The organism is Streptomonospora mangrovi (genome assembly GCF_027604915.1).
Lineage (GTDB): Bacteria > Actinomycetota > Actinomycetes > Streptosporangiales > Streptosporangiaceae > Streptomonospora > Streptomonospora mangrovi.
On sequence record NZ_JAJAQC010000013.1, the window covers coordinates 1 to 82414 of the forward strand.

General features: G+C 73.1%; 75 protein-coding genes and 3 tRNA genes. 29 read left to right on the forward strand and 49 right to left on the reverse strand.

Annotated features, from left to right (window positions below; genetic code table 11):
- The 8 genes from LG943_RS09620 to LG943_RS09655 form a co-directional block, all read right to left on the reverse strand.
- A partial coding sequence (locus LG943_RS09620; protein ID WP_333486349.1) for a replication initiator occupies nt 1-500 on the reverse strand: 500 nt, incomplete at its 3' end.
- A complete protein-coding gene (locus tag LG943_RS09625; protein WP_270071881.1) occupies nt 500-1912 on the reverse strand; it encodes an FtsK/SpoIIIE domain-containing protein in 1413 nt (470 codons plus the stop codon). The genes LG943_RS09625 and LG943_RS09620, both read right to left, overlap by 1 nt.
- Nucleotides 1912-2142: a hypothetical protein gene (locus tag LG943_RS09630; protein ID WP_270071882.1), complete on the reverse strand. Its 231-nt coding sequence runs from the start codon at nt 2140-2142 to the stop codon at nt 1912-1914. The genes LG943_RS09625 and LG943_RS09630 overlap by 1 nt, the downstream gene beginning before the upstream one ends.
- A gap of 114 nt (nt 2143-2256) precedes the next feature.
- Entirely contained in the window at nt 2257-2673 is a 417-nt protein-coding gene (locus LG943_RS09635) for a plasmid replication, integration and excision activator (protein WP_270071883.1), read from the reverse strand.
- Between the two features lie 116 nt (nt 2674-2789).
- Nucleotides 2790-3521 carry a GntR family transcriptional regulator gene (locus LG943_RS09640; RefSeq protein ID WP_270071884.1) on the reverse strand — a complete coding sequence of 244 codons (732 nt, stop codon included), beginning with the start codon at nt 3519-3521 and terminating at the stop codon, nt 2790-2792.
- A 258-nt stretch (nt 3522-3779) separates the two neighbouring features.
- Nucleotides 3780-4064: a hypothetical protein gene (locus LG943_RS09645; RefSeq protein WP_270071885.1), complete on the reverse strand. Its 285-nt coding sequence runs from the start codon at nt 4062-4064 to the stop codon at nt 3780-3782.
- Nucleotides 4061-4249, reverse strand: a complete 189-nt coding sequence (locus LG943_RS09650; RefSeq protein ID WP_270071886.1) for a hypothetical protein — start codon at nt 4247-4249, stop codon at nt 4061-4063. The genes LG943_RS09645 and LG943_RS09650 overlap by 4 nt, the downstream gene beginning before the upstream one ends.
- A 514-nt stretch (nt 4250-4763) precedes the next feature.
- Nucleotides 4764-5543, reverse strand: a complete 780-nt coding sequence (locus tag LG943_RS09655) for a GntR family transcriptional regulator (RefSeq protein WP_270071887.1) — start codon at nt 5541-5543, stop codon at nt 4764-4766.
- Between the two features lie 30 nt (nt 5544-5573).
- On the opposite strand from LG943_RS09655, the gene LG943_RS09660 reads away from it, so the two are divergent.
- Nucleotides 5574-6023, forward strand: coding sequence for an NUDIX hydrolase (locus LG943_RS09660; RefSeq protein WP_270071888.1), 450 nt, complete (start codon nt 5574-5576; stop codon nt 6021-6023).
- A gap of 222 nt (nt 6024-6245) precedes the next feature.
- Here the strand turns inward: LG943_RS09660 and LG943_RS09665 are convergent, their stop codons facing one another.
- The 6 genes from LG943_RS09665 to LG943_RS09695 form a co-directional block, all read right to left on the reverse strand.
- Entirely contained in the window at nt 6246-6671 is a 426-nt protein-coding gene (locus LG943_RS09665; RefSeq protein WP_270071889.1) for a hypothetical protein, read from the reverse strand.
- Entirely contained in the window at nt 6664-7146 is a 483-nt protein-coding gene (locus LG943_RS09670) for a hypothetical protein (RefSeq protein ID WP_270071890.1), read from the reverse strand. The genes LG943_RS09665 and LG943_RS09670 overlap by 8 nt, the downstream gene beginning before the upstream one ends.
- Nucleotides 7147-8704: 1558 nt before the next feature.
- Nucleotides 8705-9583 (reverse strand): alpha/beta fold hydrolase, encoded by an 879-nt coding sequence (locus LG943_RS09680; protein ID WP_270071891.1) that lies wholly within the window; start codon nt 9581-9583, stop codon nt 8705-8707.
- Between the two features lie 186 nt (nt 9584-9769).
- A complete protein-coding gene (locus tag LG943_RS09685) occupies nt 9770-12928 on the reverse strand; it encodes a DPP IV N-terminal domain-containing protein (RefSeq protein ID WP_270071892.1) in 3159 nt (1052 codons plus the stop codon).
- 218 nt (nt 12929-13146) lie between these two features.
- Nucleotides 13147-16290, reverse strand: a complete 3144-nt coding sequence (locus LG943_RS09690; protein ID WP_270071893.1) for a BTAD domain-containing putative transcriptional regulator — start codon at nt 16288-16290, stop codon at nt 13147-13149.
- Nucleotides 16291-16416: 126 nt separating this feature from the next.
- The gene (locus LG943_RS09695; RefSeq protein ID WP_270071894.1) at nt 16417-17457 is read right to left on the reverse strand and encodes an aldo/keto reductase; all 1041 of its coding nucleotides are present in this window, start codon (nt 17455-17457) and stop codon (nt 16417-16419) included.
- A gap of 140 nt (nt 17458-17597) precedes the next feature.
- Between LG943_RS09695 and LG943_RS09700 the strand changes: the two genes are divergently transcribed.
- Nucleotides 17598-18467 carry a helix-turn-helix domain-containing protein gene (locus LG943_RS09700; protein WP_270071895.1) on the forward strand — a complete coding sequence of 290 codons (870 nt, stop codon included), beginning with the start codon at nt 17598-17600 and terminating at the stop codon, nt 18465-18467.
- A 12-nt stretch (nt 18468-18479) separates the two neighbouring features.
- Here the strand turns inward: LG943_RS09700 and LG943_RS09705 are convergent, their stop codons facing one another.
- On the reverse strand, nt 18480-19052 hold the full coding sequence (locus LG943_RS09705) for a TetR/AcrR family transcriptional regulator (RefSeq protein ID WP_270071896.1): 573 nt from the start codon (nt 19050-19052) through the stop codon (nt 18480-18482).
- A 330-nt stretch (nt 19053-19382) separates the two neighbouring features.
- Between LG943_RS09705 and LG943_RS09710 the strand changes: the two genes are divergently transcribed.
- Nucleotides 19383-20693 (forward strand): cytochrome P450 family protein, encoded by a 1311-nt coding sequence (locus tag LG943_RS09710; RefSeq protein ID WP_270071897.1) that lies wholly within the window; start codon nt 19383-19385, stop codon nt 20691-20693.
- Nucleotides 20694-20817: 124 nt separating this feature from the next.
- Here the strand turns inward: LG943_RS09710 and LG943_RS09715 are convergent, their stop codons facing one another.
- Nucleotides 20818-22014: a cytochrome P450 family protein gene (locus tag LG943_RS09715; RefSeq protein WP_270071898.1), complete on the reverse strand. Its 1197-nt coding sequence runs from the start codon at nt 22012-22014 to the stop codon at nt 20818-20820.
- A gap of 320 nt (nt 22015-22334) precedes the next feature.
- Nucleotides 22335-22979 carry a TetR/AcrR family transcriptional regulator gene (locus tag LG943_RS09720; protein ID WP_270071899.1) on the reverse strand — a complete coding sequence of 215 codons (645 nt, stop codon included), beginning with the start codon at nt 22977-22979 and terminating at the stop codon, nt 22335-22337.
- A gap of 77 nt (nt 22980-23056) precedes the next feature.
- Here LG943_RS09720 and LG943_RS09725 point away from each other — a divergent pair, with 77 nt between their 5' ends.
- The gene (locus LG943_RS09725; protein WP_270071900.1) at nt 23057-25363 is read left to right on the forward strand and encodes an excinuclease ABC subunit UvrA; all 2307 of its coding nucleotides are present in this window, start codon (nt 23057-23059) and stop codon (nt 25361-25363) included.
- 39 nt (nt 25364-25402) lie between these two features.
- Here the strand turns inward: LG943_RS09725 and LG943_RS09730 are convergent, their stop codons facing one another.
- Nucleotides 25403-25897, reverse strand: a complete 495-nt coding sequence (locus LG943_RS09730) for an AraC family transcriptional regulator (protein WP_270071901.1) — start codon at nt 25895-25897, stop codon at nt 25403-25405.
- A 452-nt stretch (nt 25898-26349) separates the two neighbouring features.
- On the opposite strand from LG943_RS09730, the gene LG943_RS09735 reads away from it, so the two are divergent.
- Entirely contained in the window at nt 26350-26901 is a 552-nt protein-coding gene (locus LG943_RS09735; RefSeq protein WP_270071902.1) for a DUF1707 and DUF4870 domain-containing protein, read from the forward strand.
- Nucleotides 26902-27097: 196 nt separating this feature from the next.
- On the opposite strand, the gene LG943_RS09740 is transcribed toward LG943_RS09735, so the two are convergent.
- The gene (locus tag LG943_RS09740; protein ID WP_270071903.1) at nt 27098-27676 is read right to left on the reverse strand and encodes a hypothetical protein; all 579 of its coding nucleotides are present in this window, start codon (nt 27674-27676) and stop codon (nt 27098-27100) included.
- Nucleotides 27677-27966: 290 nt separating this feature from the next.
- Between LG943_RS09740 and LG943_RS09745 the strand changes: the two genes are divergently transcribed.
- Nucleotides 27967-28494, forward strand: coding sequence for a peptidylprolyl isomerase (locus LG943_RS09745; RefSeq protein ID WP_270071904.1), 528 nt, complete (start codon nt 27967-27969; stop codon nt 28492-28494).
- A gap of 14 nt (nt 28495-28508) precedes the next feature.
- The gene (locus tag LG943_RS09750; protein WP_270071905.1) at nt 28509-29384 is read left to right on the forward strand and encodes a rhomboid family intramembrane serine protease; all 876 of its coding nucleotides are present in this window, start codon (nt 28509-28511) and stop codon (nt 29382-29384) included.
- Nucleotides 29385-29589: 205 nt separating this feature from the next.
- On the opposite strand, the gene LG943_RS09755 is transcribed toward LG943_RS09750, so the two are convergent.
- The 8 genes from LG943_RS09755 to LG943_RS09790 all read right to left on the reverse strand — a co-directional run bounded on the left by LG943_RS09755 (nt 29590) and on the right by LG943_RS09790 (nt 39216).
- Nucleotides 29590-29844, reverse strand: a complete 255-nt coding sequence (locus LG943_RS09755) for a cell division protein CrgA (protein WP_179768507.1) — start codon at nt 29842-29844, stop codon at nt 29590-29592.
- A 206-nt stretch (nt 29845-30050) separates the two neighbouring features.
- On the reverse strand, nt 30051-31826 hold the full coding sequence (pknB, locus tag LG943_RS09760; protein WP_270071906.1) for a Stk1 family PASTA domain-containing Ser/Thr kinase: 1776 nt from the start codon (nt 31824-31826) through the stop codon (nt 30051-30053).
- Nucleotides 31827-31906: 80 nt separating this feature from the next.
- Complete coding sequence (locus tag LG943_RS09765; protein WP_270071907.1) at nt 31907-33415, reverse strand: serine/threonine-protein kinase; 1509 nt, start codon at nt 33413-33415, stop codon at nt 31907-31909.
- Nucleotides 33412-34851, reverse strand: coding sequence for a peptidoglycan D,D-transpeptidase FtsI family protein (locus LG943_RS09770; RefSeq protein ID WP_270071908.1), 1440 nt, complete (start codon nt 34849-34851; stop codon nt 33412-33414). Before LG943_RS09770 ends, LG943_RS09765 begins: the two co-directional genes overlap by 4 nt.
- On the reverse strand, nt 34848-36221 hold the full coding sequence (locus LG943_RS09775; protein ID WP_270071951.1) for an FtsW/RodA/SpoVE family cell cycle protein: 1374 nt from the start codon (nt 36219-36221) through the stop codon (nt 34848-34850). The genes LG943_RS09770 and LG943_RS09775 overlap by 4 nt, the downstream gene beginning before the upstream one ends.
- Before the next feature lie 91 nt (nt 36222-36312).
- Nucleotides 36313-37695: a Stp1/IreP family PP2C-type Ser/Thr phosphatase gene (locus LG943_RS09780; RefSeq protein WP_270071909.1), complete on the reverse strand. Its 1383-nt coding sequence runs from the start codon at nt 37693-37695 to the stop codon at nt 36313-36315.
- Entirely contained in the window at nt 37692-38195 is a 504-nt protein-coding gene (locus LG943_RS09785) for an FHA domain-containing protein FhaB/FipA (protein ID WP_270071910.1), read from the reverse strand. The genes LG943_RS09780 and LG943_RS09785 overlap by 4 nt, the downstream gene beginning before the upstream one ends.
- Nucleotides 38196-38454: 259 nt before the next feature.
- Nucleotides 38455-39216 (reverse strand): FhaA domain-containing protein, encoded by a 762-nt coding sequence (locus LG943_RS09790; RefSeq protein WP_443729148.1) that lies wholly within the window; start codon nt 39214-39216, stop codon nt 38455-38457.
- Nucleotides 39217-39530: 314 nt separating this feature from the next.
- Between LG943_RS09790 and LG943_RS09795 the strand changes: the two genes are divergently transcribed.
- Nucleotides 39531-39613, forward strand: a tRNA-Leu gene (locus tag LG943_RS09795).
- Between the two features lie 303 nt (nt 39614-39916).
- Here LG943_RS09795 and LG943_RS09800 read toward each other — a convergent pair.
- Nucleotides 39917-40405 (reverse strand): SSI family serine proteinase inhibitor, encoded by a 489-nt coding sequence (locus tag LG943_RS09800; RefSeq protein WP_270071911.1) that lies wholly within the window; start codon nt 40403-40405, stop codon nt 39917-39919.
- A gap of 130 nt (nt 40406-40535) precedes the next feature.
- Here LG943_RS09800 and LG943_RS09805 point away from each other — a divergent pair, with 130 nt between their 5' ends.
- From LG943_RS09805 to pheA, 7 genes are all read left to right on the forward strand, one after another.
- Nucleotides 40536-40868 carry a rhodanese-like domain-containing protein gene (locus LG943_RS09805; RefSeq protein ID WP_270071912.1) on the forward strand — a complete coding sequence of 111 codons (333 nt, stop codon included), beginning with the start codon at nt 40536-40538 and terminating at the stop codon, nt 40866-40868.
- Nucleotides 40869-40984: 116 nt separating this feature from the next.
- On the forward strand, nt 40985-42856 hold the full coding sequence (locus LG943_RS09810) for a PAS domain-containing sensor histidine kinase (RefSeq protein WP_270071913.1): 1872 nt from the start codon (nt 40985-40987) through the stop codon (nt 42854-42856).
- Between the two features lie 249 nt (nt 42857-43105).
- Nucleotides 43106-43639 carry an ATP-binding protein gene (locus LG943_RS09815; RefSeq protein ID WP_270071914.1) on the forward strand — a complete coding sequence of 178 codons (534 nt, stop codon included), beginning with the start codon at nt 43106-43108 and terminating at the stop codon, nt 43637-43639.
- Nucleotides 43640-43822: 183 nt separating this feature from the next.
- Nucleotides 43823-44179 carry an STAS domain-containing protein gene (locus tag LG943_RS09820; protein WP_270071915.1) on the forward strand — a complete coding sequence of 119 codons (357 nt, stop codon included), beginning with the start codon at nt 43823-43825 and terminating at the stop codon, nt 44177-44179.
- 10 nt (nt 44180-44189) lie between these two features.
- Nucleotides 44190-45047: a glycosyltransferase gene (locus LG943_RS09825; RefSeq protein WP_270071916.1), complete on the forward strand. Its 858-nt coding sequence runs from the start codon at nt 44190-44192 to the stop codon at nt 45045-45047.
- 28 nt (nt 45048-45075) lie between these two features.
- Entirely contained in the window at nt 45076-45696 is a 621-nt protein-coding gene (locus tag LG943_RS09830) for a DUF4446 family protein (RefSeq protein WP_270071917.1), read from the forward strand.
- Nucleotides 45697-45906: 210 nt separating this feature from the next.
- Nucleotides 45907-46848: a prephenate dehydratase gene (gene pheA, locus LG943_RS09835; protein ID WP_270071918.1), complete on the forward strand. Its 942-nt coding sequence runs from the start codon at nt 45907-45909 to the stop codon at nt 46846-46848.
- Between the two features lie 10 nt (nt 46849-46858).
- Here the strand turns inward: pheA and LG943_RS09840 are convergent, their stop codons facing one another.
- On the reverse strand, nt 46859-47101 hold the full coding sequence (locus LG943_RS09840; RefSeq protein ID WP_270071919.1) for a hypothetical protein: 243 nt from the start codon (nt 47099-47101) through the stop codon (nt 46859-46861).
- 241 nt (nt 47102-47342) lie between these two features.
- Here LG943_RS09840 and serS point away from each other — a divergent pair, with 241 nt between their 5' ends.
- The gene (serS, locus tag LG943_RS09845; RefSeq protein ID WP_270071920.1) at nt 47343-48608 is read left to right on the forward strand and encodes a serine--tRNA ligase; all 1266 of its coding nucleotides are present in this window, start codon (nt 47343-47345) and stop codon (nt 48606-48608) included.
- Between the two features lie 167 nt (nt 48609-48775).
- Here the strand turns inward: serS and LG943_RS09850 are convergent, their stop codons facing one another.
- On the reverse strand, nt 48776-49303 hold the full coding sequence (locus tag LG943_RS09850; protein ID WP_270071921.1) for a bacterial proteasome activator family protein: 528 nt from the start codon (nt 49301-49303) through the stop codon (nt 48776-48778).
- An 80-nt stretch (nt 49304-49383) separates the two neighbouring features.
- The gene (locus tag LG943_RS09855; RefSeq protein WP_270071922.1) at nt 49384-50367 is read right to left on the reverse strand and encodes an NAD(P)H-quinone oxidoreductase; all 984 of its coding nucleotides are present in this window, start codon (nt 50365-50367) and stop codon (nt 49384-49386) included.
- 247 nt (nt 50368-50614) lie between these two features.
- Here LG943_RS09855 and LG943_RS09860 point away from each other — a divergent pair, with 247 nt between their 5' ends.
- On the forward strand, nt 50615-53632 hold the full coding sequence (locus LG943_RS09860) for a nucleotide-binding protein (RefSeq protein ID WP_270071923.1): 3018 nt from the start codon (nt 50615-50617) through the stop codon (nt 53630-53632).
- Nucleotides 53633-53718: 86 nt separating this feature from the next.
- On the opposite strand, the gene LG943_RS09865 is transcribed toward LG943_RS09860, so the two are convergent.
- Nucleotides 53719-53807 (reverse strand) — tRNA-Ser (locus LG943_RS09865).
- A gap of 274 nt (nt 53808-54081) precedes the next feature.
- Here LG943_RS09865 and LG943_RS09870 point away from each other — a divergent pair.
- Nucleotides 54082-55125, forward strand: a complete 1044-nt coding sequence (locus LG943_RS09870; protein ID WP_270071924.1) for a LacI family DNA-binding transcriptional regulator — start codon at nt 54082-54084, stop codon at nt 55123-55125.
- Nucleotides 55126-55141: 16 nt separating this feature from the next.
- Here the strand turns inward: LG943_RS09870 and LG943_RS09875 are convergent, their stop codons facing one another.
- Nucleotides 55142-57139 (reverse strand): cation:proton antiporter domain-containing protein, encoded by a 1998-nt coding sequence (locus LG943_RS09875; RefSeq protein ID WP_270071925.1) that lies wholly within the window; start codon nt 57137-57139, stop codon nt 55142-55144.
- A 139-nt stretch (nt 57140-57278) separates the two neighbouring features.
- Here LG943_RS09875 and LG943_RS09880 point away from each other — a divergent pair, with 139 nt between their 5' ends.
- Both LG943_RS09880 and dnaN read left to right on the forward strand, forming a co-directional pair.
- Nucleotides 57279-57746, forward strand: coding sequence for a DUF4442 domain-containing protein (locus tag LG943_RS09880; protein ID WP_270071926.1), 468 nt, complete (start codon nt 57279-57281; stop codon nt 57744-57746).
- 586 nt (nt 57747-58332) lie between these two features.
- A complete protein-coding gene (gene dnaN, locus LG943_RS09885; protein WP_270071927.1) occupies nt 58333-59490 on the forward strand; it encodes a DNA polymerase III subunit beta in 1158 nt (385 codons plus the stop codon).
- 98 nt (nt 59491-59588) lie between these two features.
- Here the strand turns inward: dnaN and LG943_RS09890 are convergent, their stop codons facing one another.
- The 4 genes from LG943_RS09890 to LG943_RS09905 all read right to left on the reverse strand — a co-directional run bounded on the left by LG943_RS09890 (nt 59589) and on the right by LG943_RS09905 (nt 63065).
- Nucleotides 59589-60017, reverse strand: a complete 429-nt coding sequence (locus LG943_RS09890; protein WP_270071928.1) for a PPOX class F420-dependent oxidoreductase — start codon at nt 60015-60017, stop codon at nt 59589-59591.
- A gap of 507 nt (nt 60018-60524) precedes the next feature.
- Nucleotides 60525-61340 carry a DUF2786 domain-containing protein gene (locus LG943_RS09895; protein ID WP_270071952.1) on the reverse strand — a complete coding sequence of 272 codons (816 nt, stop codon included), beginning with the start codon at nt 61338-61340 and terminating at the stop codon, nt 60525-60527.
- A 109-nt stretch (nt 61341-61449) separates the two neighbouring features.
- On the reverse strand, nt 61450-61863 hold the full coding sequence (locus LG943_RS09900) for a hypothetical protein (protein ID WP_270071929.1): 414 nt from the start codon (nt 61861-61863) through the stop codon (nt 61450-61452).
- A 272-nt stretch (nt 61864-62135) separates the two neighbouring features.
- The gene (locus LG943_RS09905) at nt 62136-63065 is read right to left on the reverse strand and encodes an NUDIX domain-containing protein (RefSeq protein ID WP_270071930.1); all 930 of its coding nucleotides are present in this window, start codon (nt 63063-63065) and stop codon (nt 62136-62138) included.
- A 235-nt stretch (nt 63066-63300) separates the two neighbouring features.
- On the opposite strand from LG943_RS09905, the gene LG943_RS09910 reads away from it, so the two are divergent.
- Nucleotides 63301-64614, forward strand: a complete 1314-nt coding sequence (locus LG943_RS09910) for a hypothetical protein (protein ID WP_270071931.1) — start codon at nt 63301-63303, stop codon at nt 64612-64614.
- A 42-nt stretch (nt 64615-64656) separates the two neighbouring features.
- On the opposite strand, the gene LG943_RS09915 is transcribed toward LG943_RS09910, so the two are convergent.
- From LG943_RS09915 to LG943_RS09925, 3 genes are all read right to left on the reverse strand, one after another.
- The gene (locus LG943_RS09915) at nt 64657-65283 is read right to left on the reverse strand and encodes a hypothetical protein (protein WP_270071932.1); all 627 of its coding nucleotides are present in this window, start codon (nt 65281-65283) and stop codon (nt 64657-64659) included.
- A 368-nt stretch (nt 65284-65651) separates the two neighbouring features.
- Nucleotides 65652-66263 carry a DUF4352 domain-containing protein gene (locus LG943_RS09920; protein WP_270071933.1) on the reverse strand — a complete coding sequence of 204 codons (612 nt, stop codon included), beginning with the start codon at nt 66261-66263 and terminating at the stop codon, nt 65652-65654.
- Between the two features lie 6 nt (nt 66264-66269).
- Complete coding sequence (locus LG943_RS09925) at nt 66270-66989, reverse strand: hypothetical protein (protein ID WP_270071934.1); 720 nt, start codon at nt 66987-66989, stop codon at nt 66270-66272.
- Between the two features lie 449 nt (nt 66990-67438).
- On the opposite strand from LG943_RS09925, the gene LG943_RS09930 reads away from it, so the two are divergent.
- The 4 genes from LG943_RS09930 to LG943_RS09945 all read left to right on the forward strand — a co-directional run bounded on the left by LG943_RS09930 (nt 67439) and on the right by LG943_RS09945 (nt 71699).
- Nucleotides 67439-67621: a hypothetical protein gene (locus LG943_RS09930; protein ID WP_270071935.1), complete on the forward strand. Its 183-nt coding sequence runs from the start codon at nt 67439-67441 to the stop codon at nt 67619-67621.
- Between the two features lie 36 nt (nt 67622-67657).
- A complete protein-coding gene (locus LG943_RS09935; RefSeq protein WP_270071936.1) occupies nt 67658-67855 on the forward strand; it encodes a hypothetical protein in 198 nt (65 codons plus the stop codon).
- Between the two features lie 315 nt (nt 67856-68170).
- The gene (locus LG943_RS09940; protein ID WP_270071937.1) at nt 68171-71011 is read left to right on the forward strand and encodes an ATP-binding protein; all 2841 of its coding nucleotides are present in this window, start codon (nt 68171-68173) and stop codon (nt 71009-71011) included.
- Nucleotides 71012-71625: 614 nt separating this feature from the next.
- A tRNA-Pro gene (locus tag LG943_RS09945) sits at nt 71626-71699 on the forward strand.
- A gap of 256 nt (nt 71700-71955) precedes the next feature.
- Here LG943_RS09945 and LG943_RS09950 read toward each other — a convergent pair.
- The 3 genes from LG943_RS09950 to LG943_RS09960 all read right to left on the reverse strand — a co-directional run bounded on the left by LG943_RS09950 (nt 71956) and on the right by LG943_RS09960 (nt 74981).
- A complete protein-coding gene (locus tag LG943_RS09950; protein WP_270071938.1) occupies nt 71956-72798 on the reverse strand; it encodes an Eco29kI family restriction endonuclease in 843 nt (280 codons plus the stop codon).
- A gap of 93 nt (nt 72799-72891) precedes the next feature.
- Nucleotides 72892-73284 (reverse strand): very short patch repair endonuclease, encoded by a 393-nt coding sequence (locus LG943_RS09955; RefSeq protein WP_270071953.1) that lies wholly within the window; start codon nt 73282-73284, stop codon nt 72892-72894.
- Nucleotides 73285-73667: 383 nt separating this feature from the next.
- Entirely contained in the window at nt 73668-74981 is a 1314-nt protein-coding gene (locus LG943_RS09960; RefSeq protein ID WP_270071939.1) for a DNA cytosine methyltransferase, read from the reverse strand.
- Between the two features lie 116 nt (nt 74982-75097).
- Between LG943_RS09960 and LG943_RS09965 the strand changes: the two genes are divergently transcribed.
- Both LG943_RS09965 and LG943_RS09970 read left to right on the forward strand, forming a co-directional pair.
- Nucleotides 75098-75958 (forward strand): GIY-YIG nuclease family protein, encoded by an 861-nt coding sequence (locus tag LG943_RS09965; RefSeq protein ID WP_270071940.1) that lies wholly within the window; start codon nt 75098-75100, stop codon nt 75956-75958.
- Nucleotides 75959-76122: 164 nt separating this feature from the next.
- The gene (locus tag LG943_RS09970) at nt 76123-76767 is read left to right on the forward strand and encodes a VOC family protein (RefSeq protein WP_333486350.1); all 645 of its coding nucleotides are present in this window, start codon (nt 76123-76125) and stop codon (nt 76765-76767) included.
- A 310-nt stretch (nt 76768-77077) separates the two neighbouring features.
- Here LG943_RS09970 and LG943_RS09975 read toward each other — a convergent pair whose 3' ends face one another.
- The 3 genes from LG943_RS09975 to LG943_RS09985 all read right to left on the reverse strand — a co-directional run bounded on the left by LG943_RS09975 (nt 77078) and on the right by LG943_RS09985 (nt 78442).
- Nucleotides 77078-77611 (reverse strand): hypothetical protein, encoded by a 534-nt coding sequence (locus tag LG943_RS09975; RefSeq protein WP_270071942.1) that lies wholly within the window; start codon nt 77609-77611, stop codon nt 77078-77080.
- A 67-nt stretch (nt 77612-77678) separates the two neighbouring features.
- Nucleotides 77679-77843 carry a hypothetical protein gene (locus LG943_RS09980; protein WP_270071943.1) on the reverse strand — a complete coding sequence of 55 codons (165 nt, stop codon included), beginning with the start codon at nt 77841-77843 and terminating at the stop codon, nt 77679-77681.
- A 20-nt stretch (nt 77844-77863) separates the two neighbouring features.
- Nucleotides 77864-78442, reverse strand: a complete 579-nt coding sequence (locus LG943_RS09985) for a hypothetical protein (protein ID WP_270071944.1) — start codon at nt 78440-78442, stop codon at nt 77864-77866.
- A 195-nt stretch (nt 78443-78637) separates the two neighbouring features.
- Here LG943_RS09985 and LG943_RS09990 point away from each other — a divergent pair, with 195 nt between their 5' ends.
- Together LG943_RS09990 and LG943_RS09995 are read left to right on the forward strand one after the other, a co-directional pair.
- Complete coding sequence (locus LG943_RS09990; RefSeq protein ID WP_270071945.1) at nt 78638-79222, forward strand: GNAT family N-acetyltransferase; 585 nt, start codon at nt 78638-78640, stop codon at nt 79220-79222.
- Nucleotides 79223-79313: 91 nt separating this feature from the next.
- Nucleotides 79314-80429, forward strand: a complete 1116-nt coding sequence (locus LG943_RS09995; RefSeq protein WP_270071946.1) for a zinc-binding dehydrogenase — start codon at nt 79314-79316, stop codon at nt 80427-80429.
- Here LG943_RS09995 and LG943_RS10000 read toward each other — a convergent pair.
- The 3 genes from LG943_RS10000 to LG943_RS10010 all read right to left on the reverse strand — a co-directional run bounded on the left by LG943_RS10000 (nt 80426) and on the right by LG943_RS10010 (nt 82264).
- Nucleotides 80426-80647: a DUF3072 domain-containing protein gene (locus LG943_RS10000; RefSeq protein ID WP_270071947.1), complete on the reverse strand. Its 222-nt coding sequence runs from the start codon at nt 80645-80647 to the stop codon at nt 80426-80428. The genes LG943_RS09995 and LG943_RS10000 overlap by 4 nt on opposite strands.
- Before the next feature lie 46 nt (nt 80648-80693).
- A complete protein-coding gene (locus LG943_RS10005) occupies nt 80694-81440 on the reverse strand; it encodes a ZIP family metal transporter (protein WP_270071948.1) in 747 nt (248 codons plus the stop codon).
- 62 nt (nt 81441-81502) lie between these two features.
- Complete coding sequence (locus LG943_RS10010) at nt 81503-82264, reverse strand: Clp protease N-terminal domain-containing protein (RefSeq protein WP_270071949.1); 762 nt, start codon at nt 82262-82264, stop codon at nt 81503-81505.
- Nucleotides 82265-82414 lie beyond the last annotated feature (150 nt).

Genomic DNA, 82414 nt, shown 5'->3' on the forward strand with positions numbered 1-82414 from the left:
GTGGAGCGCACCCGCCGCGACCGCCCCGACGCCGAGGTGTTCCGCGAGACCGACCCGCGCAGGCCCGAGGCGGTGATCTCGGCGTCCAGGTCGGCGATGGCCGCATCCAGCGCCGCCACCTCATCCGGAGTCGCGCGGCCGTCCTCCACCATGCGGTCACGCTCGGCGGTGACCATCGCGCGGCGTTCGACCCAGGCGCGTTGCACCTCGCTTGCGGGATCGGGAACGACGGTCGGGTCTTCGCTGAGGTGCCAGCCTTCCTCGCACTGGGTGCGGCGGATCGAGCGCTTGCGCCGCGCGCAGGCGGGGCAGCGGGATTCCAGCGTGGAGTTGCAGGGCACGTCGATGATCTCGGTCCGGCCGGTGGCGATGTCGGTGCGGCGCAGCGCCACCGGCCGGATGCACACCCCCTTCTCGGCGGCGATGGTCTCGGCGACCTCACGCGCCAGGGGTTGGGCGAGGCGTTCGGCCCGCGTGCTCTTGCCGGTCGGGGTGGGCATCACTCCCCCGTTCCAGCGGTCGTAGCGGTCATGTGGTCGATGTCGGCATCGGAGACGAACGCGGCCCGCACCCGCACCGGGACAGGGGAGCCCTCCAGCTTCACAAACCCCACCCCGGGAAGCTCCGGGTCGATGAGGTGGGCGTTGGCGCCCCGGTCCCGGGCGCCTTCCCCGAGGACCATGTCAACCTGGGAGGCTTCGTCCAGACGCAGGGCGATCTTGTCGGGGAAGAGGTTGCGCAGGTTGAGGACTTCTTTGCGGGGGTCCTGGAGCGCGGCCAGGACGCAGAACCCCACCGACCGGCCCTGGCTGGTCAACGTCGCGATGGCGTTCTCGGCGCGGCGGCGGATGTCGCGGTCGGGGTGGTAGGCCGTCAGGAACGCCACCTCGTCCAGGACGATCACGGTGAACGGGTCGCGGGTGGTGGGGGTGTGGATGCGCTGCCGTCCGGCGTAGCGCTCGGCCCGCTCCTGCATCGCGGCCACCGCCGCTTCCAGGAGGGCCACCGCGGATTCGCCGTCGTCGGCGTAGCGGGCGAACAGCGCCCGGCCGTATGACAGCTCCATGCGCTTGGGGTCGATCGCCCACACCTCGGCGATACCGGCCTCGATCGCCGAGGCCATGGCGCGGATGGCCGACCACAGCACCGACCCCTTGCCCGCACCCGTCATCCCGACCGTGAGCACGTGGGTTCCGTGGAGGCGGAGCGTCCACACCTCGCCGTCTTCACACACCCCCACCGGCAGGGCGGAGAAGTCCGGTTCCTCGGGGATCGGCAGGGCGTCGATGGGGTCGGCGAGGGTGTCATAGCGGGGGAACTCCAGCACCACGTCGCGCGGTCCGCGCACCTCGACCCGACAGGAGGGGGCGCCGAACCCGTGCGCCAGCTCGGCCACGCGACCCTCGAACTCGGCCGGGGACGTGCCGGCCACCAGGCGCACCCGGACGCGGTCGGCCCACGCCGAGCAGGTCACCCCGCGAATCTGGGGCAGGTACTGGCGTTCGAGGTAGGACTCGGCCAGACCGGCGACCACCAGGACGGGTTGCCAGTGCCGCTGGTAGATCCACGCCCACCGCCACGCGGCCAGGACCCGCAGCGCCACCACATCACGGAACGAGCGCGGCCACCGCCGCCACCAGACGAGCAGCGCCAGGTCTGCGATGGACCAGCCCACAGCCAGGCCCACCCAGCCCGTGTAGTGCCACAGGGCCGCTGAGGCGGCCACGGTGCCCACGGCCACGGGGAAGCGGAACGGCAGGGCGAGAAGGAAGCGCGCCAGGCGCCACACCCACCCGGCCAGGACGAAGACGCCCGGCGTCTGGACCACCGGGGTGGCGAAGCGGAAGCTCTGCGCCGGGACCGGCGCGGTCGGCTGCACTTGGGCGGCCCCGTTGCTCTTGCGGCCCAGCATCAGAGACCACCCGCCACGTCATCATCGGCGGAGCGAGCGGCGGCCAGTTCGACGCGCGCCGCCTCAGCAACCGCGTGCGTCTGCGGATCGGCCGTGGACTGGGCGATGCGGTCGAGCAGGGAGGACTTCCAGGCCAGCAGCGCCGCACCGTCACCAGCGGAGCGGGACCGCAGCGCGGCCAGGAAGTCGGCGATCTCACGCGGACTCACCCGCGCGGTTCGGTCGGACATACTGAAGACACCTCTTCTGCCATCACGTGATTGGGAAGTCGCGGATCAGAGGGGTTGAAGGGGCGGCCGGGTGCGCCAACACCAACGGCCGCCCCGCTTGGGTTCAGCGGCTGGTTAGGCGGCGTCCTTGGCGGCCGCAGCCGCCGGGGACTTGCGCGAAGCCGAAGTACTGGGGGTCTTCACGCCCCGCGCCCGCAGCGAGTAGGCCACCCGAGGACGGCGGCCGGACTCGTCCACATACGGCATGACCGACATGGCCTCGAACTCGATCGGGCGGAAGGGCAGCCCCGGCACTTCGTCGGGCAGCACCGGGCAGTGCTCGGCGGCCACCTTGACCTTCACCGACTTGGCCTTGCCCCGCGCTTCGGGGTCGGCGTCGATCACGTCCACCGCCCACAGCGGCAGCCCTGTCGCCTTGTCCAGCTGCGGGCGCTTGGTCTCGAAGTCGGTCACCGGCTCCACCCCCAGCGCGAACGCACCGTGGGGGAACACCGTCCCGAAGTCGATCGGCAGCGCACCCTGAATCGCCATAGTGTTCTCCTCAACAGTTCCTTCGGACGACCACTCGTCCGATCAAGTGAGTATCTGCAATGTAGCCGAGCCAGCTTATGTACACAAGTACGTGAGAGGGTTACAAGTGTGTCGCCTTAGGTGGCCGGGTAGCTGTCTTCGAGCTCGTGCAGGTCACCGGGAAGAACGATGTCGGCGACCGCGATGGGGGCGTTCTCGGCGTTCAGGACGGTGGCCAGGATCGCCAGCACGGGGGCGCCCTCCTCGGTGGCCAGCAGTCGGCGTTCCTCAGCCGTGGCCAGGCGCGCGGACAGCCGCTCGGTGATGCGGGCGGGTCGCACCTGCTTGAGCGCCTGAAGGTGTTCGCGGGCGCCGATCGCGATCACTCCGGTGTCGCCCAGGTCGGTGCCGGAAGCGATGTCCAGGGGGAACCACAGCGTGACCAGTTCGCTCGGCGAGTCCTCGTCCAGGATGACGCGCTGGCGGCGGATCAGCGGCGAGTTCTCCGGCACGTTCAGCGCCTCAGCGACCACGGCCGGTGCCGCAGCGCGCCCGGCGGCGGTGACGGTGGTGTCCCCGACGTTCTCGGGAGCGTCGAAGGCACTGGCCCCGGCGTGGGATCGCTCAGCGCCGTGGGCGGGCACGCCTTTGACGAAGGAACCCCGACCATGCTCCCGCTCAATCCACCCCTGCATGCTCAGGATCTGCAACGCTCGCACGACCGTGCTGCGCCCCGAGCCGAACTCCCGCACCAGCCGGGCTTCGGAGGGAAGCATGGTTCCCACGGGGTACGTACCGTCCTCGATGCGGGTCTGGATGGCCTGCACAATCTGTGCGTATTTGGGCGGGGCGAACTCAAGGTTCGACATCACAACCGTCCGGTCACTCTAGTACTCGTCTGGTCAAGCAGCATATGAGGCCACCCTGCATGTCATCCCAGGGAGACGGCCGCAAGTGCGCCATCAGCGCCGCCGGGCGGGGCGGTTACGGACGGGCCGCCGTCACTGAGGCGCCTGAGGGGGTGGGCGGCTCCGGCGCGGCCAGGTCAACGGGCCGGAGCCGCCCTCTCACGCGGCCGGTGGGAAGTCCGTTACCGGGGTTCCCGGCCGCGCAAGCTTGTGGGTGTGTCAGTTGGCGGGCGGGGTGTCGTCCCAGTACACGCCCTCGCCCACCTCGAAGAGGCGATCGTTGATCCAGGGCACCGACAGCATCGATCGGCGCCCGGCACCCGCCGGCGGGTCCTCCAACTGGCGGACGAACCGCTCGATGTCGTGCTCGATCAGCGTCGGCGCGTGGGGGGTGTCGGGATCCTGGGCTGTGGCGATCCACAGGTTTTCGGTGCGGCGGATCGCCCACCGCTTGCCATAGCGCTCCCGGAGCAGCGCCAGCAGCGGGTCAGCGCCCGGGTTCACCGCACAGCCCCGGCACCGACCAGGCCCACCCGCATCGCGCGCAGGCGCTCTTCGCGCAGCGCGGCTTCGGCGGCCTGGCGTTCGCGCACCCGCCGCTCATGGGCGATCAGGTAGGGGCGCACATAGGAGGCGCGGGCGTGCCGAGGCGGATAGGAGCCGTGCCAGGAGGGGGTTAGCATCTTCATCGTTCCACCTGTCTGTGTCAGGTTGGGGCCATGCCCCCGGACGGCGGCCACCGTCGCGGGGGTCTTCTCATTCACCAGAGAACCGGCCGGACCAGGCGCTCAGCACACGTGCGTCGGGGCGGTCCTGCGGTGAGGACGGAGGTCACGCGGCGGCAGCCAGGCCGGTGCCCCGGCACGCGGAGCAGGCCACGACGCGAATGTGGCGTCCGGCGGCGGCCGAACCGACGACCACGAGCTTGCGCGGACGAACGGTCTTACGGCCCCGCCCACGGCAGGACTTGCAGTTCGGGGTTTCGGTTGCGGGCACGGATTCCACTCGGCGTCTCCAGACCGTGCGGGGCCCGAACGTCTTACCGGGGCAAGAAGTCCAGGCCGGGGGGACCGACGCGCCCTCATGTACATGAGACCATCCTCGCTACTCATGTACATAAGTTGCGTGAGACCAGATTGACGCACTCATGTACAGGAGTCAAGGTCACTCAGTCCAAAGAAGTGGACCGGTCTTCCGCACCGCTCAATCCGTGGCCGGAATGCGGTAGTCGAGCACGAATTGGTCTGCCGCCATGATCGTGTCGCAGACCTCGACCACGCGCCCGCGCGTGGTGACGGCGTTGCGGGTCAGATGGATGACGGGCGATCCGGGACTCAAGCTCAGCGCGGTCGCCTCCTGCTTGGTCGCCAGCCGCGCCCGCACGGTCTCGGTGTACTCCAGGAACTCGTGACCGTGCTCTTCCAGCCGCGCGTATATCCCGCCGCCGCCGGGGTTCTCCTCGAACAGCTCGGGGATGTCGCGGGCGACATCCCAGGGCAGGTAGGAGGTCGCCTCTTCGGTCGGTGTGCCGTCGCTAAAGTACAGGCGCCGACGGGCGAGGACCTTGGCGCCGTCCGTGACGCCCAGGCGCTCGGCGATCTCGGCGGGAGCGGCGACCGGGCCGACCGAGAGGACTTGGACCGTCGCCTTCACCCCGGCCTGTTCGGTCTCGGCGATGTAGGCGGCCTTGCCCGCCCGGCGGTGCGAGCGCCGGAACCGGTCGGAGGACTTGCGCGTGACCGGCGGGCGCGACTTCACGAACGAGCCCTTGCCCTGGTAGGTCTTCACCAGTCCGGCGGTACGCAGCTCGGCGACGGCCTTGCGGACGGTGCCCGATGAGACGCCGTAGCGCTCCATGAGCGCGGCCTCACTTGGGATCTCGGCAGCAGGAGCAAGGCGCCCGTCCTTGATCTGCTCTTCAATGTCGTCGGCGATCTGGAGGTACATCGGCTTCGCCGAGCGCGCTCCTGCTGAACTGGCCATGGTCCTTAGGTTCCTCCTATGCTCCTGTACATGAGTAACAGCACCGGAGAAGGCCCGTCAACGCCGCTGCACTCGGTGTCCGTCGCAGGAGCGGTGGTACGTGAGGACGGCCGGCTACTGGCGATCCGCCGGCGGGACAACGGAGCATGGGAGCTACCCGGCGGCGTGCTGGAAATCGCCGAAGCCCCCGAGGACGGCGTTGTGCGAGAGGTCTGGGAGGAGACCGGCGTCCGCGTCGAGGTCGACCAGCTCACCGGTGTCTACAAAAACACCACGCGCGGAATCGTCGCGCTGGTTTTCCGCTGCAAGCCCTCCGGCGGCATCGAGCAGCCAACATCCGAGTCGACGGCCGTCGAATGGCTGACGCCGGAGCAGGTCGAGGAACGCATGTCTGAGGTCTACGCGGTTCGCCTGTTGGACGCCCTCGACAGCAGCAGCCCTCACGTCCGCACCCATGACGGCAAGCGCCTATCCCACTGAGTGCCTTACCCGCGGGCGTAGCCGCCTTCTTTGCCGAATTGGGCTGTATGAGATCAAGGCGACGGCGCTTCGCGCCGTCGCTCCCGGCGGCCGTCCGCCGCTCGGGCTGCGGGCTGCCGCCCGGTCCCGAGCGGCGGACGGATGGCGGGGAGAGGCACGGAACGGAGGCCTGTCCGTATCATATTCCGGTAAAATAACCCCTCGACAATATAGTAAATGAGACTAATCTGAAAATTCCTCGTTTATCACTTGTACTACTGGATCTCCGGTTTTCACATAGGTTTCGGACTCGTCTACTTCCTCTTTGTAGGTGCTTTCGTCAGTTTTCAATGTCTCAACTTTTGTTATTGGAGGATTGGCTAGGTCGCTGAGTCCGGTGAAATGCAACGGTCCTCCAGCGGTTCGGTAGGTGCGAAACGTGCGTCCAACGCTAGATCGAGGCATTAGTCGGACGATCTTCACAACCGTTTTCTCTATTTCTATTGAATCCAGTTCTTCTCCTGTTTCAGGATCGATTATATCTGCTCCATGGCGGTTCAGTACTGCGAATTTCATTCCCGCATGGACGCCGTGGTTCGACCCTCTATTAATTACGATCTCACGGAGATTCAGAACTTTGGCAACTTGTCCTTCGATGCGCTCAGTCAAGGTCGGCCTCCAGTGCGTCATCACCTTCGGAAGAGCTGTCTTCTCTGATCTCTCGCAAAGCTCTACCGTGGAACTCTCGCCAGTCGTCCACGGCGTCGAGCAATCCCTCTTCTATCCAACTCAAATTCACGCTGATCATTCCTAGCGCATTTTTGTGCTTGGTTGGTATGTTGCTGTACTCTGCTAATTTTTCTGATAAAATGCGGGTCGCATTGGCGCGAAGTATCATTTTATGAAGTCTACGCACGGATGCGCGAGCTAGTGTTGGATCCGCCTTTCCTATGGCATGAAAGCGTGCTGCTCCCATGAACTGAAAAACGCCAGATAGTACGGCAATAAGAGCACTAGTTCCACGCGTGGGTTGCTCTTCCGCGCCACTCTCAAATCCCAGGTAAACTGTCAGTGAGAAGCCTAAGAGAACGAGAAGCGAAGCGATTCCGATATCTCGTACTTCGCGCGTTTTGAGAAAGTTCATCAAAGTGCATCCCGCCTGACATGATTGACAAGCACACGCTCTCCCTGGGCTGGCTTGCTGATCCCGTCGCTTGGGGCCACGCGGATGGCTGAGAGATACTGTGCCCTATGCGCTTCCTCTGCCAGAATTTTGCCAGATCGGGGGGTGTGGCGGGGACCGAGGTTCAGCGAAACGAACAAGACCTTGTTGCTGCTCATGTGTGCTGCGGGGAGTTGCGTCCGCCGTGGAGTGCCACGGTGGTACTGATGTTCTCCATCCCGAGGCACTCGGTCGCGCGACTCTGTCTGTCTTCGGTGGCCGGCACCTGCGCGACCAAGCACCTCGGACCGGGACCGTGGTTGCCGAAAGATCGGGGTTGCTGCGGCTGTGGCGTAGGGTCGACGGGTACGCGCGGCGGCGTTGGTGGCGGGCGCGTGGGCTGGGGAGACGAGCACGCCCGTGATGCACATTTAATGCACACGGCGTCGGGAGACTTGGGGAAAACGCGGGAATCGGCGAGATGCGTTGGCCCAGGTAGCGGACGGTTCCGCTTGATCGTCCCAGGTCGCACGGGCACCCCCAGGTGATTTGCATACCGGAGGTCAGGGGTTCGACTCCCCTTGGCTCCACCAGGGTTCTCACAGGTAGAACCAACGACATCGGCCGCCCCCGTCCACGACGGGGGCGGCCGATGCGCATTCAACGCACATGCGCCCGACCGCGCTGCCGCCCGTGCCCGGCAGGTCAGGCCCGGGAGGCCACCCGGCCGTGGTCGCCTCGCTGGGAAGGCCGTTACCTGGTCTCCCGGCGGCGCACGCCGGGCGTCAGTTGGCGGGTGGGGTGTCGTCCCAGTACACGCCCTCGCGCACCTCGAAGAGGCGTTCCTTGATCCAGGGCACCGACAGCATCGATCGGCGCCCGGCACCCGCCGGAGGATCCTCCAACTGGCGGATGAACCGCTCAATGTCGTGTTCGATCAGCGTCGGGGCGTGTGGGGCATGAGGGTCCTCGGCCGTGGCGATCCACAGGTTCTCAGTGCGGCGGATCGCCCACCGCTTGCCATAGCACTCCTGAAGCAGCGCCAGCAGCGGGTCAGCGCCGGCCCCGCAGTACCAGGGGGCTAGCGCCCCCTGGACCCCCACCCCGCGCGGAACCTGGCGCGGGCAGCGTGCGCTCCAGGTCTGGAGGCTCGCGCCAGAACCCGCGCGGGACCGAGGCCGCGCGCCCCCCACCCACGTCACTGACGGGCATCATCAGCCCATGGACGACACCAGCACCCCGCCGCCGCGCGGTCCCCGCCCCGCCCCCGGCCGCACCACCGCCCAGAGGCTCCAGGAGCCCACATCAACTGCCAGGGACGCTACGCCATCGCCTCCTCCGCACCCGCCGAGAGCCTACGCGAAGTCGGGGAGATCCCCGATCTCCCCGACTTCGACGACCGGGCGGGCGAGGACGGCATGTAACCCTGTCAGCCCACGGGCGAGGCTCGAACGGTCACTCGCCCGGACAATCGCACCCAGGATCTACAGGATTGCACCACCACGTTGTGGCCGGCGGATGCGGGCAACCGTCACCCGATCTACGTGATCAGGTCACGGATCGCCGCGGTGACGGCGGACGGCTGTGCTTCCGGGAGGAAGTGGCCGCCGGCCAGGACGAGGGTACGCAGCTCAGTTGTCCAGTCTCGCCAGATGGCCTGCGGATCGAAGGGGAGGACCAGATCGCCGGGATCCTGCCAGATCGCCAAGGTGGGTGCCTGGACACGTTTGCCGCCCTTGCGGTCCTCGGCGTCGTGGGCGGCGTCGATGAAGGCGCTGGCCCGGTAGTCCTGGCAGATCGCGTGGATCGCTTCTGGAGCGCGCGCCGCCCTCAGATAGGCGTCCCGGACCTCGCTGGGGATCGTGGCGGGATCGGTGGCCCAGGTGTCGAAGAAGTGCCCGAAGAAGGTATCGGGGTCGGCGTTGATCATACGTTCGGGCAGATCGTTCGGTTGCGCCAGCAGATACAGGTGGAAGGCGAAGACACCACCCACGCCGTTCAGGGACGCCCACATGTCGACGGTCGGGATGACGTCGATCACCCCGAGGTGGTCGATGGCGGCCGGATGGTCGAGCGCAGCGCGAAAGGCGACCAGAGCACCGCGGTCATGGCCGATGAGGCTGAACCGGTCGTGGCCGAGCACCCGCATGAGCCCCACCACGGTCGCCGCGGTGGCGCGTTTGGAGTACTGCTCAGGGCCGTCTGCCGGCCTCCCGCTCGCGCCGTAGCCCGGCAGGTCCGGGCAGACGACATGGAACCGGTCTGCCAGCGCCGGAGCAACATGCCGCCAGGCCAGATGGGTCTGCGGGAACCCATGCAGCAACAGGACCGGATGTCCGTCACCGCCTAAGGCGACATGCAGATCCACCTCGCCGACTCGAACGGTCTGCTCGTCAAATCCTGGGATGCGAATGCTCACCCCGGCCACGATGCCACCCGGCTACGACATTCCCGTTCCTGCGTGCACCCCCGCCCGCACGCAGGAAGCAGACGCCCGAGGGTGCTGCGTTTGCACATGACGGTGAGGAGTCGGGGGAACAGCAGAGAAGCCCTCTCGCTCAGGTGAGTGAGAGGGCTTCTCCGGTTGGGGCGGGTCTGCGAGGTGTTAGGCGAACATCTCGCTGAGGAGTTCGGGGTCGAGGAGGATGGGGGACGGGCGGTAGGTCGGGGGGTTGGTGGCCATCAGCTCGCGGACGAGGAAGTCCCAGCAGCGGGTGCGGACGTAGGCGAGGCAGTCGATGAAGATGTGCTCGGCGCCGGGGACGATGAGGACTTCGAAGTCCTTGCCGGCGGCCAGCAGGCGGTCGGCCAGGCGCAGGGTGTGCTGCGGGTGGACCTGGTCGTCCATCTCGCCGTGGACGAGGAGCAGCTTTCCGGCCAGGCGGTCGGCGATGTCGGGGTTGGAGGAGCGGGCCCAGGACTCCGGGTCCGCGCCGTCGTAGGTCTCCACGAAGCCGTGGGTGAAGATGCGGGGCTCGTGCGAGCCCGAGAGCGCGACGCCGACCTTGAAGAACTCGGGGAAGGTCAGCATCGCCCGCGCGGCCGCGTACCCGCCGCCGGAGTGGCCGAAGGCGCCCACCCGGTCCAGGTCCATCCACGGGCGGGACTGGGCCAACTGGCGCAGCGCGGCGACGTGGTCGTCCAGGCCGCCGGCGTCGCCCAGGTTGCCGTAGGAGGCGTCGTGGAACGACTTGCTCCGGCCCGGGGTGCCCCGGCCGTCCAGCGCGACCACCACGAAGCCCAGCGCCGCGATGGGCTCCGCGTCGAGGCCCATGCCGCCCGGGTCGAAGCCCGGCTCCACCCGGTTGACCTGCGGGCCCGGGTAGAGGTTGTCGACCACCGGGTAGCTCTTGGCGGGGTCGAACCCGCGCGGCCGGTACAGCACGCCGTAGATGTCGGTCTCCCCGTCGGCCGCCTTCACACAGAAGCGCTCCGGCGCCGTCCATCCGGTGGCGGTGAGCGCGGTGATGTCGGCGCGCTCCAGTTCGACCAGCACCCGGCCGGTCCAGTCGCGGACCCGCGTCACCGGCGGGGTGTCCACGGTGGAGGCGGAGTCGATGAAGTACGTCGTGGTGGGCGCCAGGGTGACGACGTGGTCGAGGTCGTCGTCGGTGATCCGGGCGAACCCGGAGCCGTCCAGGCCGATCCGGCACACCGTGCGCCGGTAGGGGTCGTCCGCCACCAGGCCGGAGGCCGTGAAGTACACCGTCCGCTCGGCCTCGTCCACGTGCAGGATCTCGCGCACCGCCCACTCGCCGGAGGTGACCCGGCCCAGCTCCGCGCCGGTGCGCAGGTCGTAGCGGTAGAGGTGGCCCCAGCCGTCGCGCTGGGAGTACCACAGCACCTCCTCCGCCAGCACCCGCACGATCGGCGCCCCCGACATCCACTGGTTGGGCTCCACGCGGGTGTCGCCGGACTCGCTGAGCACGGCGGTGACCTCGCCGGTGGCGGGGTCGAGGCGGTTCAGGGTGAGGGTGCGCTGGTCGCGGGGCTGGCTGAGGTAGTACACCGCCGAGCCGTCGGCGGACCACCACGCCCACTGGAGCGCGATCGGCGACGCCTGGGGCATGTGCAGCGGCTCGGCTTGCGCGCGGACCACCGTGCCCGCGGCGACGTCCAGCACCACCAGTTCGGCCCGGGGCACGTTCTCGTCGCCCGGGTAGGCGTAGCGCTGGGCGTGCAGCGCCGGGGCGCCGCCGTCGGCGGGCCGGGCCTCCACGAGGTGGGTCTGGCGGACCTCGCGCTCGTCGGTGACGTGGGTCAGCACCCGGGTGGAGTCGGGCGACCACGCCACGATCGGCGGCAGGTAGGGCAGGCCGAACTTGCGCAGCAGGGTGGGGTTGCCCACCGCCTCCGGGTTGGTGGCGTAGGCGCGGCCGGGCTCGCCGTCGGCGGTCAGCGCCCATTCCCGGCCCTCGGCCGGCGCGTGCCCCCACAGGTCGTTGCCGCGCCGCGACACCGCGAGCTTGCCGTCGGGCGAGGGGATGGCCAGGGGGACGCCGGGCGGGGCGGCCTCGGCCCGCTCGCAGGTGTAGGTGGCCAGGTCGCAGCGCCAGTGCTCGCCGAACGCGTCGAACTCCACGCCGGTGCCGGCGGGCTCGATGGCGCGGAACGGCAGCGCCTCGGGATCGACCGGCTGCCCGGCGGCCGCCGCCAGGGCGTCGGCGAGCCGGGCGTGGTCGAAGGCCGGCTCGCGGGTGCCCGCCGCCGGGTCGACCAGCACGAACCGCCGCCCGGTGGGGGTGTTCACGCCGTACCAGAAGCGGGTGCCGGCGTCGATCCACCGCGGACTCACCTTGTCGCCGACGACCAGCTCGCCGGGGCGCGCCATCCGGCGCAGCAGCCGCTCCGCGGCCTGGTAGTTCTCGGTGGTGCTCATGTGGGTTGTGCCTTTCCGGGTGTGGGTCCCCGCCGGGGCGGGGGAGGAGGGGGTGGGGGCGACGGCGCGCAGGACGATGTCGCCGCCGTGGCTGCGGGCGCGGACGCGGACCGTCCGGGCGCCGTGCCCGGGGGTGGTGCGGGTGTCGCGGACCCGGCCGGCCGAGGTGCGCGCGTCGACGTCGGCCGCGGTGTGGTGGGGGACGCCGACCTCGACCGCGCCGAGGGTGGTGTACAGGTCGGCGTCGCCGCCCAGTTCGCCGAGGCGGATGTCGCCGGTGGGGGTCTTGGCGTTGACGGCGGCCCGCGCCACGTCGACGGTGATGGGGCCGTTGGCGGAGTTCACCCGCAGGTCGCCGGCCGCCTCGCCGATCCAGACGCCGCCGCCCATGGTCTTGACCTCCGCGCCGCCGCCGAGGCGGGTCACGCGGATGTCGCCGTTGCCGCTGATGTCGGCCTGGCCGGCCACGCTTCCCACGCTGATCGCGCCGCCGGTGGTCCGCAGCCGCACGGCGGCCGCGCGCTCCACCCGGATGTCGCCGGAGGGCGTCTTCAGCCGGCAGGAGCCGACCGCGCCCTCGACGCGGTAGCCGCCCCGGGCGGTCTCGCCCCGAACGTCGGACCCGGCGGGCAGTTCCACCCGCACCGCGACGGTGCCGTACTCGGTGGTGAAGGCCGTCCGCAGTTGGGGGTGGCGGACGGTGAGCCGCCCGTCGGCGAACGCGACGGCGACCTGCTCGGCGGCGCGGACGTCGGGGTCCCAGGCGGGGTCGGCCGGGCGGACCTCGACGGCGGTGTCGGCGCGGTCGCCGGCGACGAACCGCACCTCGCCGAAGACGATGTCGACCGTGGCGCGGATCGGCTCGGGCGTGTCGAACGTCGGCATGCGGTGTCCTCCTGGGGTCGTGCCCGCCGGCCGGGCACGGGTGGGGGTGTCCGGCGCCGGCCCGCCGCGTGGGGGGCGGCTCCTGATCACGGGCTTCAGCCTGGCCGAGGGCCGTGACACGGGACGGCCACCGCGCTGACACGGGCGCTGACACGGCACCGCCGCGCGTCAGCGGGAGGCGGTGGGTGCGGTCGGCCGGGTGCGGGTGGCGGCCGGGGTCAGGAGGCGAGGGTGGCCGCGACGAGTCGGGTCCAGGGGGTCCGGGTGCCTTCGGCGGCGGCCTCGGCGAACCGCGTGTCGCCGAGGAGGCGGCGCGCCTCCTCTTCGACGCGGAGGGCGTCGGGGTGGGCGCGGTCGGGCAGCCCGCGCACGCCGTCGCCCGCCGCCAGCAGCCGCGCGGCCCCCTCGTGCTGACCGCAGCGCAGGGCGAGGTCGGCGAGCCCCACGAGCGCCTGGGCGATCATCGGCGGGTGCCCCGCCTCGGCCGCCGCCTCGCAGGCCGCCGCGCGGTGCTTGCGGGCGGCGGTGAGGTCGTCGGCGAGGTAGCCGAGCAGGTCGTGGACGACCACGCGGATGTTGGGCCGCCGCGCCTCCTCGCCCAGCGCGTCGGCGGCCGCCGCCAGGTGCCGGTGGGCCTCGTCGGTGTCGCCCCGCCACCGGGCGAGTTCGGCGCGGGCGAAGGCCAACTGCGCCAGAGCGTTGGGCCAGGTCACCCGCCGGGCCCAGCGCTCGGCCTCGGCCACGGCGGCGGCGCTGGCCGCCTCCTCGCCCAGCAGCCAGTACAGCCGGGCCTGCCGCGCCCGCAGCCGGACGGCGTCCTCGACGGCCCCGGCCTCGGTGACGACGCCGACCGCCCGCTCCAGGTGCGCGCACGCGGCGGCGAGGTCGCCGCGGGTGGCGAGCCGGTCGGCCAGTTCGGTCAGCGCGAAGGAGATCCCGAACCGCTCGCCCAGCGCCTCGAACTCGGCGAGGGCCATCTCCAGGTAGGGCTCGGCGTCGTCGCCGCCGTGGCCGCGGACGATCCGCATCTTGCCCAGGTGCAGCCGCGCCAGGGCGCGCACCCAGGGGTCCTCGTCGTCCAGCAGCCGCTCGAACGACGGCAGGAACCCGTCGGGCGAGCGCAGCATGTGCTCCAGCGGGACGATGAGCCCCAGCGCCGGGTGGCGGTGGGGGACGCGCAGGCTCAGCTCGTAGCAGCGGTGGATCCACTCCTCGGCCTCGTGCTCGTCACCGCTCAGGCCGGAGCCGGCGTACATCACGACCAGCGCGTAGACCACCGCCCGGATCTCCTCGGGCACGTCGCCGGGCGCGTTCGCGGCCGCGAGGAGGAGTTCGCCGCCCTCGGCCTTGTGGCCGCCCAGCCACCAGAACCAGCCGGCGGCCGCGGCGAGCCGCATCGCGCCGTGGGCGTCGCCGGCCGCCAGCGCGCCGCGCATCGCGGCGGCGATGTTGCCGTGCTCGGCCTCCAGCACCGCCAGCCACTCCAGTTGCTCGGCGCGGCGCAGGTGCGGCTCGGCGGTCTCGGCGAGTTCGGTGAAGCAGGCCAGGTGCGCCGCGCGCGCCTGCGCGGACTCCCCCGCCTCGGCCAGCCGGTCGGCGGCGTACTCCCGGATCGTGTCCAGCATCCGGTAGCGCGGGGCGCCGCCGCCCTCGGCGCGCACCAGCGACTTCTCGGTCAGCGCGGTGAGCAGGTCGAACACCTGCCACGCCGCCACGGTGCCGCCCGCGCAGACCTGTTCGGCCGCCTCCAGGCTCGCGCCGCCGGCGAACACCGAGAGCCGGCGCAGGACCGCCCGCTCGGCGTCGGAGAGCAGGTCCCAGCTCCAGTCGACCACCGCGCGCAGTGTCCGGTGCTGCGGCACGGCGGTGCGGCTGCCGCCGGTCAGCAGCCGGAAGCGGTCGGAGAGCCGGTTGGCGAGCTGGTCCAGGGACATGGTGCGCAGCCGGGCGGCGGCGAGTTCGATGGCCAGGGGCATCCCGTCCAGGGCGCGGCAGACGCGCGCCATGGTCGCCGGCGCGCAGGCGTCGTCGGCGCCGCCCCCGCGCACCGCGCGGGCGCGGTCGCGCAGCAGCCGCACGGCGGGCGCGGCCGCGATCTCCTCGGGGCCGGCGTCCTCGTCGGGCACGGCCAGCGGCTCGACCGGCCACAGCGCCTCGCCGGTGATGCCCAGCGGCTCCCGGCTGGTCGCCAGGATCCGCAGCCGCCGGCACTCGCCGAGCACCCGGTGGGCGAACGCCGCCGCCTCCTCGATGACGTGCTCGCAGTTGTCCAGGATCAGCAGCGCCTCGCGGTCGCGCACGGCGGCGGCGAGCCGGTCCACCGGGTCCGCGCTCGCGGCGGCGTCGCCCAGCAGGGCGTCGCGCAGGCCGAGCCCGGCCAGCGCCGCCCGCGCGACGTCACCCTCGGCGCGGGCCGCCGCCAACTCCACCAGCCACGCGCCGTCGGGCAGGTCGTCGAGCAGGGCGCGCGCGGTCTCGGCGGCCAGCCGGGTCTTGCCCGAGCCGCCCGGTCCGGTGAGGGTGGTGAGGCGGTGCTCGGCCAGCAGTCCGCGCACGGCGGCGACGTCGGCGTCCTTGCCGATGTAGCTGGTCAGCTCGGCGCGCACGTTGGTGCGGCGGTCGCCCGCGCGCGGGCCGGCCTCGCCGCGCAGCAGGGAGACGTGCAGCGCGGACAGTTCGGGCGAGGGGTCGGCGCCGAGTTCGTCGGCCAGGGCCTGGCGCGTGCGCTGGTAGACCCGCAGCGCCTCGGCGGCGCGGCCGGTGGCGGCCAGCGCGCGCATGAGCGCGGCCACGAGCCGTTCGCGCACGGGGTGCTCGGCGACCAGGTCGCTCAGCTCGGTGAGGAGGTCGGCGCCGCGGCCCAGGGCGAGTTCGGTGTCGAACCGGTCCTCCAGCGCGGCCAGGCGCAGTTCGCCCAGCCGGGCGGCCGCCGCGTCGAGCGCGGGGCTGTCGGCGAGCCCGACGTCGCGCAGGGCCGGGCCGCGCCACAGCGCGGCGGCCTCGCGCAGCAGGTGGACCCGCTGGGGGCCGTCGTCGGCGCGCGCCCGCGCGAGGAGGCGGGCGAACCGCACCGCGTCGACGTCGTCGGGGTCCGCCGCGAGCCGGTAGCCGTCCGCGCTCCCCTCGACCGCGCCCTCCGGCAGCGCCTTGCGCAGCCGCGACACCAGGCGCTGGAGGGCGTTGGCGGCGTCGGCGGGCGGGGCCTGCCCCCAGATGAAGTCCACGAGCGCGGGCTTGGGCACCACGCGCCCGGCATCGAGCGCGAGGGCGGTCAGCAGCCCCCGCAGCCGGGCGCCCGGGACGTCGGCGAGGGCGCCGCCGTGGTCGCGCACCTCGAAGGGGCCCAGCATCCCGATCTTCACGCCGCCGATTGTGCCATGGCAGGTCGGCGGGGTTTCGGGCCGCCCGCGGGCCGTTGGCGGAGGCCGGGCGCCCGGCCCCGCGTCGCGGGTGCTCGGCCGCGGTGCGGGGCCGGGGGCGCGCCCGGGTCACGCCGCAGCGGTGCGGCGGCGCAGGCGGGCGTCGGCCAGGGCCGGGGGCAGGTAGAACGTCATGTCGCGGGCGACGTCGGTGCCCGGGGGGACGATCGCGTCGATGCGGTCCAGGACGTCGTCGGACAGCCGCAGGTCCGCCGCCGTCAGCAGGTCCGCCAACTGCTCGGGGGTGCGCGGGCCGATGATCACCGAGGTCACGTCCGGGTGGCTCAGCACGAACGCCAGCGCCAGTTGGGGCAGGGTCAGGCCGGCGTCGGCCGCCACCGTGCGCAGTTCGGTGACGGCGGCGAGCTTGGCGGCGTTGCCCGGCAGGGCGGGGTCGTACATCGGCGACAGCAGCGCGCTGCGGTGCGCCGTGCCGGGGTCGGCGCCGTCGGGGCCGCCGTACCTGCCCGACAGCCAGCCCGCGCTGAGCGGGCTCCACGTGAGCACGCCCATGCCGTGGCGCCGCGCCGTCGGCAGGACGTCGGCCTCGATGCCGCGCGCCAGCAGGGAGTAGGGCGGCTGCTCGCTGCGCGGCCGCAGCAGCCCGCGCCGCTCGGCCGTCCAGTGCGCCTCCACCAGCTCCTCGGCGGGGAACGCCGAGGTGCCGAACGCGCGGATCTTGCCGGCGCGCACCAGGTCCGTCAGCGCCGCCAGGGTCTCCTCGATGTCGGTGGCGGGGTCGGGGCGGTGGATCTGGTAGAGGTCGATCCAGTCGGTGCCCAGCCGCCGCAGGCTGTCCTCGACCGCCCGCACGATCCAGCGGCGGGAGTTGCCCCGGTGGTTGGCGTCGGGGCCCATGGGGTTGTGGAACTTGGTGGCGAGCACGACGTCGTCGCGCCGCCCCTTGAGCGCCTTGCCGACGATCACCTCCGACTCCCCGTCGGAGTACATGTCGGCGGTGTCCACGGTGTTCACCCCGGCGTCCAGCGCCCGGTGCACCATGGCCACCGCCGCGTCGTGGTCGGTGTTGCCCCAGGCGCCGAGCATCATGGTGCCCAGCGTGAACTCGCTTACGGAGATTCCGGTGCCTCCGAGGATGCGGCGTTCCATGTGAAACCTCGCTTGGTCGCGTGCCGCCCCGGGCGCGGGGTGCGCCGGGGAACGACCACCACCCTGCTGCGGCGCCAGGGGTGCGACCAGGCCCGGCGCTGCCTGGGTCTGGCAGTACCAGGCTGGCTAGTCTGGTGGCCATGGTGCACAGGGACGACGAACTCGGCCGCTTCCTCAAGGCCCGGCGCGCCGCGCTCACCCCCGAGCAAGTCGGGCTGCCCGCCGGGGTGAACCGGCGCCGCGTGGCCGGCCTGCGCCGCGAGGAGGTCGCCCTCCTCGCCGGTGTCAGCGTCGACTACTACACCCGCATCGAGCAGGGCCGCAGCCGCACGGTCTCACCCGAGGTGCTGCACGCCCTGGCCGGCGCCCTGCGCCTCAGCGGCGACGAGCGCGCCTACCTCGACAACCTCGCCGCCCACCACGGCCGGCTGCGCGCCGACCCCGGCTGCGCGCCGCCCGAGGCCCCGCGCGCCGCCGTGCGGCCCGAGGTGCACGCGCTGCTGAACGCCATGGGCGCCGTGCCCGCCTACGTGCTGGGTCCCGGCCTGGACCTGCTGGCGTGGAACCGGATGGGCGCGCTGCTGTGGCCGGGCATCGACGACCTCCCCGAGGCCGACCTCAACGTCGCCCACCTCGTCTTCCGCGAACCGGGCGGTGCCGCGCCGCACACCGACACCGCCGCCCTGCGCCGCGACATCACCGCGCGGCTGCGCGCCGAGACCGGCCGCGCCCCCGACGACCCGCGCCTGTGCGCGGTGGTGCAGCGGCTGCGCCGGTCCAGCGCGGAGTTCCGCGAGCTGTGGGAGTCCCACCTGGTCGAGGAGCACCCGCACGGCACGCACACGCTGCGCCACCCCGAGGCCGGCGTGCTCACCCTGTACTTCGAGAAGCTGCCGCTGCCCGCCGACCCCGGCCAGGTCCTGCTCACCTACGCGGCCGCGCCCGGCAGCGCCGACGAGGAGGCGCTGCGCGCCCTGGCCGCGCGCGGTCCCCGCCTGGCCGTCCGCTGAGGCCGGCCCCGCTCAGCCGGCCGCGTCCGGGGTGAACCCGCAGGCGAGGATCCCCAGCTCGGTCTGGGCGCGCACGGTCGCGCGCTCGGTGCCGGGGTCGGGCGCTCCGGCGCGGAAGAGGTGGGCGAGCACGTAGTAGGTCGCCAGGAGCCAGTTGTCGATGCGGGCGTCGAGGTTGGCGGGCGGCCGGGTGCCGCGTTCGGCGTGGGTCCGCAGCGCCACGGCGGCCACCCCGGGTCTCTTCACGAGCAGCATCTGGTACCACTTCTCCTCCAGCGCCTCGCCCTCGGGGCCGAGGGCGCGCAGGTGGAGGGCCGTCAGCCAGACCGGGGCGTGCGCGTGCCAGGTGGAGACCAGGCCGGCCATGCCCCGCTCGACGTACTCCTCGAGTTGCTCGTCGGGCTCGGCGACGGAGTCGTGGAGGAACCTGTTGTGGCGCTCCATGATGAGCGCGCGCAGGAGCGCCGGGAAGTCCTCGTAGTTGCGGTAGAACGTGCTGCGCGACCGGCCGGAGTGCGCGCAGACCATGTCGACGGTGATCTGGTCGAGCCGGTGCTCGCCCAGCAGGGCTTCGGCGGAGTCCAAAAAGGCCAGCCGTGTCCGTTCCCCACGTATGTTGCGCCGCCTGGGGGCCGACGTGTCATCCGCTTCCGGCATAGGCGCAGCTTACGCGTGCGGCCCGGTCCGGCGGTACCGAGCGGGCGCCGCGGCGGCGGCGGGGGCGGGCGGCGGCGGCCCTCTGGCCAAAAGTGGGACACTATGTATCATATTCGGGGAAGGGTGAGAGACGGGCTCCCCCGCGGCCGCGCGACCCGGCGGCCGCGGTGACCGGGACCCGGCACGTTCACGACCAGGAGGCGGCGCCGCCCCCCGCGCCGCCCGGGCATCCGCCCCCCAACCGCCCAGGTGGTCCCCATGAAGCCTTCCGACATCCTCCCGCTGTACCAGGCCACCGACCGGCTCGACCAGGTGTGCCGCACCCTGCGCCACCGGTTCGGCGACGTCGCCCCCGTGATGCTCGACCCGTACACGTTCGCCTGGCTCACCTTGACCTGGGAGAGCACGCGCGAAGCCATGACCAGCCCCGACTTCTCCGCCGACCCGGACAACTGGCGGGACCGCAACAGCGGGCACGTCCCCCAGAACTCCGGTATCGCCGCCATGCTCGTGCGCCGCGACGCCGCCCGGTGGCGTGACGGCGACGAGCACCGGCGCTACCGCGAGGCCCTCCAGGCCGCCCTCCAGCGCCTCATCGACAACGGCCACGTCCTGCACGCGGTCGCCGACGTGGCCGACCGGATCATCGACCGCATCACCCCGCGCGGGCGCGCCGACCTGATCGGCGACTACGCGGGCGTGCTGTCGGGAATGGTGCTGGCCCGGCTCATCGGCTTCGACCAGGACGAGGCGGAGCGGATCGGCGACGAGATGGCGACCGTCTGGGACGGCGAGCCCGCCGCCGCCTACCAGGCGTGGCTGGAGCTGGACGCCCGGCTGCACCGCCTGGCCGCGGAGCGCCGCCGGCGCCCGGCGCCCAACGACGTGGTCTCCCACCTGGTCCACCACGGGGAGCACAGCGACCAGGAGGCGGCCCACCAGGTCGCCCTGCTCATCGCCGCCGGCTACGACCCGCTGACCCATCTCATCGGCAACACGCTGCGGGTGCTGCTCACCGACGACTCCCTGCGCCGGCAACTGCTCTCCGCCGGCACCGACGTCGAGTCCCTCCTGGACGTCGTCCAGGTGCACAACCCGCCCCTGGCGGTCGTGCCGGGCCGGTGGTGCGTCGTCGACCGGGAGTTCGGCGGCCACCGGGTCCGCGCCGGCGACATGGTGGTCTTCGGCATCGAGGCGACCAACCGGCAGTTGCCCCCCGGAACGCGCGCCCACCTGGGCTGGGGCGCCGGCCCGCACGCCTGCCCGCGTTCCGGCAGCGACATCGCCGGCGTGGTCGCCGCCCACGCCGTCCGCCGGCTGATCACCCGCGTGCCGGTGCGGCTGGCGGTGGCCCCCGACCAACTGGAGCGGCGCGCCTCGCTCGCGATCAACGGGCTGCGGGAACTGCCCGTCCTGCTCAATGCCACCGGCATGGAGGCGGCGCCCACCGTGCCCGAGGAGGCCCCTCCCGCGCCCGCGGGTGCGGCCGAGCCGCCCGCTCCCGTCCGCACCGGCCCGGCACGGGGGTGGATCGGGGCGCTGGCCCGCCTGCTCCTGGGCCGGCGCTGAGGCGCGCGCCCGGGTGGGCGGCGTCCTTCCCGCGGGGGTGGGAAGGACGCCGCGAACCGCGCCCCGCCGGCGCGGTCGGCACCCGGGGCCGCGCACACCCGACCGCGGCCCCGGGCGGTTGGGGTCAGACGTGCACGAACAGGTGGGTGGGGTGGTTCATCATCAGGCTCGGCGCCGGCGGGGAGTCCTGGGCGAGCCGCAGTTCGGGGAACCGCTCGAAGACGGCGGGCAGCGCCACCCCCAGTTCCAGCCGGGCCAGGGGCTCGCCCAGGCAGCGGTGGGGGCCGTTGCCGAAGGCGAGGTTGGAGCGCGGGGGACGGGTGATGTCGAAGGAGGCGGCGTCGGCCCAGCGGTCCTCGTCGCGGCCGGCGGCCTTGAACGCCATCAGCACCGGCTCCCCCTCGGGCAGGGTGACGTCGCCGACGGTGACCTCGCGGCCGGTGAACAGCACCGGCAGCAGGCTGACGCTGGTGTCCCAGCGCAGGATCTCCTCGACCGCCCGGTCCCAGCCGACCTCGCCCCGGCGCAGCAGGTCCAGTTGGTCGGGATGGCGCAGCAGCGCCCGCACGCCGTTGGCGAGCGTGCCCATCGTGGTCTCGAAGCCCGCGATGAAGAACAGGTAGATGGTGTCTCGGAGTTCGGTGTCGGACAGGCGGCCGCTGTCGTCCCTCGCCTGGATCATGGCGCTGATCAGGGCGTCGTCGGGGGTGCGGCGCTTGTCCTCGATCACCCGGGCGATGAGCGCGTGCGCCCGGGCGTTGGCGTCGCCGTCCATGCCCGACAGGGTGCGGGCGGCGATGTCGGCGACCGCGTCGTGGTCGCCGGGCTCGATGCCCAGCAGGTCGGCGATGACCAGGATGGGCAGCGGAACGGCCAGGCGCGCCTTGAGGTCGACGGGCCCGCTCCGCCCGGCCTCGGCGACCTCGTCCAGGAGGCGCCGGGTGAGGTCCTCGACGCGGGGGCGCAGCTCCTCCACGCGCCGCCGCGTGAACGCCTGCTGCACCAGGCCGCGCACCCGGCGGTGGTCCGCGCCGTTGCTGGCCACCATGGACTCCACGCCGACCATGTTGCGCACGATCGGGGAGGAGGAGTCCACCTCTCCCGTCTTCAGGGCGCGCCAGTTGGCGGCGTTGCGCAGGAACGCGCCGGGCTGGTTCCGCAGGGCCGTCCGCAGGGCGTCGTGGTGGGTCAGCACCCAGAAGAGGTGGCCGCCGATGTCCACCTGGGCGAGAGGGCCGGCCCGGTGGAGCCGGGCGGTGAGTTCTTCACTGTCAGCGCCGGGGACGATCGTGATGGGCGGTGCGCTGGGAGGTGTCGACATGGAGGCAGCCTAGCCCGTCGCGACCATTTATGGGACACGGTGTTGCAATTTCGTGCCTGATGCCGGGCGGCGGGGGGCCGGTGCGGCGGGCTGCCTGGTCAGGTGCGTGCGGGCCGGGCGCAGCCACGGGCGCAGCACGGTCCGCGAGCACATCCGGCAGGGGCAGGTGTCGTGCGCTGTGTTCCTCATGCCCGCCAGTCTGGCGGTGCGCCCGGCGCCGCGCCTGAGTAGGCACACCCAGGCGGCCGGGTCCGGCCACGTGATCCGCGCGGCGCGGCGGTGGTGGAAGCAGGCAGTGGGGCCGGGGGGAGGCGGCGCGGTCAGGCGGCGGGCGGCGGGTAGTGCAGCCGGAACGCGCGCAGCACCGCGGGCGTGTGCCGGGAGAAGCGGCCCTCGGCGAAGGCGGTGCCGGGGTCGTTGGCCAACTGCTGGGTGACCACCCCGGCCAGCAGCACCCCCAGCAGTTCCCGCCCCTCGTCGGTGGCGGCGTCGGGGTGCAGGTGGCCCTCGTGCACCGCCCCCGCGACCAGGTCGGCGATGCGCCCCACGGCCTCCAGTGCGGGCGCGTAGGACTCCGCCGAGGGGGTGAACCCCGGCACCGGCCGCCAGAACAGCAGTTGGGCCAGCGGCGGGTGCTCCACGGCCCACCGCAGCCCGGCGGTCACGCCCGCCTCCAGGGCGGGCAGGCCGGGCGGCGCCCCCTCGGCGCCCTCGCGCAGCGCCGCCGAGAACGCCCGCTGGCCCTCGGCGAACAGCGCGTCGTAGACGGCGTTGCGCGAGGAAAAGTACTTGTACAGCGACGGCGGCTGGATCCCCATGCGCCGGGCGATCGCCGACAGGCTCAGCCCGCCCGCGCCCTCCGCCGCCATCAGTTCCGCGGCGATCCGCAGGATCTCGGCCTTGGTGGCCGCCCGCCGCTGCCGGCGGCGGTCGCCGCCGGGGGCCGCCGCGTGTGTGCTCGCCATGGCCGGAGCCTAGCGCATTGCCTCATGGTGGTAGCTTTAGCTATGGCTATTAGCCTTAGCTGATTGGGGGAGCCTCCGTGACCGCCGACCGCGCCGCCGCGCCCATCACCGTCGTCCGCGCCCGCGAGAACAACCTCAAGGACGTCTCGCTGCGCGTCCCCAAGGGCCGGCTCACCGTTTTCACCGGGGTGTCGGGCTCGGGCAAGTCCTCCGTGGTGTTCGACACCATCGCCGCCGAGGCCCAGCGCCGGCTCAACGAGCTGTTCCCGGCGTTCGTCCGCAACCGCATGCCGCTGCGCGAGCGCCCCGGCGCCGACGCCGTGGACAACCTCACCGCCGCCGTCGTGGTGGACCAGCGGCCGCTGAGCGGCAACGCCCGCTCCACCGTGGGCACCGCCACCGAGGTCCACCCCGTCCTGCGGGTGCTGTTCTCCCGCCTCGGCGAACCCGGCGCCGGCCCCGCCTCGGCCTACTCCTTCAACGACCCCCAGGGCATGTGCACCGAGTGCGAGGGACTGGGCCGCGCCGCCCGCGTGGACACCGACCGGCTGCTGGACGAGGACCGCAGCCTCAACGAGGGCGCCATCCGCTTCCCCGCCATGGCCGTGGGCACCGCCTCCTGGCAGCTCTACGCCGAGTCCGGGCTGTTCGACCCCGACAAGCCGCTGCGCGACTTCACCGCCGAGGAGCGCGACCTGCTGCTGCACGGGTCGGGGTTTCGCGTGAAACGTGCCAGCCGCCGCGGCGTGTACCAGAACGAGTACGAGGGCGTGGTCACCGCCATCACCCGCCGCTACCTGCGCCGCGACCCCGACTCCCTGGGCGCCCGCACCCGGGAGGCCGTCGAGCGCGTCGCCGCGACGGGCACCTGCGCCGCCTGCGGCGGCACCCGGCTCAACGAGGCGGCGCGCGCCTCCGTCGTGGCCGGACACACCATCACCGGCCTGTGCGCGCTGGAGATCACCGACCTGGTCGCCGCACTGGAGGGCGTCGAGCGCGGCCTGGGCGGGAGCCCCCGCGAGCGGGCCGCCCGGCCGGTCCTCGCCGCCGCGCTGGCCGTGCTGCGCCGCGTCGCCGACGTCGGGCTGGGCTACCTCAGCCTGGACCGCGCCACCACCACCCTGTCCGGCGGCGAGGCCCAGCGCCTGAAGACCGTGCGCTACCTGGGCTCCGGCCTCACCGGCCTGACCTACGTCTTCGACGAGCCCAGCGCCGGGCTGCACCCGCGCGACGTGCACCGGCTCGGCCGCCTGCTGCTGGAGCTGCGCGACCAGGGCAACACCGTGCTGCTGGTGGAGCACGACCGCGCGCTCATCGCCCTGGCCGACCACGTGGTCGACATGGGGCCCGGCGCCGGCACCCGGGGCGGGCGCGTGGTGTTCGAGGGCACCGTCGAGGGGCTGCGCCGCGCCGGCACGCTGACCGCCCGCCGCCTCACCGAGCCGCGCCGGCTCAAGCCCGCCGTGCGCACCCCCACCGGCGCGCTCACCGTGCGCGGCGCCGACCTGCACAACCTGCGCGGCATCACCGTGGACATCCCCACCGGCGTGCTCACCGCCGTCACCGGGGTCGCCGGATCGGGCAAGAGCAGCCTGGTCACCGGGGCGCTGCCGGCCCAGCACCCCGGCGCGGTCGTGGTCGACCAGTCGGCCGTCGGTGCCTCCGCGCGCGCCACCCCCGGCAGCTACGTCGACGTGCTCGACACCGTGCGCGGGCTGTTCGCCGCCGCCCACGGGGTGCGGCCCGGCCTGTTCAGCTTCAACTCCGCGGGCGCCTGCCCCACCTGCCGGGGGCGGGGCACGGTCCGCACCGACCTCGCGTTCCTGGAGCCGGTCACCGCCGTGTGCGAGGACTGCGGCGGCGGCCGTTTCAGCCCCGAGGTGCTGGAGCTGCGGCTGGCCGGGCGCAGCATCGCCGACGTGCTGGCCATGACCGCCGACGAGGCCGCCGGCTTCTTCACCGACCCGGCCGTGCTGCGCGGCGTGGGCATGCTGCGCGAGGCCGGCCTGGGCTACCTCACCCTGGGACAGCCGCTCAGCACGCTCTCCGGCGGCGAACTCCAGCGCCTCAAGCTCGCCCAGCGCATGCGCGAGGGCGCGGCGGTCTACGTGCTGGACGAGCCGACCACCGGCCTGCACCCCGCCGACGTGGACGCGCTGCTGGAACTGCTCGACCGGATCGTGGACCGCGGCGGCACCGCCGTGGTCGCCGAGCACGACCTGGGCGTGGTGCGCAACGCCGACTGGGTCATCGACATCGGGCCCGAGGCCGGGCGGCGCGGCGGGACGGTGGTGTTCGAGGGGGTCCCCGCCGCGCTCGCCGCGGCCCCCGGATCGGTCACGGGGGAGTACCTGCGCCGCGAACTCGCGGGCGGCCCCGCCTGAGCGCCCGCCGCGCCCGGCGGCCGCCCGGGCGGGCCGGGCTCAGCTCGGGCGCACCAGGTAGGAGATCTCCACCGAGCACGGGCCGGACGCCCCCACCGGCGCGCTGAGCAGGAACTCGAACCGCCCGCCCCACACCTGGTTGGGGCCCTCGCCCCGGTTCACCCACGCCAGCCCCTGCCCGCTGGCCCAGTCCTGGAGCAGGGCGTGGGCGGTGTCGATGCGCTCGGGGTCGCCGGTGTGGGCCAGGGTGACATAGGAGCCCTCGGGGATGAACCCGGCCACCACGCGGCCGTCCCCCTCCACCGGCACCTGCTCGCGCACCGGCGCGCCGACCTCGATGATGTGCTCGCGGTCGCCCTGCCCGATGACCCAGTACCGCAGGAACGGCGGCCCGGCGGCCCCCACGCCCCTGCGGCGCAGCCACTCCTGGACCTCGGCCACCAGCGCGGCGGCCCGGCCGCGCCCGGTGACCTTGGCCGGGATGGCGACATAGGGCTGGGCGGCCCGGGTCTCGTGCCTGGGTCCTGCGGTCATCACGGCTCCCCCCTCGACGGCGCCGGCCCACCCGGCCGCGCCGGCCCGCGGCCCGGACGGGTGCGTACCGGGCACGCGCGATAACTACTTCAGGTCACTGCACAACTGCCCACGGTAACGCGTTGCCATGCGCACTCCCCCGAGGCCGCGCCCGCGCCTCCCGCAGAGCGGATCGGGTGCCACATCACGTGCCCGCACGGGACTCGGCGCATATGGTGGAAGAGGCGAGGCCCGGTGGGAATCCGCGAACCAGGGGAGGCTCAGGGGCTTCCCCCATACCGTGCGCCGAGGCCCCCGCGCATGATGGAGACGGGCAGGACCCGCCGCTCGGCGGCGGCCCAGTGTCGAGCTGCGTCGAGGAGTTGATGGTGGCAGTGCACGAACCGCCGTCTCCACCGTCCCCGGGCGGACGGTGGAGCCCCGCCCCACGCCGGAACCCCGGTGCCGCACAGGTGCGGCTGACCCACGCCGACCGCGACTCCGCCATGGAGACGCTGCGTGAGGCCTACGCCCTGGGGCAGTTGGACGAATCCGAGTTCGAGGAGCGCCTCGACCTCGCCATGAAGGCGAAGTTCCCGGCCGACCTCCAGCCGCTGCTGGCCGACGTGGTCCCCCAGCACCGCGCCGCGCGGGGCGGCGCGCCCCGGCCGGGCGCCGCCGGCCCCGCGCCCGAGGTCTCCACCAGCCCCTCCGAGCGCCTGCTGGCCTCGCTCGCGCACTTCTCCGGCTACGCCTCGGTGTTCGGCCCGCTGCTGATGCTGCTGGCGGCCCGCGACACCGCCCCCTACGTGCGCCGGCACATCATCGAGGCGCTCAACTACCAGATCACCGTCATGGTCGGCTCCGTGGTCATGCTGATGCTGAGCTGGCTGATCCTGCCGGTGGCGGTGTTCCTGTTCCTCGTCGTGGGCTGGGTGTTCCTGCCGGCCGTGGGCGCGATCGTCACCCTCACCCAGGGCACCTGGCGCTACCCGGTGACCTGGCGCCCCGTGCGCGACACCTGACCGGCCGGCCCGGCCGGGCCGGCCGGCCCCGCGCCGCACACGGCGGTGGGGGGCGCGCCGCCGGCACGCGGGCCCCCCCCGGGGCGGCCGCCCGCCGCCCCCCCCCGCGCCCCCCCGGGGGGGGCCCCGGGCGCCGCCGCGCGGGCCCCACCGCCGTGTCTGCCCGCCGGAGTCCGCGCCCGGGCGGCCGTGTCCGCTACTTGCTGACCCGGCCGTTGAGGTCGCTGGCCGCCTGCTTGCCGCCGGCGGCCGCGGTGTCCTTGGCCTCCTCGGCGTCGGCCTTGAGGTCGGACGCGGTGCCCGACACCCGGGCCTTGGCGTCGCGGGCCTTGGCCGCCAGTTGGTCGCGGGTCTCGCGGACCTGCTCGCGGGCCTGGTCGAGGTTCTCCTGCCAGGTGACGTCCTGGGCGGCGCGGCGCAGCCGCACCACGCCGTAGACGGCGGCGGCGCCGACCGCCGCGACACCGAGCACGAGCACGGCGCGGGGGACGCGCCGCCCGCCCCGGCGGGGCTTGGGGGGCTCCACGCGCTGCGCGGCCTGGTTGAGGAGGCCGGCCACGCGCGGCGCGACGGTGTCCTCGACCCGCTGGGCGGCGGTCTCCAGCCGGGGGGCGGTCCAGCCGCGGGCCTGGTGCAGGCGCTGCGTGGCGGTGTCCCTGGCCTGCTCGGCGTAGGGGGCGAACCGGTCGGACGACTCGCGTGCGAGTTCCTGCAACCGGGCCAGTGCCGCGTCAGCCTCGAAGCCGCCCTTGTGGCGCTTCAGTGTCATGGGCACGGTGACCTCCTTTACTGTCTTCGTCTGGGTTGCACTTGCCCGATGCGGCGCGACCTATGCGCGCGCGCCGCGCCGGGTGCGGCACAACGCCGTCCCACTCGGCGTTTTCCGACGTTATCAACGTGTTACCGCAACATATCCGGCTCGACGGGTTGGCACCGGTTCGACACGCCCGCGCGGTAGGCACCCCTTCGGGCCGCTCCGGCCCGCCACCCCCCGCGCCCACGAACCCCGTGCGGAAGGCCGGGTAACGTGGACCGCGCAAGCGAACACAACGGAAAGGCACCCAGGTGTCCGAGGTCAACGGTCAGCCCCTCGCGCGGCTGAACACCACCAAGGGGACGATCGTCGTCAGGCTCTTCGCCCGGCAGGCGCCCGAAACGGTCGAGAACTTCGTCGGCCTGGCCGAGGGGACCAAGCAGTGGGTCGACCCCACCACGGGTCGCCCCAGCACCGAGCCCCTCTACAACGGCACGATCTTCCACCGCGTCATCAGCGGGTTCATGATCCAGGGCGGCGACCCCCTGGGCAACGGCCGCGGCGGCCCCGGCTACAAGTTCAAGGACGAGTTCGACAGCTCGCTGAAGTTCGACCGCCCCTACCTGCTGGCCATGGCCAACGCCGGCCCCAACACCAACGGCTCGCAGTTCTTCATCACGGTCGGCGCCCCCGACTGGCTGAACAACAAGCACACCATCTTCGGTGAGGTCGTCTCGGGCACCGAGGTCGTCGACGCCATCGCCGGCGTCAAGACCAACGCCCAGGACCGCCCGGTGGAGGACGTGGTCATCTCCTCCGTCGAGATCGAGCGCTCCTAGGCCGGCCGGCGCCCATGGCCTCCTCCCCGACCGGCGGCACCGGACCCGGTGCCGCGGCCGTGCCGACGTGCTACCGCCACCGCGACCGCGAGACCTACCTGCGGTGCTCGCGGTGCGACCGGCCCATCTGCCCCGACTGCATCCGCGAGGCGCCGGTCGGCCAGCACTGCCCCGAGTGCGTGGCCGAGGGCCGGCGCGGCATGCGCCAGGCCCGGACCGTGTTCGGGGGGCGGGTCGCCGACCGGCCCCTGGTGACCTGGGTGCTCCTGGGGCTGATGGCCCTGGGGTTCGCCGCCCAGTTCGCCGTGCCGCAACTGGTGGGGATGTTCGGGATGTCGGGCTATTTCGCCGTCGTCGACGGCCAGTGGTACCGGCTCCTCACGGCCGCCTTCCTGCACGGCGGCGTCATGCACCTGCTGTTCAACGGGATGGCCCTGTACGTGCTGGGCCAGCAGGTCGAGACCGTGCTCGGCCACACCCGCTACCTGGCGCTGTGGGTGCTCAGCGCGGTCGGGGGCTCGGTCCTGAGCCTGGTCGTGGTGCCCCAGACCATGTCGGTGGGCGCCTCGGGCGCCATCTTCGGCCTGTTCGGGGCGGTGTTCGTCATCGGCCGCCGGCTGCGCCTGGACACGCGGTTCGTGGTCGGCCTGCTCGCGGTGAACCTGCTGATCACCTTCCTGGTGCCCAACATCTCCTGGACCGGGCACATCGGCGGGCTGGTCACCGGGCTGCTGCTGGCGGCCGCCTACGCCTACCTGCCGCCGGGCTCGGGGCGCCCGGGCGCGCAGCGGCGGCGCGGGCAGGCGCTCGCGCACACGCTGGCCACGGCCGGCGTGATGGCGCTGCTGGTCGCGGGTGCCGCGGCCGGGACGGTGCTGATGGGCGCCTGAGCGCCCCTCCTGGACACGCGCGGGGCCGCGGACCCACGGGTCCGCGGCCCCCGCCGCGTCCGGGTGCCGGTGGCCGTGGCGGTTCCGTCCCGCCTCAAGGCATGCCGAGAAGAGCTACCCACAGCCTGTGGATAACTCTGTGGACAAACCGGTGACCGCTGGTGATGTCAGCCGCGGCGGACGGCCGCGACCTGCGCCGACGCGCCTAGTGCCAGCGTGTGGACAAGATGATGCACGCGATGATCCCCGCGAACCCGATGGCGAGGTTCCACTCCGCCCAGTCGCGCATGTAGGGGATCGACGCTCCGGCGATGTAGTACACCGCGATCCACAAGACGCCGAACACACCGCACGCGATCATCAGCGGCGCCAGCCAGCGCGGACTGACCTTGGGCTTGGCCGCCGACGGCGGGGGCGTGTAGACGGCCTTCTTCTTGCGATCGTTGCGGGACTTGGGCACGGTCGCTGCTCCAAAAACGAATCGGCCGGAATGGACGCGTGACGGATGCTCCAGTCTACGCCCAGTCGGGTGGGGATGGGACGTCCGTAACACCCACGAGTGCTACTGAAAGCCTACTGACCTGCGCCGACGGACTCCAAGTCGATCAGGGACCCGGGCCGGGCGGGTCCGCGGCGGCGGACCCGCCCGGCGGCGCGGGCGTGCGGTCACTGGCCCGGCGGCCAGGGGAAGTCGGTCGGCCAGCCCGGCGGCGGCGACTCCTGCCCGGGGGTGGTCGGGGTCTGGCTCGGCGGCGGGGTGGTGGGCTGCTCCTGCTCCTCGGCCACCACCACGTTGACCGTGGTGCCCGGCTCGACCTCGGCGTTGGCGCCGGGGTCCTGGCTGATCACCGTGTTGGGCTCGGCGTCGCTGGGCTCGCTGGAGAAGTTGCCCGACAGCCCGGCGTCGCTGAGCGCGGCTTCGGCGTCCTCGCGGGACATGCCGCTCAGGTCGGGCACCACCACCGGCTCCGGCCCCGACGACAGCACCAGGTTCACCTGGCTGCCGGGGTCGGCGTTGGACCCGCCGCGGGGGTCGGTGCGGATCACCTGGCCCTCGGGCACGGAGTCGGAGGGCTCCTCGGTGGTGTCGCCGACCTCGAATCCGGCGTCGGTCAGGGTCTGGGTGGCGGTGTCGCGGTCCTGCCCGCTGACGTCGGGCACCTCCTGGGAGCCCGGCCCGGTGGAGATCAGCAGGGTGATGGTGCTGGTGGGGCTGCGCTCCTCGCCGGCCGGGGGATCGGTGCCGATGACGTCGCCCTCGGCGACCTCCTCGTCGTTCTGCTCCCGGGTCTCGATGGCGTCGGACTCGAAGCCGGCGCCGGTCAGCTCGGAGCGGGCCTCCTCCTCGCTCATGCCGGCCACGTCGGGGATCGCGATGCTCTCGGCGGTGGGCTGGGTGAACAGCCACACCGCGAACCCGATGGCGGCGACCACGAGCACGGCCAGCAGGATCCACAGGGCGTTGCGCCGCCCCATGCCCTCGTCGCGGTCGTCGTAGTCGTCGTAGCGGTCGTCGTCGTAGCGGTCGCGCCGGTCCTCCACGGGCGGCAGCGCGGTGGTGGCCCCCGCCCCGGCCATGGCCATGGTGCGGGCCTCGGTGGGCAGCCCCTGGAGTCCGCGCTGGATGTCCTGGCGCATCTCCTCGGCCGACTGGTACCGCTCCTCGCGGTCCTTGGTCATGGCGCGCAGGGTGATGTCCTCAAGCCAGGTCGGGATGTCGGGGTCGACCTGGGTGGGCGGCACCGGCTGCTCGCGCACGTGCTGGTAGGCGATGGAGACGGGGGAGTCGCCGGTGAACGGCGGCCGGCCGGTGAGCAGCTCGTAGAGCACGCAGCCGGTGGAGTAGATGTCGCTGCGGGCGTCGACCCGCTCGCCGCGCGCCTGCTCGGGCGAGAGGTACTGCGCCGTGCCGATGACCTGGGAGGTCTGGGTCATCGTGGCCTGGTTGTCGTTCATGGCCCGCGCGATGCCGAAGTCCATCACCTTGACCTCGGCCTGGCGGGTCAGCATGACGTTGGCCGGCTTGATGTCGCGGTGGACGATCCCGTTCTGGTGGCTGTACTCCAGCGCGCGCAGGATGCCGTCGGTGACCTCGGCGCAGCGCTCGGGCAGCAGCCGGCGGTCGTCGTCGAGCAGCTCCTTGAGGGTGCGGCCGTCGACGTACTCCATGATGATGTACGGGATCGACAGGCCGTCGACCACGTCCTCACCGGTGTCGTAGACCGCGATGATCGAGGGGTGGTTCAGCGAGGCCGCCGACTGCGCCTCGCGCCGGAACCTCTCCTGGAAGGTGTGGTCGCGGGCCAGGTCGTGCCGCAGCGTCTTGACGGCCACCAGGCGGTCCAGCCGCAGATCACGGGCGCGGAAGACCTCGGCCATGCCGCCGCGCCCGATGACCTGATCGAGCTCGTAGCGGCCACCGAGTAGCCGTGGCTGAGACATGTCGTGAACAGTTCCTCGTCATCTCCGCGGCGCGCGGGAATCCGGCGCCTGGCGAGTGGTCATCCGCCGCCCCATCGCGGTCAGTCCTCCCCCGTGTCCCCTCCGCCGCCGTTGTCGCCGCCGTTGCCGTTCCCGTTGCCGTTGTCGCCGGGTACGGGCGGATTCACCGGCGGCGTCTCGCCGCCCGGGTCCTGGGTGGGCGTGGTGTCGTCCTCGTCCGGGGGGACGTCGGTGGAGTCGTCGTTCTCGGCGGGCGGGGTGCTCGGCTGCGCGGACGGCGAGGCGGGCTGGGTGCCGTAGTCGGTCGAGCCGTCCTGGCCCCAGTCCGAACCGCCCGTGCCGGGGTCCTCCTCGACGGTCTGGCTCTCCTGCGGCGACGGCTCGCCGTCGTCGCTCGGCGTGGCCGTCGGGCTGGAGTCGGGGTTGCGGACGTTGTTGGCCTCGGGGTCCTGCGCCCCGAAGAGCCGTCCGGCCCAGACCACGCCCAGGACCAGCACCGCGGTGGCCGCCACGGCCGCCAGGACCATGGGCAGGCTCGCCCGCCGGCTGTCCGGGGCGCCCCGGCCAACCTTATCCGACGACTGCCCGCCGGCGGGGTCGGACGCGGACGTGCCGCGGTATCCGCCCACCGGGGTGAACCTGCTCGGCGCGGTCGCGGCGCCGCCGGCCACCATGGTCTGGGCGGGGTCGGGCAGGTCCATGGCGGTGGTGACGCCGCCCTGGTCGGCGCTCATGCCCAGCCGCAGCCGCTGCGCCGCGGCGGCGACCTCGCCGGCCGAGCCGGGGCGCTCGTCGGGGACCTTCTCCAGCAGTTGGGCCACGAACCCGGCCACGGGGTCGGGGACGTGGTCGGGCAGCGGCGGGGGGTCGTCGCGGGTGTGGGCCAAAGCCAGCGCCAGCGGGGTGTCGGCCGTGAACGGCGGCTGGCCCGCCAGGCACTCGTAGGCCACCACGCCCAAGGCGTAGAGGTCGGAGGCGAAGGTGGCGGGCCGGCCCGACGCCTGCTCGGGCGAGATGTACTGGGCCGTGCCCATGACCATGCCGGTCTGGGTGAGGGTGACCGACTCGTTGCCGCGCGCGATCCCGAAGTCGGTCAGCTTGACCGTGCCGTCCTCGGTGACCAGCAGGTTGCCCGGCTTGATGTCGCGGTGCACCACCCCGCGCGCGTGGGCGGCGGCCAGCGCCGCCGCGGCCTGGCCCACGATGTCGAGGGTGACACTGGGCTCCAGGCCGCTGTTGCGGCGCAGGATCGAGGACAGCGGCTCGCCCAGCACGAGTTCCATGATGAGGAACGCGCGGCCGTCCTGCTCGCCGTAGTCGTAGACCTGCGCGATGCCGGGGTGGGACAGCCCGGCGGTGATCCGCCCCTCGGTGCGGAACCGCTCGCGGGCCGTGGGCTCGGCCATCTGCGCCGGATGCAGCAGCTTGACCGCGACCGGGCGGTTGAGCAGGGTGTCCTCGGCCCGCCAGACGGTACCCATACCGCCCGAGCCGATCTGCTCCTCCAGCCGGTAGCGGCCGCTGAGCACCGTGCCCGCGAGGGACTCCGCCCCCGTGGGGTCGGGGACACCCGGGTCGTTGTCGCTCACTCGTTGATCACAGCCTCCATGATCTCCCGCGCGATCGGCGCGGCCAGGGTGCCGCCGCTGCCGCCGCCGTGCTCGACCACGACCGCCACGGCGACCTGGGGGTCGTCGGCCGGTGCGAAGGAGATGAACCAGTTGTGCGTGGGACCGCTCGCGGTCTCGGCGGTTCCGGTCTTGCCGGCGACGTCGATGCCCGGGATCTGGGCTCCCGGCCCCGACGCCTCGTCGCCCGCGGTGACGCCGATCATCATCTCGGTGAGGTCGGCCGCCGTCCCGGAGCTGATGGCGGTGGTGTACACCTCGGGCTGGGCGGTCTCGACCTCCTCAAGGTTGGAGTTCTGCACGGACTCCACCAGGTAGGGCTTCATGACGTCGCCGTCGTTGGCCACGCCCGCCGCGACCATGGCCATTTGCAGCGGGGTCGCCTCGATGTTGGCCTGGCCGATCCCGCTCCGGCCCAGGATATTGGGATCGGTCTCCAGGGGGGACAGGGATTCGGTGACCGTGATCGGGATTTCCATCTCGCCCTGGTTGAAACCGAACGCCTCGGCCTGCTCCTGCATGGTCTGCCCGCCCAGTTGGATCGCCCAGTTGGCCATGGAGGTGTTGCAGGAGATCTCGATGGAGTGCGCCAGGGAGTCGGGCGCCCCGTTGTTGCACGGCCCGCCCCAGGCGTTGGGCAGCGGCGCGCCGAGGTCGAGGGTCTCGGGCGCGTCGATGGTGGACTCCGGGGTGGCGCCGTTCTCCAGGGCCGCCGCGGCGGTGACGATCTTGAACGTCGAGCCCGGGGGGTAGCGCTGGTTGAGGCCGCGGTTGAGCAGCGGCTGCTGCTCGGCCGACTCCAGTTCGGTCCAGTTCTGGGCCGCCTGGTCGGTTTCGGTGACGCTGGCCACGCTGTTGGGGTCGTAGGTGGGGTTGGAGTAGGAGGCCAGCACCGCGCCGGTGGCGGGGTCCAGCGCCACGGCCGCGCCGTTCTTGCCCAGCGCCTCAAGGCCGTCCATGGCCGCCTGCTGGGCGTCGGCGTTGATGGTCAGCGTGACGTCGGCGCCCTTGGGCTCCTCGCCGGTGAGCATGTCGCGGAAGTTGTTCACGGCCAGGGACTCGTGGGAGCCGTCGAGGAAGGAGTTCTCGGCGGCCTCGATCCCGGTGGCCGAGCCGGCGCGGAACGCGCCCACGACCGGGGCGTAGAGCTGGCCGTTCTCGTACACGCGCTGGTACTGGTCGCTGTCGCCGCCCACGGGCTCGGAGTAGGCGACCTCCTGGCTGCCCACGATGATCGAGCCGCGGTGGGTGTTGAGGCTCTCGGCGAACTGGCGGCGGTTGAAGGGGTGCTCGCGCAGGTCCTCGGCGGCGAACGCCTGGATGTAGGACACGTTCAGCAGCAGCACGCCGAACAGTGCCAGCGCGAAGATCGAGAGGCGGCGGATGGGCTTGTTCATCGCTGGATCACCTGGGTCGCGCCCTCGTCCTGGATGGCCTGCGGTGCGGGCTTGCGGGCGTTGTTGCTCATGCGCATCAGCAGGGCGACCATGATCCAGCTCGACAGCAGGGCCGAACCGCCCTTGGCGACGAACGGGATCGTGGCACCGGTCATCGGGATCACCCGGGTCACGCCGCCGATGACGACGAACGTCTGGAAGGCGATGAGGAAGGAGATGCCCGAGGCGAACATCTTGATGAACAGCTCCTTGGACGCCAGCGCGATGCGCATGCCGCGCTCGACCAGCAGCGCCAGGGCCATCAGCATGACCATGATCCCGGCCAGGCCCAGCTCCTCACCGAAGGCGGTGAAGATGAAGTCGTTCTGGACCTCGGGGACGTAGCCGGGCTGGCCGCCGCCCAGGCCGGTGCCGGTCATGCCGCCCTCGGCCAGGGCGAACAGGCCCTGCACCAACTGCTGGCTGTTGCCGGAGGTCACGCAGAAGGACTCGGGGTTGGCCATGGCCTCGTCGGTGCAGAACACGTCGGGGCGGAAGGCGTCGAGCCAGGTGACCATGCGGACCCGGAAGTGCGGCACGAACGGGTAGATGGCCGCGCACGCGCCGAAGAACGCGGTGAGCCCGATGACGATCCAGGAGCCGCGCTGGGTGGCCACGTAGATCATGGCCAGGAAGGTGCCGAACAGCATCAGCGAGGTGCCGAGGTCGTTCATCAGGATGACCAGCACGATGATGCAGAAGCCCCACATGACCGCCATCGGCGCGGTGTCGCGCATGCGCGGCAGGTCCAGCACCTTCACCGGGCCGATCTTGATCTGCCGGCTGGCCAGGGCGAGCACGTCGCGCTTGGTGACCATGTAGCCCGACAGGAAGACCACCAGGGCGATCTTGGCGAACTCCGAGGGCTGGAGCGAGGTGAACCCGAAGTTCACCCACTGCCGGGCGCCGTTGATCTCGCTGCCCAGCGGGGTCAGCGGCAGCAGCAGCAGGAAGACCGCGCCCACCGCCATGATGTAGGGGTAGCGCTGGAGGGTGCGGGGCTCCTTGAGGAAGTAGATGATCCCCGCGAACACCACCATGCTGGCGGCGGTCAGGATGAGCTGGTCCATGGCGCTGGCGCGCGAGGTGTCGCCGGTGGCCTCGCCCAGCCGCCACAGCATGGCGATGCCCAGGCCGTTGAGCAGGGTGGCCAGCGGCAGCAGCAGGGGGTCCGACCAGGGCGCGAAGAACCGGATGAAGAAGTGCGCCAGCACCGCCAGGCCGCCGAACAGCCCGCCGTAGAGGAACAGGCTGGGCGGCATCTCGTTGTTGCGGGTGAGGCCGGCCTCGATCATGGCGTAGAGCGTCAGCGCGATCGCGAACAGCGTCATGACGAGTTCGGCGTTGCGCCGCTTGACCGGCGGAAGCGCGGTGGGGGCCTCGGCCGCCGGCGGGCGCTTGGTCGCGGTCGGAAGCGTCACATCAATCCCCTCCCAGCGGGATCTGGACGGCGGTGCCGACCGCGGCGCCGGGGTCCGGGCTGGGCTGGGTGCCCTGCCCGCCCTGGTCCTGGCGATCGCCCGAGGGCTGCCCGCCGGGGGCGCAGTCGGGGTCGGCCGCGCAGGTCTCGGCGGCTTCGCGCAGGCGGGCGATGCGGTCGTCGGCGTCGCCGCGGCTGTCGAGGGGGATGGTGGAGCTGACGGCGTTGCGCTCGTTCTCGGGCAGGCCGTCGATGGGGATCTGGGTGTCCTCGATCTGCTCGGCGAGGTCGTAGCCGGCGACGTCGGTGCTCAGCCCCTGGTAGAGCGCCACGGTGCCGCCGTCCTCGGAGGGGCCGAGGAAGTACTGGCTGCTGAGGTAGCGGGTCCCGAAGTAGTAGCCCGCGCCCGCGATGACCGCGACGATCACGACGAAGACGATGACCATGGGCCACCAGCTCCGGGTGCGGCGCTCGGGTTCGTCGGGCTCCTCGGGCGGCGGCTCGAAGGCGGGGATCCGGGCCATCTCGGCGGTGTCGCCGGCGCCGCGGTTGAGCCCCTGGGCGCGGCCGGCGGGGGTGTCGGGGGTCATGACGGGTTCGCGGCGCTGGTCGGCCGCGCCCACGACCGCGGGCTCCTGGGTGGGGCCGCCGGGGTCGGTGGCGGTGTCGATGACGTCGGCCACCACGGCGGTGATGTTGTCGGGGCCGCCGCCGCGGTTGGCGAGGTCGATCAGCCGGCGGGCGGCGGCGTCGGGGTTGCGCTCGGCGGCCAGGGTCTCGCGGATGGTCTCGGTGCTGACCACGCCGGAGAGGCCGTCGGAGCACAGCAGGTAGCGGTCGCCGACGCGGGCCTCGCTGATGGAGATGTCGGGGTCGACCTGGCTGCGGCCGTCGAGCGCGCGCAGCAGCAGGGACCGCTGGGGGTGGGTGGCGACCTCCTCCTCGGTGATCTTGCCTTCGTCCACCAGGGTCTGCACGAGGGTGTGGTCGTGGGTGATCTGCCCGAACTCGTCGCCCCGCAGCAGGTAGGCGCGGGAGTCGCCGACGTGGATCATGGCGACACGCGCCCCCGACCACAGCATGGCGGTTAGGGTGGTGCCCATGTTCTCCAGCCGGGGCTCCTCCTTGACCCGCTGGGCGAGCAGGTTGTTGGCGTGCTCGACCGCCTGCTGGAGGGAGCCCACCATGGCCTCGGTCGTGGGGACGTCCTCGTCCAGGGTCATCAGCGTGGAGATCGCGATGGCGCTGGCGATCTCACCGCCGGCATGTCCGCCCATCCCGTCGGCGACCGCGAGGAGGTACGGGCCGGCGTAGGCGGAGTCTTCGTTGCCTTCGCGGAGGCATCCTACGTCGGAGTACGCCGCGTATCGGAGAGCGATTGTCATTTGCGCAGTTCCAGGACGGTTTTGCCGATGCGGATGGGTTGTCCGACCGAGATTGGCTGGGGGTGGGTCAGCCGCTGCTGGCCCAGGTAGGTGCCGTTCGTCGAACCGAGGTCCTCAACGATCCAGCGGCCGTTGTCGGAGAAGATCCGGGCGTGCCGACCCGAGGCGTAGTCGTCGTTGATGACGAGCGTGGCGTCGTTGGCCCGGCCGATGGTGATCGGGTGCTGGGGGGACAGGTTGAGCGAGGTGCCGGCGAGCGGACCCTTGGTGACCACGAGGGAGCGCGGTTCGTTGCGGCGGCCCTTGGGGGCGCGCTGGGAGCGTGCGGGGCGCGGGGCACGGGACTCGGCGGGGGCGCGCCGTTCGGAGCGCTTGCGCTTGGACTTGCTCTTGGCGGGGCCGAGGAGGTCGGTGCGGATGACGCCGACCGCCATGATCACGAACAGCCACAGCACGCAGAGGAACGTGATCCTGATCAGCATGAGGGTCAAGTCGGACATTGAACTGCTCTTCAGCCCCTGTCGTGCTCCGGCGAGGTGGCGGTCGTCGTCAGCCGCCACCGCGTCTACTGGCGTCGAACCCTAGGAGATCGTGGCGGAAAAGCCCAACGATCTCAATGGAGGGATGCATCGGGATCGATCGCCCTGTTCGGGCCGCCGGGGCCGCGGGGCCCCGGCCGACGCGTGGACGGGTGGTGGGAGTCGCTGCCATGTGTGACGCCACGGGAGCGGGTTTGGTTGCGGATGATTGGCGGGGCGGTCAGTCCCGACGGAAGGTCATGGTGGTGCGGCCCAGGCTGATCCGGCTGCCGTCGACCAGGCGCGCGCGCTTGACCTGCTGGCCGTTGACGAACGTGCCGTTGGTGGAGCCGAGGTCGACCAGGACGGCTTCGTCGTCCTCGACCCGGATCTCGGCGTGGTGGCGCGAGACGCCGTTGTCGACAAGGCGCAGGTGGCAGTCGGTGCCCCGGCCCAGCAGGGTGACCTGGGTGTTGAGGACGAACGACTGCTGCATGCCCTGGCTGGCGGGCGAGCCCTCGGCGGTGGCGCCGCCGGGCGAGATCAGCAGCCGGGGGTGGCCCTGGGCGTCGGCCGGGTTGCGCGGCTGGTCGGCGACCGAGGTGCGGATCTCGCCGCTCTCGACGGTGGAGCCGCGGATCACGCCGGAGCGGATCCGGAACCGGCCCATCTGGAGATCGGCTTCGGACTTGAAGTGCACGCGCACCGGACCCACGAAGGAGTAGCCCTGCTCCGTGGCGTAGTCGCGCGCGAGTTTGGCGAGTTCCTGGCCGATGGTGTCGGCCAGGGCGTCCATGTGCTCGGCGTCCTCGGCGGAAAGCTCCACCACGAAGTCGTTGGGGACCAGGGTCCGGCCCTGGGCGACGATTGCGGCGCGCTCGTCCATCTCACGCTGGACGGCGCTGGCGATTTCGACGGGTTCGAGCTTGGACTTGAAAGCACGGGCGAAGGTGCCTTCGATCATGCCTCCAAGCCTGCGCTCGAAGCGTTGGAGCACTCCCACGAGGTACCTCCCTTACTCCACTCCGCATGTACTGACGATCGTAACCGGGTTGCCGCGCCCTTGGACTCACGCGCGCCCCTCCCTGTGGATATCGGGACGCAACGGGCCGGACCCGGATCGCGGAGCGAAGCTCCGGGGCGGGCGGAAAACCGTGCACGACCCCTGTCGGGACCGTGCTAGCCTGGTGTCTGTCGCCAGGCGATGAGGCCGGATCCCCGGATCCGACCAGGCCGGCGGCCGGTGCGGACCCGCAGATGTGGTCGACTCACGTTTTGAACACACTGTCGGTATGTGCCAGCATATGCAAGTCACTCGGGCGGGTGGCGGAACGGTAGACGCGCACGGTTCAGGTCCGTGTGTCCGAAAGGATGTGAGGGTTCAAATCCCTCCTCGCCCACGGGAGACCGGGTTCAGCACCCACACTCCGCAGATTCACCGATGAGCCCCGCCGCGGCAAGCGGCGGGGCTCATCTCTTTTTCTCCTCTTCCCCGGGTCTTCTCCCTCTCTTCTCCGGCCGCCGCCGGGGCGTCGCCCGGTGATTCCCCCGCCGCTCCCGCGCGGCGGGCGCCCGTGGAGGTAGGCGGGGCCACGGATATACGGGCGACCGGGTAGGCAGATATAGGGGTATACGGGTATGCGGGTATAGCGACATGCGGCCGTGCCGGTACGCCGCCGCACCGGCCCGGCCGGGCGGCCGGATCAGGGCGCCAGGACGGCGCCCATGGTGTCGTAGCGGTCGATCTCGCAGCCGCCCGAGCGGGTGAACTCGGTCTCGACCGGCGTGCCCTCCACATGCCCCTCGACCCGCGCCACCTGCGGGCCGCCGTAGATGAAAGTGCACGGCTGGTTGTCGGGGACCTCGGCGAAGGCGTCGGCGCCCCCGGCGTCGGCCAGGTCGGCGCAGGCGGCCTCGGGGTCGGGGTGGTCGCCGCCGGCCGGAGCGCAGGTGAGGGTCCAGCGCGCGGGTGCCGACGGTGACGGCGAGGGGGAGCCGCCCGGCGCCGCGGAGGGCCCGGCGGATTCGGTCGCGGTGATGTCGATGGTCAGTTCGGTGTCCGGGGCGGCGCCCGGGGACCCGCCGGAGCCCTCGGCCCCGGGGCCGGGCTCGGTGCGGACCTCGTCGGCGCCGCACCCGGCGGCCAGGAGGGCGGCGGCCGTCAGCGCGGCCGCCGGAATGAGCGTGCGCATACCCTGTTCGACGTGGCGCGGCCCCGACCGGTTCCCTCCGTGTCGCCGCCGCCACGCAAGGTCGCCACGGCCGGCCGCGCGCGGGTTCCCCGCGGCCCCGGCCGGCCCGCCAGGACGAAGGAGATCCCGCGTGTTCGCTGAGAGTGTGCCCGTCGTCGAGGTCAGCACCGTGCCGCCGGACGGGTTCGTGCTCGACGTCCGCGAAGACGACGAGTGGCGGGCCGGGCACGCGCCCGACGCCCTGCACATCCCGCTCCACCAGCTCCCCGAGCGCGCCGCCGAGGTGCCGCGCGACCGCCAGGTCTACGTGGTCTGCCGGATCGGGGGCCGCTCGGCCCAGGCCGTGCAGGCTCTCAACGACGCCGGCTGGCAGGCCGCCAACGTCGCCGGCGGCATGCAGGCGTGGGCGCTGGCCGGGCGCGGCATGGTCAGCGAGACCGGCGCCGACCCCCGGGTCGCCTGAGCCCAATCCAGCCCCCGCCCGCCGCTGAGAAGTCCGCCGCCGCGGCCCGCCGCCCGATTGGCGGGTTTTGGCCAAACCCGGGCCGCGGCCCGGCTCGCGGGTGGCACTATGTCGAGGTGGCCCCCGATCGTCCCCTCCCCAGTGCCGACGCCGTGCTGGCGTGCGCGGCCGACGCGATCGTGGCCGTGGACACCGACCTGCGGGTGGTGCTGTGGAACCCGGCGGCCGAGCGGCTGTTCGGCTGGAGCGCCGCCGAGGTCGTGGGCGCCCCGCTGCCGGTGGTCCCCGAGGAGCTGACCGCCGAGCACCACGCCGTGCTGGAGCGGGTGCGCGCCGGCGGGCCGCTGACCATCGTCAGCCGGCGGCTGCGCCGCGACGGCAGCGTGGTCGACGTCCGGGTCGCCACAAGCTGCCTGTTCGACGGCGCCGGCGCGCTCACCGGGTGGGCCACCGTCTACCACCCCTACGAGGACCTCGGCACGGTGCAGAGCCACATGACCGAGCGGGCGCGGCTGGTGCGCCGGCTCACCGACGTGGTCGCCGACATCAACGCCGACCTCGACCTGGACGCCGTGCTCGACCGGATCGCCCACAGCCTCACCGAGCTGACCGGCGCCGACGCCGGCGGGTTCGCGCTCATCGAGGACGACCAGTTGCGGCTGGTCAGCCTCACCCAGCTTTCGGACCACCTGCGCGGCTACCGCGCGCCGCTGGAATCCAGCCTGTTCGGGGAGCTGCTGCGCAGCGGCAAGACCGTGCTGCTGGCCACCGACGACACCCGCAGCCTCGACGACCTCATCTGGGCCGACCTGGAGGGGCTGCACACCATCGCGCTGGGCGTCTCCAACGTCCAGGGCCGGCCCTACGGCGCGCTCTACGCCCTCTACAGCCGGCGCAAGGTGGGCCACATCGAGCTGGAGCTGCTGGAACTCCTGGCGGCCCACGCGGGGGTGGCCCTGGGCAACGCCATGGCCTACCGCGAAATCGTGCGGCAGCGGGCCCACGAGCACGCGGTGGTCGACTCCAGCGCCGACGGGATCGCGGTGCTGGGCGCCGGCGGCCTGGTGCGCAAGTGGAACCGCTCGGCCGCCGAGCTGACCGGCTACGCCGCCGCCGACGCGGTCGGGCGCCACCCGCCCTTCCCCCTGCCCGCCGCCCAGGGTGAGAACATCCGCCACCGCCTCGACAACGGCCGGTGGCTGGAGATCCTGATCACCGACATCCCCGAGACCGGGGAGCGGGTGGTGGACTTCCGCGACATCAGCCAGGCCAAGGCGCTGGAGGAGGAGAAGGACCTCTTCCTGGCCACGGCCGGGCACGAGCTGCGCACGCCCATCACGGTCGTGCAGGGGTTCGCCAGCACGCTGGTGCGGCGCTGGGACCAGTTGGACGACGGCGCGCGGCGGGCCGCCGTGGACACCATCGCCGACCGCTCGGCCATCCTCGCCCGGCTGGTCGAGAACCTGCTGCTGGGCGCCGACGCCCGCGAGGGCGACCGGCGCGGCGACGGCCCCTTCGACCTCGAGCGCCTGCTGCGCGACACCGCCACCGCGTTCCGGCCGTTCTCCGCGCGCCACACCCTGCTGCTGGAGCTGCCCGAGCGGCTGCCGCCGGCGCTGGGCGACCCCACGGCCACCGACGTGATCGTGGGCCAGTTGCTGGAGAACGCGTTCAAGTACTCGCCCGAGGGCGGGCGGGTGGTGCTGAGCGCGGCGGTCGAGGAGGACCGCGTGGCGGTGTCGGTCGAGGACGAGGGCGTGGGGATCGAGCCCGGTGACGAGGAGCGGATCTTCGGCCGGTTCGTGCAGGGCGAGGCCGGCGACCGCCGCAGGTTCGGCGGGATCGGGCTGGGGCTCTACATCGCCCGGCGGCTGGCCCGCGCCCAGGGCGGCGAGGTGACCGCGCACCGGCGCGCGGTCGGCGGCACCCGGATGAGATTCACATTACAGTCGGCGCCCGCCGACGAAGCCGACAAGCCGGACAAATAGCGGTTAAAGGGCTGTGGGCGCCGCTCACGCCTCCCGCAGCGCGCCCCCGATGGACGCCGCACCTGACATCAGCGGCGATGATGTGTTTCCGGGGGTGGGGAACGGGGCATTTCGGCCCTGGCAGGGTCGCATACCAGGACTTTGCCGCGAACCGACCAGACCAATACCGGCATCAACCGGGTCGGGACGTGGGCGGCAGGCTCGTGCTCCCGCTTTGCGAACGGACGCGCCGACGAACGGGAGAGGGACGTGTCGAGGAACGTACTGCTGCCGCACGCTCCGTCGAGCGTGACCAGCGCACGTCGGCGCATGTGCTCCGACCTGCGCGCCTCGGGCATCGAGACCGCCAAGATCGACGACGCCGCCATCGTCCTCAGCGAACTGCTGAGCAACGCCCTGCGCCACGCCGCGCCGCTGCCCGACCCCTTCCCGCCGGGGTGCGTGCAGGTCTGCTGGGAGGTCGGCGGCACGAACGCCGCGGCCGCCTGGCTGGAGGTCTCCGTCCGCGACGGCGGGGCCGAGACCCTGCCCCGGCTGGCCCGCCCCTCGCTGTCGGCCCTGGGCGGGCGCGGGCTGGGCATCGTGGAGCACCTCGCCGCCAAGTGGGGCACCGAGGTCGACGACACCGTCACCACTGTCTGGGCCGTCCTGGAGGTCGAGGGCGCCGCCCGCGCGGAGCGGGCCGCGCCGGCCGCCGCCGCGCCGGGCCTGCGCGCCGCCCCGGCCGCCGGCCCCGCGCGCGACCGCGCGTGGAGCGCGCGCAGCCACGCCACCTGGGCGTGAGGCCGCGCCCGGGGATCGGGCGCGCCGCCGCGCACCCCGCGCGATCCGCGCGATCCGTGCTTTTCGGGTAGGCCGCGGGTAGCTCGCGAACAGCCCGGATTCTTGGCCGCAGACCGTGACCGATGGAGCGAAACGCCGTCGGCGATGTGGCCACCACTCCTGGTGGGCGCTACAGTCTCGACTGTGGAGTTGAAGATCTCAAGTCAGTCTCAGGGCGATTGCGCAGTGGTCACCGTGCGCGGCGAGATTGACCTCTATACGGCACCGCAACTACAAAGCGGGCTGCTGAACGCGCTGGAGGACGGCGCCCGGCGGCTGGTCGTCGACATGTCGGGCGTGGAGTTCTGCGACTCCACCGGTATGAGCGTGCTGCTGTCGGCGCTGAAGCGCGCCCGCGAGCACAAGGGCACCCTGGAACTCGTCGCCCCCAAGCCGGCGGTGCGCAAGATCCTCGAGGTCACCGGCCTCGCCTCGGTCTTCACCATCCAGGACTCCCTCGACGCCCTCCCCCTGGCGGCCGGTTCCGGTTCCACCGCATAGGCGGCTTTCGATGACCGATTACCCGGGTCCCGGCGGGGTCGCGGTCATCATCCCCGCCAAGGACGAGTCCAGGCGCATCGGCGCCACCGTGCGCGCGGCCGGGCGCCTGCCCGGAGTGGACCTCGTGGTGGTCGTGGACGACGGCTCCCGCGACCGCACCGCCGCCGTCGCGGCGGCGGCCGGGGCCCGCGTCCTGCGCCACTCCCGCAACCGCGGCAAGGGCGCGGCCATGGACACCGGCGCCGAGGGCGTGCGCCTCATCGAGCAGTGCGCCTCCGGCGCCGCCCGCCCCCCGCGCCACCTCCTGTTCCTCGACGCCGACCTCGGCGACACCGCCGCCGAAGCCGCGCCCCTCGTCGACCCCGTGCGCGCCGGCGACGCCGACATGACCATCGCGCTGTTCCCCGCCACGCGCATGCGGCTGGGCGGCCACGGGTTCGTCGTGCGGCTGGCCCGCGAGGGCATCCGCCGCGCCACCGGCTGGGAGCCCGAGCAGCCGCTGAACGGCCAGCGCTGCCTGACGCGGGCGGCGTTCGAGGCCGCCCGCCCGCTCGCCGCCGGGTTCGGGGTGGAGACCGGCCTGACCATCGACGTGCTGCGCCGGGGGCTGCGGGTGGTGGAGGTGGAGGTGCCGCTGGCGCACCGGCCCACCGGCACCGACCTGCGCGCACAGGCCCACCGCGCGCGGCAGTTCGCCGACGTGGGGCGGGCGCTGGCCGAGCGCGAACTGGGGCCGGCCCTGGAGCGCGGCGCCCGCCGGGTGTCGGAGGGGGCGCGCGCCGCGGCGGTGGCCGCCTCGCGAAACTTCGCCCGGCATGGCGCCGGTTTCCCGAAACGCGGAGAGTATCGTTCCCGTGACGCATCGTAGCCGTTAGGCTCGCGGTGTGGTTACTACCTTGACTACGTCTCTGGTCGTTGTCGGCGTGCTGGCCGGACTGGGCGGTCTGGCGGTCGGCACCTTCGCGTACCTGACCGCGCGCTCCTCGATCGAGGACTGCCGCGCCATGATCGAGCGCCTGCTGCCCGACGGCAGCGGGGTCGACTCCCGCGCGCTGCGCGACGTCGCCGTGGTGCGCTACGACGCCCTTGAGGAGATGTCGGGCGCCCGCTCGTTCTCCCTCGCCCTGCTCAACGCGGTGGGCGACGGCGTCGTGGTGACCTCGATCAACGGGCGCACCGAGTCCCGCACCTACGCCAAGGCCGTCGAGAAGGGCCGCGCCCTGGAGGCGCTGTCGCCCGAGGAGTACCGCGCCATGCGCGCGGCCCGCCTGGGCCAGGCGCCCAGCGAGGTCGCCGGCGAGGACGCCCCGGCGGCGGCCACCGCGCCGCGGAAGGTGCCGGGGGCGCGCGTCCCCCAGCCCGCGCCGGCCGAACCCGCCGGACCCGCGGCCGGCCCCGCGGCGCCGCCGGCGCCCGATGCCCCGCCCGAACCCGCTGCTGACCAGCCGGCGGTGCGCACCCTGGGCGCCGCCCCGGGCAAGGCGCCGCTGCGCGGGGCGCAGGGGGCCGCCAACTAGCGGGCGGGCGCGCACCGCCGAGCACCGCCGAGCACCGCGCGCCCGCGCGGGCGGCCCCGCCGCCGGCCCGGTGGTCCTCGGGCGGGCCACCCGGCGCCGGCCCTCGGAGCGCGCCGCGCCCGGCGCGCCACCCGGCGCCGGCGACCCGGTGCGGCCCGGGTCGTCCCATGTCACGGCCGCACCACCGCTCCCGGGTATAACCTGGCGGATATGCGCTATGCCTATCTCGGCCCCGAGGGCACGTTCACCGAGGCCGCCCTGCGCGCGCTCATGCCCGACGCGCCCGAGGCCGACCTCGTGGCCTACCCCGGGGTCGACTCCGTGTTCGCGGCCATCCGCCGCGGCGAGGTCTCCGGCGGTGTCGTGCCGCTGGAGAACTCCCTGGAGGGCGGCGTCAGCGCCACCATGGCCGAGCTGATCAACGGCGACCCGCTGCTGATCGCCGCCGAGACCGCGATCCCGGTGCGGTTCACCCTCTTCGCCCGCGAGGGCACCTCCCTGGCCGACGTCAAGCGGGTGGCCACCCACCCCCACGCCCACGCCCAGTGCCGGGGCTGGCTGGCGCGCCACCTGCCCGACGCCGAGGTCTGCACCGTCTCCTCCACCGCCGCCGCCGCCCAGGCGGTGGCCGAACCCGGCGCGCCCTACGACGCCGCCGTCTGCGCGCGGGTGGCCGGCGAGCGCTACCGGCTGCACGCCCTCGCCGAGGACATCGGCGACCGCTCCGACACCGCCACCCGGTTCATCCAGCTCGTGCGCCCCCGGCCGCTGCCCGAGCCCACCGGCGCCGACCGCACATCGCTCGTGGCGTTCCTGGCCGACGACCACCCCGGCGCGCTGATCGAGCTGCTCCAGCAGTTCGCCGTGCGCGGGGTCAACCTCACCCGCCTGGAGTCCCGCCCCACCGGCGACGGCCTGGGCCGCTACTGCTTCTGCCTCGACGCCGACGGCCACGTCGCCGACCCCGCCGTGGGCGAGGCGCTGATGGGCCTGCGCCGCATCTGCAAGGAGGTCCGCTTCCTCGGCAGCTACCCGCGGGCCGACCTCGGCACCGAGCTGAGCCCGTTCCTGCCCGCGCGCGGCACCACCAGCGCCGACTTCTACGAGGCCGAGCGCTGGCTGGCCCGCGTCCGCGCGGGCGAACCCGGCTGAGCCCGGGCCGCTACCCCGGCGCCGCGCCGCCGGCCGCCCGGCCCCGCTCCAAGGCGTTGGCCAGTTCGCGGCGCAGCGCCCGCTCCAGCGCCACGTCGTCGGGGCACACGTAGACCACCTGCTCCAGCGCGGCCAGGATCTCGGCCGCCGTCATGGCGCCGAGCGCCTTCATCGGCCAGGGCAGCGCCGCGGCGGCCGGCGCCGCCGCGCGGGCGGCGGTGCGCACGGCGTGCCCAGCGGCCGCGGGGGTCACGGTGGGCACAGTGCGTACGGGGGGCACAGTGTTCGCAGTGGTCACGCTCTCCCACTCCCTGCCTTCGTCGTGAGGGCGCCGGGCGCCGCGGACCGCGCCCGCCGCGGCGCCCGCCGGTGGTGACACGGCGCCGCGGCCCGGTCATGACGCGAAACCGCGGAGGTTTTTCCGCGCCGGGTGCGCGGCGCGACGGCTGGGGAAAGCGGATGTCGGTGCGCGCGAACCCCGGTAGCCTGCAACCGTGATCGACCTTCGTGCTCTCCGAGACTCACCCGACCGCCTGCGTGCCTCGCAGCGCGTCCGCGGCGAAGACGACGCCGTCGTGGACCGCCTGCTCGACCTCGACTCCCGGCACCGCGCCGCCCTCACCCGCTTCGAGGGCCTGCGCGCCGAGCAGAAGAGCGTCGGCAAGTCGGTGTCCGCCGCCGCACCCGAGGAGCGCGAGTCCCTGCTGTCCCGCGCCAAGGAGCTGGCCGCCGAGGTCAAGCGGGCCGAGGCCGAGGCCGGCGAGCTGTCGGCCGACCTCGACCGCCTGCTGCGCGAGGTCCCCAACATCGTCGAGGACGACACCCCGGTCGGCGGGGTGGACGACTTCGTCGTGGTCGAGGAGGTCGGCACCCCCCGCGAGTTCGACTTCACCCCGCGCGACCACCTGGAACTCGGCGAACTCCTCGGCGCCATCGACACCGACCGCGGCGCCAAGGTCTCGGGCGCGCGGTTCTACTTCCTCACCGGGGTCGGCGCCCAGCTCGAACTCGGCCTGCTCAACATGGCCATGCAGCAGGCCGCGGCCAACGGCTTCACCCCGATGATCCCGCCGGTGCTGGTCAAGCCCGAGACCATGGAGGGCACCGGGTTCCTCGGCGCCCACGCCGACGAGGTCTACCGCCTGGAGGCCGACGACCTCTACCTGGTGGGCACCTCCGAGGTCCCCCTGGCCGGCTACCACGCCGGCGAGATCCTGGCCGCCGAATCCCTGCCCACCCGCTACATCGGGTGGTCGCCGTGCTTCCGCCGCGAGGCCGGGTCCTACGGCAAGGACACCCGGGGCATCATCCGCGTGCACCAGTTCAACAAGGTCGAGATGTTCGTCTACGCCCATCCCGACCACGCCCACGAGGAGCACCTGCGGCTGCTCGCCTGGGAGCGCGAGATGCTCGACAAGCTCGAACTCCCCTACCGGGTGGTCGACATCGCCGGCGGCGACCTCGGCGCCAGCGCCGCGCGCAAGTACGACTGCGAGGCGTGGGTGCCCACCCAGGGCCGCTACCGCGAGCTGACCTCCACCTCCAACTGCACCGACTTCCAGGCGCGCCGGCTCAACATCCGCTTCCGCGACGACTCCGGCAAGCCCCGCCACGCCGCCACGCTCAACGGCACGCTGGCCACCACCCGGTGGATCGTCGCCCTGCTGGAGAACCACCAGCGCGCCGACGGCTCGGTCGTGCTGCCCGAGGCGCTGCGCCCCTTCGTCGGCCGCGACGTCCTCGAACCCGTCAAGAAGTAGGCCCGGCCGCGTGCGGGCCGCGCGGCGGGGGGGGGGGGGGGGGCCCCCCCCCCCCCCCCCCCCCCACGCAGGGGGCCCCCCCCCCCCGCCCCCCCGTCAAGAAGTAGGCCCGGCCGCGTGCGGGCCGCGCGGCGCGGCGGGGCGTGCGCCCCGCCGCGCCCGGCTCCCTACAGGTAGGGGCCCGACCCGCCGCGGCCCTCCTGCTCCTGGGCGGCCACCATGCCGGCCGGCAGCGCCTTGCGCATGTTCTCCAGTTGAGCGCGGGCGGCCATCTGCTGGGCGAACAGGGTGGTCTGGATCCCGTGGAACAGCCCCTCCAGCCAGCCCACCAACTGCGCCTGGGCGATCCGCAGCTCGGCGTCGCTGGGGGTGCCGTCCTCGGTGAACGGCAGGGTCAGCCGCTCCAGCTCCTCCACCAGCTCCGGCGCCAGGCCGTCCTCCAGTTCCTTGATGGAGTTGGTGTGGATCTCGCGCAGCCGCACCCGGCTGGCCTCGTCCAGCGGCGCGGCCTTCACCTCGTCCAGGAGCTGGCGGATCATGCTGCCGATCCGCATGACCTTGGCCGGCTGCTCGACCATCTCGTTGAGCGGCCGCTGGCCCGGCCCGTCCTCGCCCTGGGAGTCGTCGGCGCCCGGGGCGCCGCCCGCGCCCACGACGAGCACCTGCGGCTGCTGTTCCTCGTTGAAGTCGTTCATGAGTCCTCACCTTGCGGCGTGATGTTCGGGGGACCGTCCCCGCGGGCGGGGGCGCACCGGAGGTCCCGGCGGTCCGGCGGTCAGCGGGTCAGCACGATCTTGCCGACGTGCGCGCTGGACTCCATGATGCGGTGCGCCTCTGCGGCGCGCGGCAGCGGCAGCGTCTGATCCACGATAGGCCGGATCGTGCCCGCCGCGACCAGCGGCCACACGTGCTCGACCACGCCCGCCGCGATCTCCGCCTTCTCCGCGGCCGGGCGCGAGCGCAGCGTGGTGGCGTGCACCGACAGGCGCTTGACCAGCATCCGGCCGAGGTCGAGTTCGGCCGAGCGCCCGCCCATCAGCCCGATGACGGTGAGCCGGCCGTTGACGGCCAGGGAGCGCACGTTCTGCTCCAGGTAGGAGCCGCCCATGATGTCGAGGATGACGTCGGCGCCGGCGCCGCCCGTCTCCTCCTTCACCCGCGCGGCGAAGTCCTCCTCGCGGTAGTTGATCCCGACGTCGGCGCCGAGTTCGCGGCAGCGCGCGAGCTTGTCGGCGCTGCCGGCGGTGGTGATGACGCGGGCGCCGCGCGCGTGGGCGAGCTGGATCGCGAAGGTGCCGATCCCGCTGCCGCCGCCGTGGACCAGCAGGGTCTCGCCCTCGCGCAGGTTGCCGATCATGAACACGTTGGACCACACCGTGCACGCGACCTCGGGCAGCGCCGCCGCCGACACCAGGTCCACGCCCTCGGGCACGGGCAGCAGTTGGCCCACCGGCACGGCGACGCGCTCGGCGTAGCCGCCGCCGGCGAGCAGCGCGCAGACGGGGTCGCCCACCGACCAGCCGGAGCCGGCGGTGTCGGGCCCCAGTTCGGCGATGTGTCCCGAGCACTCCAGCCCCGGGTACTCCGGCGCTCCGGGCGGCGGCGGGTAGTTGCCTTGGCGCTGGTTGACGTCGGCCCTGTTGACGGCGGTCGCGGTGACCTCGACGACGGCCTCGCCGGGGCCGGGCACCGGGTCGGGGACCTCGGACCAGGTGAGGACGTCGGGGGCGCCGGGTTCGCTGATGACGATCGCGTGCATGCCTGCACGCTACCCACCCCGCCCCCGCCCCGACCGTGCCGCCCGGGGCGGGCCGGCGCCGGGCACGCGGCGCTCTCCGGCGGTGAGCCGGTTTTGGCGCCGGTTCATATCTTTGTTGACGGAGGGGAGAATAATCGTGAGTCCGGGTCTGGTCTGCCGGTTCCCCCAGGGAGCAGATCAGGCGGCAGCGATCGGACATCGATCGGACATCGCGCACCTGAGCAAGCGTCTCTTGAGGAGAACCGCGTTGGCACACCGAGAGCACGACGGTTCGGAGCATGCCGGCACGCGTGCGTGGGACAGGGGGCACGACCAGGGCGCCGAGCGCGACCCTCGGCACGTCGCGGAGCCGGATCCCTCTCCGGCCGACCAGTGGTTCGGCGAAGCCGCCCTCCCCCCGCCGCCGCCCTACGCCATCGACGAAGGCGCCGTCCCCCCGCCGCCCTACGCCGTCGAGGGCGCGGGAGCGTTCGACGGCCCGCAGGCTCCGCGGCCGCACGACCCCCACGGCCGGCAGCAGCCCCCGCCGCCCGCGCCCGAGCCCTACGGCTGCGGGCCCTCGGCCGAGCAGCAGGGGACGCCGCCCGGCTACGACCCCCGCACCGGCTACCCCCCGGCCCCGGTGCCCGAGCAGCCCGGGTACGGCCCTCCGGCCGACCCGCCGCCCGCCGAACCCCCCGCCCCCCACGGGCGCGAGGGCTTCGGCTGGCACCAGCCGCCGGCCGCGCACCCCGGCGACCCCCGGCCGCCCGAGCCGCCGGCCCCGCCGCGCCCGATCGCCCCCGAGCGGCAGGCGCCGCCCGTGGCGTTCAACGGCCGCCCCATGCGGCCCGCCTCGCCCGGCCCGGTGCCGGGCACGCCCACCACCGGCCGCCCCTTCACGCCCGCCGCCGGCGCCCCGCCCGAGGCGCCGCAGCACCCGCAGGCCGGCAGCGACCCGGTCGCCGTCCCGCTCCCGCCGCCGCCGGCCGCCGAGCCGCCCTCGGTCGCCGAGCCGGAGCCGCCCGCGCCGGCGCTGGGCGGCGAGTCCGTCCACGGCACCGGCGCGCCGCACGAGGACCCCCGCCCGCCGGCGGACGGCGCCGACGACTCCACCCTGCTGCTCGGCGACGCGGAGGCGGACCGCCCGGCCGCCGACCCCGGCCCGCCCGCCGAGGGGGCGTGGCAGCCGCCCGCCGCCGAATGGGCGACTCCGGCGCCCGAGGACTCCGCCCGCGCGGGCGTGGACCCCGCCCCGGCCGCCGAACCCGCCGACCGCGGCCGGCCCGCCGAACCCGCCGAACCCGCCGATCCGGGCGCGGCCGAGTACACGGTGCCGTGGACCCCGCCCGAGGAGAGCGGCCGGCCCGCCGACACCGCAGCCGACGCGCCGGCCGCCGAGAGCGCGCCCGCGCCCTCCGCCGGCGAGGCCGCCCCGCCGCCCCCCGCCACGGCGTGGGAGCCGCCGGGCGGAGGCGCCGAGCCCTTCAGCGCGCCCGAGCCGCCCGCCGCGCCCAGCGGCCCCCGGCTCAACGGCCTGCACCACACCTCCGGCCCCGGCCGCCCCGGCCCGCTATCGGGGTGGGAGCCGCCCGAGCGGCTCCCGGAGCACGCCGACGCGGCCGGCCCCTCCGGCGACGACGGCCCGGCGTGGACCTCCGCCGAACCCGTCGGCCCCCCGCCCGAGGACGACCCGCCCGCCGCCGGCCCGGCCCCGGCCGTGGGCGACGGCCCCGGCCGACCGCCGCGCGTGCGCTCCACCGAGCCGCCCGCCGCCGAGGCCGCCCCCGCCCGGCCGCCCGAGGAGGTCCCCGAACCCGAGCAACTGCCGCCGCTGCCGCCGAGTGCCGCCCGGCCCGGCGCGGCCGCGCCGCCTCCGCCCGACCCCGGCCCGCCGGCCTGGGCTCCGCCTCCGACCGCGCACACCGGTCCGCAGGCCGCCCCGCCCGCACCCGGCCCCGCGTCCGACGGCGGCACCCCGCCGCCGCCCGAGGCGTGGTCGCCCGACTCCGGGTACGCCGTGCCCGAGCCGCCCGACCCGCGCGGGAGCGCACCGGTGCCGCCCCCGCCGTCGGAGTGGGGCGCCGACCCCGCCGCGCGGCGCCCGGCCACCGGGCCGCAGACCGGCGGCGCGCCGGCCTACGGCCCGCCCACCGGCGCCAACCCCGCCTACGACCCCTACCGGGGTCCGGGCGCGGGCGCCCCGGCCTACGGGCCTCCGGCGGGCCGGCCGCACACCGGTCCCGCCGCGCGCCCCGCCACCGGCCCCCACCCCGCCCCCCAGCAGCCGTTCCAGTACCACGCCCACCTGGCCGGCGACGCCGCGCACGGCGCCGAGCCCGGGCAGGCCGGGCGGCCCGAGACCGCTGACGACCTGCGGGCCGAGACCCTGGTCGGCGACCGGCGGCGCGGGCCCAGTTCGGGCTGGCGCAAGATGCTGCACACGGCGACGTTCGGCCTGGTCGACGTGGGGGAGTCGGCGGCAGAGCAGCGCCGCGCCGAGCTGACCGCGCGCGCCCGCACCCACGTGGCCGGCGGCCACCACCGCGTGGCCGTGCTCAGCCTCAAGGGCGGGGTCGGCAAGACCACCACGACCGTGGGCCTGGGCTCCACGCTGGCCTCGCTGCGCGGCGACCGCGTGCTGGCCGTGGACGCCAACCCCGACCGGGGAACCCTGTCGGACAAGGTCCGGCTGGAGACCGCGGCCACCATCCGCGACCTGCTCAACGAGAAGGACTCCATCACCCGCTACGCCGACATCCGGGGGTTCACCTCCCAGGCGGTCAGCCGGCTGGAGATCCTCGCCTCCGACCGCGACCCGGCGGTCTCCGAGGCGTTCAGCGAGCAGGACTACCGCGAGGTCTCCTGGCTGCTGGAGCACTACTACTCCATCTGCCTCACCGACTGCGGCACCGGGCTGCTGCACTCGGCCATGCGCGGGGTGCTGGGCCTGGCCGACCAGGTGGTGCTGGTCAGCTCCGCCTCGGTCGACGGCGCGCGCAGCGCCAGCGCCACCCTGGACTGGCTGGAGGCCCACCAGTACGGCTCGCTGGTGCGCGGCGCGGTGGTGGTGCTGTCGATGGTGCGCACCGGAAAGAGCGCGGTCGACCTCGACCGGCTGGAGCAGCACTTCGCCAGCCGCTGCCGCGCGGTGGTGCGGGTGCCCTGGGACGCCCACCTGGAGGAGGGCGCCGAGATCGACCTGGACCGGCTGGCCCCGGCCACCCGCGACGCCTACCTCCAGTTGGCGGCGACGGTGGGCGAGGCGTTCGCCTGGCCGCGCTGACGCGGCGCCCAACCCGCCCGCCGGCCCCGCGGCCGGCGGGCGGCCGCGCGCCGGGGACGCCGGCGCGGCGGGGGTGGGGGGAAGTGCGGAGGGTGTGGGATTCGAACCCACGAGACCCCGTTAGGGATCTTGTGCTTTTCAAGAGCACTGCACTCGGCCGCTATGCGAACCCTCCCGTGCGGCCGCCCGCGCGGTAGGGGCGGGCGGCGCAACCGGGGCACAGCATAGCGCAGCGCCCCGCGCCGCCCCGGCCGCGCGGCGGGCCGGCAGCAGGTGGGCCGGGGCGTGGGCGGCGGCCGGGCCGCCCGGGGCGCGCGGTGCAAACGATGCCGCACTTTGCGTGCCCGTCCGACTGCGGTAACGGATACGCGCAGGCCACGGCGGTGCCGCTCGTACCCGGCGGGCCGGGAGCGTTGCCAGTGGATTCGGCGGTGCATACCATCGTCGGCATGGCGCCTGCTGAGCATCCGCGGATGAGCGACGTCGCCGAACGCGCCGGTGTCTCCCTGTCCACCGTGTCGCGGGCGCTGCGCGGCGCGCCCGGGGTGGCGCCGGCGGTGCGCGAGAACGTCCTGCGCGCGGCCGCCGAACTCTCCTACGTGGTCTCGCGCGGCGCCTCCAGCCTGGTCACCGGCCGCACCGGGCGGGTGGCGGTGCTGGTGCCCTTCCTCCAGCCGTGGTTCTTCGGGGTGGCGCTGGCCGGCATGAACACCCGGCTGCGCGCGGCCGAGCTGGACATGCTCGTCTACCAGGTCGGCGACGTCGAGGAGCTGGACGGCTATGTGCGCTCGCTGCCGCTGCGCAGCAACGTCGACTGCGTGGTGGCGGTGTCGCTCGACCTCGACGAGGGCGAGATCAAGCAGTTGGACGAACTCGGCCTGCCCGTGGTCTTTTGCAGCCAGCGCGTCGAGGGCCGCCCCAGCGTCTTCATCGACAACACCGAGGCCGCCTACGGCGCCACCCGCCACCTGCTCAATCTGGGCCACACCCGCGTCGCCTACATCCACACCCGCGACCAGACCGGATTCTCCTGGAGCTCCCAGGAGCGGCGCCGGGGCTATGAGCGGGCCATGGCCGAGGCCGGCGCCGAGCCGTTCGTGGTCAGCGAGCGGCCCGGCCACGACGGCGGCGCGCTGGCCATGGGCCGGCTGCTGTCGGTGTCGCACCCGCCCACCGCCGTGTTCGCCGAGTCCGACGACGTCGCCATGGGCGCGCTGCGGGTGCTGCGGCGCTCGCGGCTGGGGATCCCTGAGGCCATCTCGGTGATCGGCTTCGACGGCAGCGACTTCGCCGAGCTGCTGGACCTCACCACGGTGGCCCAGCCGGTGTTCGAGATGGGCGTGCGCGCCGCCGAGCTGGCCGCCGACATCGTCGCGGCGGGCCGGCCCAGCACCGCCCAGGTCGAGCTGCCCACCACGCTCCTGGTCCGCCAGTCGACCGCCGCGCCGCGCCGCTCCCGCAACCTCACGGTCCGCGCCGCGCCGCAGTCCTGAGGTGCGCCGCCGGCCCTCAGGCGTCCCGCCGGCCGATGAGGGTCTGGTCCAAAAAGCACCAGGCCCAGTCCTCGTCGGGCTCGGCCGAGGCCGCGAGCGGGTGCTCGACGGCGCGGGCGTGCGCCGAGGCGTGCCGGTTGGGCGAGGAGTCGCAGCAGCCGACGTGCCCGCAGGTCAGGCACAGCCGCAGGTGCACCCAGTCGCGCTCGCCCGCCCGCAGGCAGTCCACGCACCCGGCCGCCGCCGGCAGCACCGGCCGGATCTGCGCCAGGTGCGGGCAGGCGGAGTCGGGGTCGGCCGGGAAGTCCACGACCGCGTGCGGGTCGGGGTGGTCGCCGGGCGCCGCGACGTCGCGGCCCAGGTGGCGCAGCACGCTGTCGGTGAGCGCGCCGCCCACCGTGCGGGCGGTGTCGACCACCCGGTGCACCCCGGCCGGCGCCAGGCCGGCGGGGTCGGCGGTGTCCACCGGCCGCGCCAGGATCGGGGTGGCGGGGGCGAGCTGGCGAACGACGGCGGCGATCTGCGCGGTCTCCTCGGCGGTGTTCTCGGCGATGACCACGGCGCCGGCCGCGTGCAGCCCGGCCTCCTCCAGCACGTTCTGCCGGAGCGGGTCGCCGCGCACCACGGCCAGCCCGGCGGCCTCGGCGGAGGCGGCGAGGTCGGGGCTGAGCGTGGTGACCGTGACCGGGATGCCGCGCCCGCGCAGGCCCGCCGCGAGTTCGGCGGCCACCGGGCCGTAGCCCGACAGCAGCACCGGCGCGGCCGAGCCGGTCGACGGGCCGGTGCCGCTCTGAGGCCGGGGGGAGGCGGCGGCCGGGCGGGCGCGGCGGGCGCCGATCGCGCGGCCCAGGCGGTCGCCCAGGGCGGACAGGGCGGGGGTGGCGGTCATCAGCAGCACGGTCACGGCGATGAGGACCTGCTCGCCGTCGGCGCCCAGCCCGGCCGGCTCCAGGCCGACGGCGGCGCCGGAGCGCTGGAGCACGAACGAGAACTCGCCGATCTGGGCGAGCAGCAGGCCGCCGGCCACGGCGGTGGAGGCGCCCACGCCCAGGGCCGTCAGCGCCAGTGCCCCGGTGACGGCCTTGACCACCACCACGGCCACCGCCAGCAGCAGCACCAGCCACCACAGGTCCAGCAGTGTCCGCAGGTCCAGCAGCATGCCGATGGAGACGAAGAACGTGGCGCTGAAGAGGATCTGGAGCGGCAGCACCTCGCCCAGCGCGTGCGCGCTGTGCCTCGACTCGCTGACCACCAGCCCGGCGAGGAACGCGCCGAGGGCCACGCTCACCCCGGCCAGCGAGGTGAGGTAGGCGGTGCCCATGCCGATGGCCACCACCGTGAGCAGGAAGACCTCGGGCGAGCACGCGCGCGCCACGCGTTCCAGCAGCGGCGGCATCACCTTGCGCGCCACCACCAGCACCACCACGAGCACCAGAGCGGCGGTGCCCAGGGCGCGCGCGATCTCCAGCGGCCCCTCGCCCCGGCCGCCCAGCAGGGGCACGAGCAGGACCATCAGCACCACGGCGAGGTCCTGGAAGACCAGCGCGGCCACGCTGCCCTGGCCCAGCGTGGAGGTGGTGCGGCCGGCGGCGGCCAGCACCTTCAGCACGATGGCGGTCGAGGACAGGGCCACCAGGAACCCGGTGAAGACGCCGGTGCGCCAGTCGGCGCCGAAGGCCATGACCAGGCCCGCCGTGACGGCGACGGCCAGCACCACCTGGAGGCCGCCGCCCACGAGCACGAAGCGCTGGATGGCGGCCAGCCGCTCCAGCGAGAACTCGATGCCGATCGTGAAAAGGAGGAGGATCACCCCGATCTCGGCGGCGGCCTCGACGGTCTCGGTGGTGGCGACCAGGCCGAGCTGGTGCGGGCCGATCACCACCCCGGCCAGCAGGAAGCCGACGATCGGGACGATGCGGAGCTGGATGCTGAGGTAGCCGATCAGCGCGGCGGCGCACAGCAGCAGCACCACGGGCGGCAGGAAGGCCGGGGTCTCCTCGGCGGCCAGCAGCATGGGGGCGTCCCTTCTCGCGCGCCCCGCCACGGCCGGGGCGCGGTAAGGATATGCGGCGCCGGTGGGCGCGGCGAGGACCTACGCCGTGGGCGGAACACCCGGTGGCGCCCGTTGTTACCCGCGAGTAGGATCTGCGGGTATGACGACCATGGACGCCGAGACGGCGGAGTTCGTGAAATCAGGGTTCCTCGCGGCGGTGCCCTTCGCCCGCACCCTGGGTGTGGAGTTCGTGGAACTCGACCACGGGCGCGCCGTGCTGCGCCTGCCCGACAACGCCGACCACCACAACCACGTGGGCGGCCCGCACGCCGGCGCCATGTTCACCCTCGCCGAGTCGGCGTCGGGCGCCATCGTGATCGGCACCTTCGGCGACCTGCTCGGCCGCGCGGTGCCGCTGGCCGTCAGCGCCGAGATCCGCTACCGCAAGCTCGCCATGGGCGACGTCGTGGCCGAGGCGCGCCTGGTCCGCCCCCGCGCCGAGGTGGTGGCCGAACTCGACGCCGGCGGGCGCCCGGAGTTCGGCGTGGACGTCGAACTGCGCACCCCTGACGGCACCCCCACCGGCGCCATGACGGTGGTGTGGACCCTCAAGCCGAGCGCGGGCTGAGCCGGGAGGGCCGGTCCGGGCGCTGACCGCATCGGGTTCATCGGGGCGGGTTGACCGGGGCGGGCCGGACCGGCGGCCGTCCTGGCCCGGCGGGTTGATCCCGGGTGTTGGCCACCGGTCGTCCTGAGCCGGGCGGGTGGATCGGGACGGGCCGGCCCGGCGGTCGCCCGGTGCCGGGCGGACCGAGCCGGATGGGCCGCCCCGCGCGGGCTGAGCCGCCGGCGGAGCGGCCGCCGCGCGTGGCGGCGGGGCCGCCGCGGGTCCTCGGCCGCCCGTGGACGGCCCGCGCACCTCCTGTGGCAGACCCCTCCAAGGCCGCCGGAAAATGTCGTACCTCCTGGGTAGCGTGTGGAATGTCGGCAATCCCGCCGGCTGACCACACACCTCAATCGCACTCGGGGGCAGCCATGTCCACCACCGCCCAACCGGCATCCGGCGTGCGGGTGCGCGCCGTCCTCCGCGCCCGCGCCGCGCTGCGGGCGTCGGCCGCCCGGCGGGCCGCCGCTCCGGGCGCCGCCGATCCCGCCCCCGCGTCCGCCGCCGGTGCGGCGGCCCGCGCGGGCACCTGCCCGAAGGCGGGGCGGCCGTGATCTTCGGGGCCGACCGCGACTCCTTCGCCGAGGCCGTGGCCTGGACCGCGCGGGCGCTGCCCGCGCGGCCGGCCATGCCGGTGCTGGCCGGCATGCGGCTGGAGATCGCCGAAGGCTCCTCCACCCTGCGGCTGTCCAGCTTCGACTACGAGGTCTCGGCGCGGGCCGAACTCGACGTCGACGTCGAGACCTCCGGCGCCGTGCTGGTGTCGGGCCGGCTGCTGGCCGAGATCGCCCGCAACCTCCCCGCCGCGCCGCTGCGCCTGCGGGCCGACGGCGCCCGCGTGCTCGTCACCTGCGGCAGCGCCAAGTTCACCCTGCTCACCCTGCCGCTTGAGGACTACCCCACCCTTCCCGACATGCCGCGCACCACGGGCTCGCTGAGCGCGGAGTCCTTCGCCGCCGCCGTGCGCCAGGTCAGCCCGGCAGCCAGCCGCGACGACACCCTGCCCATGCTCACCGGCATCAACATCGCCTTCCGCGGCGACACCCTCACCCTGGCGGCCACCGACCGCTACCGCATCGCGGTGCGCGAGCTGTGGTGGAAGCCCGAGGTCCCCGACCTCGACACCGCCGCGCTGGTGCCCGCGCGCACCCTCCACGACATCGCCCGCTCGCTGGCGCCCGGGTCCAACGTCGACATCGCCCTGTCGTCAGCCGCCCCGGGCGGGGGCGCGGCCGCCGCCGCGCACGGCGAGGGCATGATCGGCTTCGACAACAGCGGGCGGCGCACCACCACCCGGCTCATCGACAGCGACTTCATCCCGTACCAGAACCGCTTCCCCGCCGAATCCGCGGCGCGCGCCACGGTCCCCACCGCCCCGCTGATCGAGGCCGTCAAGCGCGTCGCCCTGGTGGCCGACCGCAACACCCCGCTGCGCCTGTCGTTCACCGAGCGCGAGGTCGTGCTGGAGGCGGGCTCGGGCGACGACGCCCAGGCCGCCGAGGCTCTGGAGGTCCAGTTCAGCGGCGATCCGATGCGGGTGGCGTTCACCCCGGAGTACTTCCTCGACGGCCTGGGCGCCGTGCAGACGGAGTCCGCCCGCATCGACTTCACCCAGCCCACCAAACCGGTCGTGGTCTCCGACGTCCCCGCCGGCGACTCCGCCACCTCGGAGTTCCGCTACCTGGTCATGCCCCTGCGCGTGCCGTAGGAGCACCGGAGGAGCGCTGCCCGCGCGGGTGCGGTGTGCGGGGGCCGGCGAGCGCCCGCGGTTTCCCGCAGTTCCGGCAGGCGGGGGCCGGCCGCCGGCTAGTCCGGGCACCCCTCCATGTTCTCGATCTCGTGGTTGATGTCCAAGGGGGTGAACTCGTAGTGCTGGGTGCGGTAGCGCAGCAGCCGGTGCGACATCGGCACCATCCAGCCCTGGAGCAGGGGGTGGCGCCGCGATAGCAGCAGCGAGGCGCGGCGCTCCTCGGCGCCGTCGAGCAGGCGCACGCGGCCGCGTACGGCCGTGCCCCGGGGCTGACCGCGGAACGTGCAGGGCCGCAGGTCGGCGTCGGCGTTGCGGCTCAACCGCTTGGCCTTGCCCGACTCCTGCCAGGTGCGGAAGATGACCCGGTCGTCGGCCACCACGATGCTGACGGGCGTGCTCTGCCCGCTGATTCCGTCGCTGCGGTAGGTCAGCAGCAGAGCCGTCTTGTACCCGCGGAACGGCTGGAGGAGGGTGGCTGAGTTCATGGCGGTTGCCCCCTGAAGCGGTGCGGCGGTGCGTGCCCTCCCCACTCTCCCTCATGAGAGTGGTCTGCGTCACCCTCTGCGGCCGGATCGCGCCGCGACCGGGTGCAGCCGTGGTGGAGGAAAGCGGCGCGGATGCGAGTGGGGCCGAGGCGTGCGCGCCCCGGCTTTTCGGCTGCGGGTTTCACTCCGGAAGTGCGCGGCGGATACGGCTCTTCCCACCCTCCGCTCCCGCCTTCAGGCAGGTATAGCCGGGGTATGGCGCTGGTATGGGACGCCTCAAGTGAGCAGCCCAGGCGTCCGGAAGTGAACGGCCGGGGGCGGGCGGGAATCCACGGGTGAAGCGGGGAGTGGAGAAAAGAAGTCAGCGAATCGGGGTTTATCCACAGGCGTTTTTGACCGCTCCAACAAACGAGTGGCTTTCCCGCGCGTTGCCCACAGGGTTATCCACAACATGTAGATAATGGCGGAGCCGTGTGCACAGCCTGGCCGCCCTCCGCCGCCCCGCGCTTACTCGCTTTCGGTCAGAGCCGAGCCGCCGCCCTGCCCGACCGAAGTCTCCATGCCCAGTTGGGCGCGGCGTCCCCGCTGGTAGCCCGCCCGATATCCGGCGCGGTGGTGGGTGCGCTCTGGCCGGGTCGGCTTGAGCTGGGGGAAGCGGCGCTGGAAGTCCTCGCGGACCCGGTCGACGTCGGTGCGCAGCACGACCTCGGCACCCACCGACCCGGCCGCGCCTTCAGCCCCGCCGCCCGAGGAACCGCCGGCGCCGCCCGCGGCGGAGTTCTCGCGCAGCCGCGCGCGGAACTCCCGGATGCGCTCGGCCACCGCGTAGCCGTAGGCGCGCACGAACGACCGGTAGAACCGGCTGCGCTCGGTGGCCAGCGCCGAGCGGTCGTAGTTGCGCAGCTCGCGCAGGTTGGCGATGTGCTCGCGCGCGGTGAACCGCGCCGACGCCTCCATCTGCATGCTGATGGAGGGCAGCAGCACCCGCAGCGCGTCCAGCGCCGTGACGGTGCCCACGATGATGAGGGTGCGCTCGGTGTTGGCCGAGGTGTTGCCGCGCACCGCCGACTGGCACCCGTAGGCGGCGGCGATCCCGGCCAGCGCCTTGACGCGGGCCTTGCCGTGGCCGCCGACCCCCGAGACGGGGAAGTCCAGGCGCGAGACCGACTCCGCGGCCTCGCCGCGCTCGGCCCGGGCCTCGGCCTCGGCGATGGCGTGCCGGGTCATCAGCTCGGCGGCCTTGGCGGTGAACGCCTGGCTCTCGGCATCGGTGACCGCGGGGTCCTCCGCCATTCGGAGGAGCCCGCGGACACGCTCGATCATCTTCTGACGAGCACTGGTCATAGAGCGGTTGGTCGTTCCCCGTTGTGTGAGCTTGCCGTCGTGCGGGCCGGAAGGGGGCTTCCGGCCCAGACCCCGTGCAACAACGGGGTCAGGCGGCCTTGTTCCCCGCGACCATACCGATGATGCCCAGGACCACCCAGATCACCGCGGCGGAGGCCACGCCGGCGAACACCGCGCCGAAGAACCCCATGCTGAACAGGGAGGCCAGGGTGATGCCGACACCCGCGAGCACGGCCGGGCCGCCCGCGAAGCGCCAGGGGTACTGCCCGGCCCAGCGGCGGGCCCGGCGGTCGCCCTTGCCACCCAGCAGCGCCACGCCGCCGCCGACCAGGGCGAACCAGAAGATGGCGGTACCGATGGGGCCGGCGATGGTGACCGCCGGCAGCGCGAGAAGGAAGGACAGCGCACCGGCGACCGCACCCGCCCCCGTGGCGATGCCGGTGGGCCACATCAGTGTCGCCGCGTGCACGGGCATAAGCGAGTTTCCGCGCTCCAGCGTCATGTCTGCTCCTTTGAGTCCGGCTGGTCCGAGCCGGGCCGTCCAGCCTGTCTCCGCCAAGGATGCCCGCCCGGTGGCGGACCTACATCAGGGCACATCCCTGACTTACCCCTGACGGAGGGTTCCGGCACCTGCCCCGGCCCCCGGCCGCCGCGCGAGCGGGAGAGGTCAGGGGCCTGCCCCGCGCGCGGCGGAACGGTCCCACCCCGCCCAACGAGCGGCCGGAGCGGGAAGTGCCCGGCCGGGCGCGCCCCCGCCGATCCCGGCCACCCGGTTCACCGGTGCCCGGAGTGGTCGGGCCGGGGCACCGCGGCCGCCGCGGACTCCAGCCATTCGGGGCCGACCACCGCCGTGCGCTCGGCGCCGGCGAAGGCGCCGGGGCGGTCGGTGACGGCCACGGTGAACGCGCCGGGCGCCCCCGCCGCACCCGGGGCGCCCGGCGCGCCCGCCGCGGCGGCTGCCACTTCCACACCGGGCACGGGCGGCGGTGCCGTGCCGGCGCCGTCCGTCACCAGCACGGTCCGCGGATACCACAGGTGCAGCCCGGCGGGCGCCAGCCCGGCCGGCAGCGCGCCCGCCGCGACCCCGGCCGCGCCGAGGGCCGCCAGGTCGTCGCGCAGCCGCAGCAGCGCCGCCCCGCCGTCGGGGTCGGGGCCGCCCGCCGCGCCCCCGGCGGCGTCCCCGCCCGTGCGCGCCAGCACCGCCGCGGCGTCGACCACCAGCGCCAGGCGGTGGGCCAGCGCCTCGCGCAGCAGCGGCCAGGTGCTGCCGAAGGCGGGCAGCAGCCGCAGGCCGTCGATGTCGGCGACGTCCACCCAGCGCAGGTCGTCGCTCTCCCAGTTGGCCGGCTCCAGGTCGGCGGCCGCGGCCGTGCGCGCCAGCACGGTGTCGTAGCGCCACACCGTGTGCTCCTGGCGGTGGAGGCCGATCAACTCGATGTCGCCGACGTCGCCGGCGACCTCCTCGCCGAACTCGCGCAGCGCCGCCGAGACGGAGTCCTCGTCGCTGTTCATGGCGCCGCCGGGAACCCCCCAGGTGCCGCCCTGGTGGCTCCACACCGCGCGGTGCTGCATCAGCACCCGGCCGCCGCCCGCGCCGCCGGAGTCCGCGCACAGCAGCAGTCCCGCGCTGCCGTAACGGCCCCAGCGGCGCGAGCCGTCGGGCAGGTGGACCCAGCCGTCGCCGTCGCCCGAATCCGCGCTCATCCCACCTCCAGGTCGGCCGCGGCGCCCTGCGCCGCGGCGGTCGGCGCCGTGCGCCGCTCGCCGTGTCGTCGTGCCGGCATGCCTCATGCCGCCGTGCCGTCGTGCTGGCACCAGTGTCCAGCCTCGCCCCCCGGCGGGGGAGGCCGTTGCGCCCGTCCCACCCTGCACACCGCGGCCGACTCCGGCCAGTGCCCAAGCCCCCCGGATCGGGGCGGACCGCTAAAATTCCACCGCGATGACCTTCCGGACGGCGCCCCCGGCCCCCGCCCCCGCACCCTCGGCGGCGGTGTCGGTCGTGAGACTGCCCCTCTACACCCTCGACCTCGCGAGGCGGTACTGGGCGCCTTTGCTGTGCGTGTACCTGGCCGGGTCGTTCATCCACGACATGATCATGCGCAGCCTGGTCTTCGTGGCCGACTTCGACCAGAACATCGCGCTGATCGGCGTCGCGCTGGCCACCCTGGTCGAGCTGACGATGTTCATCGTGATGTTCCACATGCTGCGGCCGGCCCTGCCCACGGTCGACACCGAACTGGTGTCCTCGCGCACGGGCACCGTCGGCGAGCGCGAGCGGCGCTGGGTCGACGCGGTGGCCATGGCGATCCTGCCGTTCCTGATCTTCTACAACGCCTGGGGCGTCTTCGAGGACGAGTTCCGCCAGTACACGACCACCCTGTTCAACGAGCGGGGCTTTGGGATGTGGACCGACACCGCGTTCCTCAACGCGCTCGGCCTGCCGCTGGCGATCGCCCTCACCGCCTACCTGCTGCGGGTCATCTGCGACCGCTACTACACCAAGACGGACAACAAGGCGCTCGGGCTGCTGTCGGTGGTCTTCGAGGCCAACTGGATGTTCTTCGCCTGCTTCTCCACGGCGCACATCTTCTCCTCCATCCAGGAGTGGGCGGCCGACCGCCGGGTCTGGGTGGAGTCCACCGGCGCCCTGCTGGACGCCGTGCGCACCCTGGGCGAGGCCACCGGCGTGCCGCTGGAGGCCGGCTACCTCGCGCTGCTCCAGGGCATCGGCGCCGCCGTCGGGGTGTTCTGGGAGGGCGTCACCCAGCCGCTGGTGTGGCTGACCATCGCGGCGGTGATCTTCGGTGCCGAGATCGACCGGCACGAGGCCCTGTTCCGCAAGGGCACCCGGGCCGCCAAGGTCGAGGAGCTGCTGACCGGCGACCGGCGCGGGATCGTGCACCAGATCAGCAGGTTCGCCCGGCAGGACACCGCCGAGCGCTACATGCCCTTCCTCAACGCCTTCCGGTTCATCCTGCGCGCCAGCCCGGTGTTCTTCCTGGGGTTCTGCCTCAACTACGTGCTGATCGAGCTGGGCTGCGACTGGCTCCAGCGTGGCGTTTTCGTCCTGCTGGGCCCGCACGACTTCCTGGGCTGGTGGTGGCCGCTGCTGGAGCCCGTCAGCCTCGCGGTGGACGCCGTCCGCCACGTGCTGCGGGTGTGCCTGCTGGCGGTGACCTTCGAGATCACCCTGCGCAGCGTCACCACGGCCAGCACGGGCAAGCGGGCGCGGCTACCCGGCCGGGCCGGCTGAGGCGCGCGGCGGTGCGGGCGGCCCCCGGCCGCCGCTCGTCCGCTACCGCTCGAACCGCAGGGACCGCGGGGCGGGGTCGGCCTCGGGGTCGGTGGTGACGTCCGTGGCGACCTCGAAGGCCAGGTGCTCCACCGCGTCCTCGGGCACCACGAACGTGGCCGCGATCCGGGCCTCCTCGCCGGGCTTCAGCGGCTTGCCCTCCTCGTTGAAGCAGCCGTAGTCGGGCGCGATCGCGTCGGCCACGCTGGGGCGCATGTCGTAGCCGCTCGCGGTGCCCCACCAGCGCTCGCCGTCGCCCTCGACCGCGCGCAGCGCGCAGGTGCCCAGCAGCTTGGCGGCGCGGCCCTCGCCCGGCACGACGGTGAAGAACGCGTCGACCACCACCGCGCCCTCGGGCGGCGGCGCGGCGTCCTCGACCTCGCCCACCACCACCTCGTCCAGCGACCAGGTGTTGCCGAGCAGCTCGGCCTCGTCCTGGCCCTCGGGCACGGGCTCGGCCACGGGGTGGATCGAGCCCTCCTCCAGGCCCGAGCGCAGCTCCAGCCACCACGGCACGCCGAACGCCAGCGGGGCCACCACCGCGAGCGCGGCGATGGAGGGCAGTTGGGCGCGGCGCCACCACGGCCTGGCGCGGCGCGGCGCCGCCGACCGGGGTTCGGGCGCGGGCACCGGGGGTGTGGTGCCCGGCGGGGGGCCGGGCGGCGGACTGGGCTGGGCCGGGGGCGGGCCGAACGAGGGCGCGCCGGGCGGGGGCGGCGGCCCGAACCGGTGGGCTGAGGGGCGCGGGCCGGTGGGGGGCGCCGCGGGCGGCGGGCCCGGGCGGGGCCCCTGGGGCGGCCCCGGCGGCGGCATCCGGTAGGGGTGGGGCGCGCCCGGTGGCGGCCCGGGCGGTGGTCCCTGCGGAGGACCGTAGGGCGGTCGGTGGCCGGGCGGCGGGCTGGGGGGCGGCCCGTATCCGGGGCCGGGCGGGGGTCCCGGGGGCTGCTGTCGGCGCCCGCGCGGGTCGTCAGGGTGCATGTCAGCGGCTTTCTACGGGATCACGGGATCTGCGCGGCCGCCGGGATGGAGATCGACTCCTCCGGCGACGCGGTCAGCTCGGCGATCTCGTCCTTGTCGAGTCCGAGGTCGATGTCGGCGCGGGCGCTGAGGCGGGCGTCGAGGGACTCCCGCGCGCTCACCTGGAGCACGGGGTCGACCAGGCGGTCCTTGGGCACCTCGAACACGAACGCGCCGCCCACGGCGATTCCGGGGCTGAGCGTGGGGCCGCTGCCCGTGCCCAGGCCGTTGAACAGCCAGGAGGTCACCGAGTAGGTGTAGCCGTCGCCCATGACCAGTTGCGCCTCGACGGTGCCCAGCGGCGCCTCCTGCGCGGTGAGCCGGGCGGGCACGACCACCCACACGCCGTGCGGCTTGAGGGGGGTGCCGCTGCCGAACCCGCCGTCGTCCTGGACGGCGGCGGCCACGCGCGGCTCGCTGGCGGTGACTGTGAACTGCTCGGCGTCGACCTCGGTGCCGACCTCGCCGGCGAACGGGATGGGCTCGGTGTCGTCGGTCTCGCCGGGCAGCAGGGACTGCGCCACGAAGATCAGCGCCAGCAGGACCAGGCAGGTGGCGACGGTGAGCGCGCGGCGCGGCAGCGGGGACGCCATGGCGGCCTAGCCCTCCTCCGAGACGGGCAGCGTGATCTTGGCCGCGACGTCGTCCTCGGCGAACCAGCGCTCGGACTGGTCGGTGAACCCGGGCTGGTAGACGTTCTGGTGGATGGTGAGGGTGATCTCGCGCTCCTCGGCCACGGCGGGGCCGAGGTCCGGGGGGTCCTCCAGGATGGCGTCCCAGTCGATCTCGGCCTGCTCGCGCTCGCACTCCAGCCGGGCCAGGGGGTCGTCGCAGTCCTTGTCCTTCTCGTCGGGCTTGCCCAGCGACCACACCAGCAGCGCCTCCTCGGGCATGTCCGGCTGGATCTGGCTCACCAGGCCCTCGGGGTGGCGGGTGTACTTCACGGTGAGCATGGTGGCCTCCAGCTTGCCCGAGGGGAACTCCACCTCGATGGACTGGTCGATGCTGTCGGCGTAGTAGGGCTTGGTGTCGTTGGAGACGAGGTCGGCGCGGACCTGGAGCACGGTCAGGCCGGTGTCGGGGTCCTCGGTGAAGACGGCCTCGTGGGGGGTGAGGGTGAACTGCCGGGTCTCGACCCGGGTGCCCGGCTGCGCGGCGGGGGCGGCGTCGGCGGGCTCGAATCCGCCGGCGGCCCAGATCGCCACCGCCGAGACGATGAGCAGCACACTGGCCCCCAGGGCGATGAGGGCACGCGCCAGCCGGCCCTCGGGGAGGAAGCCGCCACCTGGGCCTTGCGCGTGGGGAGCGTGGTGTGCCACGGGGAGGAAGTGTAGGGCCAACGCCCTCAATCGTGTCGTTCGCGGCCTGATGCGGACAGAATCCCCCGGGGCGCGGGGCGGGCGCGCGAAAGAGCAGGTCGCGAGGCGGGTGCTGGGCGGCCGGCGGGGGCCGCGCCGGCGGCGGGCGGGGCCGCGCGCGGGCTTTCCGCGGGCCGAAAGCGGACTGTAAGGCGGGCGCAAGACCGGGTTCCTAGGCTGAAGGCACACTCGGCGAAACCGGTACCCGCGGGAGGACGGCCCGCGGGCGCCGGTTGAACCGGGTGCCGGGGCCGAGGATGCGGGTCGGCGGGGAGCCCGACCTGGGCGGCCCCGTGCCGCCGCGGACCGCGTGTCCGCGCGATCTCGGGGGAGGCGGCGCGGCCGGTGGTCCGGTCCGGGCCGCCCGGCAGCCGCCTGTGCGTCGTCATGAGAACTCAAGGGAGTCACCTATGTCCGGGATCCCGGCCGCGGACCCGCGCGTCGAAGACATCGAGTTCGCGCTGATCACGGCGGGCATCGCGATGCCCGCCACGGCGCGGCTGGAGCCCATGGGGGACGACTTCCTACCGCTCGAGGACGAAGACGACGCCGAGTTCACCGACGAGGACGCCCCGGTCGTCGACTGGCCGTAGGCCGTCCCTCGCCCCACTGACAGCAAGGAGCAGCCAATGACGCCGACGCCGGTCGCCGACCCCGCGGTCGACATCGAGTTCGCCCGCATCACCGCCCGCCTGGAGCCGTTCTCCGAGCCCGACCCCGAGCAGGGCGCCGAGCCCGCGCCGGTCACCACCGCTCCGGTTCCGCAGGAGACCGAGCCCAAGCAGGGCGAGCGCCCGGCCGAGCGTCCCGAGCCCGCCGACCGCTGACGGCCCTCGCGGCCGTTTCCCCGCCGCCGTACGCTGGGCATTAGGAGGGGTGCCCAGCGTGCGGCGGCGATTTCTCCCGTCGCCGGGAATGGCCTTGCTAGAGTGCTATTCGTGAATTTTGGCGTGCTGGGTCCCATTTCGGCCTGGTCGGATGGTGTACCGGTCCCGGTCGGCGGACCGCGGCAGCGGTGTGTCCTGGGCGCGCTTCTGGTCGATCTCGGCAAGGAAGTCCCGGTCGAGCGGCTGATCGATTTCCTCTGGAACGACAATCCCCCGCGCACCGCGCGCTCCGTGATCCAAGTGCAGATTTCGCATTTGCGGCGCGCGTTTCCCGATGTCATCCAGACCACCGCCGGCGGCTACCTCGCCGCGGTCGAGCCCGACAACGTCGACCTCCACCGCTTCCGCGGCCTGGTGGCGCGCGCCGAGGCCGCCGACGACCCCGCCGAGGCCGTCGTGCTGTGGGACCGCGCGCTGGGCTGCTGGCGCGGCAACCCCTTCTCCGGCACCGGCTCCGAGCACCTGTGGTACGCGGTCTCCCAGCCGCTGCTGGAGGAGCGCTGGTCGGCGCGCACCGCCTGGGCGCAGTGCGCGTTCTCGCTGCACCGCTACACCGAGATCATCACCCGGCTCACCCCGCTGGTGCGCGAGGACCCCCTGCGCGAGCGGCTCCAGTACTACCTGATCGCCGCGCTCTACCGCAGCGGGCAGCGCGCGGCGGCGCTCACCGCCTTCCAGGAGACCCGCCAGTACCTCGCCGACGAACTGGGCGTGGACCCCAGCCCCGAGGTCATGGAGCTGCACCAGCAGATCCTCAGCGACACCGAGTCGGGGACCGGCCGGCTGGCCGGCGCCATCGACCTGGCGCGGGTGGCCCAGCCTCCGGCCGCGCCGGCCGAGGACACCGCCGAGCGCCCGCGCGACTTCGTGCCGCGCAACGACCTCCCCCGCGACATCCCCGACTTCACCGGCCGCGAGCGCGACCTGGAGCGGCTGATGGCGCTGGGCGAGCGCGACGAGGGACGCGCCGAGATCGCCGTCATCACCGGCCCGGGCGGGGCGGGCAAAACCACGCTGGCGGTGCACGGCGCGCACCGGCTGGCCGAGTGCTTCCCCGACGGCCAGCTGTTCATCGACCTCTACGGCTACACCGTCGAGCAGGACCCCATCACGGCGGTGTCGGCGCTGGGCAGCCTGCTGCGGGCCATCGGCGTGCAGCCCGACACCATCCCCGAGTCGGTCGAGGAGCGCGCGGCGCTGTGGCGGGCCAGCCTGGCGGGGCGGCGGGTGCTCATCGTGCTCGACAACGCCGCCAACTTCGCGCAGATCAGCCCGCTGCTGGCGGCCGCGCCGGGGTCGCTGACCATCGTCACCTCGCGGCAGGACCTGCCCGGGGTCAGCGGCGCGCAGTACATCGCGCTGGGGATGCTGGGGCCGGAGTCGTCGCTGCGGCTGTTCTCGACCGTGCTGGGCGAGGACCGGGTCGCCCACGAGGAGGCCGAGGCGCGCGAGGTGGTGCGGCTGTGCGGCGGGCTGCCGCTGGCGCTGCGGATCGTGGCCGGGCGCATGCTCAGCCGGCCCCGGTGGACCTTCCAGCACGTCAAGCTGCGGCTGGGCGAGCACCAGCGGATGTTCCGCGAGCTGCGGATCGACGGGCAGAGCGTCGAGGCGGTCTTCGAGCTGTCCTACCAGAGCCTCAACGACGAGCAGCGCGAGGCGTTCCTGCACCTGGGCGTGATGATCGGGGGCACGGTCGACCTGCACGGCGCGGCGGCGCTGCTGGACCGCGACCCGCCCGAGGCCGACGACCTGCTCCAGGAGCTGGTCAGCGTGTGCCTGTTCGACGAGCCCAGCGTCGACGTCTACCGGTTCCACGACCTGCTCGGCGCCTACGCCCGCGAGAAGGCGGCCACCGACCTCCCCGAGGGCGAGGCCGCGGCGGCGCGCCGGCGGCTGGCCGACCACTACCTGGACATGGCCAACCGCGCGGCCGACATGCTGGGGCCGCGCGGGCACCACTTCGAGGTCGACTCCCAGAACTCCTCGCGCTACCAGAGCCGCCTGGCCAACCGCACCGAGGCCACCTCCTGGTTCGAGCGGCACCAGGACAACCTCGCCTCGGCGGTCGACTTCTACGCCACCTCGGGGCTGGACGACGCCGCCTGGCAGCTCGCCGACTCCCTGTGGCGCCACTACGCCAACCACGGCCAGACCGAGCTGCTGCTGTCGACCCAGGAGAAGGCGCTGGCGGCCAGCCGCGCCAAGGGCAACGAGCGCGGCAGTGCCGCAACCCTTATCGGCCTGGGGATCGCGCACTGCCTGTCGGGGCGTTTCCAGCACGCGCTGGGGCTGCTCAACGAGGCGCGCGACATCCTGGCGGCGATCGACGACGAGCGCGGCCAGGCGCGGGTGTACTCCAGCCTGAGCGTGGTCTACGACCGGATGGGCCGCTTCCACGACGCCCTGTCGTGCGCGTGGAAGGTGTTCGAGTACGCGGTGTCGGTGGGCGACCGCGCGCTGGAGGGGCTCCAGCGGGCCAACATCGCCGCGATGTACCAGGTGCTCGGCGACTACGACAAGGCCGTGGAGTTCTGCGAGTCGGCGCTGAAGATCAAGCACGAGGAGGGCCAGTACGAGACCTCGGCCCAGGTGCTGCGCATCCTCGGCGAGGTCAACACCCAGCAGGACCACCTGGAGCGCGCGTTCTCCTACCTGACGGAGGCGCTGAAGCTGGCGCAGCTGATCGGCTCCCAGCGCGACGAAATCTACATCCGCAACGCGATGGCGGTGGCGCTGCGCCGCAAGGGCGACATCGACGCCGCGCTGGAGTCGCACCTGCTGGCCCTGGACATGGGCGAGGAGACCGGCCAGCACAGCGCCGACGCCGAGATCCTCACCGAACTGGGTGCCACCTACGCCGCGGCCGGCCGCTTCGAGGAGGCCCGCCAGGCCCAGGAGAGCGCCCTGGACCTCGCCCGCAAGCGCGAGGAGCGCCACGTGGAGGGCCGCGCCCTGATGCGGATGGGCACCCTCCCGCCGGAGGTCGTGGAGCGGGAGCGGGCGATCGAGTTCCTGGCGGCCTCGGCCAAACTCTTCTCGGGCCTGGGCGCCCCGGAGGCCCAACAGGCCCACGACGCCCTCCAGGCCGTGGTGTAACCGGCCGCCCGCCCGCTCACCCCGTGTTCCACCGCCGCACCGGCACGGATTCGCCAGGATCAGCCGCAGGCCCGGCAACGCGGCCGGGGGCGCGGTCGGGGGTGCGCCCGGAGTTGTGGACGGTGGTGCGGGCCGTGGCGGAACCGTCCACCCCGCCACGGCAGGCGAGCCAAACGAGCACCTCCTCCCGGTGCCGCGCGCACAGGGTGTCGGCGCCGTCCCGCGGGTCCACACACCGGTCGACCGCGCACCGCCGCCCCCGCAGCGCGGCGCGCGTCTCGCGGATGTGGACCGGGCAGTGGTCCTCATCCGGCTCGGTCAGCGCGACGCAGTCGCCCACCGAGCACACCCGGTCCCCGTTGAGCCACCGCGAGAACCCGACCCACCACGGAACGGCCACCTCGGGCCCGGTGACTCGCCTCGCACCACCCATACCCCCAACGTGACCCCACCGCCCCGCCGCGACAACCCCGCCGTCCACACCCGGCCGATGTCTCTAGAGAGGTTTCCCCCCGCCCTCACCACGGAACTCCGCCCCGCGCTCCCCACCCACCCCACCCGTTACGCCGGTGCGACCACCCCGCGGAGTCCGTTAGACTTGGGGTCGCAGTCATCGGGGTGTAGCGCAGCTTGGCAGCGCGCTTCGTTCGGGACGAAGAGGTCGTGGGTTCAAATCCCGCCACCCCGACAGAAAAACGGGTGTCCACGCAGGTGGGCACCCGTTTCGTGTTTCCGCTGGAGAAGGGCTGATTCAGCCCGGTACACATGCAGTGCAGACGCTAGGAGGCGTCGGCCCCGGCGTTCTTCGCCTCAGTCGCCTTCCTCCGCTCGACGTCCATGGCGTCGGCCACCTCGTCCAAGCGGTTGGGGAACAGGCGCCCGTAGGTGTCGAGGGTCATGGTCGCGGTGGCATGGCCGAGCATCCGCCGCCGCACCCGGCGGCATCAATCCTCCAAGTCGTCCAAAGACGCGATCTCAGTGGCCGTGGTCTCCGGGCCAAGCTCGTGAACCCAGTCGACGCCGCTGATATCGACACCGAAGCGCTTGTTCTCCTCGCGGAATACGTGCTCACGAAAGACTCGGATGGGCTTCGTCTTCTCTGTGGATTCCTGCCAAATCTTCTTTGCCGGACGGTTCTTAAGATCCGACAAGGCTCGCTCGCGTTGTTGGCCCTCATCTTGGAAGGAGATGTCAATCGCGTCCGCGATGACTTGCTCCATCTCGGAGCGACTGTACTTCCTGTTGCACAGGAGTTTCGCCGCGCGCTTTCGGCCAGGATGGATTGAATCCCAGATCGAACGAGCGTTCTTCCTGCCTCCACCCGGATGGTTGGAACCGAAACCGGTCATCAAAGTGTTCCATAGAACGGGCCTGTAGGTACGCAGTAAGGCCCGTTCTCCCAATATTATCCATATGTCGTCAAGGATGAGATGTCTGACGTCGAAATCGGACGCGTCTAGGTTATCCGCTTCGTTTATGCTTTTGCGGTGATCGCTTATGCGTTTAAATAGCTTTGGATATGACTCGTTCGGGGGCTCTCCGTAACTACTATTCCCGGCTTCGGCTCTTCCGACATAGATGGGGACATTCATATCTCTCAAGCGTTCGTATATGGGTAGGTCGCCGGTGTAGTACAGCGCGTACAGGCCGGCTCCCGGGAACGGCTCGACCGCGTCCAGGGGAACTCGCGGTCGCACGTCCATCTCCGCACGAAGATTACGACTGAGGAGATCGATGTCCAGCGGATTGAAGTGTGTGGGTGTCATTACCTCGAGGCCGTGTCCCATGCGCGAAACTTTACTCACCCGCCGTGGACCCACCAGCCGTACCCCGCGCCGCAAGGTCCTCAGCGGAACGAATTAACACTGGTCTGACCCGATTCAGGCCTGGTCGGCGGGCGCTGCCTCGCCTCGCACTGTCGCGGCTACCCGAGCGGCGGCTTCCGCTGGATCCTCATGCTCCCAGACGCGTACAACTGTCCACCCGGCTTCTCGCAGTAGCCGGTTCGTCTCCGCGTCTCTAGCCCGATTCGCCGCGATCTTCTCGTTCCAGAATCCGGAATTCACTGTGGCGGGCCGCAAATGCTGTGGGCAGCCATGCCAATAACAGCCATCAACGAAAACCGCGACTTTCACCTTGGAGAAGACGATGTCGGCGGTGCGTCGCACCTTGGGAAGGGGACGAGCCGCTACACGGTAGCGGAGTCCCCACTGGTGGAGAAGCGAACGCAGTCGCAACTCTGGTTTGGTGTCCCTGCTGCGATTCCCTCGCATTGAAGCCCGGACGGCGGACGAAGAAGCCCACGATCCCTTCGCGACTGTCTCCTCGGTGAGCAACCCCTTCTCCCAGGCCAATCTCCAGCCCTCAGTGAGATTCTCGGCCCGGGTCTCATGCTCGACCGGCCCGAGGTAGCGGGTGGGGGACTTCCCTCCATCGGACCAGCGCAGATACGCGCGAATTCTTCGCGTCCCCGGAAAAACCTTCAACTCCACCGAGGCGCGAGCGAGGCGACCTTCTCCAAGGTCTACCCATCGCCGGTGGCGGCCGCCGGCGGCTCGGTCTTGTTCACCGGCGATGGCCGACCGACTCCTGCCGGGGCGCCCTTTCCAGGCTCGCTCGGGGGGCGGAGCCTGTTTCCAGCCGCTTTGCGCCCCAGTCACCTCTGACGTTCCTCCGCGTCATCCAGAACAGCGGCGACCGCATTCGCGAACACCTCACCAAGGGCGACAGGTACGGCGTTGCCGAGTTGCCGCATCTTCTCCCCGCGGGGCCCTTTGAGAACCCAAGAGTCGGGGAAGGTCATGACCCGGGCCGTCTCCCGTACAGTCATGTACCTGTGCTTGTACCTGTCTCCTCCTATACCGTCCCCGCCAGGGACCAGATCATCCAGGAGCATCACCGACTCGCCACCTGGAACACCATGCACGCCAGCCTTCACGGTCTTCGCCGGGCGGTCCAGTTCGTTGGGTGTATGGCCATCGTAAATCCGCGCTCCAGGCCAGCCGATATGCTCCGTAAACCCGCCCAGAAGGTGCTCGGTGCGGTCGAGCCACTCATCAGGAATTTCCGGTAGAGGCTTGTTGTCGCCGATGCCCGTGATCGCGTCTCGTAGTGTGTGCCAGGGCCGCAATCCATCACTCATCGGCACGGACCGTGGAAGGCGTCCCATGACCCGCTCTCGCACATGGGCTGGAACATCCGAATGTCGCTCCCAATAACCACCATCGTCCATGGACCGTATTAGGGCGGTCTCGGAGTGCGTCGGCTGAACCAGTCGCCTGAACAGTGCCAGATCGGCGCCTAGGTCCCATCGAAACGCGACAAGGATGACCCGGTGGCGGATCTGGGGGACGCCGTAGTCCGCCGCGTTGACCGGAACCATGACCACGTCGTAACGCTCCGTCGGGTCATCCGGCTCCCGCTTGAGTCGTTCCACCAGGTAAGCATCGTGCTCTCGCCAGGTCGCATCCTCCGCTCGCTCCTCGAAAGGCAGTTTCAGTTCTCGCTGAATGTAGTCGAAGTAAGGTCTAAAGGAGGGTCGAAGTAGGCCACGCACGTTCTCGCAAATGACCGCCTTCGGGCGGATTTCACGCACGGCCCTGAACATCTGCGGGAACATGTTGCGCTTGTCCTCGTCGCCCTTGGCGACGCCACCGAGACTGAAGGGCTGGCAGGGAGGACCCCCGGCGAGCACGTCGACCCGGCCCGCGAGGTAGCCCATATCGAGCTCTTGAACGTCCCCCGCGACAAGAGGCACCCTCTCCCCCGCGCGAGGTACCGTCGGCCTCTCGCCAGAGGGCACCCGTACGGCCACGTTGGCCTCGAGAGTCTCGCACGCCCGCTTGGCGAACTCGTTGAAGAGCAGGGGGCGGAAGCCGGCGCGGTGGACGGCCATGGCCAGACCGCCGGCGCCGGCGAACAGCTCAACGCCCGTGCGATCCCTTTTGGGCGCTCCTTGCAGATCAGCCATTCCGAAAGCATACCGCGGAGCAGGGCTTCATCAAGCCGCTTTCCCCAAGAGGTTTCCCTGCGGACGGCAGACATATAGGGTCTGCGAGATCACGTCGACCAAGGAGAGCGGAACAGATGGCGCCTGTGGTCAATCCTGACGACGGAACTCGGTATCACAAGGAGTTCACCCTCAGTATCACGAAGGCCCTCGGCGACCAGTTGGCGGCAGCCCTCGACGGACTCGACAGCGCGCCCCTGGCGGAGCCGAACATCGCGCACCTCAAGGAGAAGCCAGGCGTCTATCAGCTCTACCTCAACGGCGCGTTCGTGTACGTGGGGAAGGCCGACAAATCGTTGCCCACCCGGCTCCGCCAGCATCTACGCAAAATCTCAGGGCGGCAGAGGATCTCACTCGACTCGATGACGTTCTCCTGCCTGTACGTAGCGGAGGACTTCTCCGCGCTCGCCCCCGAGCAGTTGCTGATCAGTCACCACAAGGGGAAGGGGGACATCCCCTGGAACAACAACGGGTTCGGCAACAAGGACCCCGGCCGCCAACGGGACAGCACCGTCCTGAAGCGAGACCACTTCGACGTTCTCTTCCCGATCGACCTGGACAGACCGATCGAGGGTCTAAGAGCCGGGGAATTGACGCTGCACGGACTTCTGGAGGCGGTCAAGGACGGTCTGCCCTACAACTTCCGCTACGGGAAGGACGACAGCTTCAAGAGTAGACCCGTGACGGTCCCGGCGGATCAGATGACCGCCGACGAGATCTTCCAACTCATCTCCGCCGAGATACCGGACAAGTGGCAGATCACCGCTCTCATGGGTTACGTGATCATGTACGACGACAGTCCTCGGCCGTACAAGAGCGCTTGGCGTTATTACCGCGACGGTCGGCGCATCGAAAGCGTCGCCGAGGCGGACTCAGCGACAATCGTCGAAACCGAGCCGCCGGGTGACGGCGGGGACGCTGAAGCTGATGAAGAATAGTTTACGCACGTCGCGTCCCCTCCGGAGAGGCGCCCTGTGGGAGCCGGGTTGACGTCGGGAGGCATCCGGCCATCAGCGCCTTCCGAGGACCGCGCCGCCGACGGGCCCGGGAGTGGTCAGGAATCGAGAAGCGCGCCCGGGGCGTCCCCCGTAGCTTCATGGGCATGGCAAACATCGAGAACATCACCCTGGCCGTGGGGGACACCGCGGACGCTGAACGGTTTTACGCCGCCTTCTTCGCGGAGGGCGCGCCGGTTCGGGTGCGTGATGGGGGCGCTCCGAGTGAGGGGTTTCGGGGGTTTACCCTGGCGCTGACCGTCGCGCAGCCGGCTGACGTGGACCTGTTCGTCGAGGCCGCGCTTGGGGCGGGGGCCGTCGCGTTGAAGCCCGCCGCGAAGTCGCTGTGGGGCTACGGCGCGGTCGTGCAGGCGCCGGACGGGGCGATCTGGAAGGTCGCGACCTCCGCGAAGAAGAACACCGTGCCCGCCTCCCGGACGGTCCAGGAGACCGTGCTGCTGCTGGGGGTCGAGGACGTGGTCGCGAGCAAGCGGTTCTACGTCGAGCGCGGGCTGGCCGTGGGCAAGAGCTTCGGGCGGACCTACGTCGAGTTCGCGACCGAGGGGAGCGCCGTCAAGCTGGCGCTGTACCGGCGCCGCGCGCTCGCCAAGGACCTCGGGGTGGCTCCCGAGGGGAGCGGGTCGCACCGGGTCGTCATCGGCGGCAGTGGCGGGGACTCAACAGACTTCACGGCCTTCACCGACCCGGACGGGTTCGAGTGGGAGGCCGCGGTGGCCGCGTCCGCTTCCTGACGCGCCGTTGTACTCGGCTGGGTGGCTTTCCGTCGACCTGCCCTCCAGGAGCCCGGCCTTGCGGGGGACCGGCCTTCCGGGGACAGGTTGGCCACGACCGCACGCCCACGACGCCGCGCTCCCACGGCGGCGGACCTCCGGGGCACCGCACCGCCACGACGCCGCACCTCCACGGCATCGGCCGCCTTGGGCGACGGGAGCGCCGGGCGGCTCGGTCGGCCAGGTGGCCCCGCCTGGTCCGCGTGGCTCGGCCGGTCCCGGCGGGGGCGCTCCCGCGCCTCCCGCGTGGGGCGCCCGCCTCCGCGGTCGGTTACGGGAAGGACGTGTCGGTGACCCCGACCGGGGCGCCCATCGCCTCTTGGAGGGACTCCAGGAGGGTTTCCAGTTCGCGGCCCTCGGGCTCGGCGAGGAAGGCGGTCACGGCGGCGTAGACGTCGACCGTGGCCTCGGGGCGGTCCGCGCTGAACCCGCCGATCAGGAAGCGGCCGAAGGTCGGCGACTCCGGGTCCTCGTCGAGGACCCACGTGCCGCCGACGTCGCTGAACATGTACTCGGCGCAGTAGTTGGTCAGCAGCACGTCGAAGGGGTCGTAGCCCATCATCGTGAACGGCGTGAGGTCCTCGAGTTCGCAGATCGTGCTCATGTGCGTCAGCCCGTGGCTCGGGTGGTGCAGCAGCGTCTCGGGCGGGTCCCAGCGGGAGAGGTCTCCCAGGTAGACGACGGAGTCGCGGCTCGCCTCGATCCAGGCGGGCAGCGACTGGCGGCGCTCGGCGAGAACGCGGGCCGCCGCCTCCGGGGTCAGCGGGTCGGGCACCGGCTGCTCCGGGTCGTACGGAAAGGCCATGGGATCCCCCTTGATCACGGTTTGGGTGGCACGTGATCTTACGCCCGCGTGTGGGTGCCCGGCGCGGTCAGCGCCCCTCCGGGGTGCGGAACGGGTCGGGGAAGGCGGTCGGGGCCTCGGGGCGGTGCCGCTCCACCTCGGCTCGGCGGTCGGCCTCCTGAGCGCGGTGGAACCAGAGGCTCAGGCCGCCGCCCCCCAGCACCGCCACCAGCGCCAGCGCGACGACGGCCACGGCCGTCCGCGCTCCCCCGCTCACAGGTCCGCCAGGACGGTCGCCGCCACGGCCCGCGCCGTCCGCTCGGCCAACTCGGGAGTGCTCGGTTCGGCCGTGTAGGAGACCGACAGCACGTCCCGGCCCAGCAGCACCGTCACCTCGGCCCGCGCGCCCGCGCCCCCCTCGGCGTCCACCGGTCCGGACTCCGCGAACGCGCCCTGCCCCAGGTCCGGCACCGCGCGGGGAGCGCCGCCGTCGCCCGCCGCGTACTCCCGCGACCAGTCGAACGCCTCCCGGGCCTCGGCCCAGCCGCTGCCGTATCGGGTGGTGCCGTGCCGTTCCAGTACGACCACCAGGTCGCCGCGGCCCCCGTTCGCGGCGCCGTCTCCGCTGGTGGCGGTGCACTCCGCGCGGTTGAGCACGCCGAGGCGGGGGTCCGTGCGGTGCGCGACCTGGGCCAGTGGGACGGCCGCGCTCATCTCCCGTGGTGCGATGAGGGCGCAGAGGTCGTGCGGCGCCGCGTCGGCGGTGCCGTCCACCGACAGGAACGTGCCCGCCATCATCCACGCGAACCCCCCGGCCATGACGATCCCCATGGCCACCGTGCCGCGTGTCACCCAGACGGCGGTCCGTATGCGACGCGCCAGCGCCTCTTGGGCGGCTTGGTTTTCCCTTTTCCGATCGTTCATCGCACCCCCGGGGCAAGCGTTCCAGAACGGTGTGAAGACAATGTGTGGATGTCCGGAGTGGGGCCGGCGGGGCTGGTGCGTACAGTTGAGGGTTGTCCGCACCGGGCAGAGCAGGGAGGACGTATGGCCGCCGAGGGGCAGCGCGAGGCCGCCGTGGCCGGCGGCGCCGCGCCGGTGTTCCGGGTCGCCGGGGAGGCCGACGTCCCCGCGCTGGTGGCGCTGGTGAACTCCGCCTACCGCGGCGACTCCTCCCGGCAGGGCTGGACCACCGAGGCCGACCTGCTGGACGGCCAGCGCGTGGACCCCGAGGGCGTCGCCGCGCTGCTGGCGCGGCCCGGCACCCGGGTGATCGTCGCCGAGGCGGACGGCCGGATCGCGGCCTGCTGCGAACTCGCGGCCGGCGCCGAGGGCGGCGACGCCTACTTCGGCATGTTCTGCGTGCGGCCCGACGCCCAGGGCGGCGGGCTCGGCGGGCGGGTGCTGGCCGAGGCCGAGCGCGTCGCCGCGCACGAGCTGGGGTGCCGCCGCATGCGCATGACGGTCCTGCGCCAGCGCGACGAGCTCATCGCCTTCTACGAGCGCCGGGGCTACCGGCGCACCGGCAACGTCGAGCCGTTCCCCTACGGCGACCCCCGGTTCGGCCTGCCCAAGCGGCCCGACCTGGAGTTCGCCGAACTCGTCAAGCCGCTGGAGTCCCGGGCGGGCTGAGCCGCCGCCGCGCACCCGTCGTTCCCCGGTCGCGCGCGGGCGCGTATGTATACTGACCGGTATGGTTAATCGAGGCGAAGGGGGACCCGACATGCGGCCGACGACACCGGTGGCCGAACTCAACCGGCGCGGCAGGACCGCCGGCGCCGTGCCCGAACGCATGACCGCCGTGGTCCTCATCCGCCACGGCGGCCCCGAGGCCCTCCAGGTCCGCCACGACGTCCCCACCCCCGGCCTCGCCGCCGACGAGGTGCTGGTGGCCGTGGCCGCCGCCGGCCTGAACAACACCGACGTGTGGAGCCGCGAGGGCAGCTACGGCACCGCCGGGGACCCCTCGGCGGTGGGCGGCTGGCGCGGCGTGCCGCTGGACTTCCCGCGCGTTCAGGGCGGCGACATCGCCGGACGCGTCGTGGCCGTGGGCGACGCCGTGGACCCCGCCCGGCTCGGCGAGCGCGTGCTGGTCGACGGCGCCCTCTACGACTCCGACAGCCCCGACGCCAACGCCGTGGGCCTGCTCGGCAGCGAACGCGGCGGCGGGTTCGCACAGTTCGCGGCGGTCGAGGCGCGCCGCGCCCACGACGTCGGCGCCAGCCCGCTCTCCGACCGCGAACTCGCCGCCCTCCCGATCGCCTACGGCACCGCCGTGGGCATGCTGGAGCGTGCCGATGTCGCCCCGGGCGAGCGCGTGCTGGTCACCGGCGCCTCGGGCGGCGTGGGGCTGGCCCTGGTGCAGTTGGCGCGGGCGCGCGGCTGCACGGTCGTCGCCGTCACCACGGCGGACAAGCGCGACCGGGTCGCGGCGGCCGGCGCCGCCACGGTGCTGGAACGCGGCGCCGTCCCCCGCGAGCACCTGGAGGCCCCCGTGGACGTGGTGGCCGACGTGGTCGGCGGCCCCGGGTTCCCCGACCTGGTCGACGCCCTCGCCGAGGGCGGCCGCCTGGTGACGGCGGGCGCGATCGCCGGCGCGGAGGTCACCCTCGACATCCGCCGCCTCTACCTGCACACCCGGCGGATCGTCGGCTCGGCCATGTGGACCCCCGCCCACTACGACCGCCTGGTGGCCGACGCCCGGCGCGGGGCGTTCGCCCCGGTCATCGCCGCAACCTTCCCCCTGACCGAGATCGGCGCGGCCCAGCGGGCGTTCGCCGACAAGCGGTTCGTGGGCAAGCTGGTGCTGGACGTCCCGCCGGCCGAGCCGGCGGTCTAGCCGCCGGCGCGCTGGTCGCCGGTGCCCGGGTCGGTGCGCGGGGAGCGCTTTTGCAACTCGTCGATCAGCCGCGACGCCTCGGCCTTGGTGAGGTTGTCGGGGACCTGCTCGCCGGCCTCGCGGGCCAGGGTCTCCAGGTAGCTCAACTGCGGACCCGTGGCGGGCTCCTCGCCGGTCGCCCAGGTGTCGGGGTCCTTTCGGGGATCTCGCTCAGTCATGCCCGGCCCCCTACCCCGCCACCCGCGGCCAACCCGCCTCGGCGTGCTAGAGGTGGGACAGCGCGAAGGACACCAGGAAGCCGGCGACCGTGATGACTCCCATGGCCAGGTGGGTGTCCTCGAACGCCTCGGGGATCATGGTGTCGGCGATCATCGCGAGGATGGCGCCGGCGGCCACGGCGGTCACCGCCGCCACCACGGGCGCCGGCAGGCCGCCCACCACCGCGTAGCCCAGCACGGCCGACACCGTGCTCGCGGCGGCGATCCCGCCCCACACGCCGAACACGTAGGCCGGCCCGCGCCCCGACCGGCGCATGCCCGCCGAGCTGGACAGGCCCTCGGGGAGGTTGCTGATGAAGACGGCGGCGACGGTCACCAGGCTCACCGCGCCGCCGTGGGCGATCCCCACCCCGATCACCGCCGACTCCGGCACGCCGTCCAGCAGCGCACCCAGCGCCAGCGCGAGCCCCGAGCCGGACTGCTCGTGTTCGGAGGGCGGGCGGCGGTCCGGCCCGGACCGCTTGCGGTGCCGCGCGCCGCGCCGGGCCAGGGCGATGTTGCCCAGGGTGTAGGCGCCGGCTCCGGCGGCGGTGCCCACCACCGCCGGCAGCAGCCCGCCCTCGCTGTGGGCCTCGGCGAGGAGTTCGAACGACACCGCCGACAGCAGCACGCCCGCGCCGAAGGCCATGACCGAGGCGAGCACCATGCGGGGGACGTGCAGGGTGTAGCCCAGCACGGCCCCCACCAGCAGCGCGGATCCGGCCAGGAGTCCCCAGCCGCCTGATTCCAGCATGGCGGTCATGCTGTGCCGGGTACCCGGGGCGCGGCCCGGCAGTCGCGGCCGCGCCGCGTGGCTTACTCCTGCGGGGACGGGCCGACGCGCTGCTCCAGCCGCTCGACGCGGTCGAGCAGCGGCTGGAGGTGGCGCTGGAGCGCCGCCGCCAGGGCGCGTTCGGGGTCGCTTGGCGCGGGCGCGGATGCGGACGAGGGCGCCGAGGTCTGGGCGCGGAGGTGGACGTAGCCCGCCAGGGCGGCGCTGACCGTGCGGCGGGTGAGGCGGAGTTCGGCCCCGAGGTCGCGCAGCACCCGGCCGGCCGCTCCGTCGGGTTCGGCGACCAGGCCCAGCAGCAGGTGTTCGCACCCCACGTAGTTGTGGCCCAGTCCCACGGCCTCGGACGCGGCGAGTTCGAGCGCGGCGGCGGCCGGCGGGCTGAAGCGGACGGAGCCGTGGGGGTCGGCGGACTCGGCGGCGGGATCGGTGTCCTGGAGCCCGCTCTCGATCCGGCTCGGCGGGATCTCCAGCACCTTGAGGACGTGCAGGGCGAGGTTGGTGCCCTCGGCCAGCACGGCGCCAAGGAGGTGCGCGGTGGTGACCTGGGGCGCGGAGTCGGCGCGGGCGCGGTCGAGGGCGAGCGCGAGCACGGACCTGGTGCGCTCGGTCGCGTGCGGCAGGTGGTCGGCGAGTTCGTCGGCGCTCAGCGCGGCGGCCTCGCGCACGGCGGTGATGCGCTTGACGGCGAGTCCGAGGGCCTGCTGGCACACCGCCGACACCGGTACCCGGGTCTCCTTGACCGCTTCGGCGAGGTCGTCGGGCAGGTAGACGTTGATCTTGGGCATGGCCTCCACCTCGGTTCTCCCGTCTCCCGGAGCTTGCCTCAGTATAACCCCATGGGGTTATGAGAGTCGAGGGATATAACCCCATGGATGGTCGTCCCATGAGTGGAAGGGCGGGAAACGCCGGCGCGCGCGGCCCCGGGGCGGGGCCGC

Bases quoted from the DNA above. Each gene is read 5' to 3' on its own strand.
- LG943_RS09855 (WP_270071922.1), bottom strand. From the start codon at position 50,367: ATGCACGCGATCGTCATCAGCGAACCCGGCGCCCCCGACGTCCTCACC.
- LG943_RS09930 (WP_270071935.1), top strand. From the start codon at position 67,439: ATGTCCGGGATCCCGGCCGCGGACCCGCGCGTCGAAGACATCGAGTTC.
- LG943_RS09895 (WP_270071952.1), bottom strand. From the start codon at position 61,340: ATGATCGAGCGTGTCCGCGGGCTCCTCCGAATGGCGGAGGACCCCGCG.
- LG943_RS09720 (WP_270071899.1), bottom strand. From the start codon at position 22,979: ATGGCGAGCACACACGCGGCGGCCCCCGGCGGCGACCGCCGCCGGCAG.
- LG943_RS09715 (WP_270071898.1), bottom strand. From the start codon at position 22,014: ATGTCGACACCTCCCAGCGCACCGCCCATCACGATCGTCCCCGGCGCT.
- LG943_RS09630 (WP_270071882.1), bottom strand. From the start codon at position 2,142: ATGTCCGACCGAACCGCGCGGGTGAGTCCGCGTGAGATCGCCGACTTC.
- LG943_RS09700 (WP_270071895.1), top strand. From the start codon at position 17,598: ATGGTGCACAGGGACGACGAACTCGGCCGCTTCCTCAAGGCCCGGCGC.
- LG943_RS09660 (WP_270071888.1), top strand. From the start codon at position 5,574: ATGAGTAACAGCACCGGAGAAGGCCCGTCAACGCCGCTGCACTCGGTG.
- LG943_RS09780 (WP_270071909.1), bottom strand. From the start codon at position 37,695: ATGACAATCGCTCTCCGATACGCGGCGTACTCCGACGTAGGATGCCTC.
- LG943_RS09880 (WP_270071926.1), top strand. From the start codon at position 57,279: ATGACGACCATGGACGCCGAGACGGCGGAGTTCGTGAAATCAGGGTTC.
- LG943_RS09695 (WP_270071894.1), bottom strand. From the start codon at position 17,457: ATGGAACGCCGCATCCTCGGAGGCACCGGAATCTCCGTAAGCGAGTTC.
- LG943_RS09995 (WP_270071946.1), top strand. From the start codon at position 79,314: ATGCGGCCGACGACACCGGTGGCCGAACTCAACCGGCGCGGCAGGACC.
- LG943_RS09635 (WP_270071883.1), bottom strand. From the start codon at position 2,673: ATGGCGATTCAGGGTGCGCTGCCGATCGACTTCGGGACGGTGTTCCCC.
- LG943_RS09990 (WP_270071945.1), top strand. From the start codon at position 78,638: ATGGCCGCCGAGGGGCAGCGCGAGGCCGCCGTGGCCGGCGGCGCCGCG.
- LG943_RS09655 (WP_270071887.1), bottom strand. From the start codon at position 5,543: ATGGCCAGTTCAGCAGGAGCGCGCTCGGCGAAGCCGATGTACCTCCAG.
- LG943_RS09650 (WP_270071886.1), bottom strand. From the start codon at position 4,249: ATGAAGATGCTAACCCCCTCCTGGCACGGCTCCTATCCGCCTCGGCAC.
- LG943_RS09730 (WP_270071901.1), bottom strand. From the start codon at position 25,897: ATGACCGCAGGACCCAGGCACGAGACCCGGGCCGCCCAGCCCTATGTC.
- LG943_RS09970 (WP_333486350.1), top strand. From the start codon at position 76,123: ATGGCAAACATCGAGAACATCACCCTGGCCGTGGGGGACACCGCGGAC.
- LG943_RS09955 (WP_270071953.1), bottom strand. From the start codon at position 73,284: ATGCGAGGGAATCGCAGCAGGGACACCAAACCAGAGTTGCGACTGCGT.
- LG943_RS09975 (WP_270071942.1), bottom strand. From the start codon at position 77,611: ATGGCCTTTCCGTACGACCCGGAGCAGCCGGTGCCCGACCCGCTGACC.
- LG943_RS09850 (WP_270071921.1), bottom strand. From the start codon at position 49,303: ATGAACGACTTCAACGAGGAACAGCAGCCGCAGGTGCTCGTCGTGGGC.
- LG943_RS09785 (WP_270071910.1), bottom strand. From the start codon at position 38,195: ATGTCCGACTTGACCCTCATGCTGATCAGGATCACGTTCCTCTGCGTG.
- LG943_RS09905 (WP_270071930.1), bottom strand. From the start codon at position 63,065: ATGAGCGCGGATTCGGGCGACGGCGACGGCTGGGTCCACCTGCCCGAC.
- LG943_RS09775 (WP_270071951.1), bottom strand. From the start codon at position 36,221: ATGACGCTGTTCGCGATCGCGCTGACGCTCTACGCCATGATCGAGGCC.
- LG943_RS09935 (WP_270071936.1), top strand. From the start codon at position 67,658: ATGACGCCGACGCCGGTCGCCGACCCCGCGGTCGACATCGAGTTCGCC.
- LG943_RS09685 (WP_270071892.1), bottom strand. From the start codon at position 12,928: ATGCCGACGTTCGACACGCCCGAGCCGATCCGCGCCACGGTCGACATC.
- LG943_RS09950 (WP_270071938.1), bottom strand. From the start codon at position 72,798: ATGGGACACGGCCTCGAGGTAATGACACCCACACACTTCAATCCGCTG.
- LG943_RS09900 (WP_270071929.1), bottom strand. From the start codon at position 61,863: ATGACGCTGGAGCGCGGAAACTCGCTTATGCCCGTGCACGCGGCGACA.
- LG943_RS10000 (WP_270071947.1), bottom strand. From the start codon at position 80,647: ATGACTGAGCGAGATCCCCGAAAGGACCCCGACACCTGGGCGACCGGC.
- pknB (WP_270071906.1), bottom strand. From the start codon at position 31,826: ATGTCTCAGCCACGGCTACTCGGTGGCCGCTACGAGCTCGATCAGGTC.
- LG943_RS09710 (WP_270071897.1), top strand. From the start codon at position 19,383: ATGAAGCCTTCCGACATCCTCCCGCTGTACCAGGCCACCGACCGGCTC.
- LG943_RS09890 (WP_270071928.1), bottom strand. From the start codon at position 60,017: ATGAACTCAGCCACCCTCCTCCAGCCGTTCCGCGGGTACAAGACGGCT.
- LG943_RS09910 (WP_270071931.1), top strand. From the start codon at position 63,301: ATGACCTTCCGGACGGCGCCCCCGGCCCCCGCCCCCGCACCCTCGGCG.
- LG943_RS09640 (WP_270071884.1), bottom strand. From the start codon at position 3,521: ATGTCGAACCTTGAGTTCGCCCCGCCCAAATACGCACAGATTGTGCAG.
- LG943_RS09920 (WP_270071933.1), bottom strand. From the start codon at position 66,263: ATGGCGTCCCCGCTGCCGCGCCGCGCGCTCACCGTCGCCACCTGCCTG.
- pheA (WP_270071918.1), top strand. From the start codon at position 45,907: ATGCGCTATGCCTATCTCGGCCCCGAGGGCACGTTCACCGAGGCCGCC.
- LG943_RS09800 (WP_270071911.1), bottom strand. From the start codon at position 40,405: ATGCGCACGCTCATTCCGGCGGCCGCGCTGACGGCCGCCGCCCTCCTG.
- LG943_RS09625 (WP_270071881.1), bottom strand. From the start codon at position 1,912: ATGCTGGGCCGCAAGAGCAACGGGGCCGCCCAAGTGCAGCCGACCGCG.
- LG943_RS10010 (WP_270071949.1), bottom strand. From the start codon at position 82,264: ATGCCCAAGATCAACGTCTACCTGCCCGACGACCTCGCCGAAGCGGTC.
- LG943_RS09875 (WP_270071925.1), bottom strand. From the start codon at position 57,139: ATGCTGCTGGCCGCCGAGGAGACCCCGGCCTTCCTGCCGCCCGTGGTG.
- LG943_RS09770 (WP_270071908.1), bottom strand. From the start codon at position 34,851: ATGAACAAGCCCATCCGCCGCCTCTCGATCTTCGCGCTGGCACTGTTC.
- LG943_RS09750 (WP_270071905.1), top strand. From the start codon at position 28,509: ATGGCCTCCTCCCCGACCGGCGGCACCGGACCCGGTGCCGCGGCCGTG.
- LG943_RS09670 (WP_270071890.1), bottom strand. From the start codon at position 7,146: ATGAACTTTCTCAAAACGCGCGAAGTACGAGATATCGGAATCGCTTCG.
- LG943_RS10005 (WP_270071948.1), bottom strand. From the start codon at position 81,440: ATGCTGGAATCAGGCGGCTGGGGACTCCTGGCCGGATCCGCGCTGCTG.
- LG943_RS09960 (WP_270071939.1), bottom strand. From the start codon at position 74,981: ATGGCTGATCTGCAAGGAGCGCCCAAAAGGGATCGCACGGGCGTTGAG.
- LG943_RS09965 (WP_270071940.1), top strand. From the start codon at position 75,098: ATGGCGCCTGTGGTCAATCCTGACGACGGAACTCGGTATCACAAGGAG.
- LG943_RS09825 (WP_270071916.1), top strand. From the start codon at position 44,190: ATGACCGATTACCCGGGTCCCGGCGGGGTCGCGGTCATCATCCCCGCC.
- LG943_RS09870 (WP_270071924.1), top strand. From the start codon at position 54,082: ATGGCGCCTGCTGAGCATCCGCGGATGAGCGACGTCGCCGAACGCGCC.